Genomic DNA, 110,951 nt, shown 5'->3' on the forward strand with positions numbered 1-110,951 from the left:
TGTTCAGGCACAGCGTGAGCAGCAGCAGGCGAAGAAACGCGAAGCTGGAGAAGAGGGGGCACCACGCCGTCCTCGTAAACCCGCGCGTAAACCTTCTGCCGAAGGTGAGCAGCCACGCCAGGTTCGCAGCAAACCTCAGCGTAGCACCGAGCGCGCACCTTCCGCAGAGCGTCAGCCAGCAGCAGCTCCAGCTCCCACTAAACCCGTTACCGATACCGCAGCACTGCAAGTCGGCCAGAATATCAAAGTCACCGCGGGCAAAAGTGCGATGGACGCAACCATTCTTGAAATTACCAAAGATGGCGTCCGGGTACAGTTGGCTTCCGGCCTGGCAATGATAGTACGCGCAGAACACTTGCAGTTCTGATACGGAGGCCAATCAGGGCATGAACAATTTTTTCAGAACTACTGTGATCGCAGGACTGCTGCTGGCAGGGAACGTTTTCGCCGCCGATAACATTACGCGTGCCGATCAAATTCCTCAGCTGCATCAGGAACCTCAGCATGCGACAGTCAGTGAACGTGTTACCTCACGTTTTACCCGCTCGCATTATCGCCAGTTCGATCTTAATCAGGATTTTTCCGTTAAGATTTTCGAACGCTATCTGAATCTGCTGGACTACAGCCACAACCTGCTGCTGACCTCGGATATCGAACAATACGCCAGCAAAAAAACCACCTTAAGCGATGAGCTGAAGAGCGGTAAGCTGGATGTATTTTACGACCTGTATAATCTGGCGCAGAAACGCCGCTTTGAGCGCTATCAGTACGCATTGTCCGTGCTGAATAAGCCCATGAATTTCACCGGTACCGATACCATTGATATCGACCGGAGCAAGTCGCCGTGGCCAAAAACCACGGCGGAGCTGAATCAGCTGTGGGACGCGAAAGTCAAATATGACGAGCTGAGCCTGAAGCTGACCGGCAAAGATGAAAAAGAGATCCGCGAAGTCCTGACCAAGCGCTATCAGTTTGCTATCCGCCGTCTGGCGCAGAGCAACAGCGAGGACGTCTTCCAGCTGGCGATGACCGCGTTCGCGCACGAAATCGATCCGCATACCAACTATCTCTCTCCACGTAACACCGAGCAGTTTAATACCGAAATGAGCCTCTCTCTGGAAGGTATTGGTGCGGTGTTGCAAATGGATGACGATTATACGGTGATTAACTCGATGGTCGCCGGTGGTCCGGCAGCCAAGAGCAAATCGATCACCGTTGGCGATCGGATCGTGGGTGTCGCTCAGCCGGGCAAACCGATGGTGGATGTGATTGGCTGGCGTCTTGATGACGTGGTCGCGCAGATCAAAGGACCGAAGGGCAGCAAAGTGCGCCTGGAAGTGTTACCGGCCGGGAAGGGCACCAAAACCCGCATCGTCTCCCTGACGCGTGAGAAAATCCGTCTGGAAGACCGCGCGGTCAAAATGACCGTGCAGAATGTCGGCAATAAGAAAGTGGGCGTGCTGGATATCCCTGGTTTCTATGTTGGCCTGACTGACGATGTGAAAGTGCAGCTGCAGAAATTGCAGAAGCTGAACGTGGATAGCGTGGTCATTGACCTGCGTACCAACGGCGGTGGCGCACTGACCGAAGCGGTTTCCCTGTCTGGTCTGTTCATTCCAAGCGGCCCGGTTGTTCAGGTTCGTGACAACAACGGCAAGGTTCGTGAAGACAGTGATAACGATGGCATCGTTTATTACAAAGGTCCGCTGGTGGTGTTGGTTGACCGCTTCAGTGCCTCGGCTTCAGAAATCTTTGCTGCTGCGATGCAGGACTACGGACGTGCGCTGATTGTTGGTGAGCCAACCTTCGGTAAAGGCACCGTGCAGCAGTACCGTTCACTGAACCGGATCTACGATCAGATGCTGCGTCCAGAATGGCCGGCGCTGGGCTCTGTCCAGTACACCATTCAGAAGTTCTACCGTATCAACGGCGGCAGTACTCAGCGTAAAGGCGTGACGCCTGACCTGCTGATGCCAACCGGCGTGGAAGCGGTTGAGACTGGCGAGAAGTTCGAAGATAACGCCCTGCCATGGGACAGCATCAATGCGGCCAGCTACACCAAGTCAGGTGACTTAACCTCACTTGAGCCGAAGTTGATTCAGGACCATCAGGATCGCATCGCCAAGGATCGTGAGTTCCAGTACATCATCAAAGATATCGCGCGCTTCAATGCAATGAAGGACAAGCGCAATATCATCTCTCTGAACCTCGCCGAGCGTGAGAAAGAGAACCACGAGGATGATGCACTGCGTCTGGAGCGGATTAACGCCCGTCTGCAGCAGGAAGGCAAAAAGCCACTGGCTAAGCTGGACGATCTGCCGAAAGACTATAAAGAACCGGATCCGTACCTCGACGAAACGGTCAACATTGCTAACGACCTGGCGCAGCTTGAAAAAGCACAAACGCCGCCAGCGGCAGCAAAATAAACCCGAAGGGCACAGCTTAGTCTGTGCCCTTTTTTTATCCCGCACCTCTCGCCTGTCGCTAATTTACGCCTGCTGGCAAAGCCATTTCACTTAACTCTTCCTGTTGATGCATCCCAGGATGCTTCAAAGTGTAAAGTTATGTCTTTTTAGACACTTAAAGATTAAGGGTGCTTGAAATGTTTTGCTTTGCCCATAGGATAGTTATCCGCTATAAGCGAATTTGTTAACTGAGGAAGATGAAATTCTATGATGCGTATTGCGCTTTTCCTGCTGACCAACCTGGGCGTTATGTTGGTCTTTGGGCTGATCCTCAGCCTGACAGGGATCCAGTCAAGCAGTGTACAGGGCCTGATGATCATGGCGGGTCTGTTTGGCTTCGGCGGTGCGTTTGTCTCACTGCTGATGTCGAAGTGGATGGCGTTGCGATCCGTCGGTGGTGAGGTTATTGAGCAACCGCGCAATGAGACCGAGCGCTGGTTGATGCAGACCATTGCTCAGCAGGCACAGCAGGCGGGTATCGCCATGCCGCAGGTGGCTATCTATCATGCGCCGGATATCAACGCCTTTGCGACCGGTGCCCGTCGTGATGCGTCACTGGTGGCGGTCTCTACCGGCCTGTTGCAGAACATGAGCCGTGACGAAGCCGAAGCGGTGCTGGCTCACGAGATCAGCCACATCGCTAACGGTGATATGGTCACCATGACGCTGATTCAGGGTGTCGTGAACACCTTCGTGATCTTTATCTCGCGCATTCTGGCGCAGGTTGCCGCAGGCTTCCTGTCCGGCAACCGTGATGAAGGTGAAGGCAATAACGGCAACCCAATGGTCTACTTCGCCGTGTCGATGGTGCTGGAGCTGGTCTTCGGTATCGTGGCCAGCATCATCACCATGTGGTTCTCGCGTCACCGTGAGTACCATGCCGATGCCGGCTCTGCGCGACTGGTTGGTCGTGAGAAGATGATTGCAGCCTTGCAACGTCTGAAAACCAGCTATGAGCCGCAGGAAGCCAGCACCATGATGGCCTTCTGCATCAACGGTAAGTCGAAGTCACTGAGTGAGCTGTTTATGTCTCACCCACCGCTGGATAAGCGCATTGAAGCGCTGCGCAGCGGTCAGTATCTTAAGTAACCGACAGCTGTAATGAAAAAACCGGGCATTGCCCGGTTTTTTTATGCCTGAAAAGCACTCAGCTACGGGTGCCGGGCTGCGTCATTCGCATCGCACTTACTACGGTAGCCAGCGTTGCGAAGCTGCCTGCCAGTAATAAAGAGGCATGGGTACCGTGGCCACCAAACAGGTTGAACATCAGCGCGACCAGCGCGGCACCACTGGTCTGGCCGAGCAAGCGCGCGGTGCCCAACATGCCGCTGGCACCACCGCTGCGGTTGCGCGGGGCGGAAGTGATAATGGTGTGGTTGTTCGGTGACTGGAACAGGCCAAAACCCGCACCGCACAGCGCCATGCGCCAGATGATATTCAGATCTGACGGAGAATCAGGCAGCAGCGCCAGCGAGAACAGACCGCTGGCGAACATCGCCAGTCCAATCGCTCCCAGCAGACCGGCGTGATAGCGCTCAATCAGTCGGCCGGCAATGGGCGCCATCACCATAGTAGCCAGTGGCCAGGGAGTCAGTAACAGTCCGGTGGCCACTTCGCCACGGTGTAACACGGTTTGCATAAAGAAGGGCAGTGAGACCATCGCCAGCATCTGGGCGCAGAAAGAACAGACCGAGGTGCCCAACGACAACGAGAAGATGGGAATGCGCAGCAAATCCACCGGCAACAGTGGGAAGGGCATTTTCAACTGACGGCGAATAAAGACGAAGCCGACGATGACCAGCGCCACCAGCTCGGCCAGCACCAGCTTGCCACTTTGTCCCTGCGCGAAGCCGCTTAAAGCCGAAATCAACAGGCCAAAGGTCAGGGCATTCATAATTGCGCTGGGAATATCAAAGCGCTGTTCTTTCGATTTCTGCGTGTTATCCGGCAAGAAGCGGAAGGCGAGATAAAGCGCCGCCAGGCCGACCGGCACGTTGATCAGGAACAACCATTTCCACGAGGCGACAGATAGCACCGCGGCCGCCACGGTGGGGCCGGCAGCGGTAGATACGGCCACGATCAGCGAGTTGATGCCCATTCCACGCCCGAGAAAGCGCTGCGGATAGATTATCCGAATCAATGCGGTGTTGACGCTCATCAACGCGGCGCCACCAAAGCCCTGTAATACGCGGGCAAAGGTCAGCATTTCCAGTGAACTGGAAAGGGCGCAAAACAGCGAGGTGCAGGTGAACAGCACCAGACCGGCCTGATAGATACGGCGGTAGCCCAGAATATCGCCGAGGAACGACAGTGACAGCAGCGAGATGATAATGGCCAGCTGATAGGCGTTAACAATCCAGATGGATTCTGCCGGGCTGGCGTGCAGCTCGCGGGCGATGGTCGGCAGTGCCACGTTGGCAATGGCACCGTCAAGCACAGCAACGGTAATGCCTAAGGCAATCGCCATTATCGCGCCGTAGCGCTGCGGGATGGGTAATCCGTCGGGTTGAGTTGTTTGCGGCATGGACCAAATTAGTCAGAAGAGTGAATATCATTATGCTAATGATTTTTCACTGACTATTCCAGGTTGTTACGCGGCGAAAACTATCAGCAGATATGTCAGGGCAATTTACCCACTGAGCATTGCACCTGCCAGGCCGCAAAACGTATACTAGAAATACCGTTCCATTTTTTATAAAACAAAAATAAGGTCCTGTCATGGCGAATGGCGATGTGGATAAACAGCCGGATTCAGTCTCATCGGTGTTGAAGGTTTTCGGTATCCTGCAGGCACTGGGCGAGGATCGTGAGCATGGCATTACCGAGCTTTCACAGCGGGTAATGATGTCGAAGAGTACCGTTTACCGTTTTCTGCAAACGATGAAATCCCTCGGTTATGTGGATCAGGAAGGCGAGTCAGAAAAATATTCGCTGACCCTAAAGCTGTTCGAACTGGGCGCCAAGGCGCTGCAAAATGTCGATTTGATCCGTAGCGCGGACATCCAGATGCGCGACATTTCTCGCCAGACCAAAGAAACCATCCATCTTGGCGCGCTGGAAGAAGACAGCATTGTCTATATTCACAAAATTGACTCCCTGTATAACCTGCGAATGTATTCACGCATTGGCCGCCGTAATCCGTTATACAGCACGGCTATTGGCAAGGTGCTACTTGCCTGGCGTGACGTCTCAGAAGTGAAAGACATCATGGCCAACGTGACCTATAACCGCAGCACGCCCAGAACGGTCGGCAGCACCGAAGCGCTTCTGCCGGTGCTGGAGAAAGTCCGGTCGCAGGGGTATGGGGAAGATAATGAAGAGCAGGAAGAGGGGCTGCGGTGTATCGCGGTACCGGTCTTTGACCGTTTTGGCGTGGTGATTGCCGGGCTGAGTATCTCCTTCCCGACCATCCGTTTCTCTGAGGAAGAGAAAAGCAGCTATGTGGCGATGCTGCATCGTTCTGCAAAACGGCTTTCAGAGCAGATGGGCTATCACGACTACCCGTTCTGACAAAAGGGCCAGAGTTCTCTGGCCCTTATTCACTCAGTTATCGACGACTTCGGTGCTTTTCTTCAGCAACGGGCAATCGGTCACGCCGACAACACCGCTGTCAGAGTGCAGGTACTGTGCGGTCACCATGCCGCGCGCGGTCATGTACTGACACTGTAATCCCAACCCAGCCACATTTTTAGTGCTTCCTGCCAGAACACCGTAACCGGTGACTAACAGAGCAAGCCAGATAATGACCAGCAGCGCAACGATGCGAATTAAAAATCTCATGTATTCCCCTTTATTGTTTGTCAGACAGCAATCCTGGCGTTTCCACCTCGCTGCCAGCGTTTATCATAGCAGTAAGCTGCGAGCCTGTACGTACTTAGCGCTGAGGATACACAAAGCCTGGGACAACGGCTGCGCGAAGGTTCTTAAATTTGTGTGAGCTGGCTATCAATTCGCGTCTGACCTGGTAGAATCTTCGCAGGTCTGCATCAGTCAGTATTGCAGTAACACCCGCATTTTTGAGGCATGTATGAACGAAATAACAAATGGCGCGCTGGGCTTGGCATCGATGGGGTTTAGCGTAGCGCTGGTGATAGTCGGGCTGATTGCATGGTTTTTTGTCAATCGCGCCAGCGTCAAGGCCAGCCAGCAGGTCCAGTTACTTGAGGCCCTGCTGGAAGAGCAGAAGCGTCAGAATGTGTTATTACGCCGTTTGACCGATTCGGTCGCCGGAAAAGAGAAAGCCGCCAGCACCGAGCCGGATAACAAAGATTTCACCCGACTGATCCCTGAACGTTAAGTATTCACTCAAGGAAGCGTGACTATGGCCTGGAAAAATCCCTGGTACGATGCCGATAAATCGCACCATACGCCTGACGGATTCCGCAATCCCGAGCCTGAGCTGCGACAGAATGGCGATCTGAAGCGCTGGCGTAAAGAGCGCAAGGCGGCGGGATTACCTTTCCCGCCGGCTAAAGGTTACGACCATTTCACCCAACGCTGGTGGCAGCGCGCTGACCTGACGGGGATTGACGATGCCATCTGGTGGCTGGGTCATGCCTGCCTGTTGTTGCGCGTTAACAGCCGCTACACGCTCATCGATCCGGTATTATCGCGCAGAGCCTCGCCGGTCAGTTTCTTCGGCCCGGAACGTAAAACCCCCACGGCACTCGAGATTGACGATTTGCCTGCACTGGACTGCGTGCTGATTTCTCACAGCCATTACGATCATCTCGACAGGCCCACTATCAAAAAAATCCTGAGGCGTTTTCCGCAGGTTGAATTTGTGGTGCCATTAGGGCTTGAACGCTGGTTTAAGGCGTTGGGCGCGGTGAACGTCACGCCCCTCGACTGGTGGGGCAATAAAGAGGTCGCGGGAATGTCTGTTCATGCTGTGCCTGCGCGTCACTGGAGCATGCGTACGCCGTGGGATCGAAATCGCTCACTGTGGTGCGGTTGGGTGATCCAGGCCGGTGAACTGAATTTCTGGTTTACCGGAGACAGCGGCTACAGCGAAAACCTTTTGGAAATCCCGCGCAGGCTGGGGCCGTTCAATCTGGCCGCCTTACCGGTCGGCGCGTATGCACCAAAATGGTTCATGCGCGGTCAACATATGGATCCTGAACATGCCGTTTCCCTGCACCAATCACTTGGCGCACCGCTGAGCATCCCCATTCACTGGGGTGTGTTTGAACTGGCTGACGAATCCCTGGATGAGCCGCCGATTGTGCTGTCAGAGGCGATGCGCGCAGCAGGATTGGATGAAAGCCGCTTCCAGGCATGGCGAATAGGTGCGAAAAAGTCCCTGAATAATATTGCCCAGGATTAATCCTAAAACGGTTAATTTAACATTTGGCTAAAATGAGAGCAGCGTCTAATAAAGCAAATAGACTGATGGTACGACCGGCAATTAATTGATGCCGCGAGATGCGTTTAAATGGGGCAAGCGGGAATACAGTTTCCTGATTTTGGTGCAATTAAAATTCATATTGTACCAATAGCTTCTTTTTGCATCCGTTGATCCTCCAAACGTTTATCCCCTGACCGTATCAGGATAATGAAGAATTTTGAGTAAGCTATGCCACATTTATGCAATGAATTCAGCTTATACTCTGCGCTATAGCGGTATAGGTAATAGACTTAAGCAAAGCGGCAGGCTATGATACACCCCTATGTTTTGAGCATGAATGAGACCCGGGGTTAACAGGTTTCGCGTTAAACGTTTCAGCTCTCCATACGTAATGTGCAATATGTGCCTAAGCCGTTTCAATAGTGTGCGACATCTCTATCAGCGTTTAAAAATGACTTGCCATTAATAAACGAATATGTGATAACGCTTTTGGGTAAAACGAGGTACAGTTCTGTTTATGTATGGCATCTTCAGTAAAGAAGTTTTGAGTAAAGACGTTGACGTTGAATACCACTTCCTTGCCGAGCTTTTATATCGTGCCTCATGCAGTAACTTTTTCTGGTTTTTCTGTACGTAAAGCCCACGGGCGAATAAACACTCTAAGGAATTTGCAAAATGGCAAAGATTAAAGGTCAGGTTAAGTGGTTCAACGAGTCTAAAGGTTTTGGTTTCATCACCCCTGCAGACGGCAGCAAAGACGTGTTCGTACACTTCTCTGCAATCCAGGGTAATGGCTTCAAAACTCTGGCTGAAGGCCAGAACGTTGAGTTCGAAATCCAGGACGGCCAGAAAGGCCCTGCTGCAGTGAACGTCACCGCTATCTAATTTTCGATCTGAGCCTGCTACAGCCCGCGTGGCGCGTAATCCAGGCACGAATCTGAATGCAAAAGCTCTGCCAGCAATGGCAGAGCTTTTTCCATTCTGCGGCCAATAAGGTCTGCCGCTGAACGTCACTTTCCGGTAAACTGCCGCCCGGACCGTTTATGGAGAGTTGTTATGTCTTACCTTTGCCCCCTTTGTCATCTGCCCCTGCTGCCGCTGGCAACGGGTTTGCGCTGCGAAAATCAGCACCAGTTTGATCGGGCGAAGGAGGGCTACATCAACCTGTTGCCGGTACAACACAAGCGTTCGAAGCAGCCCGGTGACAGTGCTGATATGATGCTGGCCCGCCGCGAGTTTCTGGATGCCGGGCATTATCAGCCGTTGCAGGAAAGGGTGTGCGAAATCTTCGAACGGATCCTGCCTGTGCACGCGTCGTCAGTATTAGATATTGGCTGTGGTGAGGGCTACTACACCCACGCTGTCGCCAGCAGGCTGCAGGCGAGGGGAGAGAGTACGGTGTTCGGCCTCGACGTCTCTAAAGTGGCGGTACGCTTTGGTGCCCGGCGTTACCACAACGTAGACTTTTGCGTCGCCTCAAGCCACCGTCTGCCTTTTGCCAAACAGCAATTTGATGCCGTGCTGCGGATATACGCCCCGTGTAAAGCTGAAGAGCTGGCGCGCGTAGTGAAAGAGAGTGGCTACGTGCTGACCGTTACTCCTGGCCCGCGTCATCTGATCCAGTTTAAGGCGTTAATTTATCAGGACGTGAAGCTACATGACGAGACGCCAGAAGAGATGGCCGGTTTTGAGCTGGTCGAACAGCACTCGCTGAATTATCCAATGCAGCTGACCAGCGAGGAGTCCGGCGCTCTGTTGCAGATGACGCCGTTTGCCTGGCGTGCCCGTCCGGAAGTGTGGGGCGTGCTGGCGACCACCACGCAGTTTGACTGTGAAACCGACTTTACTCTGCGACTGTGGCAGCGCAAGAGCGTCGAAGCGGACGTTATCGCGCCGCTGGCGTCCGCTGAGGAAGCCGTCGTCGAGGCTACAGCCACTGACGACGATACCGAGGGTGAGGGCGTATCGTAAGCAGCAGCCCTGTGGCTACTGCTGTTGCACCATATAGTGATAAATGCTTTCCAGGTCATCCAGTTTTCTGACGTGGATCAGCAACCGACGGTTTTCAAGTTCGATCACCAGGATACCGTCTTCAGACAGATTCATCGCTTTGATCCGCCGATAGTCGATAAAGATATTGGCGTAGTAAAATCCTTCGGGTTTGAACAGCAGCTTAGGCAGGCGGATCCAGAACAGATAAACCGACAGGAAGGCCAACGCCATCAGCAGTGTGGTGGTGATCCTCGGGCCCTGATTGTTGACGTTCTGATATATCAGAATCGCCACCAGTCCAACAAAAATCAGGCTGTCCAGCTTGTTGCGGCGCTTCAGCAGCACCTTTAATTGTGTCGGCCCTTTCCGCCGGTCCATTATAAACTCATCGTAAATCGCATAAGCCAGAAACAGTGCGATAAACAACACGATGACGTAATCAGTGAGTGACATCTTATCTTCCCCTAAAAGAACAGCCGGCATCGTTCAGGCTAAGCGATGCCGGCTGGTCTCTGGAAAGCCGGGGTTTCCCCCGGCTGCAAACCTTACAGACCTAACAGCCCAATCCAGTAGCCGAAGATCCCAATCACGAAGAAGCCGATGATAATCCACAGCGCGTTCACTTTACGACGCAGCAGCCACATACAGCCGAAGGTCAGTAACAGCGGGATTAAGCCCGGCATCAGCTGATCGAGAATCGACTGCACGGTCGTCACGGTGGTTTTACCGGTCTGATCGGTAATGCGCGAGACAACAAGCGGTACGTTTACGTGCGTCCACTTGTTGACCAGCGCCCCCATCACAAACAGGCCCAGGATCGATGCCCCCTCGGTCAGTTTCTGCAGGAAGCCGCCGCCCATATCGCTAACGATATCGACACCTTTACGGTAGCCATAGGCCACGCCGTAATAACGCACCAGCAAACGCACCACGTTAAACAGCACGAAGAACAGCAACGGACCCAGCAGGCTGCCGCTCATGGCAATACCGGCACCCAGTGCCGCGAATACCGGACGCACCGTACCCCAGAAAATCGGGTCGCCTACGCCAGCCAGAGGACCCATCAGACCCACTTTGATGCCGTTAATTGCGGCGTCATCTATAGGGGCACCGTTTGCACGCTGCTCTTCCATCGCCATGGTCACACCCAGAACCGGTGCAGCAACGTAAGGGTGGGTGTTGAAGAATTCCAGGTGACGTTTGATTGCCTGTTTGCGGTCGTCGTTATTCTCAGGATAGAGGCGACGGATCACCGGAACCATGGAGTAACAGAAACCCAGCGCCTGCATACGTTCGAAGTTCCACGAACCCTGGAACAGGTTAGAGCGCAGGAATACACCACGCACATCGCCTGGCGTCAGTTTTTTCAGCGGAGCTGAGGTCGTTGTAGTTGTAGTGGTATCAACCATTTTACTCACCCTTTCCCTAATCTAATTCGTTATCAAGGTCGTTGGTCACTGGCCCGGAAGCCTGACCACCCGCCACGCGGTTATATTTCGGTGCCAGCTGGATATACAGCACCGCCATCACCACACCAATCACACCCAGCGCAACCAGGTTAAAGTTGGTGAAGGCCGCGGTAACGAAACCGAGATAGAAGAAAGGCATCAGATAGCCCGCACGCATCATGTTGATCACCATCGCATAACCGACGACAACGATCATACCACCGGCGATATTCAGGCCGTTGGTCACCACATCCGGGATCGATTCAAGCAGACCCTGAACGACGCTGGTACCCACTGACACTGCCACGATGATGGCCGGGATAGCGATACGCATCGCCTGCAGAACCAGTGCCGAGACATGGATCCAGGAAATCGCGGTCAGGTTCCCTTTTTCGGCGGCTTTATCGGCAGCATGCTGGAAGGCAACGGTAATGGTACGAACGATAATCGTCAGTACCTGACCCGCAGCGGCCAGTGGAATTGCCAGAGCAATACCGGCACCTACGCTTTGTCCGCCGGCAATAACCAGGATGGTAGAAATAATAGAGGCGAGGGCGGCATCCGGGGCCACGGCGGCACCGATGTTCATCCAACCCAGGGCGATCATTTCCAGCGTACCACCGATAATAATACCGGTTTTCATATCGCCCAGAACGGCACCAATTAAGGTACAAGCCACAAGCGGACGGTGGAACTGAAATTCATCGAGAATAGATCCCATACCTGCAATACAGGCAATAATAAATATCAGCACAATTTGAAGAGTGGTTATCTCCATTGTACTTCTCCTCTGACATTCGTGAACTGAGTTAAACCTGACAGATCAGGCAATAATAAGTGAAACTTACTGAGCCACTTTGGCTATCAGGTCCATCATCTTCAGGCGCTGGTCACTGGAAACTTTACGCACTTCCAGTTCAATGCCACGTTCATTCAGCTTCTTGAAAGCCGCAATATCCTTATCGTCAACGGAAACGGCATTGTTAACCTGCGTTTTACCCTGACGGAATGCCATACCACCAATATTGACGCTCGGGATTTTAACCCCTGCTTCAACAAGGCGTTCTACATCGGTAGGGTTGGTAAACAGCAACATTACGCGGTCGCCGCCATATTTCGGGTTATTCCACACGCGGATCATTTTTGCGATATCTACCACATGGGCAGTCACGCCAGGCGGAGCCACCTGAGTCAGCAGTGTTTTACGCACATGGTCGGCAGCGACTTCGTCACTGACCACGATAATGCGGGTTACGTTGGTTTCTTTGGTCCAGCGGGTTGCCACCTGTCCGTGGATCAGACGGTCATCGATCCTCGCCAGGCCAATGTTCATATAGTCCTTTGGCCCCATCGGTTTCTGCGCCACCGGTGCGGCTTTTATCGGTGCAGCAGCGACCGCTGCCACAACGGGCTCAGGCTCTTTCGCTTTTAACGCTCTGACGCCTTCGCGGCCGGTCTCAACAGCGACGGCCACCAGCTCATCAAAGCTTGGATCATCATCTCGAGCCATAAAGGCTTCGACCAGCATCGGGATATTGACCCCGGCAATGACTTCATAATTCTCCTTGTCCACGACGATACGACTGGCGGCATTAAACGGACTGCCTCCCCAGGTATCGACAAGGAAAAGGACGCCTTTGCTGGTATCTAAATCGGTCAGTCTCGCCTGATATTTCTCAATCAGGGTTTCCGCATTTTCGCCGGGTACGAAATCAATCCACCCAACGTTTTGCTGTTCCCCAAGGAGCATTTCAGCTGTTTTTATCAGCTGCTCCGCGGCCCAGCCGTGCGTGCCGATCACAATAGCAATAGTCACTTGCTACCCTCCTTATCCAATTTTCAGCGACCCGGTAACACAGATGAGCCGCGCGAGTATCCGGTTTCAGGTTTTACCCTCAACGTGGATTGAACGTGCTGTTATTCTGGTGAGTGAGCAAAACCCCTAAAGTGGTTAGCGGCTTTTACCTGACCCATGGTTAAGACGGGATTTATTTTAGTCTGCGAAAAAATAAATTATGTGACCGTGCTCAGCTATTTAGATGCTGGGTGCCCGCTTAAGCGCTATCGCTCAAAAGAGCAGCACGAAAAGCAGACTTTGAATGTAAATGTAATAAAATATTTTGACGAAGTGCAGGTGCCTGTTTACAGTAGTGATCCTTATTTAACACAGGAGTAACGGGCCTCAGCCCTCCCTATGGACTGTCACCGACGTCGCTTAATCACCTCACCGGTTCAACCGGCCAGTTTTACCTTGTCCTCTGACGACAATATTCATCCCCTCTGCGTTAATGTCCGCATCGTGTCCGTTCGAACGCCTGCTGCGCTTTCCCGTACCTGTTTCCGGAGTCTGTAATGGAATTTCTTTTAGACCCCTCGATCTGGGCCGGTCTGCTGACGCTGGTCGTGCTCGAAATCGTCCTGGGTATTGATAACCTGGTCTTTATTGCCATTCTGGCGGAAAAACTGCCGCCGAAGCAGCGTGATAAGGCCCGGCTGATCGGACTCTCGCTGGCGCTGGTCATGCGCCTGGGCTTGCTGTCACTGATTTCCTGGATGGTGACGTTAACCCGTCCGTTGTTCAGTGTAGGTGACTTCAGCTTTGCCGGCAGGGATTTGATCCTGTTGGCAGGCGGGATATTCCTGTTATTCAAAGCCACCATGGAATTGCACGAACGGCTCGAAAACCGTGAGCATGAAGGGGATGGCAACAAAGGCTACGCCAGCTTCTGGGCGGTTGTGGTCCAGATTGTGATCCTCGATGCCGTCTTCTCGCTTGATGCGGTGATCACCGCTGTCGGTATGGTGAACAACCTGGCGATTATGATGACCGCGGTAGTGATTGCCATGGGCGTGATGCTGTTGGCCTCGAAACCGCTGACCAACTTCGTCAACCAGCATCCAACGGTGGTAGTACTGTGCCTGAGCTTCCTGTTGATGATTGGTCTGAGCCTGGTTGCAGAAGGGTTTGGTTTCCATATTCCGAAAGGCTACCTGTACGCAGCGATTGGCTTCTCTATCCTGATTGAGCTGTTTAACCAGATTGCACGGGTTAACTTTATGCGTCATCAGGCGCGAAAGCCGATGCGTGAGCGCACGGCAGAAGCGATCCTTCGTCTGATGGGCGGCCGTCGTGGCCAGGAAAACGTCAGTGCGGAAGGCAGTGAAGTGGCTGCCATCATGCCGCAGGAAGCGTTTAAGGACGAAGAGCGCTACATGATTAACGGCGTGCTGACGCTGGCCTCGCGCTCGGTGCGCAGCATCATGACGCCGCGGGGTGAAATCTCCTGGGTTGATGCCAATCGTCCGCTGGACGAAGTGCGCATGCAGCTGCTGGATACGCCGCACAGCCTGTTCCCGGTTTGCCGTGGAGAGCTGGATGAAATTATCGGCGTGGTGCGTGCGAAAGAGCTGCTGGTGGCATTGGATCACGGCATTGACGTGGCAACCTTCGCTGCCGCCACGCCGCCAATCATCGTGCCGGAAACGCTGGACCCGATAAATCTGCTGGGCGTGTTACGCAGAGCGAAGGGCAGCTTCGTGGTGGTCACCAGTGAATTTGGCGTAGTGCAGGGGTTGATTACGCCGCTGGACGTGCTGGAAGCCATTGCCGGTGAGTTCCCGGATGAAGATGAAACCCCGGACATTATTGCTGACGGTGACGGCTGGCTGGTGAAGGGCGGAACGGATTTGCACTCGCTGCAACAGCTGCTGAACACCCAGGTGCTGGTCAATCCGGAAGACGATCATGCCTCGCTGGCCGGTCTGCTGATCGCGCAGAAAGGGCAGTTGCCGGTTGCCGGTGAAGTGATTGAGTTACCGCCCGTCAGCTTCCAGATTATCGAAGCGACGGATTACCGTATCGATCTGGTGCGTGTGACTCGGGCGCGGGAACGTCATGAAGAAGATGAAGACGAGTAATCGTTGAGAACAGGGGGGAAGGATCCCCCCCTTTGACACTCAGGCTGTAAGAGACAACTTGTGTTGGCTCAGCCATTCCGGGAAGTCGCCTAACGGCATCGGACGCGCATAGAAATACCCCTGCAAGACATCCACGCCTTTCTCCCGCAGATATTCCGCCTGCTCAGCCGTTTCCACGCCTTCAGCCACCAGGCTGATATTCAGGCGCTGGGCCAGAGAGATCACCATATCCGTTACCGTCGCATTGATGGCATCGGTGCCAATCGCCGCGGTAAAGACTTTATCGATCTTCAGCACATCCGGGCTCAATGTTTTCAGGTATGACAGCGAGCTGTGTCCGGTCCCGAAGTCGTCAATTGCCAGCTTCACGCCAATCTTATGCAGATGGGAAACCACGCGTTGATCCATTTCTGGCAGCGAATCACGTTCGGTCAGCTCTACCACCAGCTGCGGCACCGGATTGGCTGGCCACCACAGGCTTTGCAGATCGTCAATAATCTCGCGGTTATGGAAATGGCTGGCGGCAACGTTTATCGCGATATGGAACGTGGGGCAGTTCGGCATCAGCGGCAAATGGCGCACGATTTCACGCAGCACAAAGCGGGTCAGGGGCGCGATAAGATTCTGCCTTTCTGCCATTGGGATAAACACATCCGGCGGGATCCAGCCCTGACGTGGATTGTGCCAGCGCAGCAGCAGCTCTATACCATCACAATCGCCGGTCTTTGAGTTGATCAGCGGCTGGCAATAGACCATAAATTCCCGGGCGGTAATGCCGTAACTGATTTGCCAGGAAAGGCTCATACGGTTGGCGGTTGCCAGCCAGACGATATAGCCCATCAACAGGCTTAACAGCAGCGCCAGAGGTAACTGGGATGGCAAGGTCGACAGCGCCAGGCGGGTCGGCGACGGACCGAAAAGGGTGATTGAGAACGGGTAGCGCAGAGACGCCTTCTCATAGCTGACTTCATCGTCGGACGGTAAGGCCTCTTCAATCATCGGGTTACCGTATTCGAGACTTTTGCCGCCAACATTGATCACCGCGCGTTCAACCCATGGCAGCGTTGGCTCAAGCAGATAGGTGCTCATCATCTCGATATTGATGATTTGCAGGATCCCGGAACGGTTGTTGTTATCGTGAGGCGTCCAAAGCAGCAGGATGGGCGATCCCTTCAGCAAATGTTCATCGGTGCTGAGGATCATCCGCTGGTTATTTACCGCCAACTCAGGATAGAACTGACTAAAGGAGAGACTGCTTCTGCCAAAGATGCTGGAGCAATACATCTCGTCGTTATCCACCAGCACAATGGAACGCACGGTTTGTAACGATGCCAGCTTTTCAATCAGCGGGAAGCGGATCTGTTCGCAAGGCAAGCCAACCAGGCCAAGCGTATTGTTGGCCGCCACATCGAGCGGGGAAAACAGTCTATCGAAACGTTGAATTGCATTGTCCGCAAACGTACGCGAATGCTGCTCATTCCGCCCTTTTTCTTCCATAAAACGGAAGGTCAACGTAAGAATGAGCACCAACGCGGCAACCACCACAGCAATTAATAATCGCTTACGGCGAAACTGTCCGAAAACTTCCTGGGACATTTGCATCAGTAACCACCCTTAGATCAAGACGCGCACACAGAGACCGAATCGTTGTTATCGGCAAATGAAAAATTAAGTTTAGTCTTAGAAGTGATAAAAGCAGAATTAAGTAAAACAGTCACTTATCCTGCTTTATTCGCCTGAACACTCTAGCGGTTTCCGGCAATATCGGATAGCGGGGGGAAGAAATTTATTTAGCGAAACGGGTAAAAGTGCCGCCGGAATGGCGGCACCGAAAATCAGCGGGGCAGCAGCTGATTGGAATCAGTCACACTGAACCTTAATTGCCAGACCACCGCGAGACGTTTCACGGTATTTGGCATTCATGTCCTTGCCCGTTTCATACATGGTTTCAATCACTTTATCTAATGACACGCGGGCTTCACTGGTACGGCGCATCGCCATACGCGCAGAGTTGATCGCTTTAACCGAAGCAATGGCATTGCGCTCTATGCAGGGAACCTGAACCTGGCCTGCCACCGGATCACAGGTCAGCCCCAGGTTATGTTCCATGCCAATTTCGGCCGCCACGCAAACCTGCTCCGGGCTGGCACCCAGCAGTTCAGCCAGACCGGCAGCGGCCATTGAGCAGGCGACACCGACTTCGCCCTGGCAACCGACTTCCGCGCCGGAAATAGAGGCGTTCATTTTATACAGGATACCCACGGCACCGCAGGCAAGGAAATAGCGGATAAAGATATCCGGGCTGACCGGCTCAATAAAATGATCGTAGTAGGCCAGCACGGCAGGCACGATGCCACAGGCACCGTTAGTCGGTGCGGTGACCACACGACCGCCCGCCGCATTCTCTTCGTTTACCGCCAGCGCAAACATGTTGACCCAGTCGATCACGTTCATCGGGTCCTTAGACAGCTTATCGGAAGAGACCAGCAGACGGCGCAGGGCAGAAGCACGACGAGGCACGCGCAGCGGACCCGGTAACACGCCCTCGGTATTCAGGCCGCGATCGATACAGTCACGCATGCTCTGCCAGATATCAGTGAAATAGGCTTCGATCTCGGCACGGCTGTGCAGCGCCAGCTCGTTCTTCATGATCATGCCGGAGAGAGACAGGCCGGTATGATGGCAGTGATCCAGCATCTCTTTGGCGGAGTTGAACGGATAGGGCACGGTCACTTCATCCAGCGTTGACTGGCCGAAGTGCTCTTCATCAACGATAAAACCGCCGCCGATGGAATAATAGGTTTTGCTGAAAATGGCGTTGTCGCCCGCCAGCGCAGTGATCCGCATGCCGTTTTCATGCAGCGACAGATTATCGCTGCGGAACACCATGCCACCTTCCCGTGGGAAGTCGACTTCATGGCGGCCATTCGCCAGCAGCAGGCGCTGACGCTGTTCGACATCGCGGATAAACGCGGGAATGCCATCGATATCGACGCTTTCCGGCGACGCGCCGGAGAGCCCCATAATAATGGCGATATCGGTATGGTGACCTTTGCCGGTCAGGGAGAGAGAGCCATAAACGTCCACGGCAACGCGCGTCACGCTATCCAACATGCCGTTAGCAACTAAATCGTCGACAAACAGTTTACCGGCTTTCATCGGCCCCACGGTGTGGGAACTGGAAGGACCAATGCCGATTTTAAACATGTCGAAAACGCTAATCACACTACGCTCCTTAACTGAGCCTGAAGTTCGGTAAAATACTGCTTTAATAGTAATCATCCTGAGACGAATGATCGCATGAAATTAACTAATCATTATCAGACAAAAATGTGATGACAGAAGCGGGTCCAGTTGGTATTGCGGCTGATATTTGCCCAATTACAGCTAGGGCAAAAATAGTGGCTGGCCGTTGCACGCACATCTTGCGGTGTTAATGCGGTGCAATATAAATGATTCCCGCGCGTTGTGCAGTGATTTGACGCGAAGAATGTGCGCCAGGTTGGTGAAAAAAACTGCCTGAGGGGGATTGTGTAGCCGTTGTGTCGGAAAATTAGTCAGTTCGGGCGTGGTTTGCCACCTGCAGACTCAACTGACGAATGATCCCGGCGGTCATCCCCCAGATAAAATAGTCTTCAAACCAGGAGAGCCAGACGCGATGCGACGTGCCATAGCGCTGGATATCCAGGGGTGAATAGCGGCCAAGCCGTAACGCTTCCTGCAACGGCATCTCAAACAGGGATTCAACTTCGCCTTCATTAGGATGCCAGTCGAGCGACGGCGAAAGTATGCCGACGACCGGCGTTACCTGAAAACCGGTGCTGCTGGTCACGGCGGGCAAAACGCCCACCACCCGCACGCTGTCCGGTTGAATAGCCACTTCTTCCTGCGCCTCACGAAGCGCGGTGGCAATTAAAGAAGGATCTTCCGGGTCCATCATTCCACCGGGAAATGCCACCTGACCGGCATGCTTACGCAATGTGGCGGAGCGTCGGGTGAGCAACAGGGTCGGGCGGGGGCGATCGACGATTGGCACCAATACGGCAGCCCGGCGGGTGGGCAGTTGATTTGAGGTCACATCGGGTCGTTGCAGCATAAACCGACTGAGAAAATCGTTGAGCGTCAGGTGCGCATCAGACATCCGCTTGCTCCAGACAGGGTAGAATCCGCATTACCTTATCGAACGTCTCCTGGTATTCAGCCTGCTCCTGGCTGTCTGCGACGATCCCGCCGCCAGCCGTGCAGTAGAGGTTTCCCTGTTCGGCGGTCAGCGTGCGAATGGTAATACTGGTATCCATCTTGCCGCACACGCTGAGATAGCCAATGCTGCCACACCAGGCATTTCGTCGGTGCGGTTCCAGCTCATCGATGATTTCCATCGCTCTGACCTTCGGCGCGCCGGTAATTGAGCCGCCGGGGAAACAGGCGCGTAGCAGATCGCAGGCGCTTAACGCCGGTTTCAGTCTGGCGGTGATGGTGCTGACCAGATGATGTACCGCCGGGAAAGGTTCGACCACAAACAGTTCCGGCACGGCAACGCTGCCAGGCTGGGCAACGCGACCAATATCGTTGCGCAGCAGGTCAACAATCATCACGTTTTCCGCGCGGTCCTTAGGCGAATTTGCCAGCTTCTCCGCCTGTAAACGATCGGCCTCGGGATCGCTGAGCCTCGGCAACGTGCCTTTGATCGGCCGGGTTTCAATGCTGTCGCCGGTCATTTTCAGGAAGCGCTCCGGTGACAGGCTGAGAATAGCGCTGCCAGGCAGGCGCAGGAAAGCGCTGAAAGGCGCACGGTTTTGCTCATTCAACCGTTTGAACGCCTGCCACTCATCACCGCTGTAGCTGGCCTGGAAACGCTGAGCAAGGTTGATTTGATAACAGTCACCGCTGTGTAACCACTGCTGAACACGGCGGAATTTCTCACCGTACTCTTCCCGCGTCAGATTGGAACGCCACGGGCTGGTCAGACGGAAGGGCGTGGTGGGTTTACCTGCGCTCAAGGCGTTCAGCCAGTTGAGGCGGTTTTCCCCATCACCATGCACAATTAAGGTCAGTGCCTGCAGATGGTGGTCGGCGATGAGCGCCCAGTCATAAATGCCGACAGCCATGTCCGGCGTCTGTAAATCCTGTAATGCCACTTGCGGCAGTTGCTCAAAACGGCGGCCTAAATCGTAACCAAATAACCCTAACGCACCGCCCTGAAAAGGAAAATCCGGATGTTCTTCGGCCTGCAATCCACTCTGTTTGAGCGTCTGATCGAGCAAGCTGAGCGGATCGTCTTCACTGGCTTCCACGCCATCGCCGTGCTGGATACGAGTGGTTTTCCCTTGCGTAATCAGCGTGGTGAGCGGATCGGCCACCATAATATCGAAGCGGTTATCGCTGTGATCGGCAAAACCTGAATGCAGCAGCATCGCCCAGGGTTGATGAGCAACAAAACCAAACAGATTCCCAAGGGCTTCCGGCGTATACTTAAGGGGATAACAGACAGGTGACATGATGATTCAGCAAACCAGACCAATAACAGGCGTTAAGCCTGGCATATTTTTTTGCTGCTGGCATCTGTTTGTTGCGCGTGGAATACGCCGCGCGCACGACCAGGAGTGGATATGATTACAGGTTTACCTTCGCTGTCCTATGAGCAGCAGCAACAGGCCGTTGAACGCATCCAGCAGCTGATGTCTGAAGGCATGAGTAGCGGGCAGGCGATCCAACTGGTTGCCGCCGAAATCCGTGAAAACCACACCGGCGAAATGATCACCGCTTCATTCGATGACGACGATGATGAAGACAACAATGAAGATGAAGAGATCAATCAGGATTACGGCGACGAAGACGAAGAAGACAAAAACTATTAATGCGCCTGCTGCGAACAGTCGGTAAAACGCTTTCGCGGCTGATGGTGCTGCTGGCTTGCTGGCTACCCGTCGTCCCGCAAGCGTTAGCTGCTTCGCAGGCGTGGCCTGCCAGCGCCCGCGAACACACGTTTGCACTGGCTGAGAACGCGGGCAACTTCCATTACTTCACGCTCGCGCCTGCCGGTGGCAAGGTGACCCGGGCGTTGATTGTCCTGCACGGTCATCCTCGTGACGTGGGCAACACGCTCACCGCGGCTGCGCAAGCAGCCAGCAATACACCAGACGCCCAAAACATCGCCATTGTTGCTCCGCTTTTCCAGGTATCCAGCACGGATGCCAGCCATTGTCACTCGGACGGCCTGCCTGAGGCTTTACCGGATGACGCGCTGTGGAATTGTCATTCCTGGTTAGATGGCGGAAAGGATAACGCCGGGAACCTGTCGGCCTTTAGCGCATTGGATGAGACTATCGGCGATCTTAAACAGCGTTGGCCGGCTCTGAGCGAAATCACCGTGGCGGGTTTTTCAGCCGGTGGCCAGTTTGTGCAGCACTACATCGCCTTTTCCCATCCTCCCGCAGGCGTGACGCTGCGCTATGTGGTGGCCGATCCAGGAAGCTGGCTCTATTTTGATGCTTTAAATGCGGACGCCTGTCCTGCCGTAAGCGATTATAAATACGGCATGCACAATCTGCCGGCCTGGCTGCCGGACAATCCCATCAAGGCGAGAGACCGTTATCGTTCCGCAGAGGTTCGCTATCTTGAAGGGAGTGACGATCGGGGAAAAGGAAAAGGGCGCTACTGGCGGATACTGGATAAGTCGTGTGCGGCGATGGCACAGGGCGCGTCGAGGCTGGAACGCGGAGAGAATTACGCCCGCTACGATCGGGATGTATTGAAACCTGCCCGACCACACACCCTGGCGATAGTCGCCGGCTGTGCGCATGATGTGCGTTGCGTTTTTCCTTCAGCGGAAGGACGACAGGCGCTGTTTAAGCCTTAGACACCGCCTGCCAACGGCTTACAGAGCCGCAATAATTTTGATTTCGACCAGATACTTCGGGTTCATCAGGTTAGCCTGAACGGTGCAGCGCACGGGGGCATGACCGGGTGAAACCCAGGCATCCCAGGCACGGTTCATCGCCTGAAAATCCTCTTTGTGCACCAGGAAAATCGTCGCATCAAGAATTTTGCTCTTATCTGAACCCACGCGGGTCAGAAGACTGTCAATCACCGCCAGAGCATTGGCGGTCTGCGCTTCCGCGTCTTCATCCAGATTTTCCGGCACGCTGGTGTAATAGACGGTGTCATTGTGGATCACCGCTTCGGACATGCGGTGCTCTACAGGCTCAACTCTTGTGATTTCTTTCGACATTTTAATACCTTACTCATCATTGGTGCCACGCTTCGCATCGCTGCAGGGCATATTTGGAACATTCTGGTTAAAAATATCATCATTCCGCTTAACATGCTGAGACAAATGGCCTTAAGCCACGTCAGCGTAACCCATCCCGCTAAAGACATATCCGAATGTATGGCTTTCATGACGCAGGTTAAAACAATTCACACCCTGACTGTTACTGTCGGCTTACGGACTCCGTAACATCAGGAAAAATCATGGGCGATTACTACTATCTGGAAACCTTAAACGGACCAAGAGCGAGGAGAGTTGTGCATAAGACGGGTTGCATGGACATGACGCGGATTATAAACGACAGACTTTTTCTGGGAACATTTTACACCAGCAATGATGCGTTGAATGTTGCGATAAAAAGACGGCCTGGGGCAATTAAGTGCCTGAGGTGTTGCCCAAAATAAGCGTTTATAAGGCTGCTTGCACAGGGCCTTTTCCAACAACGTAGGGACTCGTTAAACTGGCAGGCCGCATGAAGCGGCCTGGTCGGAACCGGTATCAATCGACAGCGGGATCCTGATATTTGATGTACTGGCGGATCGTGTCGTGGATCTCACGGTTGCTGCCTTCCTCCAGCCCTCGGCTGGCATACTCTTTTGCCAGCGCCTCGAGAACGTCATCAAATTTACCCTTGTAGTTAAGATTGTTGAGCGCGATTTGCTGCCCAAGAATTTCCCTCAGCACCAGGGTCTCAACGTTCAACCTGTTGACGGTCTCCTCAAGCTTTTTAATTCTTTCTTCGTCTGACATAGCCCCTCCACGGTTAAATTATCAGGAAAACCAGCGCGCTGACTGACATTCAAAATAGAATCGCCGAACGTAAAGGTCAATACAATGAGCAGGTTAATTCCTTTTATCTGCCCAACAGCCAGGCGCGAGGCACAGTATCTGACGGGCTGTCACCTAAAGGGTGGAGCGTGGGCGCGGATACTGACATAATTACAGTGTTTTCTAAAACGTAGTGAGGACGTGTGGCAGACGATTTTGCAGCAGATGGCGCGCTGGCGCTGGCAATCCCAGGATTCAAACCGCGTGAACCGCAGCGACAGATGGCGCAGGCGGTCAGTGAAGCTATCGAAAATAAGCATGAACTGGTGGTAGAGGCGGGAACCGGCACCGGGAAAACCTACGCGTATCTGGCGCCGGCGCTGCGATCCGGTAAAAAAGTGATCATCTCTACCGGATCGAAAGCGTTGCAGGATCAGCTCTACAGTCGTGATCTTCCTACCGTCGCAAGAGCGCTCAAATTCAAAGGGCAGGTCGCGCTGTTAAAGGGGCGATCGAACTACCTCTGCCTGGAGCGGCTGGAGCAGCAGTCGATGGTCGGCGGCGAGTTGGCCGTGCAGGCGATGAGCGATCTGGTCCATCTGCGCGGCTGGTCCAGTGAAACGGTCGATGGCGATATCAGCACCTGTGGCGGTGTCGCGGAAGACAGCACCATCTGGCCAATGGTCACCAGCACCAATGACAACTGTCTGGGCAGCGATTGCCCGGTATATAAAGACTGTTTTGTGGTGAAAGCCCGTCGCAAAGCGATGGATGCCGATGTGGTGGTGGTTAACCATCACCTGTTTCTGGCGGATATGGTGGTGAAAGAGAGTGGTTTTGCTGAACTGATCCCGGAAGCCGACGTGATGATCTTCGATGAAGCCCATCAGGTCCCGGACATTGCCAGCCAGTATTTTGGTCAGCAGCTCTCCAGCAAGCAGCTTATCGATCTGGCGAAAGACATCACGATTGCCTACCGCACCGAAGTGCGTGACGTTCAGCAGCTGCAAAAATCCGCCGACCGATTATCACAAAGCGCACAGGATTTCCGCCTGGCGCTGGGCGACCCCGGCTTCCGCGGTAATCTGCGCGATATCATGAACAATCCCAACATTCAGCGTGCGCTGTTGCTGCTGGATGATGCGCTGGAGCTTTGTTATGACGTGGCAAAAATGTCGTTGGGGCGTTCTGCGCTGCTGGACGCCGCCTTTGACCGCGCGGCCCTTTACCGGGGACGTCTGAAGCGTCTGAAAGACGTCACGCAGCCGGGTTTCAGCTACTGGTACGAATGCAATTCCCGCCACTTTATTCTGGCGCTGACGCCGCTCTCAGTATCAGATCGTTTTCGCGAAGTGATGGACGAACGTCCGGCAAGCTGGATATTTACCTCCGCCACGCTGGCGGTAAACGAGAAGATGACGCATTTTGTTGAGCGCCTTGGCGTCAGCAGTGCGAAAACGATGATCCTTGAGAGCCCGTTTGATTTCGCCAGCCAGGCACTCCTCTGCGTGCCGCGCAATCTGCCGTCACCCAATCAACCGGGTGGGGCAAAGCAGATGGCGCGGATGCTGCTACCGTTAATTGAAGCCAATAATGGCCGCTGCTTCTTCCTCTGCACGTCGCACCAGATGATGCGCGATCTGGCTGAACAGTTCCGTGCGATGTTAACGCTGCCGGTGCTGCTGCAGGGGGAAACCAGTAAAGGTCAGTTGCTGAAGCAGTTTGTTGCTGCCGGCAACGCCTTGCTAGTGGCGACCAGCAGCTTCTGGGAAGGCGTGGACGTGCGCGGCGACGTGCTGTCGCTGGTGATCATCGATAAGCTGCCGTTTACCTCGCCGGATGATCCGCTGTTAAAAGCGCGCATGGAAGACTGCAAGCTGCGCGGTGGCGATCCTTTTGATGAGGTTCAGCTTCCTGACGCGGTGATCACCCTGAAACAGGGTGTGGGTCGATTGATCCGCGATGTGGACGATCGGGGCGTGCTAGTGATCTGCGACAACCGGCTGGTGATGCGGCCTTATGGCGCAGTGTTCCTCAACAGCCTGCCCCCGACACCCAGAACGCGCGATATTCAGCAGGCGGTTGAGTTTCTTAAACCGTCGGCACAACAGTAATCTGTGGCGCACTGTGCTATGCTGCGCGCCGAAAAATCTATCCCGCCAGAGGTGTGTATGTCCCCGCGTATTTTAGCGATTGATACGGCTACCGAAGCCTGTTCAGTTGCGTTGCTGAATGATGAAAACGTCACGGCCCATTTTGAGCTGTGTGCCCGTGAGCACACCCAGCGTATTTTGCCGATGGTGCAGGCATTGCTTCAGCAAGAAAACACCAGGCTTGCGGAGTTAAACGCGCTGGCCTTTGGTCAGGGGCCGGGCAGCTTTACCGGCGTCCGTATCGGCATCGGCATCGCGCAGGGCCTGGCGTTTGGTGCAGAACTGCCGATGATCGGCGTTTCCACGCTGAAAACCATGGCACAAAGTGCCTGGCGTCTGCACGGCGCGACGCGCGTGTTGGCGGCCATTGATGCCCGCATGGGTGAAGTGTATTGGGCCGAGTATCAGCGTGACGCACAGGGCGACTGGCAGGGTGCAGAAACCGAAGCCGTGCTGAAACCAGAAGCCGCGCAAGCCAGAATGGCCGCGCTGACCGGGCGTTGGGCGATGGTAGGAACCGGTTGGAAAGCCTGGCCGCAGCTGGCCGAAAACAGCGGGCTGGAGCTTACCGCTACGGACGTCGAACTGCCTTGCGCGGAAGATATGTTACCGCTGGCCGCCCTGGCTTACGCCGCGGGTCGAATGGTGGCGGTGGAACAGGCTGAACCGACCTATTTGCGTAATGAAGTGACATGGAAAAAATTGCCGGGCCGCGAGTAATCCGGGCAACTATTTATCAGGGAAGCAGTCAGAGTAATCAGTATCCTGGAGAACTTTATGCGTAAACGCGTTTTATTGCAGTTAGGTAGTCTGTTACTGGCCTCTGCACTGCTTTCTGGCTGCATGAGCGTGCCAGATTCGGTGAAAGGCACGTCTCCCACCCCACAGCAGGATTTGGTGCGGGTGATGAACGCGCCGCAAATCTATGTCGGTCAGGAATCTCGCTTCGGCGGGAAAGTGGTCAAAGTGGTGAATAAAGATGGTATGACCCGGCTGGAAATTGCCGCTCAGCGTCTTGATGACACCGCCAGACCGATATTAGGGACGCCGTCTATTGGCCGTATTTATGCCGATATCAAAGGGTTCGTCGATCCCATCGACTTTAACAATCAGATTGTGACCGTGGTCGGGCCGATAAAAGGCACCGAGAAAGGGGAAGTCGGCCAGGCGTCGTATAACTTTATTACTGTCGATGTGACCGGTTATCAGCGCTGGCATCTGACCCAGCAAATTGTTTCGCCACCACAGCCGATCGATCCGTGGATTTGGTACGGTCCACCACGCGGTAGTCGCCATGGTGGATACTGGGGACCGCCGCCGTTCGGTTACTACAATACCGGGCCAGCACAGGTACAAACTATCCTGACGGAATAGACAGATAGCAGACTCTCTTACGACCCGACGGCTTACGTCTTCGGGTCGTTTTTTATTGCCGATCTCAGGATGAGATTATTTTAGTGATGGGCTTCGCAACCTCAAAACAGAGAACAGAGCAAACTGGTACGCTGAGTTAAAATAATGTTAAAAGATGCGACTGTTTGAGGCTGCGATGACAACAAATACGACTTTCCGAGGTGTTTCCTTGAATAAGGTTTGGTTAAACCGCTATCCGGCAGATGTTCCGGCAGAGATCACTGCTGACCGCTATACATCGCTGATTGATTTGTTTGAACACGCAGTTAAACGTTACGCAGACCAGCCCGCCTTCATTAATATGGGGCAGGCGATGACCTACCGTAAGCTGGAAGAGCGCAGCCGGGCTTTTGCCGCTTATCTGCAACAGGGGCTGGGCCTGAAAAAGGGCGATCGTGTGGCCCTGATGATGCCTAACCTGTTGCAATACCCGATCGCGCTGTTTGGCATTCTGCGGGCAGGAATGATTGTGGTTAACGTCAATCCGCTTTACACCCCGCGCGAGCTGGAACATCAGCTGAATGACAGCGGTGCCAGTGCCATCGTCATTGTCTCGAACTTTGCCCACACGCTGGAAAAAGTGGTGGCCAAAACCCAGGTGAAGCACGTAATCCTCACGCGACTGGGCGATCAACTTACGCCGGCGAAAGGCACGCTGGTCAATTTTGTTGTCAAATACATCAAGCGGATGGTGCCGAAATACCATCTGCCCGATGCGATCTCCTTCCGCAGCGCGCTGCATGAGGGCTATCGCATGCAGTATGTGCGCCCGGACATCATTAACGACGATCTGGCGTTCCTGCAATATACCGGCGGGACTACCGGCGTCGCCAAAGGCGCGATGCTTACTCACCGCAATATGCAGGCGAATCTTGAGCAGACCAAAGCCACCTATGGCTCGCTGCTGAAAGAGGGCAAAGAAACGGTGGTCACCGCTTTACCGCTGTACCACATCTTCGCGCTGACGGTGAACTGTATGCTGTTTATCGATTTGGGCGGCGCAAACCTGCTGATCACCAATCCGCGTGATATTCCTGGCCTGGTGAAAGAGCTGTCCAAAGTGCGCTTCACCGCGATTACCGGCGTTAATACGCTGTTTAACGCCTTGCTGAACGATGAAGATTTCCAGAAGCTCGACTTCTCCAGCCTCAGCTTATCAGCCGGTGGCGGCATGTCGGTGCAGAAAGCGGTCGCCGAACGCTGGGAAAAGCTGACCGGGCACTATCTGCTGGAAGGTTACGGCCTGACCGAGTGCTCACCGCTGGTTTCCGTCAATCCCTACGACATTCGCTATCACAGTGGCAGCATTGGTTTGCCGGTGCCTTCCACTGACATCATGCTGGTGGATGATGAAGGCAATGAGGTCGCTGAAGGCGAGCCTGGCGAACTGTGCATCAAAGGACCGCAGGTGATGCTCGGTTACTGGCAACGGCCTGATGCAACTGATGAAGTGTTAAAAAATGGATGGCTTCGCAGCGGTGATATTGTTACCGTTGACCAGGAAGGTTTTATTCGCATTGTCGATCGCAAAAAAGACATGATCCTGGTTTCCGGTTTCAACGTCTATCCTAACGAAATCGAAGATGTTCTGATGCTGCATCCGAAAGTGCGTGAGGCTGCCGCCATTGGTGTTCCTAACGATGTGGCAGGAGAGACGGTGAAAATCTGCGTCGTGAAGAAAGATCCTTCACTGACTAAAGAAGAGCTGATCGCACACTGCAAAAAGAACCTGACGGGCTATAAAGTGCCTAAAATCGTTGAGTTTCGGGATGAGTTACCGAAAACTAACGTCGGCAAAATTCTGCGCCGTGAACTGCGTGATGAAGCGATAAAAGCGGCTAAAGCCAGCTGATTATCGCTGCGCTTTCCGAGAATGCTAAAACGCCGGTCATGCCGGCGTTTTTATTGTGATTAGACTGAGGCCGGAAAGGCCACAGCGAGAGGATCATTTTGAACTACACCATGATAACCACCAACGAGGCGCTGGCTGAACTTTGCCTGACCGCCCGTCAGTTTCCGGCGCTGGCGCTGGATACCGAATTCGTCAGAACCCGCACCTATTATCCTGGCCTTGGCCTGATCCAGATGTATGACGGCGAGAATATCGCGCTGATCGATCCTCTGCCGATCACCGAATGGGCGCCATTCCGCGATCTGCTGCTCGATGAGAAGGTGATCAAGTTCCTGCACGCTGGCAGTGAAGATCTGGAAGTCTTCCTGCATGAATATGGCGTGCTGCCGGTGCCGATGATTGATACGCAGATTCTGGCTGCCTTTACCGGCCGTCCACTTTCCTGCGGATTTGCCACCATTGTTGAATCCTTTACCGGTATCGCGCTGGATAAAAGCGAATCACGCACTGACTGGCTGGCGCGTCCGCTGACCGAGAAGCAGTGTCAGTATGCGGCCGCTGATGTGTTCTACCTGCTGCCGATTGCCCATAAGCTGCTGGCGGAAGCCGAAGAGTCGGGCAGGATTAATGCCGCACTGAACGAATGCAGCCTGCTGTGTCAACGCCGTCAAATGGTGGTGGCCCCACAAGAGGCTTACCGTGACATTACCAATGCCTGGCAACTGCGTCCGCGTCAGCTTGCTGCACTGCGTCTGATGGCGGCATGGCGGCTGGAGCTGGCACGTGAAAAGGACATGGCGGTGAATTTCGTGGTGCGCGAAGAGAACCTGTGGAAAGTGGCGCGCTATATGCCTGGTTCCCTCGGCGAGCTGGATCACCTTGGGCTTGCCGGTCAGGAAATTCGTTTCCACGGTAAAGCGCTGGTGGCGATGGTTGCTCAGGCGAATGCGCTGGAAGAGAGCGAGTTGCCGGAACCGGTCGCTAACCTGATTGATAATTCTGACTACAAGAAAGTCTTCAAAGAGCTGAAAGCGTTGATGGCGGAAGTGGCAGAAAAAGAGGGTATTAGTCAGGAGTTGTTGGCGTCACGTCGTCAGATTAACCAACTGCTGAGCTGGCACTGGAAATTAAAACCACGGGACAGAAAACCCGAGCTGATTGATGGATGGCGGGGCGAACTGCTTCACGACGGGATCGCTGAAATCCTGAAGGCATACTGACCGAGGTTTTCCCCTGCCTGAGAGCAGGGGAAAATCAGGAGCAGGAGAGGATCATTTCGGTGCTTCTTCTGCCTCCGGGAGCGTCACGTTGAGCTCCAGAATCGAAATATCATCGTCCTTTTGATCCAGCTTAACGCTCAGCATTTCCGGATCGATCTTCACGTATTTGCAGATAACTTCCAAAATATCCCTTTTCAGCTGTGGCAGATAGTGGGGCTCACTGTCGCCCCTCCTGCGCTCTGCCACAATGATCTGCAGCCGTTCCTTGGCTATATTGGCTGTCGGCTTTTTACGGGATAAAAAGAAATCGAGTAAGGCCATGGTTTATCCCCCAAACAGGCGTTTCAGGAAACCCTTCTTCTCTTCTTCAATGAAGCGGAAGGGACGTTCTTCACCGAGAATACGGTCAACGGTATCAGCATAGGCTTTGCCTGCGTCGGATTCGGCATCCAGAATCACCGGCTCACCCTGGTTAGAGGCGCGCAGCACCGACTGATCTTCCGGGATCACACCCGCCAGTGGAATACGTAAAATTTCCAGCACGTCTTCCATGCTCAGCATGTCGCCACGGTTCACACGACCCGGGTTATAACGCGTCAGCAGCAGGTGCTCTTTTATCGGATCCTGACCATTTTCCGCACGGCGGGATTTGGACGAAAGAATGCCCAAAATGCGGTCTGAATCGCGAACTGAAGAGACTTCCGGGTTAGTGGTAATGATAGCTTCATCGGCGAAATACAGCGCCATCAGTGCGCCGGTTTCGATCCCTGCCGGTGAGTCACAGACAATAAAGTCGAAATCCATCTTACCGAGGTCATTCAGGATTTTTTCAACGCCATCACGCGTTAATGCATCTTTATCACGTGTCTGTGACGCAGGCAGAATGAACAGGTTCTCAGTACGCTTATCTTTGATCAGCGCCTGGTTCAGCGTGGCATCACCCTGAATCACGTTCACAAAGTCATACACCACGCGACGCTCACAACCCATAATCAAATCGAGATTACGCAGGCCGATGTCAAAGTCGATAACCACGGTTTTTTTGCCCTTCTGGGCTAAACCGGTAGCGATGGCCGCGCTGGACGTGGTCTTGCCAACGCCCCCTTTACCCGATGTAACTACAATAATGCGTGCCATAAAATGATTTCCTTAAGAAAAGAAAGGGCTCGTGAGCCTGGCTCAGTTCAGTGTCTGTATAGTCAGGGCGCCGTCTCTTAAACAGAGGCGTGACGCTTTTCCAAAAAATTCAGCCGGAATATGATCCATCATCCAGTATTCACCGGCGATAGAGACCAACTCAGCTGACAAACTGGTACAAAAAATCTGGCAATCACGGTCACCGCTGGCACCAGCCAGTGCACGGCCACGCATCATGCCATAAATATGGATATTGCCATCGGCGACCAGTTCTGCACCGGCGCTGACGCTATTGGTCACGATCAGATCGCAATTCTTGGCATAAATCTGCTGGCCAGAGCGGACTGGCGTATTGATTACCCGGGTTTTAACAGGCGGGAGTTCAGCGGGTTTAACCGGTTCAATCACCTCGACGGCTTGTTTCTGCTCTTTACCTTCCGATAACAGCGGCAGACCGGCGCGAGTAATGATGCGTTTTAACGGTTCATCTTTGCAGCCGCTGACACCAACGATATGCAGACCGGTAGAGGTGACGGCTTGTTGCATCAGTCTCCAGTTAACCTCACTGGTCAGTGAAGCTACGTTCAACACCACCGGAGCATTTTTCAGAAAGGCCGGAGCCTGATTGACTTTATCCTGAAGCGCCTGACGAACCACGTCTGGGTCAGCGTGGTGAAGGTGCACAACAGACAGAGTAAAACTGCTGCCCTTTAACTCGATTGGCGTTTGTGACATCTGTCCCGGCTCAGTCCTGTTAATTCTGGTCCCGGCTAATTTATGTCGTTAAACGAACATATAATCGCGTTGGGACAATATTCCGAAGTTCTGCAAGCATGTTATAGTTACTACTATATCCAGGCAAGTCACCATCCAGGTTAATTCGAGTAAAAAATATGTTTTGTGTGATCTACAGAAGCCCCAAGCGTGACCAGACTTATCTTTATGTCGAAAAAAAAGACGATTTCTCCCGCGTTCCTGCGGAACTGATGCAAGGTTTTGGTAAACCGCAGCTGGCGATGCTGCTGCCGCTGGACGGCACCAAAAAGCTGGCTAACGCGGATCTCACCAAAGTGAAGGCCGCGCTTGAAGAGCAGGGATTTTATTTACAGGTGCCTCCTCCAATCGAAAGTCTGCTTAAGATGCATCTGGAAAAAGAGTAAAAAAGATTAATTAGGAACTATCTGCAAAATATATCGCCGCCGCAACGGCAATCCACTGGATTTAAATTGTGGCGGCGACGGCAAAAAAAGGATGCCCGCATGAAGCTTACATCCCTCAGTAGCATTATTTTCTCCCTGTTATTGGCCGGATGCGCCAGTAAAAACAGCGCAGCCCCTGCGCCGGAAACCCCAGTTCCCGCTAAACCGCCCGCCAGCGCACCCTCCCAGGGTGGCTTTCTGCAACAGCCCAGCAAAACCACGCTGGCCGCTACCGGCCGCGACCCGGCTGAATTCCCCGGCTACGTCGAGCAACTGAAAGCGCAGGCGCTACAGCAAGGAATCGACCGCGCCACCGTCGATGCTGCTTTTGCCAATGTGCATTTCGTTGATCACGTAATTACCTCCGATCGGAACCAGTTAGAGAAAAAGGTTACGTTAAGCGATTACCTGTCACGGGTGATGACTGATAAGAAGATCCAACAGGGCCGTGACAATCTGCAGCTATATCAAGGGCAGCTGATGCCGGTCAGCCAGCAGACCGGCGTCCAGCCGCAATATATCGTTGCGCTTTGGGCGATGGAGAGTAGCTTTGGTAAAATTCAGGGCAGAGAAGATGTGATTTCATCGCTCTCGACGCTGGCGTTTGAAGGACGACGCGAAGCGTTCTTCACCAAAGAGCTGATTGCCGCGCTGAAAATTATTCAGCAGCAGCACATTGCGCCAGAGGAGATGAAAGGCTCCTGGGCAGGCGCGATGGGACAGAACCAGTTTATGCCAAGTTCCTTTATGCAGTACGGAGCTGATGGCGATGGTGATGGCAAAATTGATATCTGGAACAACGTCGACGATGTCTTTGCTTCCACCGCCAATTATCTGTCGAAAGAGGGCTGGAAAGCGGGCGAAAGCTGGGGTAGGGAAATTGTGCTGCCGGTTGATTTCGTGACCGATCAGGCCGGCATCAAAGATGCACAGGCCAAAACCGTCGGCGAGTGGGAGAAACTCGGCGTGCGAATGACCAGCGATAGCGCGCTGCCAGATACCCATCAGCGTGCCTGGATTATTCTGCCGGACGATACGCCAGGCCGTGCATTCATGGTTTATGACAATTTTCGCACCATCATGCACTGGAATCGGTCTTATTATTTCGCCATCAGCATCGGCATGATGGCTGACGCTATTTCGCAATAGCGCGAAGGCAGGAATGGACAAATGGCTCAAACCGGGCCATTCACTCTCAACTTAGGCAGGGGAACAGTATGTATCAGCATCATAACTGGCAGGGCGCTTTGTTGGACTATCCGGTAAGCAAAGTGGTGTGCGTGGGCAGCAACTATGCCAAACACATCAAAGAGATGGGCAGCGCCACGCCCTCTGAGCCTGTGCTGTTTATCAAACCAGAAACCGCGATTTGCGATATCCGCCAGCCGCTGTCGATCCCGAAAGATCTCGGCGCGGTACACCACGAAGTGGAGCTGGCCGTTCTGATTGGCTCAACGCTGAAGCATGCGACCGAAGAGCATGTGGCTAAAGCGATTGCCGGTTACGGTATCGCGCTGGATTTAACCCTGCGTGATGTGCAGGCTGGCTGCAAAAAGGCCGGACAGCCGTGGGAGAAAGCCAAGGGTTTTGACAACTCTTGCCCGATTTCAGGCTTTATTCCGGTCAGCGAGTTCGAGGCAGATCCGCAGAATATCGAGCTGAAGCTGGTGGTCAATGGTGAAGTGCGTCAGCACGGCAATACTGAAGACATGATCCACAAAATCCTGCCGCTGATTGCCTATATGAGCAAATTCTTTACCCTGCGCGCCGGTGACGTTATTCTGACCGGCACGCCTGAAGGCGTTGGCCCGATGGCCTCCGGTGACACGCTGGAAGTGTCTCTGGGCGGTCGTGGCGTCGCCACCCGCGTGCTGTAAGACTTGCATCTGAAGCCCGAACTGTTTATAAGGTGCGGGCTTTTACTTAAACGGGACACCGAACATGACTGATACCCCTTTCTGGCAGCGGAAAACGCTGGAACAAATGAGTGATGAGGAATGGGAATCCTTGTGTGACGGTTGTGGCCAGTGCTGTCTTAACAAGCTGCAGGATGCTGACACCGACGAAATCTACTTTACCAACGTCGCGTGTAACCAACTCAACATTAAAACCTGCCAGTGCCGTAACTATGAGCGTCGCTTCGAATATGAAGAAGACTGCATCAAGTTAACGCGCGATAATTTGCCGACTTTCTCCTGGCTGCCGCCGAGCTGTGCCTATCGGGTGCTGGCGGAAGGTAAAAATTTACCGGTCTGGCATCCTTTACGCACCGGCTCTAAATCGGCGATGCATGCCGAGCGTATTTCGGTACGTCATATTGCCGTGCGGGAAAGTGAAGTGCGGGACTGGGAAGACCATATTATTAACCGGCCTCACCGCTGAGCATAAAAAAGCCGCCGCTGAATAAACAGGGCGGCTTTTTTGATCCCACCTGAAAAGTCCGCGTTAAGCCTGAGGCTGACCCGATGGGTCGCTGCCGCCAGGCGCGCCGGGAAGTTGATGACCACCCGGTGGTGCAGGTGGCGGAGCATGCAGGTTGTCCCTTGGGGCACAGCCTGCAAGGACAGCAGAAGAGAGAGCCAGTGCCAGCACAAATACGATTCGTTTCATAACACTCCTTGGACTTTTCTTGCGTATTTTCAGCTTAGTAGCGCAATCACCATCCGACAAATATTTTGCCTGGCCATGTGATTTTCAGCCACAAAAAAGCCCGCGAGAGGCGGGCTTGATCTTGCCGGGGTTGCTTAACGCTTAGCGCGAGAACAAATCCCGGCGCTTCGGCTTGAAGGGTTGCGCTATCAATACCAGCACACCCACAATCAGGTACGCGGCAAAGACCACAACCAACCACTGTGGCATGCCCAGCGTCAGGAACGTCCACAGCTTCTCGGTGCAGTCACCGGTTGCTACAAATACGGATGGCAGCCATTTATCCAGTGGCAGCCAGCCTGGGAAACGGGCGGCAAAATCACAGGTGACAAACGGGTTCGGGTGCAGCTGGATCATGGTGTGCTCCCATGAAAGGCGGACGCCTTCCCAGGCGCTGTAGAGCCACACCAGAATGGCGACCCAGCGCAGCGGGGTTTTTGGCGCAATCGCGCCGACCAGGCCAGCACCCATCACGCCAAACAGGGCACAACGCTCATAAATACACATTACGCAGGGTTTCAGCATCATGACATGCTGAAAGTAGAGTGCGGCCATTTCCAGGGCAAAAGCGGTGAAGGCCAGCAGTAACCAGGCACCACGGCCGCCGGAACAGCTATTCAGATATCGCAACATATTCATTCCATGTGAAGGGCGTTCAAACGGCAGTGTAAACTAAATGACTCACCGTGCCAGCCACAGGGGAAGAAATTTTATTGCATAAAATGACTTAAGTTAAACAGAGTGGCAATAAACCTGCTTTTGAGCGCTTGCAGCGAGTAGGGCGATTCAGGACGAAAAATGGCCCGTGAAAGCGTCGGCTCTTTTTTCGGATATTTGCGGGATGGGTGCCGTTTTAGGCCAGTGGCGGTCTATGTCATCGCCAGGGCATCTGGTATGATGAGCCCAATATTTGCAGTCATGAACGCAACGGAAACAAAACGCTATGGTCATTAAGGCGCAGAGCCCTGCGGGTTTCGCTGAAGAGTACATTATAGAAAGCATCTGGAACAGTCGCTTCCCGCCGGGTTCGATTTTGCCCGCAGAGCGTGAGCTTTCTGAATTGATTGGTGTCACCCGTACTACCTTGCGTGAAGTGCTCCAACGTCTGGCACGCGATGGCTGGCTAACCATTCAGCACGGCAAACCGACCAAAGTGAATAACTTCTGGGAGACCTCCGGCCTGAGCATTCTGGAAACGCTGGCGCGCCTCGATCACGATAGCGTTCCACAGCTGATCGATAATCTGCTGTCGGTTCGCACCAACATCTCCTCAATCTTTATCCGCCGTGCGATCCGCACCTATCCGGATAAAGCCAAAGAAGTGCTGTTGACCGCGCAGAATGTAGAAGACAAAGCCGAAGCCTATACCGACCTCGATTACAGCATTTTCCGCGGTCTGGCGTTTGCCTCAGGCAACCCTATTTATGGTTTGATCCTGAACGGCCTGAAAGGGCTGTATACGCGGGTAGGACGGCATTATTTTTCCAACCCGGAAGCGCGTCAGCTGGCACGTGATTTTTATCAGCAGTTACTGACCATTTGTCAGAACGAACAGTTTGATAAAATTGTCGATTCCGTCCGTGACTACGGTCGCCGGAGCGGCGAGATCTGGCACGGTATGCAGAATACTATGCCAACGGATTTGCCTCCGCAGCGTCGCTAACAGCAGCGCAAGAAAAAGCCGGTTCAGTTGAACCGGCTTTTTTTATACGCAAAATCTACAGGGTAGAGGTGCGCGGCGGGCAGCGATCGAGTAACTCGGTGCTGCCATCGTCGTTAAGCTGCTCAAGATGGATGTCAAAGCCCCACAGACGGTGTACATGCTTCAACACTTCTCTGCGGCTCTTGTCTAACGGCGCACGACTGTTAGGCACATAGCGCAGCGTCAGAGAGCGATCGCCACGCAGGTCAACATCATAGACCTGAATATTCGGTTCAAGGTTACTGAGGTTGTACTGCGCTGAAAGCTGCTGGCGAATAGCCCGATAGCCGGCTTCATCATGGATGGCAGCAATCTCGAGGAAATTATTGCGGTCATCGTCCATTACCGTAAACAGGCGGAAATCGCGCATCACTTTCGGCGACAGGAACTGGCTGATAAAGCTCTCGTCCTTAAACTCGCGCATGGCAAAGTGCATCGTTTCCAGCCAGTCGCTGCCGGCAATATCCGGGAACCAGTAACGATCTTCTTCAGTCGGTTCCTGACAGATACGTTTGATATCCTGGAACATGGCAAAGCCCAGCGCATAAGGGTTGATGCCGTTATACCACTGGCTGTTGTAAGGCGGCTGGAACACCACATTGGTGTGGCTGTGCAGGAACTCCAGCATGAAGCGTTCGGAAACTTTACCCTCGTCATACAAGTGATTGAGGATGGTGTAATGCCAGAATGTTGCCCAGCCCTCATTCATGACCTGAGTCTGTTTCTGCGGATAAAAATACTGGCTGACTTTACGCACAATACGCAAAATCTCACGCTGCCATGATTCCAGCAACGGCGCATTTTTTTCCATAAAATAGAGCAGGTTTTCCTGTGGCTCAGAAGGGTAGCGTGCGGCTTCCGCCTGCGAGGATTCCTTCTCGCGGCGCGGCAAGGTACGCCACAGCATGTTCACCTGGCTTTGCAGATATTCTTCACGGCTCTGCTGGCGAGCGGTCTCTTCCTGCAGGGAGATTTTTTGTGGGCGCTTATAACGGTCGACACCGTAATTCATCAGCGCGTGGCAGGAGTCGAGCAGTTTTTCGACTTCCTCAAGACCGTAGCGCTCTTCGCACTTGGCAATGTAGTTACGGGCGAAGATCAGGTAATCGACAATCGAACTGGCATCGGTCCAGCTGCGGAACAAGTAGTTGTTTCTGAAAAAAGAATTATGCCCATAACAGGCATGAGCCATCACCAGCGCCTGCATTGTGATGGTGTTCTCTTCCATCAGATAGGCGATACAAGGATTGGAGTTAATGACGATTTCATACGCCAGGCCTTGCTGACCATGTTTGTAGCGCTGTTCGGTTTCAATGAATTTCTTACCGAAGGACCAATGCGCATAGTTGATAGGCATCCCCACGCTGGAGTAGGCATCCATCATTTGCTCAGATGTGATCACTTCGATCTGATGGGGGTAGGTTTCAAGCCGGTAGAGCTTAGCGACGCGATCGATCTCTTTCAGGTAATCATCAAGCAGATCGAAGGTCCAGTCTGGTCCATCACTGAGTCGTTTGCTGTCCTTTATGGGACCGTCAAAGATAGTCGTCATAGCGCACCCCTTTTTAAAAACCGGTTTTCGACGTTACAACACGTAGCGGCAAAACATCCGTTTTCATGTCGACCTGCCGCTGCACTGCGACCGCAAAGGCAAGCCTGGAATTAAAGCCAATACCTCAATGATAGTTCACTCTCTCTGATTGCTCTGATGAATACAATGGAAATTTTCGACAGAAAATAGAGTCGCCAAGGGAAAATAATTTTAACGTCAGGTGAAATGCGAGAAATGGCTCACAAAACAGAATTATGTGCTGTATATAAGCGAAAGATCTGAACGGATCACTTTCTGCTGAGAAAAGTGAAAAATGCCTGATTTGGACTGATATGCTGCTTTCAACCGCTGTTTGGCAGTATTAAATTCCGAATATAACCGCTCATCTTCTTTTTATTACCCTTCAGAGTAAAAAACATGTGAAATATGTCAGTGCGATGTTGCTGATGTGGTTGTAGTGTTTTAAACCGTAGCACTCGCAGTAATCCAGTTAATTCCTCTTTTCTCAACGGCGGTGGTGCGGTTATGCGAGTTGTCATTCTGGGTAGTGGTGTGGTCGGCGTGGCAAGCGCCTGGTATCTGGCACAGGCCGGGCATGAAGTGACGGTGATTGACCGTCAACCGGGCGTGGCGATGGAAACCAGTGCGGGCAACGCCGGGCAGATTTCTCCGGGTTATGCTGCTCCCTGGGCCGCGCCAGGCGTGCCGTTAAAAGCCATTAAATGGATGTTCCAGCGCCATGCACCGCTGGCGATCCGTCCGGATGGCAGTCGTTTTCAGCTGGAGTGGATGTGGCAGATGCTGCGTAACTGCGATATGCACCACTATCAGGAAAACAAAAGCCGCATGGTGCGGATTGCCGAATATAGCCGGGACTGCCTGAAAGCCTTGCGCCAGCAAACCGGTATTGCTTATGAAGGACGGCAGGGCGGCACGCTGCAACTTTTCCGCACCAGTCAGCAGTTTGAAAGCGCCACCAAAGACATCGCCGTGCTGAAAGAGGCCGGTGTACCTTATGAACTGCTGGAAGCGGCGCAGCTGGCGGATGCGGAGCCCGCACTTGCCACCACTCAGCATAAGCTAACCGGGGGTTTGCGCCTGCCGAATGACGAAACGGGCGACTGCCAGCTGTTTACTCAGCGTCTGGCGGAAATGGCCGCCAGCGCTGGCGTGACTTTCCGCTTTAATACCCCGGTTGATGCGTTGCTGCAGGAAGGCAATCAGATTACGGGCGTCAAATGTGGTGCTGAAACGGTGACGGCAGATGCCTATGTGGTGGCCTTCGGCTCTTACTCAACCGCACTGTTAAACGATATCGTCAAGGTGCCCGTCTACCCGCTGAAAGGCTATTCGCTGACCATTCCGATCAAAAATGAACAGGCGTCACCGGTCTCTACCGTGCTCGACGAAACCTATAAAGTGGCCATCACGCGTTTTGACGATCGTATTCGCGTCGGCGGGATGGCGGAAATTGTTGGCTACAACACGAAGCTGTTGCCAGCCCGGCGGGAAACGCTGGAAATGGTGGTCGGCGACCTCTACCCGGAAGGGGGGCATATTGAGCAGGCGACGTTCTGGACCGGGCTGCGTCCGATGACGCCGGACGGCACGCCAATCGTTGGCCGCACGCCGCTGAAGAATCTTTTCCTCAACACTGGTCACGGAACGCTCGGTTGGACCATGGCCTGCGGTTCCGGACAGCTGCTTTCTGATATCATCTCCGGACGTACCCCTGCCATTGCTGCAGACGATCTGTCGGTGATGCGTTATCTGCCGGGATTTTACCCGACACCGGGCCACACGCTCCACGCGGCCCGCTGATCTTCCCGTATTGAGAACCAGGAGAAGTTATGTCTCGTCCGATTGTCGCAACTGTCGACACCAGCGCGTTGCGGCATAACCTGGCGGTTGCCCGCCAGGCTGCACCTCATTCCCGTGTGTGGTCCGTGGTAAAAGCAAATGCCTATGGCCACGGTATTGACCGCGTCTGGCAGAGTTTTGCCGATACGGACGGCTTCGCGTTGTTGAATCTTGAAGAAGCGATCCTGCTGCGCGAGCGCGGTTGGAAGAAGCCGATCCTGCTGCTGGAAGGGTTTTTCCATGCTGATGAGCTGGCGATCCTCGACCAGTATCGCCTGACCACCAGCGTGCACAGCAACTGGCAGATCCAGGCGCTGGCAAAAGCGAAGCTCTCTGCACCGCTCGATATCTATCTGAAGGTGAATAGCGGCATGAACCGGCTCGGCTTCGCACCGGAGCAGGTGCAGCAGGCCTGGAACAAACTACGCGGTCTGGAAAATGTGGGCGAAATGACGCTGATGGCGCACTTCGCGGAAGCCGAGACCAGCGAAGGCATTGAACAACCGCTCAGACGTATTGAGCAGGCAGCCGAAGGGCTGGATTGCCCGCGTTCACTGGCGAACTCGGCCGCGACGCTATGGCATCCTCACACGCATCATGACTGGGTTCGGCCGGGTATAATTCTGTATGGCGCGTCACCCAGCGGAAAATGGCAGGACATCGCCAGCAGTGGGCTGCAACCGGTGATGTCGCTGAACAGCGAAATCATCGCTATTCAGAACTTAAAGGCCGGTGACGGAGTCGGTTACGGTTCACGCTATCGTGCTCAGGGCGAACAGCGTATTGGCGTGGTGGCCTGCGGTTATGCGGATGGCTATCCGCGTCATGCGCCAACCGGAACGCCGGTGTGGGTCGATGGCGTGAGAACGCATACCGTTGGTGCGATCTCAATGGACATGATTACCGTGGATTTAACCCCTTGCCTGCAGGCTGGGATTGGGAGTCAGGTTGAGCTTTGGGGCAGTAACATCAAGATTGATGAAGTGGCTGAAGCCGCCGGCACGGTAGGTTACGAGCTGATGTGCGCTCTGGCCACCCGCGTGCCGGTCAAAATCAGCTAGTTTTTAGCGCGGTCAGGGTACCGCGTACTTTCTTACTGCTGACCCACGCCAGTGAGGTCAGCACCGCACCAATGATCATCATGGCACTGAGCGCAAACTTTTCGTTCAGCGGCAGTGCCATCGCCAGCAAGCCCGCCGATGAACCGCCTGCCATCTGAATAAATCCTGCCAGCGCCGACGCCACGCCCGCCTGCTGTTGATAAGGCTCAAGCGCATAGCTGGTGGCGGGGCCGACGGTAAACGCCAGTCCGGCTACCGAGATCGCCACCGGGAACATATACAGTGCCCAGCTGGTCTGCATCCCGGCCGGGAAAATCAGCATACCGCCTAGCATAGTCAGTGCACCTGCCGCCATCGCCAGACTGCCGATGGCCAGGCAGATAGGGCGGCCCAGCTTACGGATCATTTTATTTACCAGCACGCTGACTAACATGATCCAGAAACCGTTCGCGCCAAAGGCAATTGAGAATTGCAGGGCGGTCAGCTTGCCTTCGGTCATCAGTACCTGCGGTGCGAGCGAAACATAGGTCAGCACCATGCCCATCGCTCCGGCATTGGCAAAGGTGAACGCCAGGAAGCGGGGTTCACGCAGTATTTGTGCGTACTGGCGCAAAGGGATCCCTTTCACCGCCAGCGTGCCCGCAGGACGCGTTTCCGGCAGGAAGCGCCAAATCATCAGGCCAATCACCAGCGCATAACCGGTCAGGAACCAGAAAGGCGCCCGCCAGCCATAGGCATCCGCCAGGAAGCCGCCGAGCATCGGTGCCAGCGCCGGAACGATATTTAACGCCCCGTTAAGAAAGCCGTAAGCTCTGGCTGCTTCATCACCTTCCAGACGGTCACGGACGCCGCTGAAGGCCACCACAGCCGTACAGCATACGGCACAGCCCTGAACGATACGCGCGGTGAGGAATTGCGGCCAACCGGTCGCCGTCGCCGCCAGAATACTGCCCAGCAGATACAGCAACAGACCGGCAATGGCAATCGGCTTTCTGCCGAAGTTATCGACCAGCGGTCCCGCCACAATCTGACCTAAGCCCATGACCAGCAGAAACAGCGGAATGGTGGTCTGAATCGTGGTCACCGGCGTATTCAAACCGAGAGCGATATCGGGCAGTGTCGGCAGGTAGAGGTCAATGCCCAGCGGCGCCAGAAGCACCAGGCTGAGAAGAAGAAGGGTGAATTTTTGCATCGTGCGTGACGGCATCCGTTTAAAAGCAAGCCGCACAGGGTAGAGATAACGGCTGGAAAAGAAAAGGGGAGTTGGAAGAATTTTATGGAAAGGCGAGAGTCATGCCAACACGGGCGGGCATGACTCTCACTTATCTGACTGTTTTAATAAGCACCATCGCGACGCAGCACCACACCGGCTGTTTTGAACAGGATGGCGATATCGGTCCACAATGCCCAGTTCTTAACGTACCAGGAGTCAAAGTACACGCGGGTGTCGTAGTCGATATCATTACGGCCACTGACCTGCCACAACCCGGTCATGCCCGGTTTGGCCATCAGGTAGTAATCAACGTCACCGGCATAGCGCTCAAGTTCAGCTTCAATGACCGGACGCGGACCCACCAGACTCATTTCGCCCCGCAGCACGTTCCACAGCTGAGGCAGCTCATCAAGACTGGTTTTACGCAGAAACGCCCCGATCTTCGTCACGCGCGGATCGTTTTTCAGCTTAAAGTCTTTATCCCACTCAATACGTGCTTCTTCGCTGGTGGCCAGCAGTTCTTCCAGCACTTCCTTCGAGTTGGTGACCATAGAACGGAACTTCAGGCATTTAAATTTGTGACCATCCTGACCGACGCGTTCATGACCGTAAATCTTGTTACCGCCATCGCGGCCCACCATCCAGCAAATCAGACCGAATGCGGGAGCCAGGAACAGCAGCAGCATAGAGGCAACCACCACGTCAAAGGTACGCTTGAGGAAACGGGAAGAACGTTTTGCCAGGTTGTTACTGACCCGCAGGATCATCACTTCATGGCTGAAGATAAAGGACATATCGGTACCGTACAGCGGCACACCGCGCAGGGTAGGCACCACCGAAACTGAACGACACTTCTTCTTCGACAGCAGTTTCAGCCACTTATCACGCATCCCTTGCTGCTCATATTCCATGGCCACGATAAACTGGGTGTTTTCCAGGTCAACCGTATCCCAGACAATATCTTTCGAAGTGATGACCGGAACGCCATTCATACTTTCGGCGCCGGTATGGCCGTTGGGAGCAACAAACGCCGTGACTTCATAGCCCAGCAGCTCTTCACTTTGCAGCGCAGCATAGGCTTCACGGGCATTTTTGCCGGAACCGATGATGATGGTTTGCTTCTGCCACTGGCCCGCCTTGAGGATGGCGTGCTTAACGCTTGAACGCAGCAGCGGCACCAATACCAGCGCGTAGGCCCAGGTGAAGCTCCACAGCATGCGGGAGAAGTCCCACTTGGAAAAGGCAATCAGCGCCAAATCAAGCAGAGAGAAAATCACCAGGGTTTTAATTATTTCTTTTAATTCAAACCAGAATGGTTTGCGGTAGGTGTAATGACGTAACCGCATCCAAAACCAGGCGGTACAAACCACCGACATAACGAATTGCGCAATGAAGCGGATTTTCACTTCCTGAGGCGGGATAAATATATCTAAGTCACCCCAAATACCTTGCACAGTAGCCGCGGATAAAAACAGGGCCAGATTAATAGAGATTAAATCTGAAAGACTTAACGTGATCTTGGCAATAATGTTTTTTCGGGTGCCGCTAAACGCACGGCGACGGTCATTCAGTACAAGAGTACTTGCCATAGTGCCTGCTCTCTTTTCTTTAAGAATCAGTAACCTGACGAGGTTAATGCACGCGTTCAGGAGTAAAGGTATTGATACTAATTCCACTAGAATCAATAAATTATTCTTGGTAGCTCGCCGCATTCAGAGCGAGAAGAACAAATGGGACAGTAATGAAACATACAGCAGCGTGAATATCACTCTGTTTCACCATGAAGCAGTAGGACGAGTATGCAGCAGTTGTTTGAGTTAGTTAATACGGGAAAATCCTAAAAGTGGCGGGAAAGTGAGCAAAATAAAATTAGGATTAATACGCGTTAACCGAAGCGGTTAAATAGAGGGAAAAGTCAGGCAGTATGACGGTTTAATAACAGAGAGAGGGTATTTAAATGAAGGCTTCACCGCCACGAAAATTCGTCACGGTGAGCAGGGCAGAAAGGATCAGGCCGGTTTTTTTAGTATCCAGCGATCCTGCTGTTTGTCATAATGCCCGATGGCCAGATCGACAGGCTCGCCGTCAATCCACGCCGGTACGCTGGTTTCACCATCCCATCCGTCCAACTGATAACTCAGGTCGGGATTGGTCTGACAGGGAATGCTGACGGTCTCCACATTCTGCGCATCCAGCTCTGCATCGATGATTTCACAACGGCCAATCTTGACGATATGTCCCATGATAGTCTCCTCTTTAGTCCAGACACGAACTCTAAGCGTAGACGTTAACGTCAGGAGAGCGAGTATTCAGGACCAGGATTAGTCTTTATCTTAACTATCGACCGGTTATTCTTTCTCTTCGGCTACCCGCACACCAATCTTCACAATCTCGTTGGCTTCTTTCTCTGCCACGGTCCAGATCATGTTTTTCCACTCCACCTGGTCACCCACGACCGGTGCGCCACCGATCATGCCCGCAATCAGATGGCCCAGCGTCTGCTGAACATTCGTCTCTTCATCCAGATCGATGCCGTAAATTTCAGAAACATCATGCAGTCGGGCATCGGCTTGCAGAATAAAGTCGCCGAAGAAACGTTGATCGAGCGATACCGGCGGAGACTGGCTGAAGAGTTTTCCTAACTCCGGCAGGTCTTTCTCGCGACCGATGATGCACAACACGTCGCCTTCCCTCAGGCGGGTATTGCCGGTGGGATGCAGCAGAAGATTATCGCGGAACAGCGCCGCAATCCGGGTTTCCCTCGGCATCTTCAGGTCACGTAATGCGGCACCTACGCACCATTTGTCTGCACCCAACTGGTAGACAAACTGCTCCCAGGGATTTTCTGGATGGATATCCAAACCCACGCGAGAGATTGGCGAAGCCGTAGGTGGGATCACCACGCGGGCTTTTCGCGCGGCATAGCCCAGAGAGGTGCCCTGAACCATCAGGGAAACCAGCACCACAAAGAATGCGATATTGAAGAACAGCGACGCGTGCGGCAGTCCGGCCATCATTGGGAACACCGCCAGGATGATCGGCACTGCGCCTCGCAGTCCCACCCAGCTGATGAAAAAGCGCTCGCGGGTACTGAAGCCCCGGAACGGCAACAGGCCAATGTAAACGGACAGCGGGCGGGCAAACAGGATAAGCCAGGCTGACAGCATCATCGCTGGCAGCGCAATGTTCCACAGGTCTTTAGGATTGACCAGCAGCCCCAGCACCAAAAACATGCCAATCTGGCTCAGCCAGGCCATGCCGTCAAAGGTTTGCAGGATGCCGTGACGGTTACGAATAGGGCGGTTACCCAGCAGGAAGCCACACAGATACACCGCCAGAATGCCACTGCCTTCCAGAACGGTTGTCAGCGCGAATACCAGGATGCCCCCACTGACCGCCAGCAGCGGATAAAGACCGCTGGCCAGGGAGATGCGGTTGATCAGCTGTTGCAACGCCCAGCCCCCACCGAGCCCCAGTACAATCCCCAAACCGAATTGCTGAATCAGATGAACGACAAACATCCAGTCAATGCCGGTCTGGCCTTGCTGGATCATCTCAATCAGGGTAATGGTCAGGAACACGGCCATCGGGTCGTTACTGCCGGATTCGATTTCAAGCGTCGCGCTGACGCGTTCGTTAAGGCCTTTGCCGCCCAGCAGCGAGAACACCGCTGCCGCATCGGTCGAGCCAATAATGGCACCCACCAGGAAGCCATCAATCATGTTCAGATTAAACAACCAGGCCGCGGCCATGCCGGTCAGACCTGCGGTAATCAATACGCCGACCGTGGCCAGAGACAATGCCGGGCCCAGCGCCACTTTGAATGAGCTGGCCTGCGTTCGCATGCCGCCATCAAGCAGGATCACCGCTAAGGCAAGGTTACTGATCAGATAGGCGGCCGGGTAGTTATCGAAGACAATTCCGCCGATGCCATCGACGCCAGCCAGCATTCCCAGCGCAAGGAAAATCACCAAAATTGGAATACCAAGCTTTGAAGAGAAGGAACTCAGCAAAATACTCGCAGCAACCAGCACGGAACCGATGATAAACAAACTGTAAATTGCGCTGGCTTCCAAGGGGGCACTCTCCTGTAGGTGGTAAAGGCTTTCTTTAACAGTCTGTTGTAATAACCCGGTGAATGTCAAAACATCGGTGCATTTCATTTAACCAATGTGGACATTTTTCTTAAGGATAGAGAATAACGCAAAAACGAGGCGGGTAAATGCCGTTCAGTGCGCATGAAATGTGGGTTATTTACAGGATTGAATGAAAAAAGTAGAGCAAGAGGGGATTTTAGCACAGTTGAGAGGGGCAATGGTGGAGTAAAGCCAGTAAAAATCTTACTGGCTTAAGGAAAAAAGCGGCGTGATTAGTGGTTCTCTTCAGCCTGTTTGTGGAACAGTGCACGGAATACCGGGTAGATATCTTCCGGCTCGCGAATATGCTGAATAGCAAAGTTATCGAACGTGGCTTGCAGATGCTCATACTCCCGCCACAGGGTCTGGTGAGCGCGTCGGGTTATCTCGATGTAACTGTAATAACGCACCACCGGCAGGATGTTTTTAGCAAGGATCTCATGGCAAAGTGGGGAGTCATCTGCCCAGTTATCGCCATCGGACGCCTGTGCCGCATAAATATTCCATTGCGCCGGGTCGTAACGCTCTTTCACCACTTCATCCATTAACTTCAATGCGCTGGAAACGATAGTGCCGCCGGTTTCCTGCGAATAGAAGAATTCCTGCTCATCGACTTCCTTCGCCTGAGTATGGTGACGTATATACACCACATCGACATTCTTGTAGGTGCGGCTCAGGAAAAGATACAACAGGATATAGAAGCGCTTGGCCATATCTTTGGTGGCCTGATCCATCGAACCTGAAACGTCCATCAGACAGAACATCACCGCCTGACTGGAAGGCTCAGGACGCTTTTCAAAGTTTTTGTAACGCAAGTCAAAGGTGTCGATAAACGGCACGCGCTTGATCCGCGCGCGAAGCTCAGCAATCTCTTTGCGTAAACGGTCTTCTTCCAGCAACTGCGCGGGTTCGGCGTTTTCAATCTCCTTGAGGGCAGTTTCCAGTTCCCCAAGCATGCGGCGCTTACCGGCGGTCATCGCAGTACGACGAGCCAGCGAGTTTTGCAGCGATTTAACCACGCTGATATTTGCCGGCACACCGTTGGCGGTATAGCCCGCACGGTGCACTTTGTACTCGTTGAGCTGACGATGCTGATTTTTCTTCAGGTTTGGCAGCGCCAAATCTTCAAAAAGCAGGTCGAGATATTCATCTTTGGAGATATTGAAGACAAACTCATCTGAACCCTCACCGTCCTGACTGGCATTGCCCTGACCACTGCCACCACCGCCGCTGCCACCCTGAGGGCGCTCGACGCGATCGTTTTGCACAAAATGGTCGTTGCCAGGATGGACGCGATGGCGCTGGCCGCCGCGGCCCTGATGGAAACTCGGTTCATTAATGTCATCAATGGGAATAGAAACGGATTCGCCGCTTTCGACGTCAGTTACCGAACGCTTATTGATGGCCTCGGAGATCGACTGTTTTATTTGCGACTTGTAGCGGCGCAAGAAACGCTGGCGATTCACCGCGCTCTTGTTTTTGCCGTTGAGACGCCGATCGATAAAATAGGCCATAACTCCCCCAAACATCGTTGCAAGCAGGGTCGGATTTTACCGACCCCTTGTAAATAACTTCTCAGGCAACTATCAGGATGATTTTCTGACGCGCAGATACCATTCGCACAGCAGGCGAACCTGTTTGCGGGTGTACCCTTTTTCCATCATGCGATCAACGAAATCATCGTGCTTTTTCTGCTCATCCGTAGAGGTTTTAGCGTTAAAGGAAATGACCGGCAACAGCTCTTCGGTGTTAGAGAACATTTTCTTCTCAATCACCGTCCGCAGTTTCTCGTAACTGGTCCAGTTCGGGTTGCGGCCGCTGTTATGAGCGCGGGCACGCAGCACAAAGTTGACGATTTCATTACGGAAGTCTTTAGGATTACTGATCCCCGCAGGCTTCTCGATTTTTTCCAGTTCCGCATTCAGTGATTCACGGTCAAACAGCTGGCCGGTATCCGGATCGCGGTATTCCTGATCCTGGATCCAGAAATCTGCGTAGGTGACATAACGATCGAAAATGTTCTGCCCGTATTCAGAATAGGATTCCAGATAAGCCGTCTGGATCTCTTTGCCAATAAACTCAGCGTATTTCGGGATCAGATAGCCTTTCAGGTGCTCAAGAAGCTTCTCGGACTGCTCCTGTGGGAACTGCTCACGTTCAATCTGCTGTTCCAGAACATAGAACAGGTGTACCGGGTTTGCTGCGACCTCAGCATGATCGAAGTTGAACACCCGCGAGAGGATTTTAAAGGCAAAACGCGTCGACAGACCGTTCATGCCTTCGTCCACACCGGCGTAGTCGCGGTACTCCTGATAGGACTTGGCCTTCGGATCGGTATCCTTCAGGCTTTCGCCATCATACACCCGCATTTTAGAGTAGGTGCTGGAGTTTTCCGGCTCTTTCAAGCGTGAAAGAATCGAGAAGCGAGCCAGGGTTTCCAGGGTGCCCGGCGCGCAAGGCGCATGGGTCAGCTCACTGTGATCCAGCAGTTTGGTGTAGATCTTGATCTCTTCAGAGACCCGCAGGCAGTAAGGCACCTTGACGATATAAACACGGTCAAGGAACGCTTCGTTGTTTTTGTTATTACGGAAGGTGACCCACTCAGATTCGTTGGAGTGCGCCAGGATAATCCCGTTAAACGGCAGGGCGGAAATCCCCTCAGTCCCGTTATAGTTACCTTCCTGAGTCGCGGTCAGCAGTGGGTGCAGCACTTTGATCGGGGCTTTAAACATCTCCACGAATTCCATGATCCCCTGGTTCGCCCGGCACAGTGCACCAGAGTAGCCGTAGGCATCAGGATCGTTTTGCGCGTGGTTTTCGAGTTTACGGATATCTACTTTACCCACCAGCGCGGAAATGTCCTGATTGTTCTCATCACCAGGTTCAGTTTTGGCAATCGCCAACTGTTCAAGAATGGATGGCCAGACTTTCACCACCTTAAAGCGGGAAATATCACCGCCAAAATCGTTCAGGCGTTTTGCCGCCCAAGGCGACATGATGGTGCCAAGGTAACGACGAGGCACGCCATACTCTTTCTCAAGAATATTGGCATCCTCCTGCGGATTAAACAGGCACAGCGGATGGTCATTGACCGGGCTGCGCTCGCCATCGGCACTGAGGACATAAATAGGCACTCGCTGCATCAGCGATTTCAGTCGCTCTGCCAGAGAGGATTTACCGCCACCCACCGGACCCAGCAGATAGAGGATCTGTTTCTTCTCCTCTAAACCCTGAGCGGCATGTTTAAGATAGGAAACGATCTGTTCAATCGCTTCTTCCATACCGTAGAACTCTTCAAAAGCAGGGTAACGTGCAATGACACGGTTAGAGAACAGGCGGGAAAGGCGTGGCTCCTGAGCAGTATCAACCATTTGTGGCTCACCAATAGCCATTAACAGTCTTTCTGCCGCGTTTACGTATGCACTGCGATCCTGCCGACAAACGGTAAGAAATTCCTGCAGTGTGAACTCTTCGTCCTTGGCAGCTTCGTAACGCTGACGATAGTGATCGAATATATTCATAGCGATGCCCGTCCTTTCTTTTTTAGCACAGGTACCAGGAGCCGAATTGAAGTTAGCCCCTGAAGGAACTTATCAATGAGTACAGCAACCCTTATGCCAACCTGACGTTTTTTTATCGGGATACACAAAAATCAGGGTTACTTTGACCGGTAAAAATTAGCTTCTTTCAATAAAGCGTAGTTGGCATTTAAGAAATTTCCTGACCCCCAGGTTATTTTCAATGATATTTCAATAACAAAGTCAGAATCCGGGACAGCGATAACCTTGTCTGATGCGGGTTAGCCGAATTTTGTAAATAAGCCAAAACCCTCAATGAGCGTCCCACCCCCTAAAATTGATTCTACGTGCTACAGAACGTGTAAATTTTTAACCAAAGCCCGGTTGACTGATAAACTAGCCTCTTGATTGTTATATTTATGGAATGAATTAATTGTGAACTATTTCAAAGTTAGCGCGCTTGCTGTGCTTTTACCTTGCTCTTTTGCTGCCTTCACGGCAACGGCCAACCCGCTAACCCTTGGTGCCTCGGTGATTTACAGCCAGAGCCCGTATAAAGGAGGCGAGGGGCGTTACTACCCATTCCCTATTGTTAACTACGAAGGCGACAGCTTCTATGTCCGCAGCCTGACCGCCGGTTATTACCTGTGGAAGGACCAGCAGGATCAGCTTTCTCTGACGATCCTCGGTTCACCGCAAAACTTCGATCCCGATGACACCAAAGACAAGCGTCTGAAGGCGTTAGATAAACGCCATATGACCATGATGGGCGGTGTGACTTACCGTCATACGGCGGATTGGGGGATTGTGCGTACCGTGTTGGCTGGCGATCTGCTGGGCAACAGTGATGGCTTCATTTGGGATGCAACCTACCTTTATCGCTTCCAGTTTGGCGATCTGAGCCTGACGCCGGGCATTGGTGCGCTTTACAGCAGCGACAACCAGAATGACTACTATTATGGTGTGTCGAAGAGCGAATCACGTCGCAGCGGGCTGAGCAGCTATCAGGCTGATGGCAGCTGGAACCCGTATCTGGAACTGACGGCGGCCTACAGCATCAACCAGAGCTGGAACGCCACGCTGTCTGGACGCTATACCCGTTTAAGTTCTGAAGTGAAAGACAGTCCAATGGTGGACAATAATTCTCAGGTCACAATCTGGACCGGAGTCAGTTACACCTTCTGATCCGCTTTCATTGCACTAAATAAGGGCGCTTTGCGCCCTTTTGCACGATTGTGGCGATCAAAATCAGTGCAGGAGGTTCAAATGAGCAAATCCGTTATTTTTTCCGGTGATTCCCGTTTACCTGCCATCGGTCAGGGAACCTGGTACATGGGCGAAAACGCCAACCAACGCAAACAAGAGGTCGCTGCATTACAGGCCGGTCTCGAGTTGGGCCTGAAGCTTATCGACACGGCGGAAATGTATGCCGAAGGCGGTGCCGAGGCAGTGGTAGGTGAAGCTTTGCAAGGCCGTCGCGAAAGCGCCTGGTTAGTATCAAAGGTCTACCCGTGGAATGCCGGTGCTGTCGATGCGGTAGACGCCTGTGAAAGAAGCCTGCGGCGTTTAAAGACCGATTATCTGGATCTTTATCTGCTGCACTGGCGGGGAAATGTGCCGCTGGAGGAAACCATCCTTGCAATGCAGTCGCTGCAACGTCAGGGAAAAATTTTACGTTGGGGAGTGTCTAATTTTGACAGCGACGATTTGTGCGAGTTGTTGTCAGAGGAGGGCGGCACGGACTGTGCGGCAAATCAGGTCCTGTATCACCTCGCATCTCGCGGGATTGAATACGATCTTATTCCAGACTGTCAGCAGCAGCAGATACCCATAATGGCCTATTGCCCGTTGGCTCAGGCAGGAAAACTACGCCATGCACTGCTCACGCACCCGGTGCTTACGGCAATTGCACAACAAAAGGGCATCAGCGTGGCTCAGGTATTGTTGGCTTGGGCGATCCGTAAAGAAGGGATAGTTGCTATTCCTAAAGCCAGTTCGATAGCGCATGTCGCTGAAAATGCCGCTGCGCTAGAGGTGACGTTAAGCAATGAAGAGTTGGGGATGATCAATCAGGCTTTCCCACCACCGACAGAAAAAATGCCGTTAGACGTGGTTTAACACGCCAGGGGAAGAGTGATTTCCCCTGGGTGTATATCTGCGTGACTTATCAACTACCTTTTCGTACCCGAATCGTCGCGGCAAGGCGTGAAGGGGATTCACCAGCGCTGACCATCGGCTGAGAAATATGGGCCGTCTCGACACAAACCATCGTTTTGTAACCTTCGTTAGCCATATCCCCCATACTGCAGGAGAGTTCCGGACCCGGATTCCAGGTGACAACGTCACTTTGATGGTGGTGATAAACTTCAATTATTCGCTTACCGATTTTGTCGTTGATAACGCTACAATCTTCCGGTTGCGTATGAATACGGTCAACACGATCGGGATAGGTTTGTTTGCCGTCCGGTGAGCTGCCGACGCTGCCGTTAGCCACTTTATCGATAAAGCTGTTACCTAAGCCAGTCACTTCCACACCGTCAATATCGGCTACGCAGAAATAGCTGTGCAGGGCAGCAGTCGCCTCGAAATCACCGTGTGCTTCCAGTTCAATCTCACAACGGTCAGCAAAGCGGAAACGGGCAAACAGCGTGAAGTCATGCGGCCACAACTTTTTCGTCTGCTCATTACTTTCCAGCACCAGCGTCAGCATCACGCTGTCGTCGTTTTCATCATGCGCCGACAACGTCCAGGGAAGCGTTCGGGCAAAACCGTGCGCCGGTTCACCTGCCGGACCAAACCATGGCCAGCAGATCGGCACGCCACCACGAATCGCTTTGCCGGCCGTCCAGGCGGTTTTCTCGCTCAGCCAAATCACCGGCTTTTCGTCAGCGGGCTGCCAGGCTATCAGCTGGGCACCCTGTAGGGTGACGGCGGCACGAACTTTAGGATGTGCGATCACCACAACGGGCAGGTCGCCAATTTTTCGCTGGGAAATATAGGGCGTTATCTGGGTAATAACCGGAAGCGAAAAGATTTTTTCGTTCATCTGTTTTCCTTAGCGTCAGCCAAAAAAAAGGGCGACCGTAGTCGCCCTCATCATCAGTTCACGTCGCTTATTTAGCGATGTGAGCAACCAGGTCCAGGACCTTGTTGGAGTAACCAGTTTCGTTATCGTACCAGGAAACCAGTTTGACGAAAGTGTCGCTCAGTGCGATACCGGCTTTCGCATCGAAGATAGAAGTCAGCGTTTCACCGTTGAAATCGGTAGAAACCACTTCGTCTTCGGTGTAGCCCAGAACGCCTTTCATTTCGCCTTCAGCGGCGGCTTTGATTGCTGCACAAATTTCTTTGTAAGAAGCAGGCTTAGCCAGACGTGCAGTCAGGTCAACAACGGAAACGTTAGGGGTAGGAACGCGGAACGCCATACCCGTCAGTTTGCCGTTCAGCTCAGGGATCACTTTACCTACTGCTTTAGCAGCACCGGTAGATGAAGGGATGATGTTCTGAGATGCGCCGCGGCCGCCGCGCCAGTCTTTGTGAGACGGGCCATCAACGGTTTTCTGAGTTGCGGTAGTTGCGTGAACAGTGGTCATCAGTGCTTCAACGATGCCGAACTTGTCGTTGATAACTTTAGCCAGTGGTGCCAGGCAGTTAGTGGTGCAAGATGCGTTAGAAACGATATCCTGGCCAGCGTAAGATTTGTGGTTTACGCCCATCACGAACATTGGGGTGTCATCTTTCGATGGACCAGTCAGCACGACTTTTTTGGCGCCAGCTTCAATGTGTTTACGCGCGGTTTCGTCGGTCAGGAAGATACCTGTTGCTTCAGCAACAACATCAACACCGATTTCGCCCCACTTCAGGTTAGCTGGATCACGTTCAGCGGTAACACGGATGGTTTTGCCGTTAACAACCAGATGGCCGTCTTTAACTTCTACCGTGCCGTCGAAACGACCGTGAGTAGAGTCATACTTCAGCATGTAAGCCATGTACTCTGCGTCCAGCAGATCGTTGATTGCAACGATTTCTACATCAGAACGCTGCTGAGCAGCACGGAAAACGATGCGACCGATACGGCCAAAACCGTTGATACCTACTTTGATAGTCATATATTCCACCAGCTGTTGTTAGTGAATAAAAGGTTGGCTGTAAAATTACAAAAACCTTACCAGGCGTCAAGCGGAATCGCTTCAATAGTTGCGACAAATCAAACCTTCACACAGGAATATTCGTCAAAAAGCACATTCCGTGACCACCACTAAACCTTGATGTTGGGTCGTCTTGCCCGAATATAAAGGGGTGATGAATTCAAAGGGTGATCTGAATCACATTTTCGTCTTCGAATCACTTTCAGACTCCGCCTGAGACGAAAAAAAGCCCTGACGTTGTTAAGTATTTGTTAGAATACTAGCCGATATTTTCAGTTTCACACTGCCAGAGACCCCTAAAATGGCTAATGACCCGAACGAATTTACCCCAGAGACCGACCTGAACGAGATGCAGCGCTATGTGACGCAGCAGCGTGGCACCGAGCCGCCTTTCTCAGGCAAGCTGTTACACAACAAAGGCGAGGGGATTTATCACTGCCTTGTGTGTAATTCACCGCTGTTCCTGTCGGAATCCAAATATGATTCTGGCTGCGGCTGGCCGAGTTTTTACCAGCCTTATCATGATGATTCTATTAAGTATATTGAAGATGAATCTCATGGTATGCAGCGCATTGAAATCCGCTGTGGCAACTGTGATGCCCATCTGGGACATGTGTTCCCGGACGGCCCACAGCCAACTGGCGAGCGCTATTGCGTGAACTCCGCGTCGTTAAGCTTCTCCGACGACGATGGTAATAACATTAAGGGATAACGGCGATGGAACTTGATGAGATGATCGGCACGCTGACCCCGGAAGTCTATCAACGGCTGGTGACCGCGGTTGAGACCGGGAAATGGGCCGATGGCGTCGCGCTTACGCCAGAGCAAAAAGAGAACAGCCTGCAGTTAGTTATGCTCTGGCAAGCTCGCCATAACGACAATCCGCAACATATGAGTGTGGGTAAGGGTGGCGAGATGGTGATGAAAAGTAAAAAACAGCTCAAAGAAGAGTTTGGCATCACCGATGATCACGTGACTCGCATCAAGCTCCAGTAATTATTCCTGCAGGAATAATCTGCGACGAAGGGGCTCATTGTGGCCCCTTAAATGCCACTGACGACGTTTGAGGGGATCTTTAAAGAACGATCGCCCCTTTGGTCGCCATTTCTTCCAGAGCGCGTTCAGCGTCGCCTGCGGCCAGATTTACTCCCCGACAGCCGGCAGAGAGCACCGTGACGGTATAGCCCAGCGCGAGCGCGTCCAACACGCTGTACTTCACGCAATAATCCGTCGCCAGCCCCATCACGGTCAATGCGGTAATCCCCTGCGCTTTTAATACGCTATCCAGACGCGTTTTCTTGCGCCGGCCGTTATCAAAAAAACCACTGTAACTGTCTATCAGGGGATCGTCACCCTTGTAGACACGCTCAGTGATATAGCGTTGCTCCAGCGCTGGATGTAGCTCCGCACCATAGCTGTGCTGGATACAATGATCGGGCCACCAGACCTGCGGCAATCCCGCCAGTTCGCCTTCGGTCCAGGGTTGGTGTCCTGCGTTCGACGCAAAGCTGCCGTGACTGGCGGGGTGCCAGTCAATCGTGGCTACCACAGGCTGCTGTCGCTGGCTGAACTCTGCCGCATACAGGTTGGCAATCGCGAGGGTGTCATCACCATCCTTCACCGCCAGCGCGCCACCGCTGCAGAAGTCATTCTGTAAATCAATCAGAAGCAGAGCCTGCCGGGTAGCCATCATTTTTTATCACTTCTCGTCAGGAGTCAGTTCACCGCGCAGATTGAGCTGCATCAGTCGCCGCACCTCATCACTGGAGAGGTTCTGGCTGAGCAGGAAGTGCAGCTTGGTCAGCGTCGCTTCCACCGTTAAATCATAGCCACTGATCACACCCGCCAGCGCCAGCGCATTGCCTGTGGCGTAACCGCCCATATTCACTTTACCGGACATACACTGCGTCAGGTTTACCACCACAATGCCCCGCGCGGAAGCTTCTTTCAGCTCTTTCAGGAAAGCCGGGTTCTGTGGGGCATTGCCGACGCCATAAGAGCGCAGGATCAGCGCCTTCACCGGTTGTAGCAGGAAGTTGCTGACCACGTCCGAGGAAATACCTGGATAGATGGTGACTACACCAATCGGCTGAGGGGTAATCGGATGAACGATTAATTCGCCATCTCCGGTAGGTGCGGGTGGCGTGTTAAGGCGACGAATATGAATACCGGCTTCCAGCAAGGGAGCCAGATTCGGTGAAGCAAAGGCGTTGAATCCATCGGCATGTGCTTTGGTGGTGCGGTTTCCGCGGTACAAGGTGTTGTTGAAGAACAACGCCACTTCATTAATTGGATAATTAGCGGCGACGAAAAGGGCGTTTAGCAGGTTTTGCTGCCCATCCGAACGCAACTGTTCGAGCGGAATTTGTGACCCTGTCACGATTACCGGCTTGGCAAGATTCTCCAGCATAAATGACAGTGCCGAAGCAGTGAACGCCATGGTGTCGGTGCCATGCAGGATCACAAAGCCGTCGTATTGATCGTAATTTTTACGAATATCATCCGCAATCGATTGCCAGTCCAGCGGCGTCATGTCTGATGAATCAATCAGCGGCTGGTATTCATGAATGGTGAAGTCGGGCATTTCGGCGCGATGGAACTCTGGCATATTGGCCAGCTGTTGCTGCAAATGTCCGGAAACAGGGATGAAGCCCTGATCGGAACGCTGCATGCCAATGGTTCCGCCGGTATAGGCGACGTAAATAGATTTCTTTTGCATGAATTCACTCAGGCTTGCCGAAAAGGCGAAGTATAAGGGGAAAGAAGAGGAAAAGCAGCCCGACCAGATGGCCGGGCTGGCTGTTTTATTTCACCTGCGCGCAGGTCAGGCACATCGCATAGCGGTTTTGCGGATCGTTCAGGTTATCAAACAGACCCGGCTGATTTCTCATTGACGCCATTACGTCGACCATCGGTGCCGGCATCCAGGCCTTAAGGGTTTCAGGCAGTGCGGCACGCACAGATACGTCCATCTGGCTGAACAGCAGATCCATAAAGTTTGGATCGTCCTGATACCAGCTCAGTTTGGCGTCCTTCAGTTTTGCCAGCTCGGCGGCTTTGGCGACGGCATCGTCGAAATCACCCATCGCATCCACCAGACCGTTAGCCTTGGCATCCGTACCCGTCCAGACGTGGCCCTGAGCAATCTGATCGATCTGCTCTGGCGTCTTGTTACGAGAATGAGCGACCAGACCGAGGAAGTTCTTATAGCCGTTCTCGATGCTCATCTGCATCATCTGCTGCACTTCCGGCGGTAATGCCTTAGTGGTAGAGATATCAGCCAGAGGCGAGGTGGACACGCCATCGGTATGCACGCCAATTGAATCCAGCGTGTTCTCAACGGTGTTAATCACGCCGAAGATGCCGATAGAGCCGGTCAAGGTGCTTGGGCTGGCGATGATGTAGTTAGCTGGCGTGGAAATCCAGTAACCACCCGATGCCGCCATGCCACCCATGGAAACCACCACCGGTTTCCCGGCTTCTTTCGCTGCTGCCAGCTCTTCACGGATCGTTTCGGAGGCCGTCACGCTGCCGCCTGGGCTGTTGACGCGGAAGACAATCGCTTTGATTTTAGGATCAAGGCGGGCTTCACGGATCTCCATGGCCGTCGTGTCGCCACCGACGCTACCCGCGGTTTCGTCACCATCCATGATGGCGCCGCTGGCCATGATCACCGCGATATTGCCGTCTGTTGAGCCGTTATCCTTCACCTGGTAATCGTAAATGCTGGTGCCTTTGTAATCCTTAGCCTGCTTATCCCAGCCGAAGACTTTGGTCAGCTGTTGATCGACCAGCGAGCGGGAAGCCAGTTCATCAACCAGTTTGCTGTCTTTGGCATACACCGCAGTATCGCCGCCGACTTTTTGCAGTCCATCCAGCACGCCCTGCGCGCCAGGGAACAGCTGTTCCGGCGTAATCTGGCGGTTAGCCGAAACGGTATTGAGGTAGTTCTGCCACAGCTCACCAATCCAGCGGCTGTCTGCATCACGGGCAGCAGGGGACATATCGTCACGCAGGAAAGGTTCAACTGCGGATTTATAGGTACCGACACGGAAGACATGTGAGCTGACTTTCAGCTTATCCAGCAGCGATTTGTAGTACAGGCCGTTAGTGGCAAAGCCGTGAAGGTCAACGGTTCCCTGCGGAGAAAGGTAGATTTTGTTGGCGAAGCTGGCGAGATAATATTGCGCCTGGCTGTAGCTGTCGCCGGTGGCATAAATCTGCTTGCCGCTGTCACGGAATTCGCGCAGCGCTTTGCCGATGTACTGCAGGGAAGGCTGATCGGCCCCGGCGAAGTCACGCAGATCTAAGACCATACCGGTGATATTGGCGTCACCTTTGGCCTGACGGATGGCATCGACAACGTCAAACAGCGAGTTCTCTTTCAGCTTGTCGCTGCTGGAGCCCAGTAACTGACGGCCGATCTTACTGAGCTTATTGCTGACGGAAGGCTTATCAACCACCACGCCACTCAGATCAACAATCAGCGCACCTTTTTGCGGTTCCGCAGGGGTTGAAGAGCTGCTGAACTGGAAATAGATGCCCGCGCAGATCAGGATCAGCACCACTAAAAACAGGTTGAGAATAAATTCCCGGACGAAATTCAGTAATCGCCAGGTCCATTTAAAAAATCCAGCGATAAATCGCCACAAAGTGCGCATATTATCTCCATAATCGCGATAAAAAAGCCCGGAAAAGGGGCGATGCCAGCGGGCTGAGCGGCCCAAACCGGGTGGGAATGCTGACATCCTAAATAGCAGGGGCCAAATTGTCAGCAGGAAAAAGCGGAATGCTGTAACAAATCATCATCCTGTGCTAGTTTCAGCTAAATGAAACTCATTATCAGGAGGAATTATGGACGCTCTGGATTTATTGGTTAACCGCCGTTCCGCGTCACGTTTAAGCGAGCCGGCACCCGCCGGAGAGGCCCTTGAGAACATCATGCGAGCCGGCATGCGCGCACCAGACCACGGCACGATGCAGCCATGGCGTTTTATCGTCATCGAGAATGAAGGCCGTGAGCGTTTCAGCGCATTACTGGAAAATGCTGCGCGTGAAGATCGCATGGAAGAGAAGGCGATTGAAAAAGCGAAGCAGTCGCCTTTCCGTGCACCGATGATCATCACCGTGGTGGCACATTGTGAAGAGAACGCTAAGGTTCCGCATTGGGAACAGGTTGTCTCAGCAGGCTGTGCGGTGATGGCCATGCAGATGGCGGCTCTTGCTCAGGGCTTCAACGGCATCTGGCGCAGCGGTGCCTGGACTGAGCATCAGGATGTGCGTCAGGCATTCGACTGTCGCGAGCAGGATGTGATTGTCGGTTTCCTCTACCTTGGCACGCCGCAGCTAAAATCTTCCACCACGGTTATTCCTCCCGATACGGCGCCATTTATCCGTTATTTCTGAGTGACAACGCTCTTCTGAACGGTCAGGGTGAACGCCAGCCCTGATTTTTGTCGGGATAATGAGCGAACGGTCGCGGAAAAATACCCTGAGACTTACTCCCGCCAGACGAAAGCGCTACCATATTGCCGGTAAACCAGGAGGGAGGTTGCCCATGAGTGAGAACGCGATACGCCTGACGCAGTACAGCCACGGTGCTGGCTGCGGCTGTAAGATTTCACCCAGCGTGCTGGAGACCATACTGCACAGCGATCATCCACTACGCAGCGATCCCAATCTGCTGGTGGGCAACGAAACGCGGGATGACGCGGCGGTCTACGATCTGGGGAACGGCACGGCGGTGGTCAGCACCACCGACTTCTTTATGCCAATCGTCGACGATCCGTTCGATTTTGGCCGTATCGCCGCGACCAATGCCATCAGTGATATCTACGCGATGGGCGGTAAGCCAATCATGGCAATTGCGATCCTTGGCTGGCCGCTGGACAAGCTGGCGCCTGAAATTGCCCGAAAAGTGATTGAAGGGGGTCGCAGCGTCTGCGCCGGGGCGGGGATTTCACTGGCGGGCGGTCATTCCATTGACGCACCCGAGCCGATTTTTGGTCTTGCCGTCACCGGCGTGATCGCACCTGATAAAGTGAAAAAGAACAGCTCTGCGCAGGCCGGCTGTAAACTCTTCCTCACGAAACCGCTGGGGATTGGCGTGCTGACCACCGCGGAAAAACGCGCAAAACTCAAGCCTGAACATCAGGGGCTGGCAACGGAAGTGATGTGCCAGCTGAACAGCGCGGGCGCGGTTTTCGCCGACATCGACGGGGTGACCGCGATGACTGACGTGACCGGCTTTGGCCTGATGGGCCACCTCAGCGAAATCTGCACCGGCTCCAACCTGCATGCCAATGTCTGGTTTGATCGGGTGCCAAGACTGGCTGGCGTCGACGAATACATTGCGCAAGGCTGCGTGCCGGGCGGCACGGATCGTAATTTTGCCAGCTACGGCCATTTACTGGGCGCAATGCGTGACGAACAGCGTAAACTGCTATGCGATCCCCAAACCTCAGGTGGCCTGCTGTTAGCGGTCAGACCTGAAGCGGAAGCGGTAGTTATCGAAAGCGCCGGGGCAATGGGGATCACCCTCACGGCTATCGGGGAACTGCTGCCGGCTAGTGCCGGACGTGCGTTAATTGAATTAGTTTCCTGAAGGAAGTCACTGCCGGATGCGTTTGTTTATTGCCGAAAAACCCAGTCTTGCCCGCGCTATCGCGGATGTCCTCCCTAAACCTCATCGCCGGGGCGACGGTTTTATTGCCTGCGGCCAGGACCAGATGGTCACCTGGTGCGTCGGTCACCTGTTGGAGCAGGCGCAACCAGACAGTTACAACAGCCGTTTTGCGCGTTGGTCACTGGCCGATCTGCCCATCGTGCCGGAAAAATGGCAGCTAAAACCGCGTCCCTCAGTGGCAAAACAGCTGAACGTCATTAAAGGCTTGCTGGAGCAGGCGACGGAAGTGGTTCACGCAGGTGACCCGGACCGTGAAGGTCAGCTACTGGTGGACGAGGTGCTGGACTATCTGTCTCTGCCGCCGGAAAAGCGCGCCAATGTTCAGCGCTGCCTGATTAACGATCTCAATCCCTCCGCCGTGGAGCGAGCCGTCAGCCGCTTGCGCGAGAATAAAGAATTTATCCCGCTGTGTGTTTCCGCCCTGGCGAGAGCACGGGCCGACTGGCTATACGGCATCAACATGACGCGCGCCTATACTTTGCTGGGCCGTAACGCCGGCTATGATGGCCTGCTGTCCGTGGGACGTGTCCAGACGCCCGTTCTGGGGCTGGTGGTTCGCCGTGATGAGGAGATCGAAAACTTCATCGCCAAAGACTTCTTTGAAGTCAAAGCCCATATCGTCACACCGAAAGATGAACGCTTTGTTGCCTTATGGCAGCCCAGCGATTCTTGTGAACCCTATCAGGATGAAGAAGGGCGTTTGCTGCACCGTCCGCTGGCGGATCATGTGCTGGCGCGGATTGGTGGTCAACCGGCCAATGTCACCAGCTATAACGATAAAAGAGAGAATGACACCGCACCCTTGCCGTTCTCCCTTTCCAGCCTGCAGATTGAAGCCGGGAAACGCTTTGGCATGAGCGCACAAACGGTGCTGGATACCTGCCAGAAGCTGTATGAAACCCACAAGCTGATCACCTATCCACGTTCCGACAGTCGCTATCTGCCCGATGAGCACTTTGCCGGACGCCATGCGGTACTCAACGCCATCAATGCCCATCAACCCGATCTGACGCCGCCCGCGGATTTTGACAGCGATCGCCGTAATCGCTGCTGGGATGACAAAAAGGTCGATGCTCACCACGCTATCGTCCCGACAGCCAGAAGTTCTCAGGTCAGGCTGACCGAGAACGAAAGCACGATTTATCGTCTGATTGCCACGCAATACCTGATGCAGTTCTGCCCTGATGCCGTGTACCGCAAATGCGTGATCGAGCTGGATATTGCCGGCGGGAAATTTGTCGCCAAGGCTCGCTTCCTGGCGGAGGCCGGCTGGCGATCGCTGTTGGGCAGTAAAGAACGCGATGAGGAAAATGACGGCACGCCGCTGCCGGTGGTTGCCAAAGGTGACGAGCTGTTATGTGAACGGGGAGAAGTGGTAGAGAAGCAGACTCAGCCGCCGCGACCGTTCACCGATGCGACCTTATTATCTGCGATGACCGGCATTGCGCGATTTGTTCAGGATAAAGATCTAAAGAAAGTGCTGCGTGCGACCGATGGTTTAGGGACAGAAGCTACGCGCGCCGGGATTATTGAATTGTTGTTCAAGCGCGCCTTTTTGTTTAAAAAAGGGCGCTATATTCACTCCAGTCCCGCCGGGCGGGCGCTGATCCACTCGCTGCCAGAAATGGCGGCGCGTCCCGACATGACCGCCCATTGGGAATCCACGCTGACCAAAATCAGTGAAAAGCAGTGCCGCTACCAGGACTTTATGTTGCCGCTGGTTGAGACGCTGCATAATCTGATTTATCAGGCACGGCAGCAACCTGCTGCGCATGCCTTCCGTGGACTTCCGGCGGCTGAACCGAAAAAGCCGCGCCGTAAGGCGACTAAAGCGAAGGAAACTGAGTGATGAAATTATCAGGCGCATTAATGCTGGCCGGGATGTTGCTGGTGAGCCCGTTGTATGCCGCCGGTGAGGGCTGGAATCTCGGCACTGGCCACGGCAATAACGGCGGTAATCATAGCGGTAACAATCAGGGAAATAACAGCAACAGCCCGAATGCGGATGTGGTGGTGGATATGCCGCCGGAAGTCTGGACGCAAGGGCAGAACAACAATCAGCCGCCGTGCAATACCTGCTGCACCTACGAAAATCGGAGCTATACCGAAGGATCGGTGGTGAAGATGGAAGGGGTGTTATTACAGTGTTCGCGGGATGAAAAATCTTACGGGACTAATAATCTGATCTGGAAAACCATCAAGTAATCCACCGTTAAGCATTCTGAGATAGTAACCACAGAAGCCCGTGCCTCTGTGGTTATTTTTCACGATGACCTGACGGTCTGAACCAGGCGAAACTTACTTCGCCTCATCCAGGTTGAACTGTGCCCAGATTGGCGCATGGTCTGAAGGCTTTTCCATACTGCGAATATCATAGTCGATGCCGGTTGCCACACAGCGGGCAGCCAGAGGCTGACTGGCCAGCACCAGATCGATACGCAGTCCACGGTTATCATCAAACCCTTTTGAGCGGTAATCAAACCACGAGAAGCGATCGTTAGCTTCCGCATTCTCTGCGCGCCAGGTATCCACCAGTCCCCAACCCATCAGACGGTCCATCCACTCACGCTCTTCTGGCAGGAATGAACATTTGCCGGTGCGCAGCCAGCGCTTGCGGTTATCTTCACCAATACCGATATCCAGGTCAGTGGCACTGATGTTCATGTCGCCCATAATCACCACCGGATTTGTCGGTTTCTGATCGTTTTCCAGGTAGCTCTGCAGATCGCGGTAGAACTTCTCTTTTGCCGGGAATTTAGTCGGGTGGTCGCGGCTTTCGCCCTGTGGGAAGTAGCCGTTAAGCACGGTCAGGGTACCCACAGGCGTGGCAATGTCGGCCATAATCATCCGGCGCTGAGATTCCTCATCATCGCCGGCAAAACCGCGACGTACGGCAAGAGGCTCGTCTTTGGTTAACAGGGCAACGCCATAGTGACCTTTCTGGCCATGATAGAAGACGTGATAACCCAGCTTTGACACTTCTTCCAACGGGAACATATCGTCATGCACTTTGGTTTCTTGCAGGCCAATCACGTCTGGCTGGTGCTGCTCAATGATGGCGGCAAGCTGATGCGGACGGGCGCGCAGCCCATTGATATTAAAAGAAACAAATTTCATTGTGCTGACCAGATATCGAAGGAAACAGGGTTGGGATGGTAGCAAAAAAAGCGGGAGTTAAAAACCTATTTAGTGGAGGGAGTCGGTAGGGTAAAGGGAAGTAAAAGACGTGAGGGGTTGGTTGGGTTGGGGCTGATTGGGTAAGTGGATGGGAGGGTGGTCAAGGGAATTGAAAAAGTTGGTTAGGTAGGGATTTGGTGGTTTATGCAGAAGGTGAAGAGTTCGCGGCTGCGGAGCAGGAAAGATTTTTCGTCGCTTTGCGACTCACCCTTCGGGTCAAACCTTCGAGGTCGAAGCTTCTCATCCTCCCCCGTGGGGAATATGGAAAAGGGTACTTTGCATAGGAGTGCGGGAGATAAATGAGATGGTGGTGGGGGAAGGATTCGAACCTTCGAAGTCGATGACGGCAGATTTACAGTCTGATCCCTTTGGCCACTCGGGAACCCCACCACAGGGTTTTGCTTTATTTCTCAATTACTGCGCTTCAGTCACTGGCCTTGCTGCTGTGCCTGTAAGCGGGGCGCATCATATCAAATGAGAGGAGGCTGTAAAGCCTGAATTTAACGAAAAAGGTTTGTTTGCCGCTTTTTTATTCTGGCTGCTGCTTTGTCATACAAAACAGCAGCCTTGCTACAAATGAAATGCGTTGCTGCTTATAGAATAATGGTGCGGTTGCCGTAAACAAATACACGTTGCGCCAGTACCTGATAAAGCGCGCGGCTTAACGCGTTCTTCTCAACGTCACGACCTGCACGCATCATATCTTCTGCCGTGTAGGTATGATCAACGTGGATGACGTCCTGCATGATGATTGGACCTTCATCAAGATTATCATTCACATAGTGCGCCGTCGCACCGATGATTTTCACGCCGCGCTCATACGCCTGATGATAAGGACGTGCACCAATAAAGGCGGGCAGGAACGAGTGGTGAATGTTGATGATCTGATTTGGGTAACGCTGCACGAATCCTGGGGTCAGTACACGCATATACTTGGCCAGAACCACGTAATCAGGCTGATAGCGATCGATCTCTGCCGCCATATTGTTATCGTGATCTTCGCGGGAAAGTCCTTCATGGCTGACCAGGATAAACGGAATATCAAAACGCTCAACCAGCGTGCGCAAGGTTTCGTGGTTACCAATCACCGCAGCGATCTCAACATCCAACCCGCCGTAGGTGCTCTTCATCAGCAAATCACCCAGACAATGGGCTTCTTTGGTAACCAGAATAACGATACGGCGACGACCCGCTGAATTTAACTCGCGAATGGAGCCGGTTGGCAGCGCACTGTCCAGGTCCGCCAACAGCGTGGTGTCGTTAAATATCCCTTCCAGCTCGGTACGCATAAAAAAGCGTCCGGTGCGATGATCGACGAACTCATTGTTCTGCACGATATTCAGCTCGTGCTTGTAACAAATATTGGTGATCTTGGCGATCAGACCTTTTGCGTCTGGGCAGATGGTCCGTAATACTTTTCGTTGCAGTGTTTGCGCTTGCATTGCAGTGGTGATCCTGTCGAAGCAATTCTTTATAAGATCAGCGACCTTACTGGCCGCAGCATTTCTTGAATTTTTTGCCGGAGCCGCAGGGGCAGCGGTCATTTCGCCCTGTTTCAGGGTATGTGCCGTCAATATAGTACCAGCGTTGTTCTACCCGGACAAAGCGGGAACGCTCATGAATAAAGCTTTCGCGCTGATTTTCAGAGAAACGAGCAAAGAATGTCACAAACCCTTCGGATTTATCCCCAGGTTCTTCTGCCGAAATAATCTGTAAACTCAACCAGCGGGTCGCCTCAAAGCTTTGCTCAAGGCTGGCATGAAAACGTTGCGGATCGCAGGAGGGATGCCAGGTGGCGACCAAATAGTCGGCATCTTTCAGCACATAGGCAGTGTAGCGCGAACGCATTAAGGCTTCTGGTATGGCAGGAATGTCGTCACCTTTAAGAAAGGGCTGGCAACATACGCTATACTGCATTCCGCTTCCGCACGGGCAAAGTTCTGACACGTTGACTCCAGTGAGTGTAAAAGTCGAAAGATTTTGGGCGTCATGGTAACCGAGCAGTCACGATGATGCCATTTGTAAGTTAAGCAATCGTCAGGGGTAGAATGAGACAGGTAAAAATTGGACTGGCACTGGGATCGGGTGCCGCCAAGGGGTGGGCGCATATTGGTGTTATCAATGCGCTGGAGCGGGCTGGGATTAAAGTCGATGTGGTCGCGGGGTGCTCCGTTGGGGCGCTGGTGGGCGCAGCGTATGCCAGTAAACGTCTTCCCATCCTCGAAACCTGGGTTCGTTCCTTCAGCTATTGGGATGTGATCCGCCTGATGGATTTCTCGTGGCGTCGCGGTGGCCTGCTGCGGGGAGAACGGGTGTTCAACCACGTTCGCCGGCTGGTTAATCACGAAAACATTGAAGAGTGCGATCTGCCTTTCGGCGCGGTGGCGACCAACCTCAGCACCGGGCGTGAGCTGTGGCTGACTGAAGGCGATCTGCATATGGCGGTGCGGGCGTCATGCAGCATGCCCGGTCTGTTAGCCCCGGTAGCCTATAACGGTTACTGGCTTGTGGACGGCGCGGTGGTCAATCCGGTGCCGGTGTCGCTGACCCGGGCACTGGGCGCCGATATCGTGATTGCCGTTGACCTGCAACACGACGCGCACCTGATGCAACAGGATCTGCTGTCAGTGACGCCGCAATCCGCAGATGAAGTCGAAGCTGCAGCAACCAGCTGGGGAGGGCGCCTGCGTCAGAGCCTCGCCAGAGTAGCCCACCGCAAGGTTAATCAAACGCCTGGCGCGATGGAAATCATGTCCACTTCTATTCAGGTGCTTGAGAACCGGTTGAAGAGAAATCGTATGGCAGGCGATCCGCCAGACGTATTGATCCAGCCATTCTGCCCTCAGATTTCCACACTGGATTTCCATCGCGCAGAAGAGGCTATCGAGGCGGGTAAGCTGGCGGTAGAGAAGAAGATGGATGAATTACTGCCGCTGGTTCGTCAAGCTGCGTTTCCGGATGAGTGAAATATGACTCTTCAGGCAATTCTTAGAGGCGAGAATGTGGATTATGAGCCACTATTGACTAATCCGGTGTACAGGGGGGGATGATGGACAAGCCATTAAGCGGAAAAAAGATTCTGATTGTTGAAGACGAAGTCGTTTTCCGCTCTCTTCTTGACAACTATCTAGCGGCTCTTGGGGCTGAGATAATGCTGGCAGACGATGGACTGCAAGCGCTTGAAAAACTCAATGAGTCTGCGCATGACCTGATGATTTGCGACCTGGCTATGCCAAAGATGGACGGGTTGAAGCTGGTTGAACATATGCGTAGTAAAGGCAACACCATGCCGATACTGGTGATCTCCGCAACGGAAAACATGGCTGACATTGCCCAGGTGCTACGCCTCGGGGTGCAGGACGTGTTGTTAAAACCGCTGAAAGATCTGGCCCGCTTACGCGAGGCCGTCTACGAATGCCTCTATCCATCGATGTTCACTTCAAAAGTGGAAGAAGACGAACAGCTATTCCAGGACTGGGATGCGCTGGTGCGGGATCCGAATGCCGCGTCGAAACTGCTTAAGCAACTGCAGCCGCCTGTACAGCAGGTTATCGCCAACTGTCGCATCAATTACCGTCAGCTGACGATGGCCGAAGAGCCGGGCCTGGTATTGGATATCGCCGCGCTGTCCGAGAAAGATCTGGCATTCTATTGCCTGGACGTGACCCGCGCGGGCGATAATGGCGTGCTGGCCGCTTTATTACTGCGCGCGCTGTTCAACGGACTGTTGCAGGATCAATTATCAGGCCAGTCGCCACGACTGCCTGAATTAAATGGCTTGTTAAAACAGGTCAATTTGCTGTTACGCCAGGCCAATCTAAAAGGGCAGTTCCCACTGCTGGTCGGCTATTACCATCAAGGATTAAAGAATTTGATCCTCGTTTCCGCTGGTTTAAACGCCACCCTTAACGTCAACACCCATCAAATTCAACTCAGCAACGGTGTTCCACTTGGTACATTGGGCAGCACCCACCTAAATCAAATAAGCCAGCGTTGTGAAGCCTGGCAATGCCAGGTTTGGGGCGCTGGTGGCAGGCTGCGCCTGATGTTGTCCACGGATTAACCACTCGTCAGAAATCCTGTTTGCTGCTGGCAGACAGGGCCAAAGATAAGCTTTACACTTGGGTAATAGTCTTAATTTTTGCTGAAAGGGTTCATCCAGGATAAATCCGTCAGGGTTCCACTGGTATACTCATCTCGTTTTTAACTCGACATATCAAGTAATAACTTGAACGGCCTATAAAGAGAGGTACTTAGATGTCTGCCTATAAGTCCAAAGTAAAAAAAGCGGTTATCCCTGTAGCTGGTTTGGGAACGCGTATGTTGCCTGCAACCAAAGCCATTCCAAAAGAAATGTTGCCACTGGTTGATAAGCCGTTAATTCAGTATGTCGTTAACGAATGTATCGCAGCTGGGATCACTGAGATTGTGCTGGTAACGCACTCCTCTAAAAACGCCATCGAAAACCACTTCGACACCAGTTTCGAGCTGGAATCGATGTTGGAAAAACGTGTTAAGCGTCAGTTGCTGGAAGAAATCCAGTCTATTTGCCCGCCACACGTAACCATCATGCAGGTCCGTCAGGGTCTGGCTAAAGGTCTGGGCCACGCAGTAATGTGTGCTTACCCGGTTGTCGGTGACGAACCTTTCGCCGTTATCCTGCCTGACGTAATCATCGATGAATACGAATCAAACCTGGCTACTGAGAACCTGGCCGATATGATGCGTCGTTTCGATGAAACCGGCCGCAGCCAGATCATGGTTGAGCCAGTTGCTGACGTAACAGCTTACGGTGTGGTTGACTGCCAGGGTGCTGAACTGTCTGCTGGTCAGAGCGCACCGATGGTCGGTGTGGTTGAGAAGCCTAAAGCGGATAAAGCCCCTTCAAACCTGGCGGTTGTTGGCCGTTATGTTCTGTCTGCTGATATCTGGCCACTGCTGGCGAAAACGCCTCCAGGTGCAGGTGATGAAATTCAGCTGACTGACTCCATTGCTATGCTGATGGAAAAATCGACTGTAGAAGCTTATCACCTGAAAGGCGTGAGCCATGACTGTGGTAACAAGCTGGGCTACATGCAGGCTTTCGTTGAATACGGCGTACGTCACGATTCTCTGGGTAGCGACTTTAAAGAGTGGCTCGAAAGCACTGTTGGCAATAGTAAGTAAATTTAATTTCTAACCGGGACAATTCAATGAAAGTCACCGTATTTGGTATCGGCTATGTTGGTCTGGTTCAGGCTGCGGTTCTGGCCGAAGTCGGACATGACGTTCTTTGTATCGATGTCGACGCAAGTAAAGTCGAGAATCTGAAGAAAGGGATCATTCCTATTTTTGAACCGGGCCTGACGCCTCTGGTGATGCAGAACTATGAGAGCGGTCGCCTCAAGTTCTCCACCAACGCGGAAGAAGGTGTGAATCACGGTACGATGCAGTTTATCGCCGTGGGAACACCTCCGGATGAAGACGGCTCTGCGGATCTGAAATATGTTACCGCTGTAGCACGCACCATCGCAGAACACATGCAGGATCACAAAGTTGTGATCGACAAGTCTACGGTTCCTGTTGGAACGGCAGACCGTGTTCGTGCGGTAATGGAAGAGACGCTGAAAGCACGTGGTGCTGAGATTGCGTTTGATGTGGTGTCTAACCCTGAATTCCTCAAGGAAGGTGCAGCAGTCAGCGACTGTATGCGTCCTGAGCGTATTGTTGTGGGTACAGACAATGATGAAGTTGTTGAGCTGCTGCGCGAGCTGTACGAGCCCTTCAACCGCAATCATGATCGCATGATTTTAATGGATATTCGTAGTGCTGAGCTGACCAAGTATGCGGCAAACTGCATGCTGGCCACTAAAATCAGCTTTATGAATGAGATCTCCAACCTGGCAGAACGCCTGGGTGCAGATATCGAGAAAGTGCGTCAGGGCATTGGTTCTGACTCCCGTATCGGTTACTCCTTCATCTATCCTGGCTGCGGCTATGGCGGATCCTGCTTCCCGAAAGACGTTCAGGCGCTGATCCGCACTGCAGAACAGATTGGTTACAAGCCACGTCTGTTGCAGGCGGTTGAAGACGTCAACGATTCGCAGAAGAACAAGCTGCCAACCTTCATCAAACGTCATTTCGGTGACAATCTGCAGGGCAAAACTTTTGCACTGTGGGGGCTTTCTTTCAAGCCAAACACCGATGACATGCGTGAAGCGTCAAGCCGTGTGCTGATGGAAGCACTCTGGCAGGCAGGTGCTTCCGTTCAGGCTTTCGACCCGGAAGCAATGGACGAAGCACAGCGCGTCTATGGCCATCGCAGCGATTTGAAGCTGATGGGAACCAAAGAAGCCGCTCTGCAAGGTGCTGATGGCCTGGTCATCTGTACCGAATGGCAGAACTTCCGTGCACCGGATTTTGATGTCATTAAAAATGCTCTGAAAGAACCCGTGATTTTTGATGGTCGTAACCTGTATGATCCAGAAAGAATCAGTAAGCGCGGTTTTGTTTATTATGCAATCGGCCGCGGCGCTTCTATCCAAATTGCATAACTAACGAGGGCAGTATGAAATATCTGGTAACCGGCGCAGCAGGATTTATTGGCTTCCACGTAGCGGAGCGCCTGCTGTCCGCCGGTCACCAGGTTGTCGGTATCGACAACCTGAATGACTATTATGACGTTAACCTGAAACTTGCCCGCCTCAAACTTCTTGAGCCTCATGCGCAGTTTACCTTTATCAAGCTGGATCTTGCTGACAGAGAGGGCATCGCCCAACTGTTCCACGACCAGGCTTTTGAGCGTGTTATTCATTTGGGTGCTCAGGCTGGTGTACGTTATTCGCTCGATAATCCTTTAGCTTATGCAGATGCGAATCTGATTGGTCACCTGAATATTCTTGAAGGGTGCCGACATAATCACATTGGCCACTTATTGTATGCCTCATCCAGTTCCGTTTATGGGCTGAACAATAAGATGCCATTCTCTACCGATGACTCCGTTGACCATCCTGTGTCGCTGTATGCGGCAACCAAGAAGGCCAACGAATTAATGTCCCACACCTATTCTCACCTGTACGGTATTCCAACCACCGGGCTGCGGTTCTTCACCGTATATGGCCCATGGGGAAGGCCGGACATGGCTTTATTTAAGTTCACCCGCGCCATGCTGGCCGGAGAACAAATTGATGTCTACAACAATGGCCAGATGCGCCGCGACTTCACCTACATTGATGATATCGCCGAAGCGATTGTTCGCCTGCAGGATGTGATCCCGCAAGCGAACCCAGACTGGACCGTTGAGCAGGGGAGCCCTGCAAGCAGCTCAGCGCCGTATTGCGTATACAATATTGGTAACAGCAACCCTGTCACGCTGATGGCGTATATAGAGGCGCTGGAGAAGGCGTTAGGCATCAGTGCGAAGAAGAACATGCTGCCAATGCAACCGGGTGACGTGCTGGAAACCAGCGCTGATACTCGTGCGCTGTTTAATGCCATTGGCTTTAAACCTCAAACCGGTGTCGAAGAAGGGATTGCTAACTTTGTCAGTTGGTATCGTTCTTTCTATAAGGTCTGAACGATCGGCAGCGTAGGATAAAGGGGCTGAGGCTCCTTTTTTTTTTGCTTTGGGAAAAGTGATGGCTTGAAAATGGGTAATAAAAAACCCATCGCAAGGATGGGTTTCTCAGAAGCACTTGAAGTCACGATTACAGCAGGAAATCGTCCAGCTGCTTACCTTGTTCTTCGATAGCTTTTTTGATCACGGCTGGAGTACGACCCTGACCTGTCCAGGTTTTCGCTTCGCCATTTTCATCAGTATATTTGTATTTGGCCGGACGGGCAGCGCGTTTTGCTTTGCCTGGTGCTTTAACAGCGGCCAGGGTGGACAGCAATTCGTTAGGATCGATGCCATCAGCAATCAGCATTTCGCGATACTGCTGCAGCTTGCGTGTGCGTTCCTGGTTTTCAGCCTGAGCATGGCTTTCTTCTTCGCGGCGCTCATTAACAACAACTTCCAGTTTTTCCAGCATCTCTTCCAGCGTTTCCAGGGTACATTCTCTGGCTTGAGCACGCAGGGTACGAATGTTGTTCAAAATTTTAAGTGCTTCGCTCATTATATGAATCTCAAAAATTATAAAGGTGGGAGAATTGTTCTGCCCGATAATAATAGAGTGCGTAAATACGAACTGCAATAGTTAATTTTGTAAGGATTTCAGAATAAGGAAAATCCGCCAACTGCCCCTGTTGTAATTAATCCGCATAAAAGGCTGGCTGCTAAAAATAATGCCTGCTTTGTAATCGCTATCAGATGTAAGACAAAGCCCGACGGGCGTTCACGCCTTGTATAATAAAATCAGCCAGGTAAACCGCGGACATTTTTTCAGGTTTACAGCAATATCTTTCAGGAAATTCCGCGAATATTAGCAGAGTCGATTTAGCCTTTTTATTCGTTTAATGCCTAAAAGTGACAAAGACTGGAAAAACTAAATCTGGAAAAAGAAGGGATATTTCAACAACATTGTCAGCAGGTTGTACATTTTCTCACGCCCGTCGCGTCACCGTTGCGTGATGATTAAAGCCCTTTCGACCGTAGTACCCTGTGGTACAATTCTGAGCATTCTTCGAAACATTCCTAAGGGAGCGAGCGCAAATGGCTCAGCTGTATTTCTACTATTCCGCGATGAACGCCGGCAAATCTACCGCCCTGTTGCAGTCGTCTTATAACTACCAGGAGCGGGGGATGCGGACTATCGTCTACACCGCCGAGATTGACAACCGATTCGGTTCGGGCAAGGTGAGTTCGAGAATAGGCCTGTCTTCACCCGCGAAATTGTATAATAACGAGTCGGCACTTTTTGATGAGATTAGCGCTCAGCATCTGCTGGAACCGGTTCACTGTGTGTTAGTCGATGAAAGCCAGTTTCTTACCCGTGAACAGGTAAAAGCCTTATCTGATGTAGTAGATAATCTGGATATACCTGTACTCTGTTATGGATTGCGTACAGATTTTCGCGGTGAATTATTTACCGGTAGCCAGTACTTATTAGCCTGGTCAGATAAGCTGGTTGAATTAAAAACCGTTTGTCACTGCGGAAGAAAAGCGGGAATGGTATTAAGGTTAGATCAAAATGGCGCACCTTTTAAAGAAGGTGAACAGGTTGTCATTGGTGGCAATGAGCGTTACGTGTCCGTCTGTAGAAAGCATTACAAAGCAGCGATAGAGCAGGGATGTTTACAGGCAGTACATGGTAAGAACGGGATTAAATAAAGACCGTCATCCAGGTAGTTTATGAGAAAACTAAGCCTGCATGTTATTTCAAAGGTTGATTAGTTTTTCTTACGAATTGCGCCAATAAAAAACCCGCCGGTTGGCGGGTTTTTTTTAAGCAACTTTTACTTTTTCACTTTCTTTTCGACTTTCTTAACCGCGACCGGTTGGGCTTCAATCGCTTCGGCGATGTTGGCAAACACTTCCTGGTACTCAACGCCGTAGAAAGTATCCAGCATGATTTGTTTTAGCTCAGCAATCAGCGGATAGCGTGGGTTAGCACCGGTACACTGGTCATCGAAGGCATCTTCAGCCAGCTTATCGACTTTCGCCAGGAAATCAGCTTCCTGTACGCCAGCCTCGCGGATTGATTTAGGGATACCCAGTTGCGCTTTCATCTCTTCCAGCCAGGCCAGCAGTTTCTCAATTTTCTGCGCCGTACGGTCACCAGGTGCGCTCAGACGCAGATGGTCAGCCACTTCGGCATAACGACGACGAGCCTGCGGACGATCGTACTGACTGAATGCTGTCTGTTTGGTTGGGTTATCGTTAGCGTTATAGCGGATAACGTTACAAATCAGCAGGGCGTTAGCCAGACCGTGTGGAATATGGAACTCTGAACCCAGTTTGTGGGCCATTGAGTGGCAAACCCCAAGGAAGGCGTTGGCAAACGCGATACCGGCGATGGTGGCAGCATTGTGCACACGCTCACGGGCTACCGGGTTTTTCGCGCCTTCGTTGTAACTGGCCGGCAGGTTTTCCTGCAACAGTTTCAGCGCTTGCAGCGCCTGACCATCAGAGTACTCATTGGCCAGCACAGACACATAGGCTTCCAGAGAGTGGGTAACCGCATCCAGACCGCCGAAGGCACAGAGTGACTTAGGCATGTTCATCACCAGGTTGGCATCGACAATCGCCATGTCCGGGGTCAGCGCATAGTCAGCCAGCGGATATTTCTGGCCAGTAGCATCGTCGGTCACTACCGCAAATGGTGTCACTTCTGAACCGGTACCGGAGGTGGTAGTGATAGCAATCATTTTTGCTTTCACGCCCATTTTCGGGAATTTGTAGATGCGTTTACGGATATCCATAAAGCGCAGCGCCAGTTCTTCAAAGTGGGTTTCCGGATGTTCGTACATCACCCACATGATTTTCGCGGCGTCCATCGGTGAACCGCCGCCCAGGGCGATAATCACATCAGGTTTGAAGGAGTTCATCTGCTCAGCCCCTTTACGCACAATGCTCAGCGTTGGGTCAGCTTCTACTTCGAAGAACACTTCAGTTTCAATGCCGTGAGATTTCAGCACTGACACCACCTGATCAGCGTAACCGTTGTTGAACAGATAGCGGTCAGTGACGATAAAGGCGCGTTTTGCTCCATCGGTCGCCACTTCTTCAAGAGCGATAGGCAATGAGCCGCGACGGAAGTAGATAGACTTAGGAAGTTTATGCCACAACATATTCTCTGCTCGCTTAGCCACGGTTTTCTTGTTGATCAGATGTTTAGGTCCGACGTTTTCAGAAATGGAGTTACCACCCCAGGAACCACAGCCCAGCGTCAGAGACGGCGCCAGTTTAAAGTTGTACAGGTCACCGATACCACCCTGTGAAGCCGGGGTGTTAATCAGGATACGTGCGGTCTTCATTTTGTCGCCGAAGTAGTTAACACGCTCACGCTCGTTATCCTGGTCGGTGTACAGACAAGAGGTGTGACCGATACCGCCCATAGCGACCAGTTTTTCCGCTTTGCTAACCGCATCGTGGAAATCTTTCGCACGGTACATGGCAAGGGTAGGAGAGAGTTTTTCATGGGCGAAGGGCTCGGATTCATCAACCAGCTGCACTTCGCCAATCAGAATCTTGGTGCTTGGAGGCACGTTGATGCCGGCCATCTCGGCAATTTTCACCGCTGGCTGGCCCACGATAGCGGCATTCAGCCCACCGTTTTTCAGGATGATATCCTGCACAGCTTTTAAATCGCTGCCCTGCAGCATGTAGCCGCCGTGGCTGGCGAAACGCTCGCGAACCGCGTCATAAGCGGAGTCGACCACGATGACGGACTGCTCAGACGCACAGATTACGCCGTTATCGAAGGTTTTGGACATCAGGATAGATGCCACAGCACGCTTGATATCTGCCGTTTCATCGATAACTACCGGGGTATTACCTGCACCCACACCAATTGCTGGTTTACCGGAGCTGTAGGCCGCTTTAACCATGCCTGGACCACCGGTCGCAAGGATCAGGTTTATCTCTGGGTGGTGCATCAGCTGGTTTGACAGCTCAACAGACGGGGCATCGATCCAGCCGATGATATCTTTTGGCGCACCGGCGGCGATAGCAGCCTGCAGCACAATATCGGCCGCTTTATTGGTCGCGTCTTTCGCTCTTGGATGTGGTGAGAAGATAATGCCGTTACGGGTTTTGAGGCTGATCAGCGCTTTGAAGATGGCGGTAGAAGTTGGGTTAGTCGTTGGCACGATACCGCAGATCAGGCCGATAGGTTCAGCGATAGTGATGGTGCCGAAGGTCTCATCAGTACCGAGAATACCGCAGGTTTTTTCGTCTTTGTAAGCGTTATAGATGTATTCGGAAGCGAAGTGGTTTTTGATAACTTTGTCTTCAACGATCCCCATACCGGATTCCGCAACGGCCATTTTGGCCAGTGGAATGCGTGCATCTGCTGCAGCTAACGCTGCGGCACGGAAAATTTTGTCGACCTGCTCTTGAGTGAAGTTGGCGTATTCGCGCTGTGCTTTTTTAACACGTTCAACAAGTGCGTTAAGTTCAGCAACATTAGTAACGGCCATAATGCATCTCCTGATGGAAGTTAAACTCTATTAGTAAACAAGTCAGAATCAGGAAGTATAGTCATGCGTTGTTAATGTGTTGTGATCTCGCTGTGACTAACTTGAATTCCTGCTAAAAAGTTCTACAGGTTTACTGAAAGAGTCTGCACCTGACTTTACTCACCACGACCAGGGCATCGACTTACCACTCCATTTGGTGATTCAAAGCTTACTCACTTAGAGGTAAGCCAATTTTGATTTAGATCATCTTTACCCCAAGCTGACACCTTTCAGCAGCAACAATTATCGCCTTTGCGAGGATGGGGTTTGAATAAGTGTCGTTACGTTTTGCGCGGCAGATCTTAAGAACCTTATGCAGCCTGAAAGACAGTGAAAAGCACTGATAAATGCGCGTTAATCCAGATGAAAATTCGAAGTAATGCCATGGCAAACCCAGGGGTTTTCCCGTACATTAGCCGCCAGTAAATTGGCCCTTTCAGGAGCATCACGTGAATCCGGCACTTTTAGACCTTTCCGGCTATATCAAATTTTTTGTTGGGCTGTTTGCTCTGGTGAATCCGGTGGGGATCATTCCGGTGTTTATCAGCATGACCAGTTATCAGGTTGCAGCTGCCCGTAATAAAACCAATCTGACCGCCAACGTATCGGTGGCGATTATCCTCTGGACCTCGCTGTTTCTCGGTGATGGCATCCTGCATATCTTTGGCATCTCTATCGATTCCTTCCGTATTGCCGGCGGGATCCTGGTGGTGACGATTGCGATGTCTATGATCAGCGGGAAACTGGGCGAAGATAAGCAGAACAAACAAGAAAAATCAGAGTCCGCGATCAGAGAAAGTATTGGCGTGGTTCCGCTGGCGTTGCCTTTAATGGCTGGGCCGGGTGCGATCAGCTCAACCATCGTCTGGAGTACCCGTTATCACAGCTGGCAAAACCTGTTGGGATTCAGCGTGGCAATTGCCCTGTTTGCGTTCTGCTGCTGGCTGTTATTCAGGGCAGCCCCTCTGATGGTCAGAGTGCTGGGTCAGACGGGTATAAACGTCATCACCCGTATTATGGGCCTGTTGCTGATGGCATTAGGTATTGAGTTTGTGGTCACCGGATTGCGGGCTTTATTCCCGGGATTAGTCACGTAAAAAAACCCGCACTGAAAAACCCCCTGAAAAGCGCATAATCTGCGCTTTTTTTTTGGCTGCAACAAAATGAAGCACCAAATCAGTGCAAATGGGCCTTTTTAAGCACTGTGTTAGTGCAATTATTCATTTCGCTTAACTTGCCGTTGCGGTTATTAATGTAATTACTGCAAACGTCTGCAACTCCCTCATCCAGCAATGCTTATTGATGAATTGTTACTTTTTTAACACTGTATATCGCAGCGTCAGTAGCGCATTACCAGATTTATATCCTGTAAAAAACCATCATCGTAATATCTAAAGCTGAAAACAGCGCGAAGTGAAGAAATTAGATTAAATTTTGCACTATGACACCAGTCAAAGTGGGTGTTTTATAGGCGTTAATGCACTTAACTATCTATTTATCATTAGGTTATGTGTTAATTTCACTTGTTAAATAACATTTCATCATATTAATTAGTTGTGATAAAAGAGAATTAGGTAACATTTTTGTCATTTTGCTTTGGCGTAAAAATCAGCGTTCTGATAGTTTTCGAATGCTTTGTTTAAAACTGGCATCGGATGTGCAATTGACTACCACTTTTTCCGATTTGGCTGCCGATCCACGAACACAGGTTATCAACGCTTAATGAAATGCATTCCGTTTTCCCGTCAGCATCTGAGTCAGGCCGTTATCTTGAGTTTGACTATCGGTACCGGCAGCGCAATGGCCGCTTCAGTACCCGCAGGTATTAACCTGGCCGCACAGCAGTCCATGGTGATTAACAACGGCACGGAAGTGTCTTCACTGGATCCGCAAAAAGTTGAGGGTGTGCCGGAAAGCAACATCATTCTGAACCTGCTGGAAGGTCTGACAACCACTGACAACAACGGGCATGTGGTTCCGGGCGTGGCGGAAAGCTGGCAAAGCGAGCAGGGGAAAGTCTGGACGTTCACCCTGCGTGCTGACGCAAAGTGGAGCAATGGTGAGCCTGTCACCGCCGCTGATTTTGTCTACAGCTGGCAGCGTCTGGTCGATCCAAAAACGGCTTCGCCTTATGCCAGCTACCTGCAATATGCCCATATTGAAAATATCGATGACATCCTGGCGGGGAAGAAGCCGGCCAGTGAGCTGGGCGTGAAGGCGCTGGACGATCGCCATCTTCAGGTGACCCTGAGCGAACCCGTTCCTTATTTTATCGCCCTAACCGCGCATACCTCGCTGAAACCGGTCTATCGCAAGGCGATAGAGCAGTGGGGCGAGCAGTGGACACTGCCGGGCCACTATGTTGGTAACGGCGCCTATACGTTAGGTGAGTGGGTGATTAACGAGAAGATCGTGGTCAAGCGCAACCCGCTGTATTGGAACAATGCCAAATCGGTGATTGAAACCGCCACCTTCCTACCGATCGCGTCAGAGTCCGGCGACGTTAACCGCTACCGTAGCGGTGAAATCGACATGACCAACAGCGCTTTACCGCCGGATTTATTCCCAACGCTGAAGAAAACGCTGGGCACGCAGGTGCGCATCAGCCCGTTGCTTTGCACCTTCTATTATGAGCTGAACAACAAACGCGCGCCGTTTAACGATCCCCGGGTACGTACCGCGGTGAAGTTGACGCTCGACCGCAGCATCATCACCGACAAAATTATGGGCCAGGGACAGATCCCGGCCGGTGGCTTCACGCCGCCGTTTATTGATGGTGCCGAATTAACCCAGCCAGACTGGATGAAGCTGACTCAGCAGCAGCGTAACGAGCAGGCCAAAAAACTGCTGGCGGAAGCCGGTTACAGCAGCGCGAAACCACTGACCTTCAGCCTGCTTTACAACACCTCTGATGTTAATAAAAAGCAGGCCATTGCCGCTGCATCAATGTGGAGTAAAAACCTGGGGGCCAAAGTCTCGCTGGATAACCAGGAATGGAAAACCATGCTCGATACCCGTCATCAGGGGAATTTCGACGTGGCGCGTGCAACCTGGTGTTCGGATTACAACGAACCCTCGACTTTCCTCAACGCCATGTTAAGCAACTCTTCCAGCAATACGGCGTTTTATAAAAGCGACAAATTCGATGCGCTGATCGCGAAATCACTGACCGTTTCTGATCGTGAGCGTCCGGCCGTTTATCAGCAGGCTGAACAGCAGCTCGATCGTGATTCGGCTATCGTGCCGGTTTATTACCGCGTCAGCGCACGCTTGGTAAAACCCTGGGTTGGCGGGTTTACCGGCAAAGATCCTCAGGATCTGACCGACGTGAAGTATTTTTACATCGTTAAGCATTGAGATTGGGCGAACGTTTTCGACCGATCGCAAAGAAAGAAACAGGCAGGGTAAAGCACCATCACCAGGCGGATCCACGTTCCGGTTCGCCAGGCAAATAACCCGATAACGGGGGTAGCTGATGATTATTCAGACCACATTAGCAATGATAAAAACTGGAGTAGGTAACTCATGACCAACATCACGAAAAAAAGCCTGATTGCTCTTGGCATTATGACTGCGCTGGCAGGCAATCTGGCTATGGCTGCTACGGTGCCTGCGGGCGTCGATTTAGCGGCAAAACAGGAGCTGGTAAAGGGCAATGGCGATGAAGTTCAGTCCCTTGACCCACACAAAATTGAAGGTGTGCCTGAATCCAACGTCAGCCGTGACCTGCTTGAAGGTCTGGTGATCAGTGATACTCAGGGGCATCCAATCCCTGGCGTGGCAGAAAGCTGGGAAAACAAAGACGGCAAAGTCTGGACCTTCCATCTGCGTAAGAATGCCAAATGGTCCAACGGTGAGCCTGTAACCGCGCAGGACTTCGTTTATAGCTGGCAGCGCCTGGCCGATCCTAAAACCGCGTCGCCCTATGCCAGTTACCTGCAATACGGTCATCTGGAAAACATCGATGACATCATCGCCGGCAAGAAAAGCCCTGACACACTGGGCGTGAAGGCGCTGGATGCCAACACCTTACAGGTGACGCTGAGCGAAGCGGTTCCTTACTTCTTCAAATTACTGATCCACCCATCCATGTCTCCGGTTTATAAACCAGCCGTGGACAAATTCGGTGAGAAGTGGACTCAGCCGGAAAACTGGGTCGGTAACGGCGCGTTCAAATTACAGGCGCACGTGATCAACGAACGTATCGTGGTCGTGCGTAACCCGGACTACTGGGACAACGCCAACACCAAACTGGATAAAGTGACTTTCCTGCCAATTTCGTCTGAAGTCAGCGACGTTAACCGCTACTTCAGTAACGATGGCAGCGACATGACCTACAACAACATGCCAATCGAGCTGTTCAAAAAACTGCAGCGCGATAACCCGAAAGAGCTGCATGTTGATCCGTACCTGTGTACTTACTACTACGAAATCAACAACCAGAAAGCACCATTCACCGACCCACGCGTTCGTGAAGCGCTGAAGCTGGGCCTGGACCGTGACATCATGGTTAACAAGGTGCTGGCACAGGGTCAACTGCCGGCCTACAGCTACACGCCGCCAGCCACCGACGGTGCCAACCTGACCAAGCCAGAGTGGTTCAGCTGGTCTCAGGACAAACGTAATGCCGAAGCGAAAAAACTGCTGGCGGAAGCGGGCTACACTGCCGACAAGCCACTGACCTTCGAGCTGCTGTATAACACTTCCGATCTGCACAAAAAGCTGGCGATTGCCGCCTCGTCGATCTGGAAGAAAAACCTCGGCGTGAACATCAAGCTGAACAACCAGGAGTGGAAAACCTTCCTGGATACGCGTCACCAGGGCAACTTTGACGTTTCCCGTGCCGCATGGTGCGCGGACTACAACGAACCGAGCTCGTTCCTGAACACCATGATTTCTGACAGCAGCTCCAACACGGCTCACTATAAGTCAGCGGCATTCGATAAAGTGATGGCCGATTCTGCGAAAGCCAGTGATGAGAAAAGCCGTAGCGACCTGTACGCCAAAGCCGAGCAAATCCTTGATAAAGACTCAGCAATCGTTCCGGTCTACTACTACGTGAACGCCCGTCTGGTGAAAACCTACGTCGGTGGCTACACCGGTAAAGATGCGCTGGACAACGTGTACGACAAAAATCTGTATATCATCAAGCATTAATCGCAACAATTTGGGGGAAGGGCGACCTTCCCCCAGCGTGTATATTTTAAGCAGTGCTGAGGCACAAGCCAGCAGGTACGGGCAATGGTAAAATTCATCTTTCGTCGTTTTCTGGAAGCGATTCCGACGTTACTTATTCTGATTACTATCTCCTTCTTTATGATGCGCTTAGCACCGGGAAGTCCTTTTACCGGTGAACGCACGCTGTCGCCTGAGGTGATGGCCAATATCGAAGCCAAATACCATCTGAACGATCCGATCTGGAAGCAGTACACCAACTATCTGGTGCAGCTGGCCCACGGAGATTTCGGTCCTTCGTTCAAATACAAAGACTATTCGGTTAACTATCTGGTCGGCCATGCGTTCCCGGTCTCCGCAAAACTGGGACTGGCTGCATTTCTTCTCGCGGTGATCCTCGGGGTAGCTGCTGGCGTCATCGCCGCATTAAAGCAGAACACCAAGTGGGACTTTGTGGTGATGGGGGTGGCAATGACCGGCGTGGTGATACCCAGCTTCGTGGTTGCGCCGTTGCTGGTTCTGATCTTCGCGATAGCGTTGAAATGGCTGCCGGGCGGTGGCTGGAACGGTGGCGAGGTCAAATATATGATCCTGCCGATGGTCGCTCTGTCACTGGCCTATATCGCCAGCATCGCGCGTATTACCCGCGGCTCAATGATTGAGGTTCTGCACTCTAACTTTATCCGTACGGCACGCGCCAAAGGGTTACCGATGCGCCGCATCGTGCTGCGCCATGCGCTGAAACCCGCCATGCTGCCGGTGCTCTCGTACCTCGGGCCGGCCTTTGTCGGGATCATCACCGGTTCGATGGTGATCGAAACCATTTATGGTCTGCCGGGTATCGGTCAGCTGTTTGTGAATGGCGCATTAAACCGCGACTACTCGCTGGTGCTGAGCCTGACCATTCTGGTAGGTGTGCTGACCATTCTGTTCAATGCGATTGTTGACGTGCTGTATGCCGTTATCGATCCAAAAATTCGTTATTAATCGCGGAGCTCGCCATGATGTTGAGTAAGAAAAAGAGCGAAGCTCTCGAAGCCTTCAGCGAAAAGCTGGAAATAGAAGGCCGTAGCCTGTGGCAGGATGCGCGTCGACGCTTTATCCACAACCGTGCCGCCTTAGCCAGCCTGGTCGTGCTGCTGTTGATTGCCCTGTTTGTCATCTTTGCGCCGATGCTGTCGTCCTTTACCTATGACGATACCGACTGGGGCATGATGTCAGCTGCGCCGGATATGGTGTCAAAACACTACTTCGGCACCGATTCATCGGGCCGCGATCTGCTGGTGCGTGTGGCGATTGGCGGACGTATCTCGCTGATGGTGGGGATTGCTTCTGCGCTGGTGGCGGTGCTGGTCGGCACGCTGTACGGCTCGCTGGCAGGCTATCTGGGCGGCAAAACCGACTCGGTGATGATGCGCCTGCTGGAAATCCTTAACTCCTTCCCGTTCATGTTCTTCGTGATCCTGTTGGTGACCTTCTTCGGCCGCAATATTCTGCTGATTTTCGTCGCTATCGGCCTGGTTTCCTGGCTGGATATGGCGCGTATTGTGCGCGGCCAAACCCTGAGCCTGAAGCGCAAAGAGTTTATTGAAGCCGCCCACGTTGGCGGGGTCTCCACCTTCAGCATCGTACTGCGTCACATCGTGCCGAACGTACTGGGCGTGGTGGTGGTGTACGCCTCGCTGCTGGTGCCAAGCATGATCCTGTTTGAGTCCTTCCTGAGCTTCCTTGGCCTGGGCACCCAGGAGCCGCTGAGTAGCTGGGGCGCGCTGCTGAGCGACGGGGCGAACTCCATGGAAGTCTCGCCATGGCTGCTGATGTTCCCGGCCGGTTTCCTGGTGGTGACGCTGTTCTGTTTCAACTTTATCGGCGATGGCCTGCGTGATGCCCTCGACCCGAAAGATCGTTAAGGAGTTTCCCGATGAGCGTAATTGAAATGCAGCCAGCAATGGCAAAAAAAGCGGGAACCGACCTTCTGCTGGACGTAAAAGATCTGCGCGTCACCTTTGGTACGCCAGACGGTGATGTCACTGCCGTGAACGATTTGAACTTTAACCTGCGTGCCGGTGAAACCCTTGGCATCGTGGGTGAGTCCGGTTCCGGAAAATCACAGACGGCCTTTGCCCTGATGGGGCTGTTGGCGAACAACGGCCGCATTGGCGGCTCTGCGCTGTTTAATGGCAATGAAATCCTCAATCTGCCAGAGAATAAGCTGAACAGACTGCGTGCCGAGCAGATTGCGATGATCTTCCAGGACCCGATGACTTCACTGAACCCGTATATGAAGGTCGGTGAACAGCTGATGGAAGTGCTGAAGCTGCACAAGGGCATGAACAGTGCTCAGGCCTTCGAAGAGTCAGTGCGGATGCTGGATGCGGTGAAAATGCCGGAAGCGCGCAAGCGAATGAAGATGTATCCACATGAATTCTCCGGCGGCATGCGCCAGCGCGTAATGATTGCCATGGCGCTGCTGTGCAAGCCGAAGCTGCTGATTGCAGATGAGCCGACCACCGCGCTGGATGTGACGGTGCAGGCGCAGATCATGACGCTGCTGAACGATCTGAAACGCGAATTCAATACCGCCATCATTATGATCACCCACGATCTGGGTGTCGTCGCCGGGATCTGTGACCGCGTGCTGGTGATGTATGCCGGAAGAACGATGGAATATGGCACCGCACGTGACGTGTTCTATCAGCCAACGCATCCTTACTCGATTGGTTTACTGAATGCGGTGCCCCGTCTGGATGCAGAGGAAGGTGACTCGTTAGTGACCATCTCCGGTAATCCACCAAACCTGCTGCGTTTACCAAAAGGCTGTCCGTTCCAGCCTCGTTGCCAACATGCGATGGAAATCTGTTCCACCGCGCCGCCGCTGGAGCCATTTGGTGAAGGACGCCTGCGTGCCTGCTTTAAACCCGTGGAGGAGCTGGTATGAGCGCGGTAGCTGAAAAGAAAGTTCTGTTAGAAATTGCCGATCTCAAAGTCCATTTTGATATCAAAGACGGTAAGCAGTGGTTCTGGCAACCGTCAAAAACCCTGAAAGCCGTTGATGGTGTCAGCCTGCGCCTGTACGAAGGTGAGACGTTAGGCGTGGTCGGTGAATCCGGTTGCGGCAAGTCGACGCTGGCGCGCGCCATCATCGGACTGGTCAAGGCTACCGAAGGGCGCGTTGCCTGGCTGGGTCGCGATCTGCTGGGGCAGAGTGAAGAAGAGTGGCGCAGAGCGCGCAGCGATATCCAGATGATATTCCAGGATCCGCTGGCTTCACTGAATCCACGTATGAACATTGGCGATATCATCGCGGAGCCATTGCGCACCTACCATCCTAAAATGCCGCGCCAGGAAGTGAAGGAGCGGGTAAAAACGATGATGATGAAGGTGGGCCTGCTGCCAAACCTGATCAACCGTTATCCCCATGAATTCTCCGGCGGCCAGTGTCAGCGAATCGGTATTGCCCGTGCATTGATCCTCGAGCCAAAACTGATCATCTGTGATGAACCGGTTTCTGCGCTGGACGTGTCGATTCAGGCGCAGGTGGTCAATCTGTTGCAGAAACTGCAGCGTGAAATGGGCCTGTCACTGATTTTCATCGCGCATGACCTGGCGGTAGTCAAGCATATTTCCGACCGCGTACTGGTGATGTATCTGGGCCATGCGGTGGAGCTGGGTACCTATAAAGAGGTGTATCAGAATCCACAGCATCCTTACACCAGAGCCTTGATGTCAGCCGTGCCGATCCCCGATCCGGACCTGGAAAAAAACAAGGTGATTCAGCTGCTGGAAGGGGAACTGCCTTCGCCAATCAATCCGCCGTCAGGCTGCGTATTCAGAACGCGCTGCCCGATTGCCGGACCGGAATGCGCGATAACCCGTCCGTTGCTGGAGGGAAGCTTCCATCATGCGGTGTCCTGTCTTAAGGTCGATCCGCTATAAGCCAAACGAAAAAGGCCGGGCAATTTGCCCGGCCTTTTAACACTCTGCACTGAAAAAATTATTCACGCCACAGGATATGGCACAGCTTGTTGTCTTTCTCACGGCACAGCAGCACGCGGGCAAAGACATCATTGATCGGCTCGCCATCAGCATCGCCCAGACCAATAACCACTTCACAGAAGAAGTCCGGGTTCAGATCATAATCCACATGCTCAGACCAGTCTTCTGAAGGATCGAAGAGTTCGGCGCCGCCGCGCTCCTCAAACTGAAGATTGAACAAAATGATATCGGCTGGATCAAGATTATCACCCGCCAGCTCCAGGAAAATATCGTAGGCCTGTTCAAGGGTTTCATCTTCGGTAAGGCGGTTATTCAAATCCATAACATTTCCCATAATGCCCCTGCGGGCGCTGTGCAATTCCGCTCGTTTTACAGCAACGGACTAAAGAAGTAAAACAGTCGTTCAACAATACGCTGCCAGTAGGCACGTCTTGACCAACGCTGGCCATCAACCAGCCGCGATCGGGCGATATAATCATCCTGTACGCGGGCCAGATCGCCACCAAAACCATCATCGTCAATGACCATGGTGATTTCAAAATTCAGCCACAGGCTGCGCATATCGAGATTCACCGTGCCCACCAGACTGAGCTGACCATCGACCAGCACGCTCTTGGTATGCAGCAGACCGTCTTCAAACTGGTAAATCTTCACGCCGGCGGCCAGCAGCTCGGCAAAAAAGGCCCGGCTCGCCCAGCCAACCAGCATTGAATCGTTATGGCGCGGCACAATAATGCTGACGTCGACGCCGCGCAGCGCGGCGGTGCAGATGGCATGCAGCAAATCATCGCTGGGTACAAAGTAGGGCGTGGTCATAATCAGCTGCTCACGGGCGGCATACACCGCGGTGAGCAACGCCTGATGGATCAGGTCTTCCGGGAAGCCGGGCCCGGAAGCGATCACCTGGATGGTATGACCGCTTTCCTCTTCAAACGGCATGATGTTGCCGTCGGGCGGTGGCGGCAATATGCGTTTACCGGTCTCAATCTCCCAGTCACAGGAGTAGATGATGCCCATGGCGGTGGCAACGGGGCCTTCCATACGGGCCATCAAATCGATCCACTGACCTACGCCGGCATCCTGCTTAAAGTAACGCGGATCGACCAGGTTCATACTGCCGGTATACGCGATGTAATTATCAATTAGCACGATTTTGCGGTGCTGACGCAGATCCATGCGGCGTAAAAACACGCGCCACAGGCTGACCTTAAGTGACTCCACCACATCCACACCGGCATTGCGCATCATTGCCGCCCACGGGCTACGGAAGAACTGCACGCTACCGGCTGAATCCAGCATCAGTCGGCAATGCACGCCACGACGCGCTGCGGCCATCAGGCATTCTGCAACCTCATCGGCCAGGCCGCCTGGCTGCCAGATATAGAACACCATCTCGATATTATGGCGTGCCAACTGGATATCACGCACTAACGCCTTAAGCGTTTCATCGGTAGACGTGAGCAGCTGCAGCTGATTGCCTTTCACGCCGGCAATGCCCTGACGATTTTCACACAGCTGGAACAGGGAACGTGCCACATCGCTGTTTTCATGCGAGAAGATGTGGTGACAGGACTTTAAATCATTCAGCCACCGGGCGGTTGACGGCCACATGGTGCGGGCGCGCTCGGCGCGGCGTTTACCCAGATGCAGCTCACCGAACGACAGATAGGCGATGATCCCTACAAGCGGCAGAATATAAATAATCAGTAGCCAGGCCATGGCAGACGGTACGGCGCGGCGCTTCATCAGGATACGTAGCGTAACCCCGGCGATCAGCAGCCAGTAGCCAAATACCAGCAGCCAGCTGAGTACTGAATAAAATGTCGTCATGTAAGTGGAAGTCCTGTTCACGCTTGAATAGAGGGAGTTTACGTGTTGATGACAGCAGGCGAAACCTTTTCCTTTTTAAAGTCATCGGACCTGGCGGGCATTAAGAAAGGTCTATAATGCGGCGCGAGTTTTTCAAGCGAAGAGGGCAAGATGAGACGGAGTAGAAATGAAGTTGCACGCTGGCGCATGTCACGGCAGATTCAGCGGCGCAGAGCACGCTGGCTGGAAGGGCAATCCCGCAGATATGGCCGGATGCATCTCATCCGCCACCAGGTGAGCCAGCAACAACGCCGGTCTATTCTTTTCATTACCCAGATCCCTTGAAATAATTTGCCGGGACGATCGCTTTCCAGGTAATGTACCCGGCAAACACCAGGCGCGTCATTAAATAGGCGTTTGTCGGCTTCAACTCGGTGACAAGGGGTGACGAGAACGTGTTTTGATGTTAGGGTGTTGTCTCTTAAGCAAAAAAAGTAGGTTTCTATCTCTAAGTTAAAATACCAATGCCCATCATGTTGCGGCAGCCAGTTTCGTTTCTCCATGCACAATGTCACCAGCAAGAATCCCCACGGCGCACTCTGCATCTTCTGCAAATCCATAATGACAGTGAGTTACTCTTTATTGCCTGTCTCATAATGCAGAACAGATAATGCGTGCCGACCATCGCTGAGCAGAACCCTCAAATCAGCTATGCGATGTCATTTTTATTTTTACATCTGTGATAACCCCTCCACGTTAATTACGCCACCTCCCATAAAGAGCTTGATTCGTTTTACGCAATAAGAGCCGAACGTAAGCAAGAGAGGGGAAAAACCGATAGGGATCAGGGCATGATCACAGGCATTAATTATGTAAGTAATGATACCTATTCTCATCATCAAAATGGCCCGTATAATGGCTGCGGCATTTTTTCGAAACAGAAGTTCCTGGGGATGTGGAGAGTTTGATGAGTAAGATGCAGCCCGGAGGGTTGGCGATGATCATTTCCGCCAATGTTTCAGAAAACATAGGTAAAATTGTCGAACTGATCAATTTTTTAGGCCCAAGTAAAAGCGATATCAGTGGTGAGGTCGCTCCCGCCTGGTACGTGAAGTGTGAGTCAGGACTTCTAACAACGGAAGGGAGCAATATTATGCGTGCGGGCATTTTTAGCCGGCGTTTAATGCCCCTCAGTGGCCAGGACAAACTTCATACGCAACTCCGACAAGTAGAGAGGGTGAATGACTGAAGGCACCAGGTTGTTGAAACCGTAGAAATGCAAATGCGGCTCCACCACGTTTAGCCCCCGGCAAGAGCGCCCATTCCGTCTGCTCTCCTCAATATGCCATCGAACCCGCTAACCCACCGCAGCCCTATTCATAGGTCAATTATCTGCCCTTTCATTGCCCGTTACTGATGCGCCGGCTGACGATATAAACGTGAATATGAAATGATGAGCCAGAAAAACGGTGGGTACTTAGATGTGTACCGATTGGATTTTCTGGCTCTATTCAATCATCACAACCGATTGAATATCCTGATTTATCCGCGTAATCAGAACACGCGTTTGAAAGGCTTCACCGCAACCTGCTTATACACGCCTGCGGCGATATAAGGGTCATCCTGCGCCCAGGACTGCGCCTCTTCCAGTGACGGGAACTCAGCAATAACCGTTGAGCCGCTAAAGCCCGCTTTGCCTGGCTCGTTACTGTCCACCACTGGCATTGGGCCAGCCACAATCAGCCGACCTTCATCCTGCAATAGTTGCAGACGCGCAAGGTGAGCAGGGCGTACAGCGGTACGCTTCTCGAGAGAATCAGCATTGTCTTCCGCGTAAATTACATAGAGCACGTTTACAACTCCTGTCAGGTCAATATCGTCGGCACTCACGTTAAGTGATCGTTAACCAATCTGCAAACTAAAGCGCACTCTGGCTTGATTAGGCGCAGCTCAGGGCGTTTTTCTTGTTAAATCGCCGCTGTTAAGCCGAGAGGTTGTTGAAACTGATTGCTATTTGCATTTACAATTGCGCTTCAACACTAACAGCAGAAATATTATGACGACGCTTGCAGAACATTCTTTACCCCGCCGTATTTCACTGCCGACGCTGTTCTCATTAGGACTGCATGCCGCGGTGATTGGGGGGATCCTTTATGCTTCTTTTCACCAGGTTGTTGAAGTGCCCAAAGCGTCTCAGCCGATTAGCGTCTCCCTGGTCGCACCTGAAGTGCAGCCGGAACCTCAGCCTGCACCGCAACCTGCGCCCGAGCCAGTCGCAGAGCCCGAGCCAGAACCGGTGCCTGAACCTGCACCTGCACCAGAACCGCCGAAGCCTGAGCCGGTGCCAATCCCTAAACCGGTGCCGAAGCCCAAGCCTAAACCGGTGAAGAAGGAAGTGGTAAAACCGAAGAAAGAGGTTAAGCCGCACACTGAACCGCGTCAGGCTTCGCCGTTCAACAACGAGAAGACGGCGGTGGCGCCTAAGCCTTCAACCGCGCCGAAAACGTCGCCAGCGCCATCCACAGCGGTTTCTACCGGACCTAAGGCCCTGAGCGTTGGCAAGCCTGCCTATCCCGCACGTGCCTTTGCACTGCGGATGGAAGGCCGGGTGCGTGTGCAGTTCGACGTAGACAGTTCTGGTGAGGTGGGTAACATTCGCATTCTGTCGGCTGAGCCGCGCAATATGTTTGAGCGTGAAGTGAAGCAGGCGATGAAGAAATGGCGTTATGAAGCCAATAAGCCGGGCAAAGACATGACCATGAATATCGTGTTCAAGATTAACGGCGGCAGCAGCATCGAATAGAAAAAGGCGGGGAGACCCGCCTTTTTGTTGTCCGATCAACAGGTAAACCCGACAACCTTAACCCTGTTCGACGTAGCTGAAGTTGCTTTTCCCTTCAGGCAGCGGACGCGATTTCCCGGCACCATCAACGGCAACATAGAAAAATACCGCTTCCGTGGTGCAGTAGCGCTGACCAATGGGTTCAGAAGAGACTTTCTTGATCCACACTTCGATATTGATGGTGATCGAGCTGGTGCCGGTGCGGATGCAACGTGCGTGACAGCTCACCACATCGCCAACGGCAACCGGCTTCAGAAAGGTCATGCCATCGGCCCGCACGGTCACCACGCGACCACCGGCAATCTCTTTCGCCAGGATCGCACCACCCATATCCATTTGTGACATCAGCCAGCCACCAAAGATATCGCCATTGGCGTTGGTATCTGCAGGCATGGCTAGCGTACGCAGCACCATCTCGCCCTGCGGCACTCTGTTGTTGTCATCATTCATTGTCGGGCTTCTCAGTAAAAAAGGGCAAAAAGCCCGGACGATTGCCGGGCTCTGTGATTATTTTTCTTCTTGTGGCATCAATCAATGCTTAAAGATAGTTTAAGAGCGTTTAATTCTGTTTATAAATTCAATTAATTTCAAGTGCTTAATTGAATTTATGGTTTAAATCGTGTTAGTTCGCATCATCCTGAATGGCTTCTATTTATGCTTTTTGTGTACACTGATGTGTATAACGAACAGGAGTGTACACATTGCTAACTGACACCAAACTCAAAAAGTCACTTGGCCGGCGCAGAGAAAAAGTCGAGGTCATATCAGATGCTCATGGGCTCAACGTAAGACTTTCCGCAGCCGGTGCCGTAACGTTTTTCTATCGATACCGGTGGGAAGGCAAGCCGGTACAGTTAAGTATTGGAGAGTATCCAACTGTATCCCTATCACAAGCAAGGGAGCGCAGGCAACAATTTCGCAGCTGGATAAGTGAAGGATATGACCCTCGTCAGCAGGCGATGCTTGAGCGCCAGGTTAAGGTAGAGGCTCTCACGGTAGAACAAGCTTATACGTACTGGGAGACATATTATTGCAAGCCTGAAGGGATAGTCAAAATCAAGGCTAATCGGCAAAGCTTCGAAAAGCACATTAAGCCGATGCTTGGAAATGCAATTGTAAACCAGACAACAAAGGCGCACTGGCTCAAAGTCTTCGATCAGATGGGCAGAATGGTTGTTACGGGTGAAGTTTTATCCCTGATGAAGAGGGCGTTCAGGTTTTGTTCTAACAGGGAGGTAATCAGCCACAATCCCATCGAGTCACTGCGCAAATCAGATGTGGGGCTTACCCCCGGTATGAAGGAACGAAAGCTCTCTGACGAGGAAATAAAAGTGCTCTGGGAAGGGTTAACCTTGCTCCCGGTATCTCAACAACTGGTGATAAAATTCCTTCTGCTGACAGGATGCCGAACAGCTGAGATCAGGAAATCAAAATGGGATTGGTTTGACCTTACAGAGAAGACCTGGACTGTGCCGGCAGATGATTATAAAACTGGTAAAAGCATCCGCAGGGCTCTAACTGAACCGGTTATAGCCCTGCTTCAAGAGCACGAAAAATGGTCGGTTACTGAGCATGTTCTTACGCCCGTAAATTTCAAAGGCAGGGAAGACAAGCCACCTTCACAACCTCAGGTGTCTGACTATGCTAGCCAGGCTGTTGAGAAAACCCTTATGCGCCCTTGGACATTGCATGACCTTCGCCGCACTGTTGCAACCAGATTATCGGAGCTTGGGGCTCCGCCACATGTCATCGAGAAACTGCTGGGTCACCAAATGGCCGGTGTGATGGCCAGGTACAACCTACATGACTATCTTAACGATCAGCATGAGTGGTTGAATATCTGGCATCAGCACCTGGCAATAGTTATTGGGCATCCTCTTTAAGCGAACTGACCTCGTCTTCCCACTTGAGGATGTCGGACTTGCGCCAGCGCTTTGGACTTCCCGCGATCGTTGGCCGCGGGAAAGGGCATTTGAAACTCGCAGGCATCCTCTCTGGAGTGCTCCAGAAATATAGAGTGCTCCGGGAAATTTTATAGCGTGCCAGCACATCGCTGGTGCGCATGATTTCATCGTTGTTACCCATCACACTGCTCCTATCGCTTGCTCAACTACCCGGTAGCTACGTTTACGGCGCTTTTTCATCGGTTCAATCTTCACTGGCGCCATCTTTGGCCGCACGGGTGGTGGTTCATGAATACCGCTGCTGCGCCGGTAGTTTGATTTCATCTGCCAGGCGAGATAATTTGACCAGTCACAACCATCGTCGATTTTTACGCTGGCCTTAACCAGCGTGTCGTTGATGTCTACCAGTCTGTCTTTAGATACTCTCTTCATCACCGGCACAGGGAGTCTCCTTCAAAGAATATTGGCACTCACCAATAAGGAAAATTGCCAGCTGGACTGCATTAGCATTGCAACCAACCATGCATTCCGAAACCCACTCGTTCAGTTCACTAATCAGAATGCCTTGTAAATTTTTTGGCCAGCTTTCCCAAGGTAAATCGGCCCCCTGATAGCCACTGATTATCTCAAGAGCATTTGCCACTTCTTTATCTACTGATTTTATTGGCCTACGATAACCTGCAGCCCATATGGCATCAGTTACCTCGCTTAGATCGCCACCCGCAGCTTTGATAACCTGAGCCAGTGCGAATACGTTGATATCAGTCATTTGTTTCTTTCCTCTAACCACTGGGTAGCTTTCTCCTCGCCGCCAAGCTCCTGGATCATTTCCCCATATCGCTTGAACATCGCATTGAGGTATCTGATCCCGCGTGGCTTCAGCATTGCTACCGGCCCCCAATCGGCCAGAAGATTTGACTGGGCAACTGACATCCCGTCGAAATCTATTAGCGAAAGATATCTGGTCGCGCGCTGGGCAGGTGGGTAGCGCTCAGCCAGGTAGCCATCAATAAAAGCCCCGAGTGCGTAAAGGTTTACCGCGATATCCCCATTCTCATGCCTGAACACTGGCCGACGGTGCATAGATATAAGGTGGATAAGGTACGCCTGAGAAACGTATTCCAGTGACCTTACAAGCGGATCGTTAATCATACCGGCAGCCCCGTGTTGTAAATTGCTTTGTCATGGTTGTACTCACCATTCCATGATTTCTTCATCGGCAAATCACCCTTCATATACAGCTGGTAAAGACGGTTGCAGCCCTTCTCCAGGAGTACAGGCGAGAATCGGATGAAAGACTCCATGCCGTGGGGTGTCACCTGAGTTTTCTCTTCTGTTAGATACTTGTCCCGTGCGTAAGAGGCCACTCGCCACCGAGGGTCTTTTTCTGGGTCACGCTGCTCGTTGAAAACCCATTCACGTTCATGTGCCCACCACATCATTTTGCTTACATTGACGCCGTTCAGGCCTTTGCAGAACGCCGGGATCGTCATGCCTTTGGTGAGATGCTTTTCAAGACTGTCAACGGTGGCGCTGAGATGCTGGTTTTCACCTGTCAGGCGCTGATTATCCTCTGAGTAGTTCATCAGAAGGCCACGCAGGGTGGTGGGGTCGTTCAATAGGCGCATGGCGTCAACGGGCGAGGCAATCGCATCACGCCGGGTAAAATAGAATTCAACTAGGTCATCGTGATAGCCCCACGCCTGATCCGTTTCGAGCATCTTCGCGTGGTTGGCCGCACCGCGTTCGGTCCAGAGGACCAATGAGGTTGTATGCTTATTAACCGACTCGCCAAAAGATAGTCGGAGTGACTTCAGCTCAGGTCCGTTCACTTTGAAAAAGTGTTTACCTTCCTCAAAACGACTTTCATTGCGAATGTGGTTCTGCTGAATACGTATTGGGGCAGTGCCATAACCAGCCGCCAGCTGCTCCGTTGTTACAACACGTTGCCCGCGGTACTCAATCACCTGCAATTCACGCGCGGCAACAGTCGCCAGTTCATTTTTAGTTGTCATGCTCTTGTCCCTCAGTGAAAAGTTGGTTGCTCTGACTGTTCGCCGCCGACGATCCGGCTTGCAACATCCACGAACACGCCATCAAGAAAGTCACTGAACCAGGAATAGCCATCGGTGGCCCGGCGTTCTTCATTCGCCTGATAAAATTGAAAGACTGCCAAGTATCTTTGGTCCTGATGATGTTCCATTAAGGGTGCCTCGACATGAACGATCAGGACGTTTTCAATCAATGCCTGAGTAAGTCCAAGCGATGTATTCCCGCACTTAAAAACTCGTTCACCCTCTCGGGTTCCCCAGCGATCTACGCACTCAATCAGGAAGGTTGAGGCAACTATGGAACGCATCGACTTACAGACGCACTCAGCCCACTCCTGCTGCTCCTCAGGCGTAAGGGTGTCGCTCTCGGTACGAGACTCATCCAGCATCCACGCAGGGGGATTGAAGTTGCACTCAGGACGGTCTTTCAGTGCCTTTAGACGCTTGACCAATTCGCGCACTGACAAATTTCTGAAGTCATTCATTTTTTATTAATCTCCGATGAATACTTTTCGTGACTCATGAGCTGCCAGTCTTTGCCGCCGTTCTTCGACAGGAGCCGCCAGCGGGGATTTACCGTGAGGCTCAACCATCGAGTGGCATACATGCGCCTGGCGAATACCCGTTGCTTCCTGTAACGCTCCAAAACCTTGCTGGCTTGGGTGATCACCCACTCTGGAGCGCGTAGGGTGGTGATCGTCATTTACCGCCTCTCTCGGCAAATGCCTGCTCAACCAAATTCGAAATAAGCGCCGACATAAAACCCACACCAATATCCGATAACCTGCCTGATTTAATTTTCACGCAATCGCCATAGGTCACCGCTATTTCGCGGTCAGCATCATTTCCCGATAAAGATTTATGCACCGCATTTTCAAATAGCTTGATAAGCGCCTTAGTTAAAATTTCGACATCCAGCAGAACTGTTGTCATTGAACCGTCTGGCAAATGAGCTACAGCGGTCATAGAACCAGTTTTCCGCACCAGTTCCGCCAGATATGTATTAACCAGTCGGGTCCGGTTGCGCTCAATTACGCTTTGCATTTTCTTCTGCCTCTTCCTGCTTCTCTGCGCTATGCAAATAAGTTTGAATCTTTGAAGAAATACCGTAAGCCAATCCCAAAAGGTTGTGTGCAGGTTCGATTCCGCTGCATCCTCTTTCGAACAGAAGCTCAAGTAATTCTGTTAACTCATCTGAAAATGATGAGGCTTCACAGGTGAGTATTTCGTTATTCGTTATCATCACTTCACTCCATAAGCTGCACGAAGGAAAAGGTTAGCCAGAACGTCATATCCGGCTTTATGCAAAATAACTGCACAACGATAATTTTGATTTTTTGTAATTTTCATCATTTCCTGAACCTTACATTTTCCAGAGTTGCGTCAGTCATTGTTGTTAATTCAATAATGAGTGCGCTGAAACGAGCCGCCAGCTTAGGATCTGCTTTCGCAAGATGGCTGTGCAGAATCCGATGATATTCATCGCTCTATTGGCTGGCATACTTAGCCGCAGCCCTGGCGGTGTCTGCGGCGCGGCTCATGTGAACGCCGTTCGAATCCGCAGAGATGAAGACGCTGTGGGTCAGACTGTTCGGGCATTTATCTACTGCCACAAGATTTGTCATGTTTCTTCCTCAAGGCTGAAAATTGGCTGCAGTTATCCCCAGCGCATGCGCCGTAATTAATGATTAGTTAATTAATTTTTAGTGGAGTTAACTTCAATCAAATATGCCGCTACGCTTCCTGTAAGCTTCTTTAACAGGGATGCAATTGCTGACACTTCTGTGTCGGTCATTCTATTTGGCGTATCTTCCAACAGAGCGCAAATAATTTCAGCCTGGAAAGCCATTTCTTCCGCCTGATGCGAAGTAATTTCATTTGGCATTTTTCGCATCCTTATAGGCGCAAGAGTAATTCGCAGATTCAGAAATTTTATTAGTGGCAATTGCAAGTTCAGATAAGTCTGAAATTATGCCGCACAGTTGGCTGATATTATCCACATCAACCTTTTTGGATTGGGCCAATGAAGCAGTTTTCTCACTCATGTGAAAAATAGCCTGTAGGATGGAAATGGTTTTAGTATTGCAGTCAGTTGCCACAGATGAATAATCGATATTGGATTCTTCATCATTGCTGCATTTATAATCAGGGATGTCTACAAGTTGATAGAAGGTTTTAATTGTCATCTCACTAGCTCCATTGTCTGCCGATGAGGTGAATTTATCTCAATGATAAACTTTGGTAAAGAACAAATTTACCAAATTGATTAATTAGTATTTATCTTCCTGTAATTTAAGGTAAAATATTTTATCGCAGGCATAAAAAAACCGCTAAGATAGCGGTTTAAGGTAAGGTTGTTTATTAACCAAGTCGGGTGTAGGACATTTGCCATTTTCCAATTACCAGTCCTTGAATATGGAACAGTTCTTCATCCAAATCAGTTACCTCCCATCTATCATAAGAGGTGTTGTCGCTAATCACTATGAGCCTGTCTTTTAAGAGCTGAAGTCTTTTAATGTGAAAGTTATCGCCATAAACAAATGCGTATATCCCATCACCTACAAATCGATCAACGGTTATGTCGAGGACGACTAATTCACCCGGCACTATGCTGCCCAGCATGCTATCGCCCATAGCTGTAGCAATCTTCAATGCTGATGCTTTTCGCCCACCAAACATCCGGCGAGCCTCTTCGGGCTCAAGTTCGATAGAGCGGATCACCTCGGGGTGTTCCGTATTCAAATAACCATGTCCACAGCTGAACTCGGTGCTAAGAACCTCTAACGTATATCTTTTATCATCATCATCTGCAATCTCTTTGGATATGAGGTACTTATGGGGATTGCCCAAGTTTTTATCCTTCGGGGAAACGTCTCCCTCACCTGCGATATGCTCTAACCATCCTCCAGCCGGGCTTCTCTGAGCAGCCAATCTACTTTCAATATCTCCCCATCTAGGCGAATCCATCCATGCATGAGGTAGGCGAAGGTTCATTTCAATTCGCCTTGATAAAGCATCCCCTATATTCCTCGACGGATTTTCACTGGTTAACTGGCTAAGCTGGGATGGAGGAACTCCTATTTCATCAGCAAAACCAGCCTTACCAGAGCCGGGCACATCAATCAGATAGTACTGCATCAAAGCTCGAAGATTGCGACGCCTTATCTCTTTTATGTCCATTTACCAATCACCTCAATTATTTATCATTATGATAAATAAAACGGATGATAAATTCAATTGCCATTTATTTATCAAAAAGGTAAATTACGTGAAAAAGGAGGAAGGCATGAACAATCAACTTCTCAGTTGGCGTAGAGCAGCTACTTCAGCAGAATGGCTTGAACTGGCAAAAAAATCCGGAACCACAGTCGGTTACCTAAACTTGGTCGCATACGGATATCGTAATGCATCCCCACGATTGGCAATAGCAATTGAAAAAGCATCAGAAACATTCCTTCTGAAACCACCAATTAAAAAAGAAAAACTTGTATTTCGTGCTACCCAAGCACCGGAGGCCCAGCCATGAGCAGCAAAATTCTTGGCAATGTTTGGGACGCCTGCGCTGCACATGACATCAAAGGTGCGAAGCTGATGATTATGGCCCGCCTGGCTGATTACTCTAACGATGATGGTGTGAGCTATCCGAGCGTGGAAACTATCTGTCGACAGTTGGGTCTTGGGGAAAGCACTGTACGAACGGCAATTTCAGAGCTTGAGACTGCGGGCTGGTTGCGCCGTGAATCGCGCCGGAAAGGTAATCGCAATACCTCGAACCTGTATCACCTGAATGCAGAACGTCTTGAGAAGTTGGCGCGAATTGAGAGTGACAAGGTTATAGCGATAAAAAAACAGCTCAGAGAAAAGGCTTATTCTCACCATTCAGATTCTGAACCTTCAAATCCTGAACCGTCAGAATCTGAACCTTTAGACGGTTTTCACCCTTCAGATTCTGGCAAAAAAGGTGTTTTCACCCGTCAGAATCTGGCCCCAGATCCACAAGTAAATTCAAAACATGATCCACAAGTAAATTCAAAAAAAGAATCACAAGATATTGGTGCACAGGCTGAAGCCCGTACACCTGCAAAGCGGTCTTCTCAGGAATATTCACCTGAATTTGAACAAGCCTGGCAGAGCTACCCAAAACGGGCAGGCAGCAATAACAAATCAGCAGCCTGGAAGGCATGGACTACCCGCACCAAATCTGGAGTTAAGCCAGCGACTATGTTGGCGGGCGTACAGCGTTACTCAGCCTTTGTGAACGCTACAGGTAAATCCGGCACCGAGTACGTCAAACAGGCCGCAACGTTCTTCGGTCCGGACCGTCACTTCGATGAGCAGTGGGAAGCTCCACCTGCAGCTGTGCGCCAGAAAAACTCACAGCAGCGCCACAGTGGCTTCAATGGTCGCGTCTACGGACAAACTGAAAACCCATCATGGGGAAGGGGAAACCAATGATCCATAACAACCATAATCGTGAAATTGCGTCCCTGAATGCTCAGTTGGGCAACCTGCAGGAAGAGCTGGATTTCGCAGGTGGCAAAGTGCCGGCCATCGATAAATGCTTCGACCATAAAGAAACGCTGGATGCTAACTGCAAGGCTCACGGTGAATTTGAGCAACTGCGGATCTGGACTGAATACGCTGGCCGGGTATCAGAAAAACGGACACGCTGCCCTGGCTGTCTCCGCGAAGAAATCAACGCTGTTTCCTCGCAGAAGGACAAGCTGGTGGTCGGCATGCTTATTGAAAACGCCAACATCACCCCGCGCTTCACTGGTTGTGAGTTCAGTAATTATCAGCCGGTAAACGCGAACGCGGAAAACAATCTGGATTTGATGCAGCAGTACGCAGCTGCCTGGCCGCAGATGCTTGAGAACGGCACCAGCCTCATCCTGTGCGGTAAACCGGGAACCGGCAAAAACCATCTGGCAATTGCATTGGCTAAAGACGTGATCCGCAATCATCACAGCACCGTACTGCTCACATCAGTGATGCGGATTGTTCGCGCTGTCCGAAGCACATGGGGCAAAGAGAGTGAGAGCAAGGAGGAAGCAGTTATCGACTATTACACCAGTCGTGACCTCCTGATTATCGATGAAGTGGGCATTCAGTACGGCAGCGATTCCGAAATGATCACTCTGTTTGACATCATGAATACCCGGTATGAGCGCATGTTGCCAACCATCCTGATTAGCAATTTAACCCCGCATGAAATTTCAGATGCCATTGGTGAGCGTCTTACCGATCGCATGGTGGAAGGTGATGGCGCAACACTGATTTTTGACTGGTCCAGCTACCGCGGGCAGAAGGGAGTTTCAGCAGCATGAGCAAAGTCTGGCGTGATGAGGATATGGAAGGCGCTGTAATTGGCGCCATGTTATTGCGTGGGGCGGACAATGACGTGATGAACGTCATTTCATCACTTCCGGCAAAAGCATTCGATGTATGGCAATACCGGGAAATATTCCAGGGAATTTGTGCCCAGGCCAGAAGCAAGGGGCTGATTGATCCCATTTTACTCGGAGAACAGCTCCCCCAACACGTTGCCCTGATCGATGAGTCCGGGCGCAAGACCTGGGCACCGGGATCGCTTAACTCCTACGTCATACAGCTTAAGCGCTTCGCATCTCTGCGCGATGGTCAGGCTGCCCTCAATCAGGCTATGGACCGACTGGCCACAGCCGCAAACAGCGATATTGGCATTGCCGCACTGGAAGAGGTTAAGGCTCTGGTGTCAGCAATACAGACGGATGACAGGGCTGTACGGCCTGTGCCGCTGGATGACCTGTTGCCTGCTGTTATCAGCCGCCTGGATGACAAAGTAAACGGCAGCAGTGAAGGCAGAACGGTCCTTAGTGGAATTGAATCCCTGGACACAATTACGGGCGGATTTGACCAGACAGACCTGATTCTGTTGGCTGCAAGGCCATCGATGGGCAAAACGGAGATGATGCTGGATATCATCGACAAAGTGTCCGCAGAAGGCGGCGGGGTGCTTTTCTTCAGCATGGAGATGAGTGATATCCAGATTGCAGAACGCCATGTATCCGCAGCTGGTGGCTTCTCAACGTCAAAACTCAAATCGGCTGATGCGCTGGGTGATGAAGACTGGGCTCGAATTTCTCACGGCATCGCCCTAATGACCGGCCGTCCAATCTGGATTGTTGATGCTACCGACCTAAACGTCGAGCAAATTAAGCAGATCGCCATCAATCATAAACAGCAGCATCCAGAAACTGTGCTGGTGGGTATCGACTATCTCAGACTGATACAGCTTAAAAGCAACAGTCGGCATGACCTTGCTGTCGGGGAGGTTTCGAAGGGGCTTAAATCGCTGGCAAAGACAATGCGCACGCCAGTAGTCGCATTAAGCCAGTTATCACGCAGCGTTGAGCAGCGCCATAACAAGCGGCCAGTCAATGCGGATTTGAAAGACTCCGGTGAAATTGAAGCTGATGCGGACATCATCATGATGCTCTATCGGGATGAGGTCTATGACCCTGAGTCGCCAGCGCGTGGCATTGCTGAAATCAACATCACCAAAAACCGCAATGGATCGCTGGGAACGGTTTACCGCCGATTCTATAACGGACACTTCCACGATATCGACCAGGCTGAGGCTCAGGAACGATGCATAGAGCCACAGCAGCAGCAAACCAACAACAACCGCAGATATTCAAAAGGGGCAGCATAATGCGTGATATTCAACTGGTACTTGAGCGCTGGGGTGGATGGGCAGCTAATGAGGGTAGCCAAGTCGGCTGGTCTCCCACGAGTGGGATGTTTAAAAGCCTTATCCCCATTACCACTAAAGCACGTCTGTCATGCAGCGATAATGACGGCATGATTATCGACAAGGCTGTTGGAATGTTGGCAAAGGCTAAGCGACCAGATGAGATGGAACTGGTCATGCTGCATTACATGTACGATGTATCAAAGTCCACTATTGCCCGGTGGCGAAATTGCTCTGAAGGAAAAATAAGGCAGCAGCTGATGATTGCGGAGACGTTTATCGATGCCTGCATTCTCATGACGGGCGCGGATCTGGAAATGGATCAATGGACGCACAAAATTATTATTAAAAAAGTTGCTTAGGGGCTATTCGTTACGAAAATTGCCTGGTATTGTGCTAAGAGTGGTTACGACGTCACACAGCTTAAACATTTAAACCTCGCTTCGGCGGGGTTTTTTGTTTTTGTATCCCGTGACATGTCACACTGATAGTTTGACGTAGGCTGAAATTTAGCGTTAAGCTATGTTATCAAAGATTTTGGGAATGAAGAGGCGGCTCCCAGATACAAACCGCCAAGTTGGTAACTTCGGCTTAGGCCTGGAACTCCAACCGAGTCGGCTGAGAGGTCGGCACTGCTTCTGAAGCTGTTATGATTTTCTTGCCGGCAAAGGTGTTAACAGTTTTACTGGCTTCGTTTCGATGTCTCTATCCTTGAGCGTTTTGTCATAGAAAAGCCAAATGTTAAACTTCCTTTCTTTTGGCCAGGTATCATAACTCAGTGAGTTCCATCCTAAGTGACGTGCTACCTCATTCGATAAGGCCACTTTAACATCGGACGTTATCTTTCCCTGATAGCCGCTCATCACCGCACCCAATAAAAAATCAGAGATTTGTATGTTCTCTGAAGATTTTGAGTCTTTGACAACCACAGAGCTGATAATTTCTTTTTGGCCAAATTTGCGATTCAATACGTTGTTAGCTATCACATGAAAGGCTTCATCGGCTTTTTTGTATCGAGAGGCAATGGGGTCTACCTCAACACGAAATGAGCAGTCTCTTTGTGGATGAGCCCTTATGACATCACTAACTTTGGTAGAAATCAGCTTTGTGAAATGCTTTCTCATTGCTAGATCGTAGTCGTTGTTGTGTAAGCTTTTGTTGACCATTGACTTCTCGACAACGATACAGTGGAAGGCTAGCCATTGATGACTAAAAAATAGATTTATCAACTCCATATGAAAATCAGCGTATTTTTTAGAGTTGGCTTTTTGCCATTTAATCTCTTGAAAATAGCTGTGCTTTTCTCGCAGTTCACGAACAATTCTAGAAAAGTCACCCCGTCGCTGATACTTCATCCAGAGACTGCCAAATCCGTAATATCGCTGACCATCAATACCTGATTCGTCACAAGCTACGTGCCAGATTAGTTTTCCTGGCTTATCCACATCTGACATATGATGCTCATCTTAAGATTAACGCTATTAATGTGAGGGCTATTTAATCACATTTGTAAGCTGTTGATAAAGATCGTATTCAGGGATTTGTAAGGCATCTTAACTATTCAAAGGTTCACTCCGGTGGCCTTTTCACGTTTTAGCGTCGCCCGAATCAATCAAAACCTTTCCTGTGTGTAGTCGGGACGGCGCTTTTTAAATGCAAAAAATCCGCACAGTGGCGGACTTTCTCGGTTGACTACCCCAATGGCAAGGCGGTGCTTTCTATCTCGACAGATGAAAGTTTACCCGGACTTGTTCAGTTCACAATGTAACCAATTCCTAAATTGGACAAGTCCCCTTATTCGGGGGTGGAAATGAAACGAATGCCAGATAAAGATCCGGGCTACTGGGCGAGCCTGATAGCCTGGCTTTATGCTCACAGAAACGAATCAGGATATGCCGCTCTGGCTGGTGCAATGGCGCTGCTGAGGGCTTCATATTTCGGGAAAGACACCTGGCCGCGCCGACTGATGGACGCCGCTATGTGCAGCATCTTTGCCTTCTTCGTCAAACCAACTCTTCAGGTCATCATGTCTATCTTCGGATGGAAGATTGGTGACGACTTCGCCTGGGTGGCCGCAATCCTTATTGGTTTCATCGGAATCGACTACATCTCGTTCCGCTTCAGGAAACTGACAGATAAGAAATTTGGAGGGGCCGATGAAGCTCAGTGATTTTGGCGTTGCGTTTATCAAGCGTGAAGAGGGCGAGAAGCTAACTGCTTATGCTGATTCGGTAGGCGTCCTGACTATTGGTGTCGGTCACACTGGCGCGGTAGGTGGGAAGCCGATCACACGTGGCATGACGATCACTCAGAATCAGTCAACGGCCTTACTACTGATTGACCTTGCCTGGGTGGAATCATCCATCGGCAAATCGGTGAAAGTGCCACTGACCCAAAGCCAGTATGACGCGCTTTGCAGCTTCGTATTTAACGTGGGCAAGTCGGCCTTTGAAAACTCCACTTTGCTGAAGAAGCTGAATGCCGGTGATTACGATGGCGCTGCAGATCAGTTCTTGCAGTGGAAGAGAGCAGGCAACATCCCTGACCTGCTATTGCCACGCCGCAAGAGAGAAAGGGAGCTATTCAAAACATGAACATCATCGCCGGACTCAGAAATTACTCGCACATCATCGTTATTGGCCTCATCTGCGTGGCTCTGTGGGGGCTTAATGCCCGCAACTCTCAGCTGACAGCTACCAATGATCGACTTGAAAAGCTGGCTAACAGCAAAGACGACCAGATTAACGATCTCCGTTCAAAGAATGACGGTTTAGCGGACAGCGTTAAAGACCTGGTTGAATCTGTAAAGCAGCAGAACAGCGTCATGTCTCAGGTCACTGAGCAACGGGCAGTAACAGCACAGCAGAACAGGAAGCTTCAGAGTGAAATCAAACGTTATCTCGCGTCGGACAAGTGCGCTGCTGCTACTGTTCCCGCTGATGCTGCTGACCGGTTGCGCGACGCAGCAAAAACCGCAGGTGGAATACCGGACAATAAAGCAGCCGCAGCTCAACCTGCCAGCAGAACTGACAGGACCGATTGATGTGCCAGAGGTGCCAGAGAGCATGACGTTTGGCGACAGCGTGTCATTGAATGCTGAACTGTTCGGCCTGCTTGGTCAGTGCAACATTGACCGTACTGGGATCAGACTGATTGAGCTTGGAAGGAAATAGCTGGACTTAAACAATACATCAGAGAACAGTGCCGCCAGTAAGAAGATGCAGTAAACTAATCTCAAAAAAATTGAGGTTCAAATGGACGATAACTACATTGCTTATCAAACCTTGCTTGCCAATAGGGATGCTGCGGAATGGGCATTTTGGTCAATGATTGGATCTTTCATAGCCGGAGTTGCAACTATAGCAGCCGTTATCACCTCGCTTTATCTTGCTAAGACTAGACCAAAACCACTGATTAAAGGGGAGATAACCCTGTCTGCAATTAAGGGGAACTTTTGGAAGAAGGGGGTTGGAATTAGAATCGCTAATATTGGCCAGTATCCAGTTAACATTACGTCCATCATATGGCACTTTGCTGGAGATACTACCTTCATGCATGATTTTTCTCCTGAGTGTCACAATCTTCCAAGAAAGCTGGAGCATGGAGAATCAGCTTTTTTCTTCATTGAGAATGATGACGATATTACATGGGCAGCAGATGTAAAAAAATTTATCTTAGAGAATCATGGCGAAATAGATAAGCTTCGTCTTGAAGTTAATCTTGGGACAATGGATAGGTTTTTTATAAAGCCTGCCGAGGAAGTCACCAAGATAATTAAAAATGCATAACCGCCTTCAGGCGGTTGTTTAATTTGTGCTGAAAACTGCATTCACTGAGTTCACTTTCCAGCATAAAAAATGAATCATCGGTTGCCGGTCCCGGCATTGCCGAGGGTTGAATATATTTGATCAGCAGGAAATTCTGAATGAACGTGGTTATTGATGGCGTAGATTATGCTCCGGTAACAAGGCTGCGAGCCAATATGGGTATTGCGATCACGACTCATAACAGACATGACGTTCTTTCTAAAGCCTTGGAAAAACAATTACAGCATCTCCCCGCAGGTGCGCTGGTGGTTGTCATTGATGATGGCTCCTCTAAGCCGGTTACAGTGCCTGAATGTGTAACGCTTATTCGTTGTGACATATCACGCGGCATTGTGGCATCAAAGAACGCCAGCCTTGAGGTGCTGATTGATGCTGGGTGTGAGCATCTTTTCCTTTGGGATGATGATGCCTGGCCTGTTGCTGGTGGATGGGAACAACCTTACATCGAATCTCCTGAACCGCACCTAGCTTACCAGTTCCTTGATCTGGCTGGGCCGAAGAAACTTAACGATCTCGCCGTGCTTTACCGTGATGAAAAGCATATTGCTTACACCGGGCAGCGCGGCGTCATGCTCTATTACCACCGCTCAGCGATTGAGAAGGTTGGTGGCTTCGACCCTGTTTATGGTCGTGGAATGTATGAGCATTCAGACCTGGCGCTTCGCATCCACAATGCCGGGTTGACCAGCTGGGCATTCGCCGATGTAGCCGGTTCTGAAAAGCTGATCTATTCGCTGGATGAACATGAAGCTGTTGAGCGTTCAGTTCCTCGTCCGGACAGAGAGCAGCAGGTAAAGAACAACGTCCGAATTCACAATGAGCGCCGCGACACTGGCTATACCGGGTATGCAGAGTACCGCCAGCAAAAGAACCTGGTTATCACCTCTTTACTGACCAGCCAACCAGACCCGCAGCGCGGAACTAAGCTAACGCCATCTGCTGGCCTGCTGGGTAAGTGGTCCGCATCAATCAAAGGGGCAGATGCTGTTGTGCTGGTGGATGAACTGGAAACAGGACCCGTAGGTGCAACACTTCACCGCGTTCCTGAAGTGAAGATGAACGTTTATTTCAGGCGCTGGCTGCATATCTGGCAATACCTTCGAGATCACCCTGAATACCGTTTCGTCTGGTGTACCGATGGCACTGACGTTGAGATGTTACGTGAGCCCTGGAATGAGATGGAGCCTAGCCGACTGTATGTCGGTTCGGAGCCAAAAACATATTCCGATTTGTGGGCAATTTCAAACCATCCTGAGCAGTGTTACCAGAAGTTCATTGAAGCACATCAGCATGACCTGATGCTAAACGCTGGCTTGCTGGGTGGCTCACGTGAAGATGTGATGGCATACGCGCACGCGATTGTACGCATCTGGTACCGCACCGAGTCGAACCGGTTCTGGGGCAAAGAGAAGGGCAAGCCGTGCATTGGCGACATGATCGCTTTCGGCATAGTGGGTTATCAGCAGCGCGAAAAACTGTTGACTGGCCCTCGAGTTAACACGGTGTTCAAGACTAACGGAACAGGCAAGGAGTTTGCATGGTGGCAGCACAAATAAAGATTGTGGTTGTCGGCCACCATTCGCGCCGCGATATGGCCACTCGCCTGGCAGAATCAACAGGTGCTCACTTGCTGATTGATGAAGAGAACCATGGCGCAAACTGGAACCACCGCCGCGCTATTGAGTGGGCAGGTCAGCAGGATTGCCCGGTGCTGGTAATGGAGGATGATGCGGTACCTGTTGCTGGCTTCATTGATATTGCCAGTGAATGGATAACTCGCTTCCCTGAGCAACTCATAAGCTTTTATCTTGGCACCGGCAGACCGCCTCAGTATCAGCAGCAGATAGCATACTGCCTTATTGATGCAGACAAGCGGAAAGGTGACTACATCACAATGGACAGGCTGATTCATGGCGTCTGCTATAGCCCACCACAAAGCGGCATCAGCACAATCCTGAAGAACTGGAACCGGACAAAGGCAGCTGACTATGCTGTCGGTGACGCTCTGGGCCGCAAGGTTATCTATCCGTGTTACTCGCTGGTGGATCATGCCGATGGCGTGACTGTCGAGCGACACCCGGACAACGAGCCGAGGAACGAACGGCGCAGGGCATGGCGCTTAGCTGTCTTCCCAGTGTTGAGGTAATCATGGAAAAGAAAGAGCCACGCATTTACGGCAGCCGATGGGATAAAGCCCGACTGTCATTCCTTCAAGAGCATCCACTCTGCAGCATGTGTGAAGATCAACACCGCATAGCGGCCGCATCAGTCGTTGACCACATCGAACCACATAAGCTGAAGGACGCCATTAAGTCAGGCAATCAGCAGGCGATCGCCAAAGCGCAAAAGCTGTTCTGGGATAAGAAGAACTGGCAGCCACTGTGTAAGGCACACCACGACTCAACAAAGCAACGCATGGAGAAGAGCGGCACAATGATTGGCTGTGATGCCAATGGCTATCCGCTCGACCCTGCATCGCACTGGAGTAAGTAATGACAGCAGACCAACAAACCTTACTGATGTTCAAAGGATTGATTGCCTCGTTGCCTGATGAAAGTCAGGTGAAGGTGAGAGAGGCTGAGAATCGCTTGCGTGAAGTGCTGGCTGACTATCCAGCCGGTGAGGCGATGGTAGCCTTCGGCCTGATTGGAGCAGAGGCTCAGATGGATGAAATGGAAATGATTACAAAGTGAAATGATTGCATTTGTAATGATATCCATTCGCATTTGGGCTAGGGGGGAGGGTAAATCTTCAAACCCTTTACCCCAAATGACCGCCGCCAAAGTTTTATTTTAACGCTAACCCGATTTTTTCCGTTTTAAGGTGTTGACACATGGCAGATAAAAGAACTCGTTCTGACAGTTCAACTGCTGCAATTCAGGCTATGCAAAATGCGAATGTGGATACCCTTCAGCCACCGGAGCATGCGGGTCTGGAGAAAAAAGCCGAACCATTCTGGCACGACAACATCAGATCGAAAGCTCTGGACAGTTGGACGCCAGCCGACCTGCTTGCAGCTGCTGAACTGGCAAATAATCAGCTCTATATCACCGTTCTCCGCAAAGATTTGCGCAAAGAAGAGAGAGTGCGTGGTGATGCGAGGAATGAGGCGCTGATTAAAGACCTCCGTAAGCAGATTCTGGAGTTGCAGCGAACCATTCTTGCCCAGCGACGTGACTTGCAAATCCATTCCCATGCTACCAACGGTGAAAGTCGCGATCAGAAGAAGCGCAATCAGAATGACCAGAACGCTAGAGCGACGGCCGAGAAGCATACAGGCAGCAAACGCAATCTGATCGCATTTCCGAAGCAGGGATAAATACCCATGAATGAAGATGAGCTGACGCGAGGTGAGCTCGTTATCGCGTTCATTGAGGAATACTGTGTTGTGCCGGAAGGCAAGCTGGTAGGGCAACCCATGAGTCTTGATACATTCCAGAAAAAATTCATTCTGGATACCTACGACAACCCAGTCGGCACCGATATGGCGATCCTCAGTATCGCCCGCAAGAACGGAAAGACAGGCCTTATTGCCGGAATTATGCTGGCACACCTTGTTGGCCCCGAAGCAGTGCAAAACTCCCAAATCGTTAGCGGTGCGCTTAGCCGTGAGCAGGCATCAATTGTTTTTGAACTGGCTGTGAAGATGGTGAACTTGAGCCCTGAGCTTAAGGAAATCGTGCACATCACCCCCAGTGGTAAAAAGCTGATCGGCCTGCCATGCAATGTTATTTACCGGGCGCTTTCTGCTGAGGGGAAAACAACACATGGCCTGTCACCAATTCTGGCGATCCTGGATGAAACCGGGCAGGTTCGTGGCTCCCAGGATGATTTCATTGATGCGATTACAACCGCTCAGGGTGCGCATGAAAATCCTTTGCTGATAGTCATCAGCACGCAAGCAGCAAATGACGCCGACCTGTTGAGCATCTGGATTGACGATGCCCGGAAATCGAAAGACCCTCACATCGTTTGTCATGTGTACGAAGCGCCGAAAGAGGCAGATATCAGTAAGCGTGAAACGTGGCTTGCTGCTAATCCGGCACTTGGCACGTTCCGGTCTGAAAAGGACATGGCCCGCCAAGCGGAAAAGGCTGGGCGCATGCCAAGCTTTGAAAACACATATCGCAACTTAAACCTCAATCAGCGAGTTTCTACAGTGTCTCCGTTTATTTCCCGCAGCGTGTGGGAGTCATGCGGAGCAGAACCGACCAATACGCCGCGCAAGTGGTTTGCTGGTCTGGATCTGTCTGCTCGCAATGACTTAACCGCTCTGGTGATCGCTGGTGAGGCCGAAGACGGCATCTGGGATGTTTTCCCGTACTTCTGGACGCCAGGTAAAACAGTTGCGGAAAGGGCAAAAACAGACAGGGCGCCATATGACGTTTGGGTAAAGCAGGGGTTACTAAAAACCACTCCAGGCGCATCAGTCGATTATGAGTTTGTGGTTAAAGATATTGCTGAAATCCTCAGTGAATTTGACATCTCTTCGATGGCGTTTGACCGCTGGCGCATAGAGCAATTCAAGAAGGATGCGGAGTCAATTGGATTGACGCTCCCGCTGGTGGAGTTTGGCCAGGGCTTCAAAGATATGGGCCCGGCGGTTGATACGCTTGAGTCACTTATGCTCAACGGCCGTCTGCGACATGGAATGCATCCTGTATTGACGATGTGCGCCGGTAATGCCGTGGTTGTTAAAGACGCGGCCGGCAACCGCAAGCTGGATAAATCCAAAGCCACAGGCCGCATAGACGGCATGGTTGCCCTCACGATGTCTGTGGGCGCAGCTAATGGGGAGGTCACTGAAAAAGGTGGTGACTTTGACGACTTCATATTTCAACCACTGAGCATGTGATGGAAGAACCTAAATACAGCATTGATCTCCGAACGAACACCGGTTGGTGGGCTCGGGCGCAATCGTGGTTTGTCGGTGGCCGCCTGATTACCCCAGAGAAAGGTTCCCAGATGGGGCCAACGTCAGCCAGCGGGCACCTTGGCGACTCAGTTATCAGTGATGAGCGCATTCTTCAGATATCCACCGTCTGGCGATGCGTAAGCCTGATCTCTACGCTGACCTCAACCCTGCCACTGGATGTTTTTGAAACAGATAAGGAAAACAACCGGAGTAAGGTGGGGATGAATAACCCTCTCGCCCGGTTACTGCAATATTCGCCAAATCAGTACATGACGGCTCAGGAATTTCGTGAAGCCATGACCATGCAGCTTTGCTTCTACGGGAATGCTTATGCCCTAATCGAAAGAAATTCGGTTGGCGATGTGGTCAGCATGATCCCGTTAATGTCCGCAAATATGGATGTTCGACTGGAAGGTAAAAAGCTGGTTTACCGTTATCAGCGTGATACCGAATATGCCAATTTTGCCCATAAAGATATTTTCCATCTGAAAGGGTTTGGCTTCAACGGGCTGGTGGGGCTTTCACCCATTGCCCACGCCTGCAAGTCAGCTGGTGTAGCTGTGGCAATGGAAGACCAGCAACGTGACTTCTTTGCAAACGGTGCCAAATCTCCGCAGTTGCTAAAAACTGACAAGGTGCTGACGCAAGAGCAACGCACCCAGATTGAAGCCAACTTCAAAGAAATTGCTGGTGGTCCGGTGAAAAAGCGCCTCTGGATACTCGAGGCAGCTTTTGACTCAACCGCGATCGGCGTTACACCTCAGGATGCTGAAATGATGGCGTCGAGAAAGTTTCAGGTCAGTGAGCTGGCCCGATTCTTCGGCGTTCCTCCCCATCTGGTGGGTGACGTTGAGAAGTCGACGAGCTGGGGCACCGGCATTGAGCAGCAAAATCTTGGTTTCCTGCAATACACCCTACAGCCGTTTATCTCCCGCTGGGAAAATTGCATTCAGCGCTGGTTACTGCAGCCCGCGCAGGTTGGTAAATATCACGCAGAGCATAACCTCGACGGACTTCTGAGGGGGGATTCGGCCTCCCGCGCCGCATTCATGAAATCAATGGGTGAGGCTGGCCTTCGCACCATCAATGAGATGCGAAGACTGGATAATCAGCCACCTCTACCTGGTGGGGATGTGGCTTTCCGACAAGCGCAGTACATACCTATCACCCAACTGGGTAACAACAATGAGCCTCGCGAAAGCGGGGCTTAGTTTTTATGGGGGCACCAATGCCAGAAATTAATAAAACACTGTCCTTCGACCAGACCGAAATCAAGTTCACGGGTGACGGGAAACAGGGGATTTTCGAAGGCTATGCATCTGTCTTTAATAACACCGACTCTGACGGCGACATCATCCTTCCGGGGGCATTCAAAAATGCCCTGACAAATCAGTCCCGCAAGGTGGCGATGTTCTTCAACCATAAAACGTGGGAAATCCCGGTAGGGAAATGGGAGGCGCTGGAAGAGGACAGCAAAGGGCTGTTGGTCCGGGGCCAGTTAACGCCGGGACACAGTGGTGCGTCCGATTTGAAAGCGGCTATGCAGCACGGCACGGTGGAAGGAATGTCCGTTGGGTTCTCGGTGAGTAAAGACGATTACACAATCATTCCATCCGGCCGCATTTTCAAGAACATCGCGGCTCTGCGTGAAATCAGCGTTTGTACCTTCCCGGCCAATGAGCTTGCTGGTGTTTCAGCAATGAAAAGTGCTGAGGGTATC

The 110,951-nt window shown here is 52.1% G+C and carries 120 protein-coding genes, 1 tRNA gene and 1 other RNA gene (2 of these 122 cut by a window edge); 68 read left to right on the forward strand and 54 right to left on the reverse strand.

The genetic code is table 11. From position 1 onward, the window contains the following. The 3 genes from proQ to htpX all read left to right on the forward strand — a co-directional run. Positions 1-367, forward strand: the 3' portion of a protein-coding gene (gene proQ / locus AC0IXH_RS04540) for an RNA chaperone ProQ (protein ID WP_013202489.1). 326 nt of this gene lie to the left of the window's left edge; only the last 367 of its 693 coding nucleotides appear in the window; the start codon falls outside the window, past its left edge; the stop codon is at positions 365-367. Between the two features lie 19 nt (positions 368-386). Continuing rightward, complete coding sequence (prc, locus tag AC0IXH_RS04545) at positions 387-2,426, forward strand: carboxy terminal-processing peptidase (protein ID WP_013202488.1); 2,040 nt, start codon at positions 387-389, stop codon at positions 2,424-2,426. A gap of 246 nt (positions 2,427-2,672) precedes the next feature. Then, positions 2,673-3,554 (forward strand): protease HtpX, encoded by an 882-nt coding sequence (gene htpX, locus AC0IXH_RS04550; protein WP_013202487.1) that lies wholly within the window; start codon positions 2,673-2,675, stop codon positions 3,552-3,554. Between the two features lie 58 nt (positions 3,555-3,612). Here htpX and AC0IXH_RS04555 read toward each other — a convergent pair whose 3' ends face one another. Next, positions 3,613-4,989: an MFS transporter gene (locus AC0IXH_RS04555; RefSeq protein WP_013202486.1), complete on the reverse strand. Its 1,377-nt coding sequence runs from the start codon at positions 4,987-4,989 to the stop codon at positions 3,613-3,615. A gap of 194 nt (positions 4,990-5,183) precedes the next feature. On the opposite strand from AC0IXH_RS04555, the gene kdgR reads away from it, so the two are divergent. Then, positions 5,184-5,975 (forward strand): DNA-binding transcriptional regulator KdgR, encoded by a 792-nt coding sequence (gene kdgR, locus AC0IXH_RS04560; protein ID WP_105759778.1) that lies wholly within the window; start codon positions 5,184-5,186, stop codon positions 5,973-5,975. A 33-nt stretch (positions 5,976-6,008) separates the two neighbouring features. On the opposite strand, the gene AC0IXH_RS04565 is transcribed toward kdgR, so the two are convergent. Then, positions 6,009-6,245, reverse strand: a complete 237-nt coding sequence (locus AC0IXH_RS04565; protein WP_346567501.1) for a YobH family protein — start codon at positions 6,243-6,245, stop codon at positions 6,009-6,011. A gap of 247 nt (positions 6,246-6,492) precedes the next feature. On the opposite strand from AC0IXH_RS04565, the gene AC0IXH_RS04570 reads away from it, so the two are divergent. The 5 genes from AC0IXH_RS04570 to rlmA all read left to right on the forward strand — a co-directional run bounded on the left by AC0IXH_RS04570 (position 6,493) and on the right by rlmA (position 9,783). Next, positions 6,493-6,762 (forward strand): YebO family protein, encoded by a 270-nt coding sequence (locus AC0IXH_RS04570; RefSeq protein ID WP_471720048.1) that lies wholly within the window; start codon positions 6,493-6,495, stop codon positions 6,760-6,762. Positions 6,763-6,786: 24 nt separating this feature from the next. Beyond that, a complete protein-coding gene (locus AC0IXH_RS04575; protein WP_105759776.1) occupies positions 6,787-7,791 on the forward strand; it encodes an MBL fold metallo-hydrolase in 1,005 nt (334 codons plus the stop codon). 538 nt (positions 7,792-8,329) lie between these two features. Then, positions 8,330-8,449 carry a DUF2627 domain-containing protein gene (locus AC0IXH_RS04580; RefSeq protein WP_013202481.1) on the forward strand — a complete coding sequence of 40 codons (120 nt, stop codon included), beginning with the start codon at positions 8,330-8,332 and terminating at the stop codon, positions 8,447-8,449. A 38-nt stretch (positions 8,450-8,487) separates the two neighbouring features. After that, positions 8,488-8,697, forward strand: coding sequence for a transcription antiterminator/RNA stability regulator CspE (gene cspE, locus AC0IXH_RS04585; RefSeq protein ID WP_001062678.1), 210 nt, complete (start codon positions 8,488-8,490; stop codon positions 8,695-8,697). A 171-nt stretch (positions 8,698-8,868) separates the two neighbouring features. Continuing rightward, positions 8,869-9,783, forward strand: coding sequence for a 23S rRNA (guanine(745)-N(1))-methyltransferase (gene rlmA, locus AC0IXH_RS04590; protein WP_471720049.1), 915 nt, complete (start codon positions 8,869-8,871; stop codon positions 9,781-9,783). A gap of 15 nt (positions 9,784-9,798) precedes the next feature. Here rlmA and AC0IXH_RS04595 read toward each other — a convergent pair whose 3' ends face one another. The 4 genes from AC0IXH_RS04595 to manX form a co-directional block, all read right to left on the reverse strand. Beyond that, entirely contained in the window at positions 9,799-10,257 is a 459-nt protein-coding gene (locus AC0IXH_RS04595; RefSeq protein ID WP_134824289.1) for a DUF986 family protein, read from the reverse strand. Positions 10,258-10,349: 92 nt separating this feature from the next. Continuing rightward, the gene (locus AC0IXH_RS04600) at positions 10,350-11,213 is read right to left on the reverse strand and encodes a PTS mannose transporter subunit IID (protein WP_013202478.1); all 864 of its coding nucleotides are present in this window, start codon (positions 11,211-11,213) and stop codon (positions 10,350-10,352) included. Between the two features lie 16 nt (positions 11,214-11,229). Next, on the reverse strand, positions 11,230-12,030 hold the full coding sequence (locus AC0IXH_RS04605; RefSeq protein WP_013202477.1) for a PTS mannose/fructose/sorbose transporter subunit IIC: 801 nt from the start codon (positions 12,028-12,030) through the stop codon (positions 11,230-11,232). A 66-nt stretch (positions 12,031-12,096) separates the two neighbouring features. After that, positions 12,097-13,068, reverse strand: a complete 972-nt coding sequence (manX, locus tag AC0IXH_RS04610) for a PTS mannose transporter subunit IIAB (protein WP_013202476.1) — start codon at positions 13,066-13,068, stop codon at positions 12,097-12,099. 536 nt (positions 13,069-13,604) lie between these two features. On the opposite strand from manX, the gene AC0IXH_RS04615 reads away from it, so the two are divergent. Further along, complete coding sequence (locus tag AC0IXH_RS04615; RefSeq protein WP_013202475.1) at positions 13,605-15,170, forward strand: TerC family protein; 1,566 nt, start codon at positions 13,605-13,607, stop codon at positions 15,168-15,170. A 39-nt stretch (positions 15,171-15,209) separates the two neighbouring features. Here the strand turns inward: AC0IXH_RS04615 and AC0IXH_RS04620 are convergent, their stop codons facing one another. From AC0IXH_RS04620 to pabB, 4 genes are all read right to left on the reverse strand, one after another. Then, positions 15,210-16,772 carry an EAL domain-containing protein gene (locus AC0IXH_RS04620; RefSeq protein WP_471720050.1) on the reverse strand — a complete coding sequence of 521 codons (1,563 nt, stop codon included), beginning with the start codon at positions 16,770-16,772 and terminating at the stop codon, positions 15,210-15,212. Between the two features lie 258 nt (positions 16,773-17,030). After that, positions 17,031-18,395: an L-serine ammonia-lyase gene (locus AC0IXH_RS04625; protein ID WP_053142758.1), complete on the reverse strand. Its 1,365-nt coding sequence runs from the start codon at positions 18,393-18,395 to the stop codon at positions 17,031-17,033. Between the two features lie 328 nt (positions 18,396-18,723). Further along, positions 18,724-19,311 carry a CoA pyrophosphatase gene (locus AC0IXH_RS04630; RefSeq protein ID WP_013202472.1) on the reverse strand — a complete coding sequence of 196 codons (588 nt, stop codon included), beginning with the start codon at positions 19,309-19,311 and terminating at the stop codon, positions 18,724-18,726. Then, entirely contained in the window at positions 19,304-20,668 is a 1,365-nt protein-coding gene (pabB, locus tag AC0IXH_RS04635) for an aminodeoxychorismate synthase component 1 (RefSeq protein ID WP_471720051.1), read from the reverse strand. Before pabB ends, AC0IXH_RS04630 begins: the two co-directional genes overlap by 8 nt. A gap of 111 nt (positions 20,669-20,779) precedes the next feature. Between pabB and AC0IXH_RS04640 the strand changes: the two genes are divergently transcribed. Both AC0IXH_RS04640 and AC0IXH_RS04645 read left to right on the forward strand, forming a co-directional pair. After that, the gene (locus AC0IXH_RS04640; RefSeq protein WP_471720052.1) at positions 20,780-21,028 is read left to right on the forward strand and encodes a YoaH family protein; all 249 of its coding nucleotides are present in this window, start codon (positions 20,780-20,782) and stop codon (positions 21,026-21,028) included. Beyond that, positions 21,028-22,029 carry a hypothetical protein gene (locus tag AC0IXH_RS04645; RefSeq protein ID WP_013202469.1) on the forward strand — a complete coding sequence of 334 codons (1,002 nt, stop codon included), beginning with the start codon at positions 21,028-21,030 and terminating at the stop codon, positions 22,027-22,029. Before AC0IXH_RS04640 ends, AC0IXH_RS04645 begins: the two co-directional genes overlap by 1 nt. 18 nt (positions 22,030-22,047) lie before the next feature. Here the strand turns inward: AC0IXH_RS04645 and AC0IXH_RS04650 are convergent, their stop codons facing one another. Together AC0IXH_RS04650 and AC0IXH_RS04655 are read right to left on the reverse strand one after the other, a co-directional pair. Then, the gene (locus AC0IXH_RS04650) at positions 22,048-22,401 is read right to left on the reverse strand and encodes a RidA family protein (RefSeq protein WP_105759767.1); all 354 of its coding nucleotides are present in this window, start codon (positions 22,399-22,401) and stop codon (positions 22,048-22,050) included. 537 nt (positions 22,402-22,938) lie between these two features. Continuing rightward, a complete protein-coding gene (locus AC0IXH_RS04655; RefSeq protein WP_471720053.1) occupies positions 22,939-23,190 on the reverse strand; it encodes a hypothetical protein in 252 nt (83 codons plus the stop codon). Between the two features lie 221 nt (positions 23,191-23,411). Between AC0IXH_RS04655 and AC0IXH_RS04660 the strand changes: the two genes are divergently transcribed. The 5 genes from AC0IXH_RS04660 (at position 23,412) to rnd (ending at position 29,846) form a co-directional block, all read left to right on the forward strand. Further along, entirely contained in the window at positions 23,412-25,322 is a 1,911-nt protein-coding gene (locus AC0IXH_RS04660) for an ATP-dependent DNA helicase (RefSeq protein WP_013202466.1), read from the forward strand. A 57-nt stretch (positions 25,323-25,379) separates the two neighbouring features. Further along, on the forward strand, positions 25,380-26,081 hold the full coding sequence (gene tsaB / locus AC0IXH_RS04665; RefSeq protein ID WP_209215452.1) for a tRNA (adenosine(37)-N6)-threonylcarbamoyltransferase complex dimerization subunit type 1 TsaB: 702 nt from the start codon (positions 25,380-25,382) through the stop codon (positions 26,079-26,081). Between the two features lie 57 nt (positions 26,082-26,138). Further along, positions 26,139-26,735: a Slp family lipoprotein gene (locus AC0IXH_RS04670; protein WP_013202464.1), complete on the forward strand. Its 597-nt coding sequence runs from the start codon at positions 26,139-26,141 to the stop codon at positions 26,733-26,735. Between the two features lie 208 nt (positions 26,736-26,943). Next, positions 26,944-28,626, forward strand: coding sequence for a long-chain-fatty-acid--CoA ligase FadD (gene fadD / locus AC0IXH_RS04675; protein WP_134824282.1), 1,683 nt, complete (start codon positions 26,944-26,946; stop codon positions 28,624-28,626). 110 nt (positions 28,627-28,736) lie between these two features. Continuing rightward, the gene (gene rnd, locus AC0IXH_RS04680; protein ID WP_151037240.1) at positions 28,737-29,846 is read left to right on the forward strand and encodes a ribonuclease D; all 1,110 of its coding nucleotides are present in this window, start codon (positions 28,737-28,739) and stop codon (positions 29,844-29,846) included. Between the two features lie 51 nt (positions 29,847-29,897). On the opposite strand, the gene minE is transcribed toward rnd, so the two are convergent. From minE to minC, 3 genes are read right to left on the reverse strand one after another with little or no spacing between them, the layout of a single operon-like run. After that, complete coding sequence (minE, locus tag AC0IXH_RS04685; protein WP_013202461.1) at positions 29,898-30,167, reverse strand: cell division topological specificity factor MinE; 270 nt, start codon at positions 30,165-30,167, stop codon at positions 29,898-29,900. Positions 30,168-30,170: 3 nt separating this feature from the next. Further along, positions 30,171-30,983, reverse strand: a complete 813-nt coding sequence (gene minD, locus AC0IXH_RS04690; RefSeq protein ID WP_013202460.1) for a septum site-determining protein MinD — start codon at positions 30,981-30,983, stop codon at positions 30,171-30,173. Between the two features lie 42 nt (positions 30,984-31,025). Further along, on the reverse strand, positions 31,026-31,718 hold the full coding sequence (gene minC / locus AC0IXH_RS04695) for a septum site-determining protein MinC (RefSeq protein WP_013202459.1): 693 nt from the start codon (positions 31,716-31,718) through the stop codon (positions 31,026-31,028). Between the two features lie 158 nt (positions 31,719-31,876). On the opposite strand from minC, the gene AC0IXH_RS04700 reads away from it, so the two are divergent. From AC0IXH_RS04700 to AC0IXH_RS04715, 4 genes are all read left to right on the forward strand, one after another. After that, positions 31,877-32,143, forward strand: coding sequence for a YcgL domain-containing protein (locus AC0IXH_RS04700; RefSeq protein ID WP_013202458.1), 267 nt, complete (start codon positions 31,877-31,879; stop codon positions 32,141-32,143). A 99-nt stretch (positions 32,144-32,242) separates the two neighbouring features. Beyond that, complete coding sequence (locus tag AC0IXH_RS04705) at positions 32,243-33,331, forward strand: lytic murein transglycosylase (RefSeq protein ID WP_346594463.1); 1,089 nt, start codon at positions 32,243-32,245, stop codon at positions 33,329-33,331. A gap of 68 nt (positions 33,332-33,399) precedes the next feature. Continuing rightward, positions 33,400-34,059, forward strand: a complete 660-nt coding sequence (locus tag AC0IXH_RS04710) for a fumarylacetoacetate hydrolase family protein (protein ID WP_265910656.1) — start codon at positions 33,400-33,402, stop codon at positions 34,057-34,059. Between the two features lie 64 nt (positions 34,060-34,123). Further along, positions 34,124-34,564, forward strand: a complete 441-nt coding sequence (locus AC0IXH_RS04715) for a YcgN family cysteine cluster protein (protein WP_013202455.1) — start codon at positions 34,124-34,126, stop codon at positions 34,562-34,564. A gap of 63 nt (positions 34,565-34,627) precedes the next feature. On the opposite strand, the gene AC0IXH_RS04720 is transcribed toward AC0IXH_RS04715, so the two are convergent. Both AC0IXH_RS04720 and dsbB read right to left on the reverse strand, forming a co-directional pair. Continuing rightward, positions 34,628-34,792, reverse strand: coding sequence for a hypothetical protein (locus tag AC0IXH_RS04720; protein ID WP_167738416.1), 165 nt, complete (start codon positions 34,790-34,792; stop codon positions 34,628-34,630). Positions 34,793-34,933: 141 nt separating this feature from the next. Further along, positions 34,934-35,464: a disulfide bond formation protein DsbB gene (gene dsbB / locus AC0IXH_RS04725; RefSeq protein ID WP_471720054.1), complete on the reverse strand. Its 531-nt coding sequence runs from the start codon at positions 35,462-35,464 to the stop codon at positions 34,934-34,936. Positions 35,465-35,774: 310 nt separating this feature from the next. On the opposite strand from dsbB, the gene fadR reads away from it, so the two are divergent. Further along, positions 35,775-36,494, forward strand: a complete 720-nt coding sequence (gene fadR, locus AC0IXH_RS04730; RefSeq protein WP_013202452.1) for a fatty acid metabolism transcriptional regulator FadR — start codon at positions 35,775-35,777, stop codon at positions 36,492-36,494. A gap of 55 nt (positions 36,495-36,549) precedes the next feature. Here fadR and AC0IXH_RS04735 read toward each other — a convergent pair whose 3' ends face one another. Beyond that, on the reverse strand, positions 36,550-38,085 hold the full coding sequence (locus tag AC0IXH_RS04735) for a SpoVR family protein (protein ID WP_013202451.1): 1,536 nt from the start codon (positions 38,083-38,085) through the stop codon (positions 36,550-36,552). Between the two features lie 525 nt (positions 38,086-38,610). On the opposite strand from AC0IXH_RS04735, the gene AC0IXH_RS04740 reads away from it, so the two are divergent. Both AC0IXH_RS04740 and dadX read left to right on the forward strand, forming a co-directional pair. Further along, on the forward strand, positions 38,611-39,906 hold the full coding sequence (locus AC0IXH_RS04740) for a D-amino acid dehydrogenase (protein WP_013202450.1): 1,296 nt from the start codon (positions 38,611-38,613) through the stop codon (positions 39,904-39,906). A 29-nt stretch (positions 39,907-39,935) separates the two neighbouring features. Continuing rightward, positions 39,936-41,006: a catabolic alanine racemase DadX gene (dadX, locus tag AC0IXH_RS04745; RefSeq protein WP_346567475.1), complete on the forward strand. Its 1,071-nt coding sequence runs from the start codon at positions 39,936-39,938 to the stop codon at positions 41,004-41,006. Here dadX and AC0IXH_RS04750 read toward each other — a convergent pair. The 6 genes from AC0IXH_RS04750 to yeaG all read right to left on the reverse strand — a co-directional run bounded on the left by AC0IXH_RS04750 (position 40,999) and on the right by yeaG (position 49,876). After that, entirely contained in the window at positions 40,999-42,198 is a 1,200-nt protein-coding gene (locus tag AC0IXH_RS04750; protein ID WP_346567473.1) for a multidrug effflux MFS transporter, read from the reverse strand. The genes dadX and AC0IXH_RS04750 overlap by 8 nt on opposite strands. Before the next feature lie 143 nt (positions 42,199-42,341). Continuing rightward, positions 42,342-43,808, reverse strand: a complete 1,467-nt coding sequence (wbaP, locus tag AC0IXH_RS04755) for an undecaprenyl-phosphate galactose phosphotransferase WbaP (RefSeq protein ID WP_053142792.1) — start codon at positions 43,806-43,808, stop codon at positions 42,342-42,344. Between the two features lie 420 nt (positions 43,809-44,228). Beyond that, positions 44,229-44,462, reverse strand: coding sequence for a DUF1480 family protein (locus AC0IXH_RS04760; protein ID WP_471720055.1), 234 nt, complete (start codon positions 44,460-44,462; stop codon positions 44,229-44,231). 105 nt (positions 44,463-44,567) lie between these two features. Continuing rightward, the gene (locus AC0IXH_RS04765; protein ID WP_013202445.1) at positions 44,568-46,295 is read right to left on the reverse strand and encodes a potassium/proton antiporter; all 1,728 of its coding nucleotides are present in this window, start codon (positions 46,293-46,295) and stop codon (positions 44,568-44,570) included. Between the two features lie 293 nt (positions 46,296-46,588). Beyond that, positions 46,589-47,869 (reverse strand): YeaH/YhbH family protein, encoded by a 1,281-nt coding sequence (locus tag AC0IXH_RS04770; RefSeq protein ID WP_013202444.1) that lies wholly within the window; start codon positions 47,867-47,869, stop codon positions 46,589-46,591. A gap of 72 nt (positions 47,870-47,941) precedes the next feature. Next, the gene (gene yeaG, locus AC0IXH_RS04775; protein ID WP_013202443.1) at positions 47,942-49,876 is read right to left on the reverse strand and encodes a protein kinase YeaG; all 1,935 of its coding nucleotides are present in this window, start codon (positions 49,874-49,876) and stop codon (positions 47,942-47,944) included. 432 nt (positions 49,877-50,308) lie between these two features. Here yeaG and AC0IXH_RS04780 point away from each other — a divergent pair, with 432 nt between their 5' ends. Both AC0IXH_RS04780 and AC0IXH_RS04785 read left to right on the forward strand, forming a co-directional pair. Then, complete coding sequence (locus AC0IXH_RS04780; protein ID WP_013202442.1) at positions 50,309-51,058, forward strand: MipA/OmpV family protein; 750 nt, start codon at positions 50,309-50,311, stop codon at positions 51,056-51,058. Positions 51,059-51,139: 81 nt separating this feature from the next. Next, entirely contained in the window at positions 51,140-51,991 is an 852-nt protein-coding gene (locus AC0IXH_RS04785) for an aldo/keto reductase (RefSeq protein ID WP_013202441.1), read from the forward strand. Positions 51,992-52,040: 49 nt separating this feature from the next. Here the strand turns inward: AC0IXH_RS04785 and AC0IXH_RS04790 are convergent, their stop codons facing one another. Together AC0IXH_RS04790 and gapA are read right to left on the reverse strand one after the other, a co-directional pair. Further along, positions 52,041-52,919: a D-hexose-6-phosphate mutarotase gene (locus AC0IXH_RS04790; protein ID WP_346567469.1), complete on the reverse strand. Its 879-nt coding sequence runs from the start codon at positions 52,917-52,919 to the stop codon at positions 52,041-52,043. A gap of 67 nt (positions 52,920-52,986) precedes the next feature. Further along, on the reverse strand, positions 52,987-53,982 hold the full coding sequence (gene gapA, locus AC0IXH_RS04795) for a glyceraldehyde-3-phosphate dehydrogenase (protein ID WP_013202439.1): 996 nt from the start codon (positions 53,980-53,982) through the stop codon (positions 52,987-52,989). A 340-nt stretch (positions 53,983-54,322) separates the two neighbouring features. On the opposite strand from gapA, the gene msrB reads away from it, so the two are divergent. Beyond that, positions 54,323-54,733, forward strand: a complete 411-nt coding sequence (gene msrB, locus AC0IXH_RS04800) for a peptide-methionine (R)-S-oxide reductase MsrB (protein ID WP_471720056.1) — start codon at positions 54,323-54,325, stop codon at positions 54,731-54,733. Positions 54,734-54,738: 5 nt separating this feature from the next. Continuing rightward, a complete protein-coding gene (locus tag AC0IXH_RS04805; protein WP_013202437.1) occupies positions 54,739-55,017 on the forward strand; it encodes a YeaC family protein in 279 nt (92 codons plus the stop codon). A 79-nt stretch (positions 55,018-55,096) separates the two neighbouring features. Here the strand turns inward: AC0IXH_RS04805 and pncA are convergent, their stop codons facing one another. From pncA to sppA, 3 genes are all read right to left on the reverse strand, one after another. Next, on the reverse strand, positions 55,097-55,711 hold the full coding sequence (gene pncA, locus AC0IXH_RS04810) for a bifunctional nicotinamidase/pyrazinamidase (protein ID WP_041692329.1): 615 nt from the start codon (positions 55,709-55,711) through the stop codon (positions 55,097-55,099). A gap of 9 nt (positions 55,712-55,720) precedes the next feature. Next, positions 55,721-56,740, reverse strand: a complete 1,020-nt coding sequence (gene ansA, locus AC0IXH_RS04815; protein ID WP_013202435.1) for an asparaginase — start codon at positions 56,738-56,740, stop codon at positions 55,721-55,723. 85 nt (positions 56,741-56,825) lie between these two features. Next, positions 56,826-58,682 (reverse strand): signal peptide peptidase SppA, encoded by a 1,857-nt coding sequence (gene sppA, locus AC0IXH_RS04820; protein WP_471720057.1) that lies wholly within the window; start codon positions 58,680-58,682, stop codon positions 56,826-56,828. Positions 58,683-58,875: 193 nt separating this feature from the next. Here sppA and AC0IXH_RS04825 point away from each other — a divergent pair, with 193 nt between their 5' ends. The 4 genes from AC0IXH_RS04825 to AC0IXH_RS04840 all read left to right on the forward strand — a co-directional run bounded on the left by AC0IXH_RS04825 (position 58,876) and on the right by AC0IXH_RS04840 (position 62,911). Further along, entirely contained in the window at positions 58,876-59,427 is a 552-nt protein-coding gene (locus tag AC0IXH_RS04825) for an NAD(P)H nitroreductase (RefSeq protein WP_013202433.1), read from the forward strand. A gap of 151 nt (positions 59,428-59,578) precedes the next feature. Continuing rightward, positions 59,579-60,625: a selenide, water dikinase SelD gene (gene selD / locus AC0IXH_RS04830; protein ID WP_346567462.1), complete on the forward strand. Its 1,047-nt coding sequence runs from the start codon at positions 59,579-59,581 to the stop codon at positions 60,623-60,625. Positions 60,626-60,641: 16 nt separating this feature from the next. Further along, positions 60,642-62,555 (forward strand): DNA topoisomerase III, encoded by a 1,914-nt coding sequence (locus AC0IXH_RS04835; RefSeq protein ID WP_013202431.1) that lies wholly within the window; start codon positions 60,642-60,644, stop codon positions 62,553-62,555. After that, positions 62,555-62,911, forward strand: coding sequence for a YnjH family protein (locus tag AC0IXH_RS04840; protein WP_013202430.1), 357 nt, complete (start codon positions 62,555-62,557; stop codon positions 62,909-62,911). Before AC0IXH_RS04835 ends, AC0IXH_RS04840 begins: the two co-directional genes overlap by 1 nt. 93 nt (positions 62,912-63,004) lie before the next feature. Here the strand turns inward: AC0IXH_RS04840 and xthA are convergent, their stop codons facing one another. From xthA to AC0IXH_RS04865, 5 genes are all read right to left on the reverse strand, one after another. After that, positions 63,005-63,823 (reverse strand): exodeoxyribonuclease III, encoded by an 819-nt coding sequence (gene xthA, locus AC0IXH_RS04845; RefSeq protein WP_013202429.1) that lies wholly within the window; start codon positions 63,821-63,823, stop codon positions 63,005-63,007. Positions 63,824-64,051: 228 nt separating this feature from the next. Next, positions 64,052-64,148: non-coding RNA, RtT sRNA (locus AC0IXH_RS04850), on the reverse strand. A gap of 40 nt (positions 64,149-64,188) precedes the next feature. After that, positions 64,189-64,273, reverse strand: a tRNA-Tyr gene (locus tag AC0IXH_RS04855). 203 nt (positions 64,274-64,476) lie between these two features. Beyond that, positions 64,477-65,325: a formyltetrahydrofolate deformylase gene (gene purU / locus AC0IXH_RS04860; RefSeq protein ID WP_013202428.1), complete on the reverse strand. Its 849-nt coding sequence runs from the start codon at positions 65,323-65,325 to the stop codon at positions 64,477-64,479. Between the two features lie 46 nt (positions 65,326-65,371). Next, positions 65,372-65,830 (reverse strand): YchJ family protein, encoded by a 459-nt coding sequence (locus AC0IXH_RS04865; RefSeq protein WP_013202427.1) that lies wholly within the window; start codon positions 65,828-65,830, stop codon positions 65,372-65,374. A gap of 101 nt (positions 65,831-65,931) precedes the next feature. Between AC0IXH_RS04865 and rssA the strand changes: the two genes are divergently transcribed. The 5 genes from rssA to AC0IXH_RS04890 all read left to right on the forward strand — a co-directional run bounded on the left by rssA (position 65,932) and on the right by AC0IXH_RS04890 (position 71,438). Further along, a complete protein-coding gene (gene rssA, locus AC0IXH_RS04870; RefSeq protein WP_134824273.1) occupies positions 65,932-66,849 on the forward strand; it encodes a patatin-like phospholipase RssA in 918 nt (305 codons plus the stop codon). Between the two features lie 83 nt (positions 66,850-66,932). Then, the gene (gene rssB / locus AC0IXH_RS04875; RefSeq protein WP_013202425.1) at positions 66,933-67,946 is read left to right on the forward strand and encodes a two-component system response regulator RssB; all 1,014 of its coding nucleotides are present in this window, start codon (positions 66,933-66,935) and stop codon (positions 67,944-67,946) included. 194 nt (positions 67,947-68,140) lie between these two features. Continuing rightward, positions 68,141-69,049, forward strand: coding sequence for a UTP--glucose-1-phosphate uridylyltransferase GalU (gene galU, locus AC0IXH_RS04880; protein ID WP_053142807.1), 909 nt, complete (start codon positions 68,141-68,143; stop codon positions 69,047-69,049). Between the two features lie 26 nt (positions 69,050-69,075). Beyond that, the gene (locus tag AC0IXH_RS04885; RefSeq protein WP_053142809.1) at positions 69,076-70,416 is read left to right on the forward strand and encodes a UDP-glucose dehydrogenase family protein; all 1,341 of its coding nucleotides are present in this window, start codon (positions 69,076-69,078) and stop codon (positions 70,414-70,416) included. Positions 70,417-70,430: 14 nt separating this feature from the next. Continuing rightward, a complete protein-coding gene (locus AC0IXH_RS04890) occupies positions 70,431-71,438 on the forward strand; it encodes an NAD-dependent epimerase (RefSeq protein WP_471720058.1) in 1,008 nt (335 codons plus the stop codon). Between the two features lie 130 nt (positions 71,439-71,568). On the opposite strand, the gene hns is transcribed toward AC0IXH_RS04890, so the two are convergent. Beyond that, positions 71,569-71,976: a histone-like nucleoid-structuring protein H-NS gene (hns, locus tag AC0IXH_RS04895; protein ID WP_013202421.1), complete on the reverse strand. Its 408-nt coding sequence runs from the start codon at positions 71,974-71,976 to the stop codon at positions 71,569-71,571. A gap of 536 nt (positions 71,977-72,512) precedes the next feature. On the opposite strand from hns, the gene tdk reads away from it, so the two are divergent. Further along, positions 72,513-73,130, forward strand: a complete 618-nt coding sequence (gene tdk, locus AC0IXH_RS04900) for a thymidine kinase (RefSeq protein WP_013202420.1) — start codon at positions 72,513-72,515, stop codon at positions 73,128-73,130. Between the two features lie 125 nt (positions 73,131-73,255). On the opposite strand, the gene adhE is transcribed toward tdk, so the two are convergent. Further along, complete coding sequence (gene adhE, locus AC0IXH_RS04905; protein ID WP_013202419.1) at positions 73,256-75,940, reverse strand: bifunctional acetaldehyde-CoA/alcohol dehydrogenase; 2,685 nt, start codon at positions 75,938-75,940, stop codon at positions 73,256-73,258. A gap of 488 nt (positions 75,941-76,428) precedes the next feature. Here adhE and AC0IXH_RS04910 point away from each other — a divergent pair, with 488 nt between their 5' ends. The 7 genes from AC0IXH_RS04910 to oppF all read left to right on the forward strand — a co-directional run bounded on the left by AC0IXH_RS04910 (position 76,429) and on the right by oppF (position 85,090). Beyond that, positions 76,429-77,076 (forward strand): YchE family NAAT transporter, encoded by a 648-nt coding sequence (locus AC0IXH_RS04910; protein ID WP_013202418.1) that lies wholly within the window; start codon positions 76,429-76,431, stop codon positions 77,074-77,076. Between the two features lie 703 nt (positions 77,077-77,779). Beyond that, positions 77,780-79,336 carry an ABC transporter substrate-binding protein gene (locus AC0IXH_RS04915; RefSeq protein WP_371732192.1) on the forward strand — a complete coding sequence of 519 codons (1,557 nt, stop codon included), beginning with the start codon at positions 77,780-77,782 and terminating at the stop codon, positions 79,334-79,336. A 168-nt stretch (positions 79,337-79,504) separates the two neighbouring features. Next, positions 79,505-81,136, forward strand: coding sequence for an oligopeptide ABC transporter substrate-binding protein OppA (gene oppA / locus AC0IXH_RS04920; RefSeq protein ID WP_013202416.1), 1,632 nt, complete (start codon positions 79,505-79,507; stop codon positions 81,134-81,136). Positions 81,137-81,220: 84 nt separating this feature from the next. Then, positions 81,221-82,141 carry an oligopeptide ABC transporter permease OppB gene (oppB, locus tag AC0IXH_RS04925; protein WP_013202415.1) on the forward strand — a complete coding sequence of 307 codons (921 nt, stop codon included), beginning with the start codon at positions 81,221-81,223 and terminating at the stop codon, positions 82,139-82,141. A 14-nt stretch (positions 82,142-82,155) separates the two neighbouring features. Next, positions 82,156-83,064 carry an oligopeptide ABC transporter permease OppC gene (gene oppC / locus AC0IXH_RS04930; RefSeq protein ID WP_053142822.1) on the forward strand — a complete coding sequence of 303 codons (909 nt, stop codon included), beginning with the start codon at positions 82,156-82,158 and terminating at the stop codon, positions 83,062-83,064. Between the two features lie 11 nt (positions 83,065-83,075). Beyond that, positions 83,076-84,092, forward strand: a complete 1,017-nt coding sequence (oppD, locus tag AC0IXH_RS04935) for an ABC transporter ATP-binding protein (protein ID WP_013202413.1) — start codon at positions 83,076-83,078, stop codon at positions 84,090-84,092. Continuing rightward, positions 84,089-85,090, forward strand: coding sequence for a murein tripeptide/oligopeptide ABC transporter ATP binding protein OppF (gene oppF / locus AC0IXH_RS04940; RefSeq protein WP_134824269.1), 1,002 nt, complete (start codon positions 84,089-84,091; stop codon positions 85,088-85,090). Before oppD ends, oppF begins: the two co-directional genes overlap by 4 nt. Positions 85,091-85,148: 58 nt before the next feature. Here the strand turns inward: oppF and AC0IXH_RS04945 are convergent, their stop codons facing one another. Together AC0IXH_RS04945 and cls are read right to left on the reverse strand one after the other, a co-directional pair. Then, complete coding sequence (locus AC0IXH_RS04945; RefSeq protein ID WP_041692021.1) at positions 85,149-85,472, reverse strand: HI1450 family dsDNA-mimic protein; 324 nt, start codon at positions 85,470-85,472, stop codon at positions 85,149-85,151. 47 nt (positions 85,473-85,519) lie between these two features. Beyond that, positions 85,520-86,980, reverse strand: coding sequence for a cardiolipin synthase (cls, locus tag AC0IXH_RS04950; protein ID WP_013202410.1), 1,461 nt, complete (start codon positions 86,978-86,980; stop codon positions 85,520-85,522). 150 nt (positions 86,981-87,130) lie between these two features. Between cls and AC0IXH_RS04955 the strand changes: the two genes are divergently transcribed. From AC0IXH_RS04955 to AC0IXH_RS04965, 3 genes are all read left to right on the forward strand, one after another. Next, the gene (locus AC0IXH_RS04955) at positions 87,131-87,304 is read left to right on the forward strand and encodes a YciY family protein (RefSeq protein WP_134824267.1); all 174 of its coding nucleotides are present in this window, start codon (positions 87,131-87,133) and stop codon (positions 87,302-87,304) included. A 159-nt stretch (positions 87,305-87,463) separates the two neighbouring features. Continuing rightward, positions 87,464-87,616 (forward strand): cold shock small protein YmcF, encoded by a 153-nt coding sequence (gene ymcF, locus AC0IXH_RS04960; protein WP_105759746.1) that lies wholly within the window; start codon positions 87,464-87,466, stop codon positions 87,614-87,616. 310 nt (positions 87,617-87,926) lie between these two features. After that, positions 87,927-88,208 carry a hypothetical protein gene (locus tag AC0IXH_RS04965; RefSeq protein ID WP_134824266.1) on the forward strand — a complete coding sequence of 94 codons (282 nt, stop codon included), beginning with the start codon at positions 87,927-87,929 and terminating at the stop codon, positions 88,206-88,208. Between the two features lie 305 nt (positions 88,209-88,513). Here AC0IXH_RS04965 and AC0IXH_RS04970 read toward each other — a convergent pair whose 3' ends face one another. Next, positions 88,514-88,810: a YciI family protein gene (locus AC0IXH_RS04970; protein ID WP_013202408.1), complete on the reverse strand. Its 297-nt coding sequence runs from the start codon at positions 88,808-88,810 to the stop codon at positions 88,514-88,516. A gap of 205 nt (positions 88,811-89,015) precedes the next feature. On the opposite strand from AC0IXH_RS04970, the gene tonB reads away from it, so the two are divergent. After that, a complete protein-coding gene (gene tonB, locus AC0IXH_RS04975; RefSeq protein WP_471720059.1) occupies positions 89,016-89,762 on the forward strand; it encodes a TonB system transport protein TonB in 747 nt (248 codons plus the stop codon). A 57-nt stretch (positions 89,763-89,819) separates the two neighbouring features. Here tonB and yciA read toward each other — a convergent pair whose 3' ends face one another. After that, positions 89,820-90,251, reverse strand: coding sequence for an acyl-CoA thioester hydrolase YciA (yciA, locus tag AC0IXH_RS04980; protein WP_471720060.1), 432 nt, complete (start codon positions 90,249-90,251; stop codon positions 89,820-89,822). Positions 90,252-90,502: 251 nt separating this feature from the next. On the opposite strand from yciA, the gene AC0IXH_RS04985 reads away from it, so the two are divergent. Next, positions 90,503-91,684 carry a tyrosine-type recombinase/integrase gene (locus AC0IXH_RS04985; protein ID WP_471720061.1) on the forward strand — a complete coding sequence of 394 codons (1,182 nt, stop codon included), beginning with the start codon at positions 90,503-90,505 and terminating at the stop codon, positions 91,682-91,684. On the opposite strand, the gene AC0IXH_RS04990 is transcribed toward AC0IXH_RS04985, so the two are convergent. The 13 genes from AC0IXH_RS04990 to AC0IXH_RS05050 form a co-directional block, all read right to left on the reverse strand. Further along, on the reverse strand, positions 91,665-91,886 hold the full coding sequence (locus AC0IXH_RS04990; RefSeq protein ID WP_471720062.1) for a helix-turn-helix transcriptional regulator: 222 nt from the start codon (positions 91,884-91,886) through the stop codon (positions 91,665-91,667). The two genes, AC0IXH_RS04985 and AC0IXH_RS04990, sit on opposite strands and share 20 nt — an antisense overlap. Further along, positions 91,886-92,137, reverse strand: coding sequence for a hypothetical protein (locus AC0IXH_RS04995; RefSeq protein WP_471720063.1), 252 nt, complete (start codon positions 92,135-92,137; stop codon positions 91,886-91,888). The genes AC0IXH_RS04990 and AC0IXH_RS04995 overlap by 1 nt, the downstream gene beginning before the upstream one ends. Continuing rightward, a complete protein-coding gene (locus AC0IXH_RS05000) occupies positions 92,121-92,474 on the reverse strand; it encodes a hypothetical protein (protein WP_471720064.1) in 354 nt (117 codons plus the stop codon). Before AC0IXH_RS05000 ends, AC0IXH_RS04995 begins: the two co-directional genes overlap by 17 nt. Then, positions 92,471-92,857, reverse strand: a complete 387-nt coding sequence (locus tag AC0IXH_RS05005; RefSeq protein ID WP_471720065.1) for a hypothetical protein — start codon at positions 92,855-92,857, stop codon at positions 92,471-92,473. The genes AC0IXH_RS05000 and AC0IXH_RS05005 overlap by 4 nt, the downstream gene beginning before the upstream one ends. Then, positions 92,854-93,720 carry an ORF6N domain-containing protein gene (locus AC0IXH_RS05010; RefSeq protein ID WP_471720066.1) on the reverse strand — a complete coding sequence of 289 codons (867 nt, stop codon included), beginning with the start codon at positions 93,718-93,720 and terminating at the stop codon, positions 92,854-92,856. The genes AC0IXH_RS05005 and AC0IXH_RS05010 overlap by 4 nt, the downstream gene beginning before the upstream one ends. 11 nt (positions 93,721-93,731) lie before the next feature. Continuing rightward, complete coding sequence (locus tag AC0IXH_RS05015; RefSeq protein ID WP_471720067.1) at positions 93,732-94,241, reverse strand: hypothetical protein; 510 nt, start codon at positions 94,239-94,241, stop codon at positions 93,732-93,734. Beyond that, a complete protein-coding gene (locus AC0IXH_RS05020) occupies positions 94,238-94,459 on the reverse strand; it encodes a ParE family toxin-like protein (protein WP_471720068.1) in 222 nt (73 codons plus the stop codon). Before AC0IXH_RS05020 ends, AC0IXH_RS05015 begins: the two co-directional genes overlap by 4 nt. Further along, a complete protein-coding gene (locus AC0IXH_RS05025) occupies positions 94,456-94,800 on the reverse strand; it encodes a hypothetical protein (protein WP_471720069.1) in 345 nt (114 codons plus the stop codon). The genes AC0IXH_RS05020 and AC0IXH_RS05025 overlap by 4 nt, the downstream gene beginning before the upstream one ends. After that, positions 94,784-94,999 carry a hypothetical protein gene (locus tag AC0IXH_RS05030; protein WP_471720070.1) on the reverse strand — a complete coding sequence of 72 codons (216 nt, stop codon included), beginning with the start codon at positions 94,997-94,999 and terminating at the stop codon, positions 94,784-94,786. The genes AC0IXH_RS05025 and AC0IXH_RS05030 overlap by 17 nt, the downstream gene beginning before the upstream one ends. A gap of 244 nt (positions 95,000-95,243) precedes the next feature. Continuing rightward, the gene (locus tag AC0IXH_RS05035; protein ID WP_471720071.1) at positions 95,244-95,381 is read right to left on the reverse strand and encodes a hypothetical protein; all 138 of its coding nucleotides are present in this window, start codon (positions 95,379-95,381) and stop codon (positions 95,244-95,246) included. A gap of 71 nt (positions 95,382-95,452) precedes the next feature. After that, positions 95,453-95,641 carry a hypothetical protein gene (locus AC0IXH_RS05040; RefSeq protein WP_471720072.1) on the reverse strand — a complete coding sequence of 63 codons (189 nt, stop codon included), beginning with the start codon at positions 95,639-95,641 and terminating at the stop codon, positions 95,453-95,455. Continuing rightward, entirely contained in the window at positions 95,631-95,942 is a 312-nt protein-coding gene (locus AC0IXH_RS05045; RefSeq protein WP_471720073.1) for a hypothetical protein, read from the reverse strand. The genes AC0IXH_RS05040 and AC0IXH_RS05045 overlap by 11 nt, the downstream gene beginning before the upstream one ends. A gap of 175 nt (positions 95,943-96,117) precedes the next feature. Then, a complete protein-coding gene (locus AC0IXH_RS05050; RefSeq protein ID WP_471720074.1) occupies positions 96,118-96,936 on the reverse strand; it encodes a S24 family peptidase in 819 nt (272 codons plus the stop codon). 106 nt (positions 96,937-97,042) lie between these two features. Between AC0IXH_RS05050 and AC0IXH_RS05055 the strand changes: the two genes are divergently transcribed. From AC0IXH_RS05055 to AC0IXH_RS05075, 5 genes are read left to right on the forward strand one after another with little or no spacing between them, the layout of a single operon-like run. Then, positions 97,043-97,282 (forward strand): transcriptional regulator, encoded by a 240-nt coding sequence (locus AC0IXH_RS05055; RefSeq protein ID WP_471720075.1) that lies wholly within the window; start codon positions 97,043-97,045, stop codon positions 97,280-97,282. After that, a complete protein-coding gene (locus AC0IXH_RS05060) occupies positions 97,279-98,211 on the forward strand; it encodes a helix-turn-helix domain-containing protein (RefSeq protein ID WP_471720076.1) in 933 nt (310 codons plus the stop codon). Before AC0IXH_RS05055 ends, AC0IXH_RS05060 begins: the two co-directional genes overlap by 4 nt. Further along, positions 98,208-99,083, forward strand: a complete 876-nt coding sequence (locus AC0IXH_RS05065; protein ID WP_471720077.1) for an ATP-binding protein — start codon at positions 98,208-98,210, stop codon at positions 99,081-99,083. The genes AC0IXH_RS05060 and AC0IXH_RS05065 overlap by 4 nt, the downstream gene beginning before the upstream one ends. After that, the gene (locus tag AC0IXH_RS05070) at positions 99,080-100,450 is read left to right on the forward strand and encodes a replicative DNA helicase (RefSeq protein ID WP_471720078.1); all 1,371 of its coding nucleotides are present in this window, start codon (positions 99,080-99,082) and stop codon (positions 100,448-100,450) included. The genes AC0IXH_RS05065 and AC0IXH_RS05070 overlap by 4 nt, the downstream gene beginning before the upstream one ends. Continuing rightward, the gene (locus tag AC0IXH_RS05075) at positions 100,450-100,851 is read left to right on the forward strand and encodes an antiterminator Q family protein (RefSeq protein ID WP_471720079.1); all 402 of its coding nucleotides are present in this window, start codon (positions 100,450-100,452) and stop codon (positions 100,849-100,851) included. Before AC0IXH_RS05070 ends, AC0IXH_RS05075 begins: the two co-directional genes overlap by 1 nt. 285 nt (positions 100,852-101,136) lie before the next feature. On the opposite strand, the gene AC0IXH_RS05080 is transcribed toward AC0IXH_RS05075, so the two are convergent. After that, positions 101,137-101,943, reverse strand: coding sequence for a DUF3800 domain-containing protein (locus AC0IXH_RS05080; RefSeq protein WP_471720080.1), 807 nt, complete (start codon positions 101,941-101,943; stop codon positions 101,137-101,139). 365 nt (positions 101,944-102,308) lie between these two features. On the opposite strand from AC0IXH_RS05080, the gene AC0IXH_RS05085 reads away from it, so the two are divergent. The 13 genes from AC0IXH_RS05085 to AC0IXH_RS05145 all read left to right on the forward strand — a co-directional run. Then, positions 102,309-102,659: a phage holin, lambda family gene (locus AC0IXH_RS05085; protein ID WP_471720081.1), complete on the forward strand. Its 351-nt coding sequence runs from the start codon at positions 102,309-102,311 to the stop codon at positions 102,657-102,659. Continuing rightward, the gene (locus AC0IXH_RS05090; RefSeq protein ID WP_471720082.1) at positions 102,646-103,083 is read left to right on the forward strand and encodes a lysozyme; all 438 of its coding nucleotides are present in this window, start codon (positions 102,646-102,648) and stop codon (positions 103,081-103,083) included. The genes AC0IXH_RS05085 and AC0IXH_RS05090 overlap by 14 nt, the downstream gene beginning before the upstream one ends. Next, positions 103,080-103,532 (forward strand): Rz lytic protein, encoded by a 453-nt coding sequence (locus AC0IXH_RS05095; RefSeq protein WP_471720083.1) that lies wholly within the window; start codon positions 103,080-103,082, stop codon positions 103,530-103,532. Before AC0IXH_RS05090 ends, AC0IXH_RS05095 begins: the two co-directional genes overlap by 4 nt. Then, a complete protein-coding gene (gene lysC / locus AC0IXH_RS05100) occupies positions 103,429-103,662 on the forward strand; it encodes an Rz1-like lysis system protein LysC (protein WP_471720084.1) in 234 nt (77 codons plus the stop codon). The genes AC0IXH_RS05095 and lysC overlap by 104 nt, the downstream gene beginning before the upstream one ends. An 81-nt stretch (positions 103,663-103,743) precedes the next feature. Continuing rightward, positions 103,744-104,277, forward strand: coding sequence for a hypothetical protein (locus AC0IXH_RS05105; protein ID WP_471720085.1), 534 nt, complete (start codon positions 103,744-103,746; stop codon positions 104,275-104,277). 137 nt (positions 104,278-104,414) lie between these two features. After that, positions 104,415-105,872 (forward strand): glycosyltransferase family 2 protein, encoded by a 1,458-nt coding sequence (locus AC0IXH_RS05110; RefSeq protein ID WP_471720086.1) that lies wholly within the window; start codon positions 104,415-104,417, stop codon positions 105,870-105,872. Next, complete coding sequence (locus AC0IXH_RS05115) at positions 105,854-106,462, forward strand: hypothetical protein (protein WP_471720087.1); 609 nt, start codon at positions 105,854-105,856, stop codon at positions 106,460-106,462. Before AC0IXH_RS05110 ends, AC0IXH_RS05115 begins: the two co-directional genes overlap by 19 nt. A gap of 2 nt (positions 106,463-106,464) precedes the next feature. After that, a complete protein-coding gene (locus tag AC0IXH_RS05120) occupies positions 106,465-106,809 on the forward strand; it encodes an HNH endonuclease signature motif containing protein (RefSeq protein WP_471720088.1) in 345 nt (114 codons plus the stop codon). Beyond that, positions 106,809-107,009 carry a hypothetical protein gene (locus AC0IXH_RS05125; protein ID WP_471720089.1) on the forward strand — a complete coding sequence of 67 codons (201 nt, stop codon included), beginning with the start codon at positions 106,809-106,811 and terminating at the stop codon, positions 107,007-107,009. Before AC0IXH_RS05120 ends, AC0IXH_RS05125 begins: the two co-directional genes overlap by 1 nt. A 140-nt stretch (positions 107,010-107,149) precedes the next feature. Continuing rightward, a complete protein-coding gene (locus tag AC0IXH_RS05130) occupies positions 107,150-107,635 on the forward strand; it encodes a terminase (protein ID WP_471720090.1) in 486 nt (161 codons plus the stop codon). Between the two features lie 21 nt (positions 107,636-107,656). Further along, complete coding sequence (locus AC0IXH_RS05135) at positions 107,657-109,171, forward strand: terminase large subunit (RefSeq protein WP_471721119.1); 1,515 nt, start codon at positions 107,657-107,659, stop codon at positions 109,169-109,171. Further along, entirely contained in the window at positions 109,171-110,442 is a 1,272-nt protein-coding gene (locus AC0IXH_RS05140; RefSeq protein ID WP_471720091.1) for a phage portal protein, read from the forward strand. Before AC0IXH_RS05135 ends, AC0IXH_RS05140 begins: the two co-directional genes overlap by 1 nt. Positions 110,443-110,459: 17 nt before the next feature. Next, positions 110,460-110,951 carry the 5' portion of an HK97 family phage prohead protease gene (locus AC0IXH_RS05145; protein WP_471720092.1) on the forward strand. It continues 189 nt past the right edge of the window, so 492 of the gene's 681 nt are visible here — the first part of the coding sequence; its start codon is at positions 110,460-110,462; its stop codon lies beyond the right edge, outside the window.

The organism is Erwinia sp. AC075 (genome assembly GCF_979253995.1).

What these genes read in the sequence shown, in the direction of transcription:
- AC0IXH_RS04645 (WP_013202469.1), top strand. Translation starts at nt 21,028, where the DNA reads ATGCGCCTGCTGCGAACAGTCGGTAAAACGCTTTCGCGGCTGATGGTG.
- AC0IXH_RS04805 (WP_013202437.1), top strand. Translation starts at nt 54,739, where the DNA reads ATGGAACTTGATGAGATGATCGGCACGCTGACCCCGGAAGTCTATCAA.
- AC0IXH_RS05010 (WP_471720066.1), bottom strand. Translation starts at nt 93,720, where the DNA reads ATGACAACTAAAAATGAACTGGCGACTGTTGCCGCGCGTGAATTGCAG.
- AC0IXH_RS05140 (WP_471720091.1), top strand. Translation starts at nt 109,171, where the DNA reads ATGGAAGAACCTAAATACAGCATTGATCTCCGAACGAACACCGGTTGG.
- AC0IXH_RS05020 (WP_471720068.1), bottom strand. Translation starts at nt 94,459, where the DNA reads ATGACGATCACCACCCTACGCGCTCCAGAGTGGGTGATCACCCAAGCC.
- lysC (WP_471720084.1), top strand. Translation starts at nt 103,429, where the DNA reads ATGCTGCTGACCGGTTGCGCGACGCAGCAAAAACCGCAGGTGGAATAC.
- minD (WP_013202460.1), bottom strand. Translation starts at nt 30,983, where the DNA reads ATGGCACGCATTATTGTAGTTACATCGGGTAAAGGGGGCGTTGGCAAG.
- AC0IXH_RS05030 (WP_471720070.1), bottom strand. Translation starts at nt 94,999, where the DNA reads ATGATAACGAATAACGAAATACTCACCTGTGAAGCCTCATCATTTTCA.
- AC0IXH_RS05015 (WP_471720067.1), bottom strand. Translation starts at nt 94,241, where the DNA reads ATGAATGACTTCAGAAATTTGTCAGTGCGCGAATTGGTCAAGCGTCTA.
- pabB (WP_471720051.1), bottom strand. Translation starts at nt 20,668, where the DNA reads ATGTCACCTGTCTGTTATCCCCTTAAGTATACGCCGGAAGCCCTTGGG.
- AC0IXH_RS05000 (WP_471720064.1), bottom strand. Translation starts at nt 92,474, where the DNA reads ATGACTGATATCAACGTATTCGCACTGGCTCAGGTTATCAAAGCTGCG.
- rnd (WP_151037240.1), top strand. Translation starts at nt 28,737, where the DNA reads ATGATAACCACCAACGAGGCGCTGGCTGAACTTTGCCTGACCGCCCGT.
- AC0IXH_RS05095 (WP_471720083.1), top strand. Translation starts at nt 103,080, where the DNA reads ATGAACATCATCGCCGGACTCAGAAATTACTCGCACATCATCGTTATT.
- AC0IXH_RS04825 (WP_013202433.1), top strand. Translation starts at nt 58,876, where the DNA reads ATGGACGCTCTGGATTTATTGGTTAACCGCCGTTCCGCGTCACGTTTA.
- rssB (WP_013202425.1), top strand. Translation starts at nt 66,933, where the DNA reads ATGGACAAGCCATTAAGCGGAAAAAAGATTCTGATTGTTGAAGACGAA.
- AC0IXH_RS04735 (WP_013202451.1), bottom strand. Translation starts at nt 38,085, where the DNA reads ATGACGACTATCTTTGACGGTCCCATAAAGGACAGCAAACGACTCAGT.
- cls (WP_013202410.1), bottom strand. Translation starts at nt 86,980, where the DNA reads ATGACGACATTTTATTCAGTACTCAGCTGGCTGCTGGTATTTGGCTAC.
- minE (WP_013202461.1), bottom strand. Translation starts at nt 30,167, where the DNA reads ATGGCCTTACTCGATTTCTTTTTATCCCGTAAAAAGCCGACAGCCAAT.
- ansA (WP_013202435.1), bottom strand. Translation starts at nt 56,740, where the DNA reads ATGCAAAAGAAATCTATTTACGTCGCCTATACCGGCGGAACCATTGGC.
- AC0IXH_RS04630 (WP_013202472.1), bottom strand. Translation starts at nt 19,311, where the DNA reads ATGTCTGATGCGCACCTGACGCTCAACGATTTTCTCAGTCGGTTTATG.
- AC0IXH_RS05080 (WP_471720080.1), bottom strand. Translation starts at nt 101,943, where the DNA reads ATGTCAGATGTGGATAAGCCAGGAAAACTAATCTGGCACGTAGCTTGT.
- AC0IXH_RS04670 (WP_013202464.1), top strand. Translation starts at nt 26,139, where the DNA reads ATGCGTAAACGCGTTTTATTGCAGTTAGGTAGTCTGTTACTGGCCTCT.
- AC0IXH_RS04600 (WP_013202478.1), bottom strand. Translation starts at nt 11,213, where the DNA reads ATGGTTGATACCACTACAACTACAACGACCTCAGCTCCGCTGAAAAAA.
- purU (WP_013202428.1), bottom strand. Translation starts at nt 65,325, where the DNA reads ATGCAAGCGCAAACACTGCAACGAAAAGTATTACGGACCATCTGCCCA.
- dadX (WP_346567475.1), top strand. Translation starts at nt 39,936, where the DNA reads ATGTCTCGTCCGATTGTCGCAACTGTCGACACCAGCGCGTTGCGGCAT.
- AC0IXH_RS04655 (WP_471720053.1), bottom strand. Translation starts at nt 23,190, where the DNA reads ATGTCAGACGAAGAAAGAATTAAAAAGCTTGAGGAGACCGTCAACAGG.
- AC0IXH_RS05040 (WP_471720072.1), bottom strand. Translation starts at nt 95,641, where the DNA reads ATGCCAAATGAAATTACTTCGCATCAGGCGGAAGAAATGGCTTTCCAG.
- AC0IXH_RS05060 (WP_471720076.1), top strand. Translation starts at nt 97,279, where the DNA reads ATGAGCAGCAAAATTCTTGGCAATGTTTGGGACGCCTGCGCTGCACAT.
- oppA (WP_013202416.1), top strand. Translation starts at nt 79,505, where the DNA reads ATGACCAACATCACGAAAAAAAGCCTGATTGCTCTTGGCATTATGACT.
- AC0IXH_RS05115 (WP_471720087.1), top strand. Translation starts at nt 105,854, where the DNA reads ATGGTGGCAGCACAAATAAAGATTGTGGTTGTCGGCCACCATTCGCGC.
- AC0IXH_RS05125 (WP_471720089.1), top strand. Translation starts at nt 106,809, where the DNA reads ATGACAGCAGACCAACAAACCTTACTGATGTTCAAAGGATTGATTGCC.
- xthA (WP_013202429.1), bottom strand. Translation starts at nt 63,823, where the DNA reads ATGAAATTTGTTTCTTTTAATATCAATGGGCTGCGCGCCCGTCCGCAT.
- AC0IXH_RS05025 (WP_471720069.1), bottom strand. Translation starts at nt 94,800, where the DNA reads ATGCAAAGCGTAATTGAGCGCAACCGGACCCGACTGGTTAATACATAT.
- sppA (WP_471720057.1), bottom strand. Translation starts at nt 58,682, where the DNA reads ATGCGCACTTTGTGGCGATTTATCGCTGGATTTTTTAAATGGACCTGG.
- AC0IXH_RS05070 (WP_471720078.1), top strand. Translation starts at nt 99,080, where the DNA reads ATGAGCAAAGTCTGGCGTGATGAGGATATGGAAGGCGCTGTAATTGGC.
- pncA (WP_041692329.1), bottom strand. Translation starts at nt 55,711, where the DNA reads ATGGCTACCCGGCAGGCTCTGCTTCTGATTGATTTACAGAATGACTTC.
- AC0IXH_RS05090 (WP_471720082.1), top strand. Translation starts at nt 102,646, where the DNA reads ATGAAGCTCAGTGATTTTGGCGTTGCGTTTATCAAGCGTGAAGAGGGC.
- AC0IXH_RS05105 (WP_471720085.1), top strand. Translation starts at nt 103,744, where the DNA reads ATGGACGATAACTACATTGCTTATCAAACCTTGCTTGCCAATAGGGAT.
- AC0IXH_RS04715 (WP_013202455.1), top strand. Translation starts at nt 34,124, where the DNA reads ATGACTGATACCCCTTTCTGGCAGCGGAAAACGCTGGAACAAATGAGT.
- AC0IXH_RS04890 (WP_471720058.1), top strand. Translation starts at nt 70,431, where the DNA reads ATGAAATATCTGGTAACCGGCGCAGCAGGATTTATTGGCTTCCACGTA.
- yciA (WP_471720060.1), bottom strand. Translation starts at nt 90,251, where the DNA reads ATGAATGATGACAACAACAGAGTGCCGCAGGGCGAGATGGTGCTGCGT.
- AC0IXH_RS05050 (WP_471720074.1), bottom strand. Translation starts at nt 96,936, where the DNA reads ATGGACATAAAAGAGATAAGGCGTCGCAATCTTCGAGCTTTGATGCAG.
- tdk (WP_013202420.1), top strand. Translation starts at nt 72,513, where the DNA reads ATGGCTCAGCTGTATTTCTACTATTCCGCGATGAACGCCGGCAAATCT.
- AC0IXH_RS05130 (WP_471720090.1), top strand. Translation starts at nt 107,150, where the DNA reads ATGGCAGATAAAAGAACTCGTTCTGACAGTTCAACTGCTGCAATTCAG.
- AC0IXH_RS04710 (WP_265910656.1), top strand. Translation starts at nt 33,400, where the DNA reads ATGTATCAGCATCATAACTGGCAGGGCGCTTTGTTGGACTATCCGGTA.
- hns (WP_013202421.1), bottom strand. Translation starts at nt 71,976, where the DNA reads ATGAGCGAAGCACTTAAAATTTTGAACAACATTCGTACCCTGCGTGCT.
- rlmA (WP_471720049.1), top strand. Translation starts at nt 8,869, where the DNA reads ATGTCTTACCTTTGCCCCCTTTGTCATCTGCCCCTGCTGCCGCTGGCA.
- AC0IXH_RS04885 (WP_053142809.1), top strand. Translation starts at nt 69,076, where the DNA reads ATGAAAGTCACCGTATTTGGTATCGGCTATGTTGGTCTGGTTCAGGCT.
- AC0IXH_RS04785 (WP_013202441.1), top strand. Translation starts at nt 51,140, where the DNA reads ATGAGCAAATCCGTTATTTTTTCCGGTGATTCCCGTTTACCTGCCATC.
- AC0IXH_RS04840 (WP_013202430.1), top strand. Translation starts at nt 62,555, where the DNA reads ATGAAATTATCAGGCGCATTAATGCTGGCCGGGATGTTGCTGGTGAGC.
- oppF (WP_134824269.1), top strand. Translation starts at nt 84,089, where the DNA reads ATGAGCGCGGTAGCTGAAAAGAAAGTTCTGTTAGAAATTGCCGATCTC.
- AC0IXH_RS04790 (WP_346567469.1), bottom strand. Translation starts at nt 52,919, where the DNA reads ATGAACGAAAAAATCTTTTCGCTTCCGGTTATTACCCAGATAACGCCC.
- wbaP (WP_053142792.1), bottom strand. Translation starts at nt 43,808, where the DNA reads ATGGCAAGTACTCTTGTACTGAATGACCGTCGCCGTGCGTTTAGCGGC.
- rssA (WP_134824273.1), top strand. Translation starts at nt 65,932, where the DNA reads ATGAGACAGGTAAAAATTGGACTGGCACTGGGATCGGGTGCCGCCAAG.
- dsbB (WP_471720054.1), bottom strand. Translation starts at nt 35,464, where the DNA reads ATGTTGCGATATCTGAATAGCTGTTCCGGCGGCCGTGGTGCCTGGTTA.
- msrB (WP_471720056.1), top strand. Translation starts at nt 54,323, where the DNA reads ATGGCTAATGACCCGAACGAATTTACCCCAGAGACCGACCTGAACGAG.
- AC0IXH_RS04570 (WP_471720048.1), top strand. Translation starts at nt 6,493, where the DNA reads ATGAACGAAATAACAAATGGCGCGCTGGGCTTGGCATCGATGGGGTTT.
- gapA (WP_013202439.1), bottom strand. Translation starts at nt 53,982, where the DNA reads ATGACTATCAAAGTAGGTATCAACGGTTTTGGCCGTATCGGTCGCATC.
- AC0IXH_RS05065 (WP_471720077.1), top strand. Translation starts at nt 98,208, where the DNA reads ATGATCCATAACAACCATAATCGTGAAATTGCGTCCCTGAATGCTCAG.
- AC0IXH_RS04955 (WP_134824267.1), top strand. Translation starts at nt 87,131, where the DNA reads ATGAGACGGAGTAGAAATGAAGTTGCACGCTGGCGCATGTCACGGCAG.
- AC0IXH_RS05005 (WP_471720065.1), bottom strand. Translation starts at nt 92,857, where the DNA reads ATGATTAACGATCCGCTTGTAAGGTCACTGGAATACGTTTCTCAGGCG.
- galU (WP_053142807.1), top strand. Translation starts at nt 68,141, where the DNA reads ATGTCTGCCTATAAGTCCAAAGTAAAAAAAGCGGTTATCCCTGTAGCT.
- minC (WP_013202459.1), bottom strand. Translation starts at nt 31,718, where the DNA reads ATGTCACAAACGCCAATCGAGTTAAAGGGCAGCAGTTTTACTCTGTCT.
- AC0IXH_RS04720 (WP_167738416.1), bottom strand. Translation starts at nt 34,792, where the DNA reads ATGAAACGAATCGTATTTGTGCTGGCACTGGCTCTCTCTTCTGCTGTC.
- AC0IXH_RS04565 (WP_346567501.1), bottom strand. Translation starts at nt 6,245, where the DNA reads ATGAGATTTTTAATTCGCATCGTTGCGCTGCTGGTCATTATCTGGCTT.
- AC0IXH_RS04705 (WP_346594463.1), top strand. Translation starts at nt 32,243, where the DNA reads ATGAAGCTTACATCCCTCAGTAGCATTATTTTCTCCCTGTTATTGGCC.
- AC0IXH_RS04640 (WP_471720052.1), top strand. Translation starts at nt 20,780, where the DNA reads ATGATTACAGGTTTACCTTCGCTGTCCTATGAGCAGCAGCAACAGGCC.
- tsaB (WP_209215452.1), top strand. Translation starts at nt 25,380, where the DNA reads ATGTCCCCGCGTATTTTAGCGATTGATACGGCTACCGAAGCCTGTTCA.
- AC0IXH_RS04740 (WP_013202450.1), top strand. Translation starts at nt 38,611, where the DNA reads ATGCGAGTTGTCATTCTGGGTAGTGGTGTGGTCGGCGTGGCAAGCGCC.
- AC0IXH_RS05075 (WP_471720079.1), top strand. Translation starts at nt 100,450, where the DNA reads ATGCGTGATATTCAACTGGTACTTGAGCGCTGGGGTGGATGGGCAGCT.
- oppB (WP_013202415.1), top strand. Translation starts at nt 81,221, where the DNA reads ATGGTAAAATTCATCTTTCGTCGTTTTCTGGAAGCGATTCCGACGTTA.
- AC0IXH_RS04965 (WP_134824266.1), top strand. Translation starts at nt 87,927, where the DNA reads ATGAGTAAGATGCAGCCCGGAGGGTTGGCGATGATCATTTCCGCCAAT.
- AC0IXH_RS05055 (WP_471720075.1), top strand. Translation starts at nt 97,043, where the DNA reads ATGAACAATCAACTTCTCAGTTGGCGTAGAGCAGCTACTTCAGCAGAA.
- AC0IXH_RS04605 (WP_013202477.1), bottom strand. Translation starts at nt 12,030, where the DNA reads ATGGAGATAACCACTCTTCAAATTGTGCTGATATTTATTATTGCCTGT.
- kdgR (WP_105759778.1), top strand. Translation starts at nt 5,184, where the DNA reads ATGGCGAATGGCGATGTGGATAAACAGCCGGATTCAGTCTCATCGGTG.
- AC0IXH_RS04700 (WP_013202458.1), top strand. Translation starts at nt 31,877, where the DNA reads ATGTTTTGTGTGATCTACAGAAGCCCCAAGCGTGACCAGACTTATCTT.
- oppC (WP_053142822.1), top strand. Translation starts at nt 82,156, where the DNA reads ATGATGTTGAGTAAGAAAAAGAGCGAAGCTCTCGAAGCCTTCAGCGAA.
- AC0IXH_RS04615 (WP_013202475.1), top strand. Translation starts at nt 13,605, where the DNA reads ATGGAATTTCTTTTAGACCCCTCGATCTGGGCCGGTCTGCTGACGCTG.
- AC0IXH_RS04835 (WP_013202431.1), top strand. Translation starts at nt 60,642, where the DNA reads ATGCGTTTGTTTATTGCCGAAAAACCCAGTCTTGCCCGCGCTATCGCG.
- AC0IXH_RS04760 (WP_471720055.1), bottom strand. Translation starts at nt 44,462, where the DNA reads ATGGGACATATCGTCAAGATTGGCCGTTGTGAAATCATCGATGCAGAG.
- AC0IXH_RS04750 (WP_346567473.1), bottom strand. Translation starts at nt 42,198, where the DNA reads ATGCAAAAATTCACCCTTCTTCTTCTCAGCCTGGTGCTTCTGGCGCCG.
- prc (WP_013202488.1), top strand. Translation starts at nt 387, where the DNA reads ATGAACAATTTTTTCAGAACTACTGTGATCGCAGGACTGCTGCTGGCA.
- AC0IXH_RS04595 (WP_134824289.1), bottom strand. Translation starts at nt 10,257, where the DNA reads ATGTCACTCACTGATTACGTCATCGTGTTGTTTATCGCACTGTTTCTG.
- tonB (WP_471720059.1), top strand. Translation starts at nt 89,016, where the DNA reads ATGACGACGCTTGCAGAACATTCTTTACCCCGCCGTATTTCACTGCCG.
- AC0IXH_RS05110 (WP_471720086.1), top strand. Translation starts at nt 104,415, where the DNA reads ATGAACGTGGTTATTGATGGCGTAGATTATGCTCCGGTAACAAGGCTG.
- cspE (WP_001062678.1), top strand. Translation starts at nt 8,488, where the DNA reads ATGGCAAAGATTAAAGGTCAGGTTAAGTGGTTCAACGAGTCTAAAGGT.
- AC0IXH_RS04990 (WP_471720062.1), bottom strand. Translation starts at nt 91,886, where the DNA reads ATGGGTAACAACGATGAAATCATGCGCACCAGCGATGTGCTGGCACGC.
- selD (WP_346567462.1), top strand. Translation starts at nt 59,579, where the DNA reads ATGAGTGAGAACGCGATACGCCTGACGCAGTACAGCCACGGTGCTGGC.
- AC0IXH_RS04915 (WP_371732192.1), top strand. Translation starts at nt 77,780, where the DNA reads ATGGCCGCTTCAGTACCCGCAGGTATTAACCTGGCCGCACAGCAGTCC.
- AC0IXH_RS04580 (WP_013202481.1), top strand. Translation starts at nt 8,330, where the DNA reads ATGTATGGCATCTTCAGTAAAGAAGTTTTGAGTAAAGACGTTGACGTT.
- AC0IXH_RS05035 (WP_471720071.1), bottom strand. Translation starts at nt 95,381, where the DNA reads ATGACAAATCTTGTGGCAGTAGATAAATGCCCGAACAGTCTGACCCAC.
- AC0IXH_RS04945 (WP_041692021.1), bottom strand. Translation starts at nt 85,472, where the DNA reads ATGGATTTGAATAACCGCCTTACCGAAGATGAAACCCTTGAACAGGCC.
- oppD (WP_013202413.1), top strand. Translation starts at nt 83,076, where the DNA reads ATGAGCGTAATTGAAATGCAGCCAGCAATGGCAAAAAAAGCGGGAACC.
- fadR (WP_013202452.1), top strand. Translation starts at nt 35,775, where the DNA reads ATGGTCATTAAGGCGCAGAGCCCTGCGGGTTTCGCTGAAGAGTACATT.
- yeaG (WP_013202443.1), bottom strand. Translation starts at nt 49,876, where the DNA reads ATGAATATATTCGATCACTATCGTCAGCGTTACGAAGCTGCCAAGGAC.
- adhE (WP_013202419.1), bottom strand. Translation starts at nt 75,940, where the DNA reads ATGGCCGTTACTAATGTTGCTGAACTTAACGCACTTGTTGAACGTGTT.
- AC0IXH_RS04620 (WP_471720050.1), bottom strand. Translation starts at nt 16,772, where the DNA reads ATGCAAATGTCCCAGGAAGTTTTCGGACAGTTTCGCCGTAAGCGATTA.
- AC0IXH_RS04650 (WP_105759767.1), bottom strand. Translation starts at nt 22,401, where the DNA reads ATGTCGAAAGAAATCACAAGAGTTGAGCCTGTAGAGCACCGCATGTCC.
- AC0IXH_RS04555 (WP_013202486.1), bottom strand. Translation starts at nt 4,989, where the DNA reads ATGCCGCAAACAACTCAACCCGACGGATTACCCATCCCGCAGCGCTAC.
- AC0IXH_RS04995 (WP_471720063.1), bottom strand. Translation starts at nt 92,137, where the DNA reads ATGAAGAGAGTATCTAAAGACAGACTGGTAGACATCAACGACACGCTG.
- AC0IXH_RS04770 (WP_013202444.1), bottom strand. Translation starts at nt 47,869, where the DNA reads ATGGCCTATTTTATCGATCGGCGTCTCAACGGCAAAAACAAGAGCGCG.
- AC0IXH_RS05045 (WP_471720073.1), bottom strand. Translation starts at nt 95,942, where the DNA reads ATGACAATTAAAACCTTCTATCAACTTGTAGACATCCCTGATTATAAA.
- AC0IXH_RS05120 (WP_471720088.1), top strand. Translation starts at nt 106,465, where the DNA reads ATGGAAAAGAAAGAGCCACGCATTTACGGCAGCCGATGGGATAAAGCC.
- htpX (WP_013202487.1), top strand. Translation starts at nt 2,673, where the DNA reads ATGATGCGTATTGCGCTTTTCCTGCTGACCAACCTGGGCGTTATGTTG.
- AC0IXH_RS04575 (WP_105759776.1), top strand. Translation starts at nt 6,787, where the DNA reads ATGGCCTGGAAAAATCCCTGGTACGATGCCGATAAATCGCACCATACG.
- AC0IXH_RS05085 (WP_471720081.1), top strand. Translation starts at nt 102,309, where the DNA reads ATGCCAGATAAAGATCCGGGCTACTGGGCGAGCCTGATAGCCTGGCTT.